General features: G+C 51.8%; 112 protein-coding genes, 1 tRNA gene, 1 pseudogene and 1 riboswitch (2 of these 115 cut by a window edge). Of the genes and pseudogenes, 60 read left to right on the top strand and 54 right to left on the bottom strand.

All coding sequences use genetic code 11. The features are described from left to right. On the bottom strand, positions 1-464 hold the 5' end (the start) of the coding sequence (gene hemC / locus IE073_RS11775) for a hydroxymethylbilane synthase (RefSeq protein ID WP_233350041.1). 469 nt of this gene lie to the left of the window's left edge; the window shows 464 of its 933 coding nt (coding positions 1-464); its start codon is at positions 462-464; the stop codon falls past the left edge of the window. 30 nt (positions 465-494) lie between these two features. On the opposite strand from hemC, the gene tsaD reads away from it, so the two are divergent. The 4 genes from tsaD to IE073_RS11755 all read left to right on the top strand — a co-directional run bounded on the left by tsaD (position 495) and on the right by IE073_RS11755 (position 4228). After that, entirely contained in the window at positions 495-1622 is a 1128-nt protein-coding gene (gene tsaD / locus IE073_RS11770; RefSeq protein ID WP_189586096.1) for a tRNA (adenosine(37)-N6)-threonylcarbamoyltransferase complex transferase subunit TsaD, read from the top strand. After that, positions 1619-1909: a YciI family protein gene (locus IE073_RS11765; RefSeq protein WP_189586093.1), complete on the top strand. Its 291-nt coding sequence runs from the start codon at positions 1619-1621 to the stop codon at positions 1907-1909. The genes tsaD and IE073_RS11765 overlap by 4 nt, the downstream gene beginning before the upstream one ends. A gap of 152 nt (positions 1910-2061) precedes the next feature. Next, positions 2062-2643 (top strand): hypothetical protein, encoded by a 582-nt coding sequence (locus tag IE073_RS11760; RefSeq protein ID WP_189586090.1) that lies wholly within the window; start codon positions 2062-2064, stop codon positions 2641-2643. A gap of 265 nt (positions 2644-2908) precedes the next feature. Then, positions 2909-4228, top strand: coding sequence for a cytochrome P450 (locus tag IE073_RS11755; protein WP_189586086.1), 1320 nt, complete (start codon positions 2909-2911; stop codon positions 4226-4228). Here the strand turns inward: IE073_RS11755 and IE073_RS11750 are convergent. Continuing rightward, on the bottom strand, positions 4225-4671 hold the full coding sequence (locus IE073_RS11750) for a hypothetical protein (protein ID WP_189586083.1): 447 nt from the start codon (positions 4669-4671) through the stop codon (positions 4225-4227). The two genes, IE073_RS11755 and IE073_RS11750, sit on opposite strands and share 4 nt — an antisense overlap. A gap of 266 nt (positions 4672-4937) precedes the next feature. On the opposite strand from IE073_RS11750, the gene IE073_RS11745 reads away from it, so the two are divergent. From IE073_RS11745 to groL, 4 genes are all read left to right on the top strand, one after another. Further along, complete coding sequence (locus tag IE073_RS11745; protein ID WP_189586080.1) at positions 4938-5393, top strand: DUF2177 family protein; 456 nt, start codon at positions 4938-4940, stop codon at positions 5391-5393. A 123-nt stretch (positions 5394-5516) separates the two neighbouring features. After that, positions 5517-6110, top strand: coding sequence for an outer membrane beta-barrel protein (locus IE073_RS11740; RefSeq protein ID WP_189586077.1), 594 nt, complete (start codon positions 5517-5519; stop codon positions 6108-6110). 156 nt (positions 6111-6266) lie between these two features. Beyond that, positions 6267-6554, top strand: coding sequence for a co-chaperone GroES (locus tag IE073_RS11735; RefSeq protein ID WP_189586074.1), 288 nt, complete (start codon positions 6267-6269; stop codon positions 6552-6554). A 111-nt stretch (positions 6555-6665) separates the two neighbouring features. Next, a complete protein-coding gene (gene groL, locus IE073_RS11730) occupies positions 6666-8306 on the top strand; it encodes a chaperonin GroEL (RefSeq protein ID WP_189586071.1) in 1641 nt (546 codons plus the stop codon). A gap of 108 nt (positions 8307-8414) precedes the next feature. On the opposite strand, the gene IE073_RS11725 is transcribed toward groL, so the two are convergent. Both IE073_RS11725 and IE073_RS11720 read right to left on the bottom strand, forming a co-directional pair. Further along, positions 8415-8909 (bottom strand): hypothetical protein, encoded by a 495-nt coding sequence (locus IE073_RS11725; protein ID WP_189586068.1) that lies wholly within the window; start codon positions 8907-8909, stop codon positions 8415-8417. Between the two features lie 207 nt (positions 8910-9116). Continuing rightward, a complete protein-coding gene (locus tag IE073_RS11720; protein ID WP_189586065.1) occupies positions 9117-9731 on the bottom strand; it encodes a hypothetical protein in 615 nt (204 codons plus the stop codon). Between the two features lie 240 nt (positions 9732-9971). Between IE073_RS11720 and IE073_RS11715 the strand changes: the two genes are divergently transcribed. Next, positions 9972-10991 (top strand): Fe(II)-2OG oxygenase family protein, encoded by a 1020-nt coding sequence (locus IE073_RS11715; RefSeq protein WP_189586062.1) that lies wholly within the window; start codon positions 9972-9974, stop codon positions 10989-10991. A gap of 11 nt (positions 10992-11002) precedes the next feature. Next, a complete protein-coding gene (locus IE073_RS11710; protein WP_189586059.1) occupies positions 11003-11347 on the top strand; it encodes a low molecular weight protein tyrosine phosphatase family protein in 345 nt (114 codons plus the stop codon). Between the two features lie 914 nt (positions 11348-12261). Here the strand turns inward: IE073_RS11710 and IE073_RS11705 are convergent. Continuing rightward, entirely contained in the window at positions 12262-12840 is a 579-nt protein-coding gene (locus IE073_RS11705; RefSeq protein ID WP_189586056.1) for a SpoIIAA family protein, read from the bottom strand. A gap of 126 nt (positions 12841-12966) precedes the next feature. Further along, complete coding sequence (locus IE073_RS11700; protein ID WP_189586053.1) at positions 12967-13416, bottom strand: hypothetical protein; 450 nt, start codon at positions 13414-13416, stop codon at positions 12967-12969. 274 nt (positions 13417-13690) lie between these two features. On the opposite strand from IE073_RS11700, the gene IE073_RS11695 reads away from it, so the two are divergent. Continuing rightward, entirely contained in the window at positions 13691-14830 is a 1140-nt protein-coding gene (locus IE073_RS11695; protein WP_189586050.1) for a DUF547 domain-containing protein, read from the top strand. Between the two features lie 11 nt (positions 14831-14841). After that, positions 14842-16317: a serine hydrolase domain-containing protein gene (locus IE073_RS11690; protein WP_233350040.1), complete on the top strand. Its 1476-nt coding sequence runs from the start codon at positions 14842-14844 to the stop codon at positions 16315-16317. 4 nt (positions 16318-16321) lie between these two features. Here the strand turns inward: IE073_RS11690 and IE073_RS11685 are convergent, their stop codons facing one another. Continuing rightward, the gene (locus IE073_RS11685; protein ID WP_189586047.1) at positions 16322-16906 is read right to left on the bottom strand and encodes a TlpA family protein disulfide reductase; all 585 of its coding nucleotides are present in this window, start codon (positions 16904-16906) and stop codon (positions 16322-16324) included. Between IE073_RS11685 and argH the strand changes: the two genes are divergently transcribed. Beyond that, entirely contained in the window at positions 16905-18320 is a 1416-nt protein-coding gene (gene argH / locus IE073_RS11680; protein ID WP_189586044.1) for an argininosuccinate lyase, read from the top strand. The genes IE073_RS11685 and argH overlap by 2 nt on opposite strands. Positions 18321-18323: 3 nt before the next feature. Here the strand turns inward: argH and IE073_RS11675 are convergent, their stop codons facing one another. The 4 genes from IE073_RS11675 to IE073_RS11660 are packed head-to-tail and all read right to left on the bottom strand — an operon-like array spanning position 18324 to position 20738. After that, positions 18324-18956: a hypothetical protein gene (locus IE073_RS11675; RefSeq protein ID WP_189586041.1), complete on the bottom strand. Its 633-nt coding sequence runs from the start codon at positions 18954-18956 to the stop codon at positions 18324-18326. Further along, positions 18957-19169 (bottom strand): DUF1289 domain-containing protein, encoded by a 213-nt coding sequence (locus IE073_RS11670; RefSeq protein WP_189586038.1) that lies wholly within the window; start codon positions 19167-19169, stop codon positions 18957-18959. A gap of 38 nt (positions 19170-19207) precedes the next feature. Continuing rightward, on the bottom strand, positions 19208-19969 hold the full coding sequence (locus tag IE073_RS11665; protein ID WP_189586035.1) for a hypothetical protein: 762 nt from the start codon (positions 19967-19969) through the stop codon (positions 19208-19210). Then, entirely contained in the window at positions 19959-20738 is a 780-nt protein-coding gene (locus tag IE073_RS11660; protein WP_189586032.1) for a hypothetical protein, read from the bottom strand. Before IE073_RS11660 ends, IE073_RS11665 begins: the two co-directional genes overlap by 11 nt. A 90-nt stretch (positions 20739-20828) precedes the next feature. On the opposite strand from IE073_RS11660, the gene IE073_RS11655 reads away from it, so the two are divergent. The 3 genes from IE073_RS11655 to IE073_RS11645 are packed head-to-tail and all read left to right on the top strand — an operon-like array spanning position 20829 to position 25045. Continuing rightward, entirely contained in the window at positions 20829-21020 is a 192-nt protein-coding gene (locus tag IE073_RS11655) for a lipoprotein (protein WP_233350039.1), read from the top strand. Between the two features lie 2 nt (positions 21021-21022). Continuing rightward, positions 21023-22324, top strand: a complete 1302-nt coding sequence (gene lysA, locus IE073_RS11650) for a diaminopimelate decarboxylase (protein WP_189586026.1) — start codon at positions 21023-21025, stop codon at positions 22322-22324. A gap of 36 nt (positions 22325-22360) precedes the next feature. Then, a complete protein-coding gene (locus IE073_RS11645) occupies positions 22361-25045 on the top strand; it encodes a DUF4175 domain-containing protein (protein ID WP_189586023.1) in 2685 nt (894 codons plus the stop codon). Here IE073_RS11645 and IE073_RS11640 read toward each other — a convergent pair. Continuing rightward, complete coding sequence (locus IE073_RS11640) at positions 25042-25758, bottom strand: MJ0042-type zinc finger domain-containing protein (RefSeq protein ID WP_189586020.1); 717 nt, start codon at positions 25756-25758, stop codon at positions 25042-25044. The two genes, IE073_RS11645 and IE073_RS11640, sit on opposite strands and share 4 nt — an antisense overlap. A 72-nt stretch (positions 25759-25830) precedes the next feature. Between IE073_RS11640 and IE073_RS11635 the strand changes: the two genes are divergently transcribed. From IE073_RS11635 to IE073_RS11625, 3 genes are read left to right on the top strand one after another with little or no spacing between them, the layout of a single operon-like run. Then, positions 25831-26505, top strand: a complete 675-nt coding sequence (locus IE073_RS11635; protein ID WP_189586017.1) for a cell division ATP-binding protein FtsE — start codon at positions 25831-25833, stop codon at positions 26503-26505. Continuing rightward, the gene (locus IE073_RS11630; protein WP_189586015.1) at positions 26502-27395 is read left to right on the top strand and encodes a cell division protein FtsX; all 894 of its coding nucleotides are present in this window, start codon (positions 26502-26504) and stop codon (positions 27393-27395) included. The genes IE073_RS11635 and IE073_RS11630 overlap by 4 nt, the downstream gene beginning before the upstream one ends. Further along, entirely contained in the window at positions 27392-28060 is a 669-nt protein-coding gene (locus tag IE073_RS11625) for a YdcF family protein (RefSeq protein WP_189586012.1), read from the top strand. The genes IE073_RS11630 and IE073_RS11625 overlap by 4 nt, the downstream gene beginning before the upstream one ends. Positions 28061-28070: 10 nt before the next feature. On the opposite strand, the gene IE073_RS11620 is transcribed toward IE073_RS11625, so the two are convergent. The 6 genes from IE073_RS11620 to IE073_RS11595 all read right to left on the bottom strand — a co-directional run bounded on the left by IE073_RS11620 (position 28071) and on the right by IE073_RS11595 (position 33557). After that, the gene (locus IE073_RS11620) at positions 28071-28958 is read right to left on the bottom strand and encodes a prephenate/arogenate dehydrogenase family protein (protein WP_189586333.1); all 888 of its coding nucleotides are present in this window, start codon (positions 28956-28958) and stop codon (positions 28071-28073) included. Between the two features lie 6 nt (positions 28959-28964). Continuing rightward, positions 28965-29714 (bottom strand): chorismate mutase, encoded by a 750-nt coding sequence (locus tag IE073_RS11615; RefSeq protein ID WP_189586009.1) that lies wholly within the window; start codon positions 29712-29714, stop codon positions 28965-28967. Beyond that, entirely contained in the window at positions 29707-30405 is a 699-nt protein-coding gene (locus IE073_RS11610) for a class I SAM-dependent methyltransferase (RefSeq protein ID WP_233350037.1), read from the bottom strand. Before IE073_RS11610 ends, IE073_RS11615 begins: the two co-directional genes overlap by 8 nt. A gap of 80 nt (positions 30406-30485) precedes the next feature. Then, the gene (locus IE073_RS11605; RefSeq protein ID WP_189586003.1) at positions 30486-32177 is read right to left on the bottom strand and encodes an EAL domain-containing protein; all 1692 of its coding nucleotides are present in this window, start codon (positions 32175-32177) and stop codon (positions 30486-30488) included. Positions 32178-32231: 54 nt separating this feature from the next. Next, the gene (locus IE073_RS11600) at positions 32232-32669 is read right to left on the bottom strand and encodes a hypothetical protein (RefSeq protein ID WP_233350036.1); all 438 of its coding nucleotides are present in this window, start codon (positions 32667-32669) and stop codon (positions 32232-32234) included. Between the two features lie 129 nt (positions 32670-32798). Next, positions 32799-33557: a glycosyltransferase family 2 protein gene (locus IE073_RS11595; RefSeq protein WP_189586000.1), complete on the bottom strand. Its 759-nt coding sequence runs from the start codon at positions 33555-33557 to the stop codon at positions 32799-32801. Positions 33558-33638: 81 nt separating this feature from the next. On the opposite strand from IE073_RS11595, the gene IE073_RS11590 reads away from it, so the two are divergent. Further along, entirely contained in the window at positions 33639-35354 is a 1716-nt protein-coding gene (locus tag IE073_RS11590) for an ArnT family glycosyltransferase (RefSeq protein ID WP_189585997.1), read from the top strand. On the opposite strand, the gene IE073_RS11585 is transcribed toward IE073_RS11590, so the two are convergent. The 7 genes from IE073_RS11585 to IE073_RS14230 form a co-directional block, all read right to left on the bottom strand. Continuing rightward, complete coding sequence (locus IE073_RS11585) at positions 35272-36231, bottom strand: glycosyltransferase family 2 protein (protein ID WP_189585994.1); 960 nt, start codon at positions 36229-36231, stop codon at positions 35272-35274. The two genes, IE073_RS11590 and IE073_RS11585, sit on opposite strands and share 83 nt — an antisense overlap. A gap of 98 nt (positions 36232-36329) precedes the next feature. After that, complete coding sequence (locus IE073_RS11580; protein WP_189585991.1) at positions 36330-37568, bottom strand: O-antigen ligase family protein; 1239 nt, start codon at positions 37566-37568, stop codon at positions 36330-36332. Between the two features lie 5 nt (positions 37569-37573). Further along, positions 37574-39505, bottom strand: a complete 1932-nt coding sequence (gene thrS / locus IE073_RS11575) for a threonine--tRNA ligase (protein ID WP_189585988.1) — start codon at positions 39503-39505, stop codon at positions 37574-37576. A gap of 4 nt (positions 39506-39509) precedes the next feature. Next, the gene (yidD, locus tag IE073_RS11570; RefSeq protein WP_233350058.1) at positions 39510-39785 is read right to left on the bottom strand and encodes a membrane protein insertion efficiency factor YidD; all 276 of its coding nucleotides are present in this window, start codon (positions 39783-39785) and stop codon (positions 39510-39512) included. Positions 39786-39932: 147 nt separating this feature from the next. After that, on the bottom strand, positions 39933-40358 hold the full coding sequence (locus IE073_RS11565; RefSeq protein WP_189585981.1) for an iron-sulfur cluster assembly scaffold protein: 426 nt from the start codon (positions 40356-40358) through the stop codon (positions 39933-39935). Between the two features lie 42 nt (positions 40359-40400). Continuing rightward, entirely contained in the window at positions 40401-40832 is a 432-nt protein-coding gene (locus IE073_RS11560; protein ID WP_189585978.1) for a CBS domain-containing protein, read from the bottom strand. A 67-nt stretch (positions 40833-40899) separates the two neighbouring features. After that, positions 40900-41433 carry a peptide chain release factor-like protein gene (locus IE073_RS14230; protein ID WP_373298702.1) on the bottom strand — a complete coding sequence of 178 codons (534 nt, stop codon included), beginning with the start codon at positions 41431-41433 and terminating at the stop codon, positions 40900-40902. Between the two features lie 513 nt (positions 41434-41946). On the opposite strand from IE073_RS14230, the gene IE073_RS11550 reads away from it, so the two are divergent. Beyond that, positions 41947-43380 carry a DegQ family serine endoprotease gene (locus IE073_RS11550; protein WP_189585971.1) on the top strand — a complete coding sequence of 478 codons (1434 nt, stop codon included), beginning with the start codon at positions 41947-41949 and terminating at the stop codon, positions 43378-43380. A 65-nt stretch (positions 43381-43445) separates the two neighbouring features. On the opposite strand, the pseudogene metH reads toward IE073_RS11550, so the two are convergent. Next, a pseudogene (metH, locus tag IE073_RS11545) lies at positions 43446-47150 on the bottom strand (methionine synthase). Positions 47151-47264: 114 nt separating this feature from the next. After that, a riboswitch (cobalamin riboswitch) is annotated at positions 47265-47485 on the top strand. Between the two features lie 117 nt (positions 47486-47602). On the opposite strand from metH, the gene IE073_RS11535 reads away from it, so the two are divergent. Next, positions 47603-49549, top strand: a complete 1947-nt coding sequence (locus IE073_RS11535; protein WP_189585961.1) for a TonB-dependent receptor plug domain-containing protein — start codon at positions 47603-47605, stop codon at positions 49547-49549. On the opposite strand, the gene IE073_RS11530 is transcribed toward IE073_RS11535, so the two are convergent. Then, positions 49546-50535, bottom strand: a complete 990-nt coding sequence (locus IE073_RS11530; RefSeq protein ID WP_189585958.1) for a TraB/GumN family protein — start codon at positions 50533-50535, stop codon at positions 49546-49548. The two genes, IE073_RS11535 and IE073_RS11530, sit on opposite strands and share 4 nt — an antisense overlap. A gap of 82 nt (positions 50536-50617) precedes the next feature. On the opposite strand from IE073_RS11530, the gene IE073_RS11525 reads away from it, so the two are divergent. The 6 genes from IE073_RS11525 (at position 50618) to IE073_RS11500 (ending at position 54861) form a co-directional block, all read left to right on the top strand. Next, positions 50618-50694, top strand: a tRNA-Arg gene (locus tag IE073_RS11525). Between the two features lie 232 nt (positions 50695-50926). Then, positions 50927-51496: a dTDP-4-dehydrorhamnose 3,5-epimerase gene (gene rfbC / locus IE073_RS11520; protein WP_189585956.1), complete on the top strand. Its 570-nt coding sequence runs from the start codon at positions 50927-50929 to the stop codon at positions 51494-51496. Continuing rightward, positions 51493-52380, top strand: coding sequence for a dTDP-4-dehydrorhamnose reductase (gene rfbD, locus IE073_RS11515; RefSeq protein WP_189585953.1), 888 nt, complete (start codon positions 51493-51495; stop codon positions 52378-52380). Before rfbC ends, rfbD begins: the two co-directional genes overlap by 4 nt. 38 nt (positions 52381-52418) lie before the next feature. Then, a complete protein-coding gene (locus IE073_RS11510) occupies positions 52419-53186 on the top strand; it encodes a substrate-binding domain-containing protein (RefSeq protein ID WP_189585950.1) in 768 nt (255 codons plus the stop codon). Then, positions 53183-54151, top strand: a complete 969-nt coding sequence (locus tag IE073_RS11505; RefSeq protein WP_189585947.1) for a FecCD family ABC transporter permease — start codon at positions 53183-53185, stop codon at positions 54149-54151. The genes IE073_RS11510 and IE073_RS11505 overlap by 4 nt, the downstream gene beginning before the upstream one ends. Next, positions 54148-54861: an ABC transporter ATP-binding protein gene (locus IE073_RS11500; RefSeq protein ID WP_189585944.1), complete on the top strand. Its 714-nt coding sequence runs from the start codon at positions 54148-54150 to the stop codon at positions 54859-54861. The genes IE073_RS11505 and IE073_RS11500 overlap by 4 nt, the downstream gene beginning before the upstream one ends. On the opposite strand, the gene IE073_RS11495 is transcribed toward IE073_RS11500, so the two are convergent. Further along, positions 54858-55049, bottom strand: a complete 192-nt coding sequence (locus IE073_RS11495) for a helix-turn-helix transcriptional regulator (protein ID WP_189585941.1) — start codon at positions 55047-55049, stop codon at positions 54858-54860. The two genes, IE073_RS11500 and IE073_RS11495, sit on opposite strands and share 4 nt — an antisense overlap. A gap of 9 nt (positions 55050-55058) precedes the next feature. Further along, positions 55059-55490, bottom strand: coding sequence for a hypothetical protein (locus tag IE073_RS11490; RefSeq protein WP_189585938.1), 432 nt, complete (start codon positions 55488-55490; stop codon positions 55059-55061). A 134-nt stretch (positions 55491-55624) separates the two neighbouring features. On the opposite strand from IE073_RS11490, the gene IE073_RS11485 reads away from it, so the two are divergent. Then, positions 55625-56566 carry a radical SAM protein gene (locus IE073_RS11485; RefSeq protein WP_189585935.1) on the top strand — a complete coding sequence of 314 codons (942 nt, stop codon included), beginning with the start codon at positions 55625-55627 and terminating at the stop codon, positions 56564-56566. Here IE073_RS11485 and IE073_RS11480 read toward each other — a convergent pair whose 3' ends face one another. The 3 genes from IE073_RS11480 to IE073_RS11470 all read right to left on the bottom strand — a co-directional run bounded on the left by IE073_RS11480 (position 56567) and on the right by IE073_RS11470 (position 61756). After that, a complete protein-coding gene (locus IE073_RS11480; protein WP_189585933.1) occupies positions 56567-58519 on the bottom strand; it encodes an alpha/beta hydrolase family protein in 1953 nt (650 codons plus the stop codon). A 74-nt stretch (positions 58520-58593) separates the two neighbouring features. Then, positions 58594-60588 (bottom strand): alpha/beta hydrolase family protein, encoded by a 1995-nt coding sequence (locus IE073_RS11475; protein ID WP_189585929.1) that lies wholly within the window; start codon positions 60586-60588, stop codon positions 58594-58596. Positions 60589-60733: 145 nt separating this feature from the next. Continuing rightward, positions 60734-61756, bottom strand: coding sequence for a 2'-deoxycytidine 5'-triphosphate deaminase domain-containing protein (locus IE073_RS11470; protein WP_189585926.1), 1023 nt, complete (start codon positions 61754-61756; stop codon positions 60734-60736). A gap of 196 nt (positions 61757-61952) precedes the next feature. Between IE073_RS11470 and apaG the strand changes: the two genes are divergently transcribed. Beyond that, a complete protein-coding gene (gene apaG / locus IE073_RS11465; RefSeq protein WP_233350034.1) occupies positions 61953-62402 on the top strand; it encodes a Co2+/Mg2+ efflux facilitator ApaG/CorD in 450 nt (149 codons plus the stop codon). 22 nt (positions 62403-62424) lie between these two features. Here the strand turns inward: apaG and IE073_RS11460 are convergent, their stop codons facing one another. The 3 genes from IE073_RS11460 to IE073_RS11450 form a co-directional block, all read right to left on the bottom strand. Beyond that, entirely contained in the window at positions 62425-63249 is an 825-nt protein-coding gene (locus IE073_RS11460) for an SDR family NAD(P)-dependent oxidoreductase (RefSeq protein WP_189585920.1), read from the bottom strand. Next, positions 63246-64718 (bottom strand): flavin-containing monooxygenase, encoded by a 1473-nt coding sequence (locus tag IE073_RS11455; RefSeq protein WP_189585917.1) that lies wholly within the window; start codon positions 64716-64718, stop codon positions 63246-63248. The genes IE073_RS11460 and IE073_RS11455 overlap by 4 nt, the downstream gene beginning before the upstream one ends. 167 nt (positions 64719-64885) lie before the next feature. Then, positions 64886-65293, bottom strand: a complete 408-nt coding sequence (locus IE073_RS11450; protein ID WP_189585914.1) for a UrcA family protein — start codon at positions 65291-65293, stop codon at positions 64886-64888. Between the two features lie 911 nt (positions 65294-66204). Between IE073_RS11450 and IE073_RS11445 the strand changes: the two genes are divergently transcribed. Next, positions 66205-66624, top strand: coding sequence for a BLUF domain-containing protein (locus IE073_RS11445; RefSeq protein ID WP_189585911.1), 420 nt, complete (start codon positions 66205-66207; stop codon positions 66622-66624). Positions 66625-66635: 11 nt separating this feature from the next. Here the strand turns inward: IE073_RS11445 and IE073_RS11440 are convergent, their stop codons facing one another. After that, entirely contained in the window at positions 66636-67364 is a 729-nt protein-coding gene (locus IE073_RS11440) for a 16S rRNA (uracil(1498)-N(3))-methyltransferase (RefSeq protein WP_189585907.1), read from the bottom strand. A 21-nt stretch (positions 67365-67385) separates the two neighbouring features. Here IE073_RS11440 and IE073_RS11435 point away from each other — a divergent pair, with 21 nt between their 5' ends. From IE073_RS11435 to IE073_RS11395, 9 genes are all read left to right on the top strand, one after another. Then, positions 67386-68414: a 4-hydroxybenzoate octaprenyltransferase gene (locus IE073_RS11435; protein ID WP_189585904.1), complete on the top strand. Its 1029-nt coding sequence runs from the start codon at positions 67386-67388 to the stop codon at positions 68412-68414. 86 nt (positions 68415-68500) lie between these two features. Next, positions 68501-69019 carry a peptide-methionine (R)-S-oxide reductase MsrB gene (msrB, locus tag IE073_RS11430; RefSeq protein WP_189585901.1) on the top strand — a complete coding sequence of 173 codons (519 nt, stop codon included), beginning with the start codon at positions 68501-68503 and terminating at the stop codon, positions 69017-69019. Between the two features lie 346 nt (positions 69020-69365). Beyond that, entirely contained in the window at positions 69366-69851 is a 486-nt protein-coding gene (locus IE073_RS11425; protein WP_189585898.1) for a MarR family winged helix-turn-helix transcriptional regulator, read from the top strand. A gap of 93 nt (positions 69852-69944) precedes the next feature. Then, the gene (locus IE073_RS11420) at positions 69945-70418 is read left to right on the top strand and encodes a hypothetical protein (RefSeq protein WP_189585895.1); all 474 of its coding nucleotides are present in this window, start codon (positions 69945-69947) and stop codon (positions 70416-70418) included. 63 nt (positions 70419-70481) lie between these two features. Continuing rightward, positions 70482-71165, top strand: a complete 684-nt coding sequence (locus tag IE073_RS11415; protein WP_189585890.1) for a DsbA family oxidoreductase — start codon at positions 70482-70484, stop codon at positions 71163-71165. Positions 71166-71188: 23 nt separating this feature from the next. Next, positions 71189-71587: an MAPEG family protein gene (locus IE073_RS11410; protein WP_189585887.1), complete on the top strand. Its 399-nt coding sequence runs from the start codon at positions 71189-71191 to the stop codon at positions 71585-71587. A 9-nt stretch (positions 71588-71596) separates the two neighbouring features. Beyond that, positions 71597-72961 carry a TldD/PmbA family protein gene (locus tag IE073_RS11405; RefSeq protein WP_189585884.1) on the top strand — a complete coding sequence of 455 codons (1365 nt, stop codon included), beginning with the start codon at positions 71597-71599 and terminating at the stop codon, positions 72959-72961. Beyond that, positions 72948-74063, top strand: a complete 1116-nt coding sequence (locus IE073_RS11400; RefSeq protein ID WP_189585881.1) for an inositol monophosphatase family protein — start codon at positions 72948-72950, stop codon at positions 74061-74063. Before IE073_RS11405 ends, IE073_RS11400 begins: the two co-directional genes overlap by 14 nt. After that, on the top strand, positions 74023-75837 hold the full coding sequence (locus IE073_RS11395) for an ABC transporter ATP-binding protein (protein WP_189585876.1): 1815 nt from the start codon (positions 74023-74025) through the stop codon (positions 75835-75837). The genes IE073_RS11400 and IE073_RS11395 overlap by 41 nt, the downstream gene beginning before the upstream one ends. Position 75838: 1 nt before the next feature. On the opposite strand, the gene IE073_RS11390 is transcribed toward IE073_RS11395, so the two are convergent. Next, complete coding sequence (locus tag IE073_RS11390; RefSeq protein WP_189585873.1) at positions 75839-76249, bottom strand: DUF3806 domain-containing protein; 411 nt, start codon at positions 76247-76249, stop codon at positions 75839-75841. Between the two features lie 5 nt (positions 76250-76254). Continuing rightward, positions 76255-76932 (bottom strand): fused DSP-PTPase phosphatase/NAD kinase-like protein, encoded by a 678-nt coding sequence (locus IE073_RS11385; protein WP_189585870.1) that lies wholly within the window; start codon positions 76930-76932, stop codon positions 76255-76257. Positions 76933-76961: 29 nt separating this feature from the next. Here IE073_RS11385 and IE073_RS11380 point away from each other — a divergent pair, with 29 nt between their 5' ends. From IE073_RS11380 to IE073_RS11365, 4 genes are read left to right on the top strand one after another with little or no spacing between them, the layout of a single operon-like run. Further along, the gene (locus IE073_RS11380; RefSeq protein WP_189585867.1) at positions 76962-77681 is read left to right on the top strand and encodes a lysophospholipid acyltransferase family protein; all 720 of its coding nucleotides are present in this window, start codon (positions 76962-76964) and stop codon (positions 77679-77681) included. Beyond that, positions 77678-78952: a 3-deoxy-D-manno-octulosonic acid transferase gene (locus IE073_RS11375; RefSeq protein ID WP_189585864.1), complete on the top strand. Its 1275-nt coding sequence runs from the start codon at positions 77678-77680 to the stop codon at positions 78950-78952. Before IE073_RS11380 ends, IE073_RS11375 begins: the two co-directional genes overlap by 4 nt. Beyond that, positions 78949-79950, top strand: coding sequence for a tetraacyldisaccharide 4'-kinase (gene lpxK / locus IE073_RS11370; protein WP_189585861.1), 1002 nt, complete (start codon positions 78949-78951; stop codon positions 79948-79950). The genes IE073_RS11375 and lpxK overlap by 4 nt, the downstream gene beginning before the upstream one ends. Further along, entirely contained in the window at positions 79941-80849 is a 909-nt protein-coding gene (locus IE073_RS11365) for a lysophospholipid acyltransferase family protein (protein ID WP_189585859.1), read from the top strand. The genes lpxK and IE073_RS11365 overlap by 10 nt, the downstream gene beginning before the upstream one ends. Here the strand turns inward: IE073_RS11365 and IE073_RS11360 are convergent. From IE073_RS11360 to xseA, 4 genes are read right to left on the bottom strand one after another with little or no spacing between them, the layout of a single operon-like run. After that, positions 80846-81172 (bottom strand): chorismate mutase, encoded by a 327-nt coding sequence (locus tag IE073_RS11360; RefSeq protein WP_189585856.1) that lies wholly within the window; start codon positions 81170-81172, stop codon positions 80846-80848. The genes IE073_RS11365 and IE073_RS11360 overlap by 4 nt on opposite strands. Further along, on the bottom strand, positions 81172-82134 hold the full coding sequence (locus IE073_RS11355; protein ID WP_233350032.1) for a M23 family metallopeptidase: 963 nt from the start codon (positions 82132-82134) through the stop codon (positions 81172-81174). Before IE073_RS11355 ends, IE073_RS11360 begins: the two co-directional genes overlap by 1 nt. Beyond that, positions 82135-82347 (bottom strand): DUF2093 domain-containing protein, encoded by a 213-nt coding sequence (locus IE073_RS11350; RefSeq protein ID WP_189585853.1) that lies wholly within the window; start codon positions 82345-82347, stop codon positions 82135-82137. Between the two features lie 29 nt (positions 82348-82376). After that, positions 82377-83783, bottom strand: coding sequence for an exodeoxyribonuclease VII large subunit (xseA, locus tag IE073_RS11345; protein WP_189585850.1), 1407 nt, complete (start codon positions 83781-83783; stop codon positions 82377-82379). A gap of 74 nt (positions 83784-83857) precedes the next feature. On the opposite strand from xseA, the gene rlmN reads away from it, so the two are divergent. The 5 genes from rlmN to IE073_RS11320 all read left to right on the top strand — a co-directional run bounded on the left by rlmN (position 83858) and on the right by IE073_RS11320 (position 87757). Further along, positions 83858-85045, top strand: a complete 1188-nt coding sequence (gene rlmN / locus IE073_RS11340; protein ID WP_189585847.1) for a dual-specificity RNA methyltransferase RlmN — start codon at positions 83858-83860, stop codon at positions 85043-85045. A 141-nt stretch (positions 85046-85186) separates the two neighbouring features. Next, on the top strand, positions 85187-85603 hold the full coding sequence (locus IE073_RS11335; protein WP_189585844.1) for a DUF350 domain-containing protein: 417 nt from the start codon (positions 85187-85189) through the stop codon (positions 85601-85603). 3 nt (positions 85604-85606) lie between these two features. Further along, a complete protein-coding gene (locus IE073_RS11330) occupies positions 85607-86440 on the top strand; it encodes a S1 family peptidase (RefSeq protein WP_189585840.1) in 834 nt (277 codons plus the stop codon). Further along, positions 86425-87174, top strand: a complete 750-nt coding sequence (locus IE073_RS11325; RefSeq protein WP_189585837.1) for an extensin-like domain-containing protein — start codon at positions 86425-86427, stop codon at positions 87172-87174. Before IE073_RS11330 ends, IE073_RS11325 begins: the two co-directional genes overlap by 16 nt. 37 nt (positions 87175-87211) lie before the next feature. Then, complete coding sequence (locus IE073_RS11320; protein WP_189585834.1) at positions 87212-87757, top strand: tellurite resistance TerB family protein; 546 nt, start codon at positions 87212-87214, stop codon at positions 87755-87757. Here the strand turns inward: IE073_RS11320 and IE073_RS11315 are convergent. Next, entirely contained in the window at positions 87754-88680 is a 927-nt protein-coding gene (locus IE073_RS11315; protein WP_189585831.1) for a cation diffusion facilitator family transporter, read from the bottom strand. The genes IE073_RS11320 and IE073_RS11315 overlap by 4 nt on opposite strands. 3 nt (positions 88681-88683) lie before the next feature. Here IE073_RS11315 and IE073_RS11310 point away from each other — a divergent pair, with 3 nt between their 5' ends. From IE073_RS11310 to IE073_RS11295, 4 genes are all read left to right on the top strand, one after another. Then, positions 88684-89904 carry a GNAT family N-acetyltransferase gene (locus tag IE073_RS11310; RefSeq protein WP_189585828.1) on the top strand — a complete coding sequence of 407 codons (1221 nt, stop codon included), beginning with the start codon at positions 88684-88686 and terminating at the stop codon, positions 89902-89904. A 149-nt stretch (positions 89905-90053) separates the two neighbouring features. Continuing rightward, a complete protein-coding gene (locus tag IE073_RS11305) occupies positions 90054-92552 on the top strand; it encodes a TonB-dependent receptor (RefSeq protein ID WP_189585826.1) in 2499 nt (832 codons plus the stop codon). Between the two features lie 92 nt (positions 92553-92644). After that, a complete protein-coding gene (locus tag IE073_RS11300) occupies positions 92645-94099 on the top strand; it encodes a coniferyl aldehyde dehydrogenase (protein WP_189585823.1) in 1455 nt (484 codons plus the stop codon). After that, a complete protein-coding gene (locus tag IE073_RS11295; RefSeq protein WP_189585821.1) occupies positions 94099-95730 on the top strand; it encodes a GMC family oxidoreductase in 1632 nt (543 codons plus the stop codon). Before IE073_RS11300 ends, IE073_RS11295 begins: the two co-directional genes overlap by 1 nt. A 15-nt stretch (positions 95731-95745) precedes the next feature. Here the strand turns inward: IE073_RS11295 and IE073_RS11290 are convergent, their stop codons facing one another. From IE073_RS11290 to IE073_RS11265, 6 genes are all read right to left on the bottom strand, one after another. After that, positions 95746-96342 carry a 2-hydroxychromene-2-carboxylate isomerase gene (locus IE073_RS11290; RefSeq protein WP_189585817.1) on the bottom strand — a complete coding sequence of 199 codons (597 nt, stop codon included), beginning with the start codon at positions 96340-96342 and terminating at the stop codon, positions 95746-95748. Next, a complete protein-coding gene (locus IE073_RS11285) occupies positions 96342-97073 on the bottom strand; it encodes an SDR family oxidoreductase (RefSeq protein ID WP_189585814.1) in 732 nt (243 codons plus the stop codon). The genes IE073_RS11290 and IE073_RS11285 overlap by 1 nt, the downstream gene beginning before the upstream one ends. 140 nt (positions 97074-97213) lie before the next feature. Then, positions 97214-99295 (bottom strand): M13 family metallopeptidase, encoded by a 2082-nt coding sequence (locus tag IE073_RS11280; protein WP_233350030.1) that lies wholly within the window; start codon positions 99293-99295, stop codon positions 97214-97216. Positions 99296-99328: 33 nt separating this feature from the next. Further along, a complete protein-coding gene (locus IE073_RS11275; protein WP_189585811.1) occupies positions 99329-102559 on the bottom strand; it encodes an efflux RND transporter permease subunit in 3231 nt (1076 codons plus the stop codon). Positions 102560-102562: 3 nt separating this feature from the next. Continuing rightward, a complete protein-coding gene (locus IE073_RS11270) occupies positions 102563-103993 on the bottom strand; it encodes an efflux RND transporter periplasmic adaptor subunit (protein WP_189585808.1) in 1431 nt (476 codons plus the stop codon). Between the two features lie 10 nt (positions 103994-104003). Then, complete coding sequence (locus IE073_RS11265; RefSeq protein ID WP_189585803.1) at positions 104004-105464, bottom strand: efflux transporter outer membrane subunit; 1461 nt, start codon at positions 105462-105464, stop codon at positions 104004-104006. A 460-nt stretch (positions 105465-105924) separates the two neighbouring features. Between IE073_RS11265 and IE073_RS11260 the strand changes: the two genes are divergently transcribed. The 5 genes from IE073_RS11260 to IE073_RS11240 all read left to right on the top strand — a co-directional run bounded on the left by IE073_RS11260 (position 105925) and on the right by IE073_RS11240 (position 110939). Next, positions 105925-107100, top strand: coding sequence for a histidine kinase dimerization/phospho-acceptor domain-containing protein (locus tag IE073_RS11260; protein ID WP_233350028.1), 1176 nt, complete (start codon positions 105925-105927; stop codon positions 107098-107100). A gap of 12 nt (positions 107101-107112) precedes the next feature. After that, positions 107113-107802 carry a phosphate regulon transcriptional regulator PhoB gene (gene phoB, locus IE073_RS11255; RefSeq protein WP_189585797.1) on the top strand — a complete coding sequence of 230 codons (690 nt, stop codon included), beginning with the start codon at positions 107113-107115 and terminating at the stop codon, positions 107800-107802. Positions 107803-107911: 109 nt separating this feature from the next. After that, a complete protein-coding gene (locus tag IE073_RS11250) occupies positions 107912-109555 on the top strand; it encodes a SulP family inorganic anion transporter (protein WP_189585794.1) in 1644 nt (547 codons plus the stop codon). A gap of 62 nt (positions 109556-109617) precedes the next feature. Then, on the top strand, positions 109618-110499 hold the full coding sequence (locus IE073_RS11245; RefSeq protein WP_189585791.1) for a dienelactone hydrolase family protein: 882 nt from the start codon (positions 109618-109620) through the stop codon (positions 110497-110499). Then, positions 110499-110939, top strand: coding sequence for a hypothetical protein (locus IE073_RS11240; protein ID WP_189585788.1), 441 nt, complete (start codon positions 110499-110501; stop codon positions 110937-110939). The genes IE073_RS11245 and IE073_RS11240 overlap by 1 nt, the downstream gene beginning before the upstream one ends. Here the strand turns inward: IE073_RS11240 and IE073_RS11235 are convergent. The 5 genes from IE073_RS11235 to mnmA form a co-directional block, all read right to left on the bottom strand. Continuing rightward, the gene (locus IE073_RS11235) at positions 110936-112117 is read right to left on the bottom strand and encodes a thiolase family protein (RefSeq protein ID WP_189585785.1); all 1182 of its coding nucleotides are present in this window, start codon (positions 112115-112117) and stop codon (positions 110936-110938) included. The genes IE073_RS11240 and IE073_RS11235 overlap by 4 nt on opposite strands. Before the next feature lie 85 nt (positions 112118-112202). Next, the gene (locus IE073_RS11230) at positions 112203-112370 is read right to left on the bottom strand and encodes a hypothetical protein (RefSeq protein ID WP_189585782.1); all 168 of its coding nucleotides are present in this window, start codon (positions 112368-112370) and stop codon (positions 112203-112205) included. Positions 112371-112401: 31 nt separating this feature from the next. Further along, entirely contained in the window at positions 112402-112623 is a 222-nt protein-coding gene (locus tag IE073_RS11225) for a hypothetical protein (RefSeq protein ID WP_189585779.1), read from the bottom strand. Between the two features lie 93 nt (positions 112624-112716). Beyond that, positions 112717-112920 (bottom strand): dodecin family protein, encoded by a 204-nt coding sequence (locus IE073_RS11220; protein WP_189585776.1) that lies wholly within the window; start codon positions 112918-112920, stop codon positions 112717-112719. 95 nt (positions 112921-113015) lie between these two features. Next, positions 113016-114170, bottom strand: a complete 1155-nt coding sequence (mnmA, locus tag IE073_RS11215; RefSeq protein WP_189585773.1) for a tRNA 2-thiouridine(34) synthase MnmA — start codon at positions 114168-114170, stop codon at positions 113016-113018. Between the two features lie 291 nt (positions 114171-114461). On the opposite strand from mnmA, the gene sciP reads away from it, so the two are divergent. Continuing rightward, on the top strand, positions 114462-114734 hold the full coding sequence (sciP, locus tag IE073_RS11210; protein WP_189585769.1) for a CtrA inhibitor SciP: 273 nt from the start codon (positions 114462-114464) through the stop codon (positions 114732-114734). A gap of 201 nt (positions 114735-114935) precedes the next feature. Continuing rightward, a protein-coding gene (locus tag IE073_RS11205) for a hypothetical protein (protein WP_189585766.1) crosses the window boundary here: on the top strand, positions 114936-115343 show its 5' portion. Its footprint extends 219 nt past the window's final position; 408 of the gene's 627 nt are visible here — the first part of the coding sequence; its start codon is at positions 114936-114938; its stop codon lies beyond the right edge, outside the window.

The following is a 115343-nucleotide window of genomic DNA, read 5'->3' as shown; positions in this document are numbered from 1 at the left end:
GTGCCTACATTTCCGCGCAGGAGACAGAACTGCAAATCTGGCCGCATGGCCGAGAGCTGTGCGCGACGTCGCAGACTTGCCGAGCCGATCAAGGCACCTTGGGGCAGATCGTCAATCGAACCGTGTTTCACGGAAATGAAAGCGTCTCGTACATCCGCACGTGGCAGGATCGCACTGACCACTAAATCCTCATGTCCGACCGTCGGGACATCTTTCATAGAGTGAACAGCCAGATCAATTGTGCCGTCCAGAAGCGCCATTTCGAGTTCACGCGTGAACAGCCCTTTCCCGCCAAAGTCTTTCAATTCACCTTTGATGGTATCGCCTGTCGTTTTCAAAACCTTGATGACAACCTGTTCGGCGCAACGGCCAGAGGCCTCACAGATCAAGCGTTGGACGAGATTGGCTTGGTACAGCGCCAATGGCGATCCGCGTGTTCCAATAGTGAGTGCAGGTGATTGCATAATCTGGCGGTAATCCTTAGGTCGATAGCCATGCGACATGCCCCGAAACCAGATGTAAAACAAGATGAGGCCCTCACCGTTTTGGGGCTTGAGTCGTCTTGTGATGAAACGGCCGCCAGTGTGTTGCGCCGCTACGCCGATGGCCGCGTCGAAATTCTATCCAATATCGTGGCCAGCCAAGACGAAGAACACCGTCCATTTGGCGGCGTTGTGCCAGAAATTGCGGCGCGAGCGCATATGCGTAAAATTGAACCTATCCTCGCGAAAGCCGTAAAATCATCAGGTGTATCTTGGGACGATTTAGATGGGATCGCCGCAACAGCCGGACCTGGCTTGATCGGCGGCGTGATCACGGGGTTGATGAGCGCCAAAGGGCTCGCCATGGCCTTGAACAAACCGCTGATTGCCGTCAACCATTTGGAAGGCCACGCCCTGTCGCCTCGCCTCACAGAAGACTGTGCGTTTCCTTATCTGCTCTTGCTCGTCTCCGGGGGGCATTCACAGCTTTTGTCTGTTACGGGTTTGGGTGAGTATGAACGTTTGGGCAGTACAGTCGATGACGCGGCGGGCGAAGCCTTTGACAAAACCGCCAAGGTCATGGGTCTTGGGTTCCCGGGCGGCCCAAAAGTGCAAAGCTGGGCTGAGCGCGGCAATCCCAAAGCCATTAAATTCCCACGTCCGATGAAAGGCCGCGACCACGCGGACTTTTCCTTTGCGGGGCTTAAAACTGCGGTTGCCCGCGCCTGGGACGCGTCTGATAAAACTGACACCGCGAAAGCCGATATCGCCGCCAGTTTCCAACGCGCGATGACGGATACGATGCTCGACCGCGTCGGTCGCGCCATAACGCTATATCGCAACGCTACGGGCGACACTGGCCGAGCGCGCCTCGTGGTCGCTGGCGGCGTGGCGGCGAATACGGAACTCCGCGCGGGTCTGAAAACTATGGCTGCAACGCGCAATTTTGATTTTATCGCGCCACCCCTCAAATTCTGCGGCGATAATGCCGCGATGATCGCGCTGGCGGGGGCCGAACGCCTCGCGGCGGGGATCACAGACGGTTATGACGCCCCTGCGCGTCCGCGCTGGCCGCTCGATAAAGACGCTGCCGCGAACGCACCCAAATCTGGACATGGCAAGAAAGGCCCTAAATCATGACGCACTTCCTGATCTATACCGAAGACAAAGCCGACAGCCTTCACGTCCGGATGGAAGCGCGCGAAGCGCATTTGGAATGGGCGCTCAACCATCCGACTGTGAAACTTATTTCTGCGGGACCGTGGCTTGATGAGGCAGGCGACATGCGCGGCAGCCTTCTTATCGTCGAAGGCTCTGATCTCAAAGCCGTCGAAGCGTGGTTGGAAGACGACCCCTATAACAAAGCGGGCCTGACGGCCTTCAGACGTGTGCGCGAATTTAATTGGTTATTGGGCGCGCCAGCGTAAAGCCGTCAGTCTTTGCAATCGCAACATCTATAGCAAGTTTTCCCTCTAAGAGGACGCTTGCTCAGTGTCTTACTTTGGGCGATTTTAAGCCACACAGTCGGATGACGCCAAAAGTGACACATAATTTAAGGTTTTCTAGTAACTAGAAAACCATGCAGCCGCTAGAACAACTATATAACGAAATCGACGAAAGGAAGACAGTCAGAGTTCATTCCTATGAGGTAAGTTATCGGGAGTTAGTCCAAAGGGCGGTTTCAGGTGAGAGTGTGGCGCTGCGAGCAGTTGCTCATTGCCTTTATTGGGGAAACGGGGGGCTTCGTAACAGGGAACTTGCTAAATCTATCCTTCGGAAACTTCTCATAGAAAAGTCGGATATTTACGCAGAGTACTTATTGGCGCACTATTCCATTTTGCACGACGATCGCAATACAGGATTGAAAGTATTGCGAAAATTAGCCGCTGAGAATTTCTTACCTGCGGTGAGTTTAAATGCGCATCTTATTCTTAAGGACAATCCGGACGAAGAAACATTTGCATTGACGAAAAACAAGCTGATTGAAAGTGCAGAGAGTGGACATCTTAAATCTTGGATTTTGTTAGTCGAGGCCTCACCGAGAAAATCTTTCCCAACAAGATTGTTTAGAGGGATATATTATACCATTAAACTTTTTAAAAGCGGGGTGTTCAAAAAAAGGGACCTGAGCGCTGCTGAGAGAGCTTTTATTTTCGATTGAGTCTAATCGAGTAGTTTTCTAGAATCAAACTCATTTACAAACATGACCAGCGGCCTTCTTTCGGGGCTCTAAGCCGCTGATCTAATGTCCGTCGAAATCATGGTCCGGCGCGAAAGATAAATATGCGCATCCGATTTAATTGACGCGCAAGATCATTCAATTTTCGAAACACGAAAGAACCGAAGCACCGGCCAATCATATCCCGCGCCCCCGCATGCAGAAATGCGCTTTGACAGAGCCCTCAATTTCCGCATGACTACGGCCTATGACCCTAGAACTCGTATCCAAAACTTACACGCCTGATGCTGGCGAGGGGCCGCCGCCTGTCGCGCCGATCTATGATTTCAAACCGCCGCTTGATCTCAGCAAATCTGGAAACTTCACGTCTGGTCAGCCGTTTGACGCGTTTAAAACTATGCGGGAAACAGCGCCTATTGCTTGGCATTCAATGAAGGGCAGCGCTGGATATTGGGCGCTGACCTCCTATGATTTGGTGCGTCAGGCCAACTTGGACACAAAAACCTATTCCTCGCAAAAGGGTGGCATTCTAGCGGCCTATATGGACGAAGCGCGTCGTCACCCGCTGCTGCATCGCGCAGCCCTCGACACGATGATCTGCCTCGACGCGCCGCATCACATGCAGTTGCGCCGCGAGCATATGGCCTATTTCACGCCGGGTTATGTCAAACGTCTGCGCGAAAAGGTTGAGGCCTATGTCACGACACTGATGGATGATTTGGCCGCAGCAGGTCCGGTCTGTGATCTCGTCTCCACGGTCAGCGAGAAGCTGCCGCTCTTCACGCTCTGCGAAATTCTCGGCATTCCGGCAGAAGATCGCCCAAAAATCGCGGCGTGGATGCAAATGCTGGAGCTGGCGCAATATACGTTAGAGCAGCAAGAGCTTGGTGACGTTGACCCCGCGATGATCATGCACTTCCTTTCCGAAGTGCAGGCGCTGTTTGATTATGGTCAAGCCATTTTGCAGGACCGCCGCGCCAATCCGCGCGAGGACTTGCTCTCGGCGATTGCCAATGTCGAGATTGATGGCGCGAAATTACCTGACGAATATCTGGACGGGTCTTGGTTACTGATCGTCTTTGCAGGCAATGATACGACGCGAAATTCAATCTCCGGCACGATGCGTTTGCTGACAGAATTTCCAGAGGCGAAAGCCGAATTGATCGCAGACCCAGACTTAATTCCAAATATGACCCATGAAGCGATCCGCATGGTCAGCCCCGTTATCTATATGCGCCGCACCGCGACGACGAACGCGGAACTGGGCGGGCAGACAATTACAGAAGGTGACAAAGTCATCATGTATTACGGTGCGGCCAATCGCGATCCGCGTGTTTTCGAAAATCCAAATCTGTTCGATATCCATCGCAAAAATGCGAAGGACCACCTCGCCTTTGGCATTGGCCCACATGTCTGTTTGGGGCAGCGCGTGGCCAATATGCAACTGGATGTCGTGTATCGCCAAATCTTGGCGCGTTTCCCAAATATATCGTGGACGGGCGAACAAGACATCCTACCCAATGGCTTCACGCATTCCGTTGGGAGGTTGATGGTAAATTTAGGCTAGCCCGCACTCACCTGCGCGACGCACGCCGCCACCAGCTCTTGCAAAACCTGCTGCAACGCCGCGCCATCATCGGCGCGGATTTCTTTTAACGTCATCGCCCCAACGGGTGTGTCTGGCGCGCGCATGCGGCATTTGTTTGTGCGACCAGCTTGGGTCACATCGGCGTCCAGCTTGACCTGATAGCGTGTCCAATCTGCGCCAAAATAAGAGACGCCCCAGCGTTTCACCTTCACCTCAGCCGATGGCAAGGCGCTTTGCAGCGCAGCCGCAGGATGAACAACGACGCTCGCTTTCGTCAGTGACTCCGCCGCCTTGGCGCGCGCCGACGCGCCCTGCCACCCCTGCTCTCCCCGAACCGAAGTTTCATAAACAAAACCATCAGGGACAGAGGTGGATGCGCAGGCAGTGAGCATAATGCCTAGACCCATAACCACATATTTCATTCAATTTTCTCCCGCGACGCTCTTGCTTTCAATCTAGCGTGAAAATTGTAGATAGGTCGACCACAAGAAAAGATTTTTCGAGCCAATAAGCGAGCATTAGATTGTGAACATCTAGGCCTAGCGAGACGCATTCTCTGCTACTCACTCTCGGACGCTTGAGAATACATCCAAAGATACTTCGTTTTTTTTCAGGATTGACGGAAGGCCCGCTTTTCAAATTTTGGAGCACCTAGCAACCATCTGCGTGTGCCGTGCGTAGATATTGCATGACCAATCCAACTTCCCTTCTCTCTGTGCCCTTTTCCACCTTGGCGATTTGCTATGGTTTGACGGTTATTGCGTTTTTCGTGATTGACCTGATCTGGTTGGGGGTGGTGGCGAAATCCTTTTATAGTTCGCAACTGGGCGAGTTAATGGCCGACAGCCCAAAATGGGGCGTCGCGATTGGGTTTTACCTGCTTTACGTGGTCGGCATCGTCATTTTCGCGGCGCGGCCCGCCCTGATGTCCGATGCGGGATTGGGCGGATCGATCCTGACCGCCGCGATTTATGGCGGGCTGTTTGGCTTCTTCTGCTACGCGACCTATGATCTGACGAACCTCGCGACGCTAAAGGGATGGCCTGTTAAGATGGTTGCGATCGACATTGTCTGGGGCACGGTCCTGACCGGATCCTGCGCCGCCATTGGTGTGGCGTTGACGCAGATGATCGTCGCGAAATAGGCCGATTAGAAGCCGCCCAAACCTTATCCTCCCGGACAAAGTGTAGAATACCGAAACACGGCGTGATTTGCGATCTCATTGCAGTCTGCGAGGTGTAAAGCCCCGACATCTACAGAAAGTTTTATGCTTATGTTTCGCCACACGTTTCTGAATAAGGCTTTGATCACAGGCATTTTGGTGTCTGTCCCCGGCTTAGCCTTCGCCCAAACGACTGACACGTCAAAGGACCGCGGCGCGGACAAAACTGGCGCTTATGTCAGCCTTGCCATCGAAGCGATCGAGCTCAACAGTTTCGCGGGCGACTCATTCAGTCTCTTCGGAGAGGCCACAACTGCGGCGGCTATCCGCGGCGGCGTTGTGGTCCATCGTTATTTCGCGGTTGAAGGCGAAGCGGCCATTGGCGTCGACAATGCGAGCGATGATGGAATCGCCGATTACGAAAGCCGCTTTGCTGGCTATGGCCGCGCGCGCTTGCCCTTTGGCGATACGGGTTTCGAAATTTTCGCCCGCGCAGGATATGCGGTCACCAATATCGACAGCCGCAACGTCATTGGTGGCGACGGCGACGGGTTGAACGGCATCTCATATGGCGGCGGTTTGGCCTTTAACTTTGGCAATGCGGACCAGTTTCAACTGCGCATGGATTATACCGAATACAACTTTGGCAATGACCAAGACGCGGACGCTTTAGCCTTTAGCGTCGGATATAATTTTTAGCCGCCGTTGGGGCGTTCAAAAAATTTACAGTTTCCTCTAAAAATCTTCGGTTGACGGGTTGAAGAGTCCTTCGGGCTCGCCCACATGACGCCCACTGGCACTCTGCCTATGCGAGTGCCAAGCCTATATTTGAACCCTAGAGAAGAGAGAAGACGCATGAAATTTCGTCCCCTCCACGACCGCGTTGTTGTAGAACGCGTCAAAGAAGACACTAAGACGGCTGGCGGGATCATCATCCCGGATACAGCCACTGAAAAACCCTCCGAAGGCAAAGTCATCGCAGTCGGCCCAGGCATCCGCAATGACGACGGCGAATATGCAGAACTCGACGTTCGCAAAGGCGACCGCGTTTTGTTCGGCAAATGGGGCGGAACCGAAGTCAAGATCGACGGCAAAGACCTGCTGATCATGAAAGAGTCGGATATCATGGGTATCATCGGGTAAATTCTGCGAAGCAGATTTACACGAAACCCGCGGGGAGCAATTGCGAAGCAAATGCGGCGCGGGAACCTGGCATCAAACTACACACCAAACACTCTCTAAGGAGATATCATCATGGCGGCTAAAGACGTCAAATTCGGCAGCGAAGCGCGTGCCAAAATGCTCGAAGGCGTAGACATTCTCGCCAACGCAGTAAAAGTTACACTCGGCCCAAAAGGTCGTAACGTTGTTATCGAAAAATCTTTCGGCGCACCGCGCACAACAAAAGACGGCGTGTCCGTTGCGAAAGAAATCGAACTTGAAGATAAGTTCCAAAACCTCGGCGCTATGATGCTCCGCGAAGTGTCTTCCAAGACAAATGACAAAGCTGGCGACGGTACAACAACCGCAACAGTTTTGGCACAAGCCATCGTGCGTGAAGGCCTAAAGCGCGTGGCCGCTGGCATGAACCCAATGGATTTGAAGCGCGGTATCGACAAAGCGTCATCCGAAATTGCTGGTGATCTTCTCAAAAAAGCGAAGAAAATCTCCAAGTCATCCGAAATTGCACAGGTCGGTACGATCTCCGCAAACGGCGAAGCGTCCATCGGCGAGATGATTGCAGAAGCTATGGGCAAAGTCGGCAATGAAGGCGTCATCACAGTTGAAGAAGGCAAAACTGCCGACACTGAACTTGAAGTCGTTGAAGGCATGCAGTTCGACCGCGGTTACCTGTCCCCTTACTTCATCACAGATGCAGAAAAAATGCGCGTCGAGATGGATGACCCATACATCCTGCTCAACGAAGGCAAGCTGACATCGCTACAAGCTATGTTGCCAATCCTCGAAGCTGTTGTTCAAACGGGCAAGCCCCTTTTGATCATCGCAGAAGACATCGAAGGCGAAGCGCTTGCGACACTCGTGGTCAACAAACTGCGCGGCGGATTGAAAATCGCGGCTGTGAAAGCCCCTGGTTTCGGTGATCGTCGTAAAGCGATGTTGCAAGACCTTGCGATCCTCACAGGCGGTACAGTCATTTCAGAAGACCTCGGCATCAAGCTCGAAAACGTCTCCCTGAAAGACCTCGGTACAGCCAAGCACGTCCACATCACAAAAGACGACACCGTCGTTGTTGATGGTGCAGGCAAGAAGAAAGACATCAAAGCCCGCGTCGAGCAAATCCGCGCACAGGCTGAGTCCACATCTTCTGATTATGACCGTGAAAAACTGCAAGAGCGTTTGGCGAAACTCGCCGGCGGTGTTGCCGTAATCAAGGTCGGCGGATCAACTGAGATCGAAGTTAAAGAGCGTAAAGACCGCGTTGATGATGCGTTGAACGCAACACGCGCAGCCGTCGAAGAAGGCATCGTCCCAGGCGGCGGTACAGCGCTTCTACGTGCGTCCCGCTTCATCGACGTCAAAGGTCTGAACGATGATGAGCAAGCTGGTATCGAAATCGTCATCGCGGCGCTTCAGTATCCAGTACGTCAAATCGCAGACAATGCAGGCGTCGAAGGCGCCGTCGTTGTTGGCAACATCTTGGCCGAAAACAAAGCCAATTACGGCTATGACGCTCAGAAGAACGTCTATGTCGATATGGTCAAAGAAGGCATCATCGACCCTGTGAAAGTCGTTCGTACGGCCCTCATGGACGCCGCTTCCGTTGCAGGTTTGATCCTGACAACAGAGTGCGCGATCGTCGAAGCGCCAAAGAAAGACTCAGGCGGCGGCATGCCGGACATGGGCGGAATGGGCGGCATGGGAGGTATGATGTAGCTTCGGCTCATCCTACCTGACCTAACGTCAGAAAAAAATAAGAAGGCCGCTCCATTGGGGCGGCCTTTTTTTTGCGTAGATTTAATCCGTGAATTTAGACGACGCGTCTTACTTGATCTGTTTCACGCGGAAGGACGGACGCTTGCCGTTGACGAGACCGAGGACGCCGCCCATGCGGCCCTTTTTGATCACCAACATATCGGGCTCGGCCTTGCCCAAACGCACCCGCGCGGCTTCGGCCTGCTGCCAGACTTCGCCATTTTCTAGGGTGAACCGGACATAGCCATTTGCGCCCACGGTGGTGGTACTGCGGATCGCCAGAGATCGGCTCTTGGGCGTTTTGGTTTTTTCCGCGAAATCGCGTTTGAACTGTTCGACGTTTTCTTTCTCAACAGCGACCAACTCACCCGCCGTTTCCGCTGTGCGTAATTTCGCGGTTTCCTTGAGAAAACAGTCAAGTTGATCCGCCTTATCCGCAACCCCCTCGCAGGCATAAAGATCGGTAAGCGGCGCGGAAGCTTGCGCCACAGCAATCTGCGGCACAGCCAGCAGCAGCAGCGTGGCGGCGAGACTGGCGCGTGGCATCGTCAAAAACTTTGTCATATGCATCCCTCGATTTTGGACGCAGAGAACACGATGCGGGCCGTGGGTGTCAATTGGTTTGTTGAGGGACGTCAAGCGGGGGAGAAAATAGCACTATTCTCGTTAGAAAAATATCAAATGTAACCTCTATAACTTGCTTCTTCCTGAAAATTATATCGCCAGAAAATATGCACAGTGGCATATGTTCAGATGCCTTGATTTTGATAACTAAGCCGCAACAAGATCCCTAGCCTGTTTAGTGACTATACCGGCCAATAGTTTCGAGAATCGGACGTCCATAGAGTCGGCGACATTCTCGATAGCCTCAAGCCTGTGCTCCGAAAGTCTCACACTTACGCTAACTAGGCTAGACACCGTCGAAGATGCTTTCAATTTATTCGCAACATCCATCGACTCTGAAAATTTCTCACGCCAGACGACCATTTCTGTCTCATCTGAAGTGTAGGGCATTGCCTGGTCAATGAGTTCAATAATAAGGTCAGACATGGAAGTCCTGTTGTCTTCTGCATTCTGTCTTAACTTACTTTTTAGATCACTTGGTAATCTAATTTGAATTTCGCGACGAGCTTCGATCCCTCTTGGTCCATCCATAATAAGCTGCATGGAGCGAGAAAGTTCCTCAACTGACAAGCGACCTAAAATTTCTCTTAGATTTGAGTCGTAATTTTCGTAGGCTTCATCGGCAAATCCGCCGAAGCCTTTGACACCAAGCGACCCAATGTGCGGCTGGTAATAGATATGTGTTCTACTGCTAGTGTGGTAAAATTTCTCTACGTTTCTGAGAGCTAGCTTGTAGACAGAAGCATTAAGTGTTTTGTCCATGACCATTTCGAGCCTTTAAGAATTAGCTGACCAAGCAAAAAAACTTTTTCGCCCCGCCGTTTATGTTTAGTTCGGGTTGCAATCAAGATAATTTCGCACAGGTGCGAGAAAAATTGGTAACTACATATGGTTATCAACAGCTTAATCCACAGACACTTCCCCAAAAATTCCACATGCTGTAGTTGTTCTAACGCTTTCATACTACCGAGGCCAATAAAGACGAATCACGCGCAGGATTTTATGAAAGTCGAAGTCACACATACTATTGGGCAACCTGTCGCGCAGGTGACATTTGAGACCCCCTTACCTCTTCCGGAAACGTTCACTAGTCCACAAGGCCTTCAGCTCAATCGTCCTTCACTTATCCAAGCGGCCAAACGAATTAGAGACACAGTTCAAGGCTTTTCTGACGCTCAGTATTTAATGGACCTTTTGACAAAAGACTCGTTAAGCGCCCTTCATATTCAAAACGTCTTCACAAAAGATCACAATTTAATTTGCCCACAATCCATGGTTGATAAAAACGAAGGGGCAGGATGGCACCAGGTTTCATCTTTGGTCGCATATCTAATTGAAGCGTTTGATCTGTTCAATATTAGCTACGGATGCGAAAATGATGGGGAACTCTTCATACACTTGTTTCCTAAGGAGGGGGGCGACGATGATGCAAAAAAGTCGAGAAAAAACCTCAGAGGACACACTGACGGCTCGGTTCTGCCGCTTACAGGCCAAGAGAATTTAGAGGACCTTCCTCCTGGGCCCGATCTCATCATCCTGATAGGTATGCAAAATGAGAAAAGTGTTCCGACGAGAGTGCACCCTCTTTCTAGAATAATCAGAGCTCTAAAACCCGACTCTATAAGAATGCTCCAAGAAAACGATTTTGTTTTTGAACCCCAATCAACCTTCAATTTACCTAATCTGGTGGTTATGGGACAACCTGTAATCACGGAGTCGGACGACGGTTTTCTCATCCGTTACAGTCATTCAAAAGTGACATATAAAGGGAACCAACCTGCGACTAAGGACGCTCTGATAGATTTGCAAGAGTGCATACGGACCACCGCTCATGACGTAGTTTTGAAACCGGGCGACATTCTATTTATCAACAACAGGACCTCCATTCACGGGCGGGCTCAAGTGTCTGAAGAGGATGCTTCGGCCGTTAGGTGGCTGATGCGGACGTATTGTCAAAGGGATGACGCGAAGCGTTATAAGACTAATTTGAAAAGGCCATACGCACTCGACGCACGCCATTAAAGGCGGTTATCATGAACCTTCTCTTCATCTGCTCTCGCAATCAATGGCGGTCGCCTACGGGTGAGGCGCTGTATTGGAAAACGTCTGGGGTGTCTGTGCGCTCTGCGGGGACGAGCCCGAATGCGCGGCGGACGGTGAGTGCAAAAGACGTCACGTGGGCCGACTTGATTTTTGTGATGGAGGACAAGCATAAGAACCGTCTGCGGGGGATGTTCCCTGCCCCGACGAAATTTGCCGAAATCCACGTCCTAGATATTCCCGACGAATACCAGAAAAACGACCCCGAACTCATCGAACTCCTTCGCAGTGGCACAGCAGGCATTATTGAACGCGCGCAAGGTCGGGCGCAAAAATAATAAAAACCCTCATCGCGTGACGGTCGTCACGTCGGGCAGATTGCCGCCCGCCTATACGGAAGTCACCCGAAGCGGGGCGCTTCGGGGCGTCGCTGACAGAAACGGCAAAGTACGGAATCCCCACGCTTTGACCTGTCTCTGCAGAGGATCGGAGGATTAACCCACGTCGGCCCTGGGGCGCAGCGCCGACATCGCCGTCCATTGACGGAACCAACGCTCTTTCCCGAAAGGTCTTTGCCGGCCTTTTTGAGCGTTGGTTCATCAATGGGGGTGGCAGGTTAGGCCACTTAACAGAATGTTCCGCGTTTATAATCCCCGCTGGCGTCGCCCATTTCCAATAAAGCCGCACCCAGAACGAGGTATTAGAAAAAAATCCAGAGATGCGTCCCCGCTTTCAAAACCTATGATAGGGTGTTTAGGTTCTTTCGGACAGGGGACAGGGTAGCGCTCTCTATCTCGTTCGGAGGACGGTGGGTCTGAGCGTTTTGGTGTGAGAGCCAGAGAGGTGCCGGGACTTTAGGAGTGAGAGCCGACCCGTCAGTCCAAGTGTCTGAACTCGGGGGTTTATGACTGGCCGCTTCTTCAAAAACCGCTGCCGCGTGTTCGTGAATTGGATTTACAACCCAGTTCCCGATATTTGCGTAAAACAACATTTCACTTCTGGTATTCCATCGCGAATATCGGCCACGCGGACAGTCCCTTTTTCACAAGGGCTTCGCCCTTGATTTGCGGGTTGCCGCCCCTGCAGAAATTGATCGTGGATCAATTTCGCTAGACCCAACCCGCGCGTTGAGTTGACATCGGTTAGTTGCCACTAGATGGGCCGTGAGCGACGACGCTTGCCTCAATATTTCCCAAATAAAAACCCCGCTCGGAAGAGCAGGGCTCGGTCATTTCAAATGCGTGCGCGCGGCCTATAGGTCGAGGTTCTTCACGCTGAAATTCTCCCACGGATTATCGGCGGGTGCGGGGGCCGATTTGGGTAATGACGTCGCCTTTTGTGGCGATTGGGGCGTGATGATTGCGGTGTTTGCGACGTCTTGCGCCTCTTGGGCGTGCAGCGCGGGGGTCAGCTCTGCGGCTTCACCAACAAGCGGTTCGTCACGCAGCCATTTTTTTGCGGCTGTCGCTTCTTCTGGCTCAAATGCCATCAGCTCTAGGCCTGGAATGACAGCGCCTTCAATTTTGGCGGAGTTTCGGATCCAATTGCTATCGGTGATCAGGGCGCAACGATCAATGTCATGGGCGCGACGCAGAACTTCGCCCACACGGCGGAACTGCTGGCTGGCCTCTGCCAGATCGGTGAAATTCTCAGATTGCATCTCCACGCAGAGTTGGAGGTTGTCATTCGCACCTACCGCTTCGGCCTGCGCGGTTTCGATCCACTCGAATGTGGACTGGACGGTCTCGTTGGTCATGGGACCATTCACGGACATTTGGACGATTTCATCGTCAAGGGTAAGCTCAAGGTTCTGCGTCTTGAGGGGATTCATATAGGCTCCTGTAAGTTTCTGATACTACAGCAGCGTCTGAAACACCGAATGGTTCCAAAAAACATCAAGCCGCTTGGGACGTCGCCGCGTTTTACCCCCGCGACGTCCGAGTGTCAGGCGCTTGGATTAATTGATTTCGGGCATTTCCATTTCGTCCTCATCAGGGTCCAAGTCTTCAGATGTCATGTCCTCAGATGTCATGTCATCCGAATGCATGTCATCAGAGCGCGTATCGTGATGAGCGCCCTTCTGTCCCAATTCTTCGGCCGATAGGGTGCCCGACGCATCCGTATCATGGGCTGTGAATTTGGCTTTATATTCGCCCGATACGACAAGATCGCGAAAATCCTGATCGCCCGCTTCGGCTTGCATCACCGCAAAGGTCACAAACTCATCGGCATTCAAAGCCCCGTCCTGATCCAGATCGGATGAGGCGAAATGCGCCGCGGCAGCATCAGGCGCGGTCTCAATCATCTGGACCTGCTCTGCGTCTTGATTTTCAGCGTCTTGTGCAAATGCCGGCGCAGCAAATAGAGCGGCAATGGTAAGCGTCGTCATCATTTTAAAATTGGACATGGTTCTCTCCGTTTCCAACAGGCTCCCCAGCGCTGCCACGTTTTGGTCGTGTTCGAACCTACGCTCAAGTGAACGGGATTTAAGAAAGCGGTTAGGAAAAAAGCGCCTTAATTCGGCCCTTTTGCAGGAAAAACGTCGGCATTAACGTATAGAAATGTGAACACATTTTCACCACAGCGACGTAACAATACGGTAAGGCAACATTACAAAGTAAGCCAGCGCTTGTGCCAAGGCGCCATTCACCCCCCCGAAATCGGGAAAAGGAGACACGTCCATGAAACGATTCTTAGCCAGTACAGCCATTGTGACTATGGCGCTGATGACGGCCAGCTTTGTTGCGACGCCTGTCGCCCAAGCGGCCGAAAATGTCGTGATCACATCCAAAGCGGCACCGCTCACCCAATTTACGCCGCAGCCGTCGAAAAACACGCAAATTGGTTATCGCGCGTGGAGTGATTTATTGGGTGACATCATCTTGTTCATGGGACCCAGCACCCGCCAAAACTGGAAGGCACCAGAACGCGAGTTGGGATCAAGAATTTCTCGCACGCATAATTCCCCCTACCGTATGGAAGGCAATAAAGTGCTTTATCCCTACATGCGTGGGAATATAAAAACGGCGATCGAAGAATATGTCGTCGAACTAGAAGGGATCGGGAACCGCATCGACATTCCCGCCATGCCGCGAAATGAACAGCTGGCCTATTGGATCAACCTTCATAATGCGCTGGTGATCAATATTGTCGCAGAAAATTATCCGGGGCCACAGCGCAAACCTGAAAATATCAAGCCCGTCGAAGGCTCCGATCTGACGTTACATGATGCCAAAGTTATCACCATCGACGGTGTGCCATTGTCCTTACGCGATATCCGCGAGCGGATCGTATATCCGAATTGGTCAAGCCCAGACGTACCCATGGCGTTCTACCTTGGCGATGCTAGCAGCCCGTCCCTGTCAAATGTCGCCTATCTTCCATCAGAACTTGGCACGCAATTGAAAGCCAATGCTGAGGAATATGTGAATTCCTTACGCGGTATTGACGATGGTAAGGTCAGCCGTGTCTTTCACGATGTTGCGCCTTGGTATTTCCCAGACTTGAACGCCGACTTAGACGCCTATTTTCAGCGCCGCATGCGCGAAGAGGTCTTCCGCGAGTATTCGAACAAAGGTTACAGAGGGGTCAATCGGTACGACAATACTGTAAATGATATAACAGCAGGCTGGGGTGAACGCGGGCGCCAACGCTTATCTGTCTCCTCTGATATTGACGGTTTCGCTTTCGGCAAAGAAGTCCAACAATTCTTCGTCGACCGCGCTGAGAAAATTGAACGACTGCGGAAAGAGCCTTGGTTCAAACGCGGAACAGTGACGATCATCGACATCGAAACTGAAGATACGGGTGAAGTAAAATAAAGGGTGAGCCGATGATGCCGCGCAAGATTCCAAATTCGTTCATTGGCCTCTTATATGGAACTGCGTTGACAATTGGCGTCGGGGTTCACGCCGTCGCCCAAACCCAGACGTCGGCCGAAATTTCCCGACAGGATCGGGCGCTTGCCGCGGGCTATAAAGCGATGTTTACCTGCTCCGCCGTTTTCAATGCAGGTAAGTCAGTAGAGCAAATCAAGTCAGATGAGCTTTCTAATATTTATCCTGATTTCGCGGCGGGTATGGGCGCAACAGGGCAGGCCCAAATTGATGTCGCCTCAAAAACCGTTAGCGTCAGTTTCGCGGACGATATGCCGCCGCGCATTTCGGCTTGGCGAGAACATTTGGGATGCACCGCCCTACCCCAAGGTGCGGATATGTCTGCGATCAAATATTTACCCCGGGTGAAACTTAAATCCGCTGAACGGAACATGTCGGACGTGGCTTGGCCAATGGGCGACAGCTTGCCCAATACACCCCTGCCAGACGAAATTGATCAACCCGCCTTGAACGCTGTTATGAAGAGAGCTTTTGATGGCGGTTTTGGAGGAGAGACAACATCTATCCTTATCTTGCAAAACACACGCCTCGTAGGGGAAGCCTATCGAGACGGGTGGACCAAAGACACTTCACAACGAACATGGTCTGTTGCAAAGTCGATCGGGGCTAGCCTGATCGGTGCAGCAGTTGAGAAAGACTATATTGACGTTTCGGCCCCTGCTGGGCTGAAGGCTTGGTCAGGCCGCGGCGATCCACGTCGTGCGATCACAATTGAAAACTTGCTTCATATGGCCAGTGGTTTGCATAGCGATCCAGAAGCTGGAAAAGCGGGAAACCGGACAGATCAAGTCTATTTCGGCGGCGGATTAATGGCGCAACAGGCCACCCGAAATGCACTGGAGGCCCCGGCGGGCGCCCGCTGGAAATACGCAAACAACGATACAATGCTAGTCATGCGAGCCCTGCGCGAGGCCATGGATAATGACCGACGCTATCACGCGTTCCCGTTTAAGTCGCTGCTCCACCCGATTGGCATGTATAACACTGTACCAGAAATGGATTGGGGTGGGGATTTCATTCTATCCAGCCAAGTCTGGACAACCGCTCGCGACTTGGGCCGTTTAGGGCAGCTTTATTTGGATGACGGTGTCTGGGCTTATGACGGCAAACCAAAACGTATTCTCCCTAAGGGCTGGGCGAGTTACGTCGCCACGCCAGCGCCTGCTCAGCCGCCGAATAGGCTGGGTGATGCAGCGTCAGAAGCTGGACGCGGATATGGTGCACAATTTTGGCGTTATGAAAATTATCCTGGCGTGCCAAATGACACTTACGCTGCGTTGGGCAATCGTGGTCAGTTCCTGATTATCATACCCTCCCGCAAGGCGGTCATAGTGAGGCGTGGCTACGATTGGCAAGAAAACTACTTCGACGGACCACGATTTGTCGCTGAGGTCCTGCAGACATTGGAGTGAAGTGCTATCTCGTGATTAAATAATCCATGAGAGCCAATGCTTCTTTGCTGTCCCACTCGGCTTCGCCTTCTAATATCGCGATCTCACGGCCATCCCTGTTATAAATAACTGTTGTGGGATAGCCCCGTAGTTGTAGGTTCCCCGGGATGCCAAAAGACCCGTCATGATAGGGCACAAGGTTTTGAATATCATTATCTGCAAAGAACTTAGCTGGTTCATATTTCGTGCGGTCGATTGATATTGTGATGACTTCGAAATCATCGCCACCGCGCATATCTTGCAAGCGGTCCAAAGATGGCATTTCTTTGATACAAGGCGGGCACCAAGTCGCCCACACATTCAGAACGACTGTCTTTCCGCGATAATCCGCTAGGGTCATTTTTCGACCATCTGCAGTCTCAAAGGTGGACGTCGGTAGAACAGGCGGCGCTTCACGGGCTGTCAATTTCTTTAGGCTACCAACCGCATAACGGTCTAATCCACTTGCGGGTTGTTGACAGGACTGGACAACGACAAATAGCACGCCGAAAAGCCCCACGAGAAAAAATGTGCGGATCGCATTGCCAAGAGAAAAGAATGAGGATGTCATGAGCGAACAGATAGAGCCCAAGACGGAAAAAGGTAAGGGGCAAAAGATGTGGGGCGGACGCTTCGCCGCAGGCCCTGGCGCGCTGATGCAAGCCATCAATGTGTCCATCGGATTTGACCAACGTCTGGCTGATCAAGACATCGCTGGATCGAAAGCCCATTCTGACATGCTGGCAAAACAAGGCATTATCACACCTGCCGACCGCGACGCCATTCACGGCGGTTTGGATGACATTAAGGCCGAGATTGATGCGGGCACCTTCCCCTTCTCTAACGATCTAGAAGATATTCATCTGAATATTGAAGCCCGGTTGAAGGATAAAATCGGTGATGCGGGGGGACGCCTCCATACGGGTCGGTCGCGCAATGATCAGGTCGCGACAGATTTTCGTCTCTGGACCCGCGATCATCTGGACTTATTTGGAATACAACTCACGGCGCTTATTGAAGCCCTAGTCACGCAAGCCGAAGCCCATGCTGACACGATAATGCCGGGGTTCACCCATCTGCAAAGCGCGCAACCTGTTACATTTGGCCATCATATGTTGGCCTATGCCGAAATGTTTGCGCGGGATCGGTCCCGTTTCGCAGATGCGCGGAAGCGCATGAATGAAAGCCCGCTGGGCGCAGCAGCGCTTGCCGGCACCCCTTACAATATCGATCGTGATATGACGGCCAAGGCATTAGGTTTCGACCGCCCGATGGCAAACTCATTGGACGCTGTATCTGCACGTGACTTTGCGTTGGAAGCGCTCGCAGCGGCGACGATTTGCGCAACGCATCTCTCACGACTGTCAGAAGAAATCGTCATTTGGACGAGTGCTCAATTCCGTTTCATCTCTCTATCGGACGCGTTCACCACCGGCAGTTCGATTATGCCGCAAAAGCGAAACCCTGATGCGGCGGAACTCGTCCGCGCGAAAGTTGGACGTATCTTGGGTGCGCTGACATCCCTCGCGGTCGTGATGAAGGGCCTACCGCTGGCTTATTCCAAGGATATGCAAGAAGATAAAGAACCTGTGTTCGATGCTTTCGACGCATTGGAGCTCGGCCTAGCCGCAATGGCGGGCATGGTTGCGGATATGACTCCCAACAAAGATCGACTAGCCGATGCTGCGGGTGCCGCTTTCTCAACGGCCACAGACCTTGCCGATTGGCTTGTCATGAATTTGAATATGCCATTCCGTGACGCTCACCATGTCACAGGTACAATTGTCGCCTTAGCTGAAGCCCAAGGCAAAACCCTCGACGCGCTGTCCCTTAAGGACATGCAATCTGTCGAAGCGCGAATTACGAATGACATTTATTCCGTCCTCACACCCTTGGCTTCTGCTACAAGCCGCACAAGCTATGGCGGGACCGCACCCAATAATGTGCGCCATCAAGTTGCGCGTTGGAAAGCCGAATTAGATTAGGCCCTAAGCGCCACAGGATTTAGGAGCGCGGGCCAGAATTTCTGTCATTGGCCCTTCTGCCCAATTGTCGGGATAAGGTTTATTTACCGAACTTGGACGCCATCCGAGGGTCCAATTGTCCGCGTCTTGATCATATTCGACATTTAAACCTAATGTTTGTTCTGGGCTGACCACGACAACGCGGATGAGACGATCCGCATTTGAACCGACGGCATTTGCTGACTCATGGGCAGCATTGTCAGCGGATAAATAAACAGGGATGTCTCCGTTCCCAAAATCATGAGACATCTCGCAAACACGATCTTGTGCGCCGCGTAAATTTGCAAGGCGGAATCCACGATCTTTGACGCCAGCGGGCGGTTTTTCTGGCATGCTATTCAGATATTCGAAGCTCTCATCCGCAATTTTGTCAAACCGTCGTTGGTTTCGCACCGGCACTTCAAGTCGGTTCATCATGGCGGATGCGCTCGCTTTGACTGAGCTTGTCGCGTCACTGACGACCCGGGCTGGAGCCGTCGCCACCTGCCAAATTTTAAAAACGCCGAACGCCGCGATTAGCGTTATCAATAAAATGATCGTCCATTTTAGAGCCTTCCACATCTCCGTGCGGTCTGGTTTCGGCGTAGGATCAGTCATTTAATTCCCCTTCTCGGTGCCGGAGTCCGCTTCAGCAAAAGCCTTCATACGTTTGCTGGCCTCATTATTTGCGAGGGCACGCTGAGCGTCGCTATAGCGTGTCCATTGCGCAATATCACCCCTCGTGCGCCCGCACGCCGTGCAGACTCCTAACAAAATATCAAGTGTGCAGATAAGCTTGCATGGGCTTTCGGTGTTTAAGTGAGACGTCATGACACCCACCTAGCTGGCAATATGTGACGTGCAAAGTCTCAGTTTTCGCTCTCTGTAACTTTGGCCAGACGCGCAGCCTCTTCTTTCGCCATGTCATCCGGGTCAAATTTGAAAGTTGCGACCATTTTGTAATCACCTTCGATCTGTAATGTGTCGGCTTTCGCGGCGCGAATGTCCTTTAATCTCAAAAATTGCGCGGTTCCACTTTTAGAGATTGGTATGGAAACAGCTTTACCCTTTCGAGAAAAATTAACACTGGGCAAGTCCGTTTTCCCTTCGGCGGGGGTCACTACAATGGCTTTCAACCCAGGGACAGCAAAGCCTAATCCACTGGGGGCTAAACCGTTTAAAACTTTGGAGCCATCTTTGGCCCCTTCAAGGATTTCATCAATCGTGAAGTTGCCGTCTCTGCGCTTGTACGAAAAGGTGAATACTAAATTTGCGGCCGTCGTGTCCCCATCTACATCTGGAGCCATTTCTCCCGCAATCAATCGACACATCTCAGAGTCTTTCGAGAATTTCGCCACCTCTTCTATTCCGACCAAAGTCCCGTCGACAATGGCAAATCGGCGCTCCGTCCCTTCGTGGCGAAAGAGTATGTGTGAGGGCACGGGATGTCCATTTATACCACGAAAAACCATACTCAACTCTGGTGTGATAATATTCGTTAGTTCGGGCGACGGACCATAAAAACCCTGCGCCAGTCTAACAAAATCTTTGGCCGATCGGCAGGGTTCACCGGCAAACGCAGGCGAGCTCACCCCGGCAATAATACCGGCAAGTATGACCTTATTTTTCATCTGTGGCGTCTCCCCAGCCGAATCTAACGAGGTTTTTAGGTGACGGAACGGGCTGTAAATTATAAGCCCCACCGCGAACGATTAGCTTTGAGGCTTGAAGCGCTTGGATATCGTCCAAACTTACGATCCACATGTCTTTAACGACTTTGATGTCCAGCGCCATCTCTCCCTGCCCGGTCAACGCGAAAGCCATCGGCTTTAAATTTGGGTCCAGCATGCGAATGGCAAAGTAGTCCGCATCTGGCATTAATAGCGCCGCCCAACTAGGCAACATCGTCTTATAGAATTTCTTTCCATCTTTCGCCCCCTTCTCCAGCTCCGCTAAACTATGAGCGCCCGTTGACGTTTTGAAAAAAGGAGAAAGACCCATCTCGAAGTAAAGCCCCTCATCGTCACGCGGCCGATCTGCGCGGGTCGGGTCGTCTATGCAAATATCGCTCTCTGGACGCGCTGATGTGGCATCTAAGAATGTTGGAACCGCGCCTGTCTCTTGAGAAAATGGAAGCGGGGTGACCTCGACCCCATTTTCCGCCAGATAGAACCGTTCGGGCCAAACGCCTTCGTCTTTGATAATAAACCGCGGTGCGAGCTGAACGTCTACAATATCTCGACGATCTGCTTTCACTTCTGATAGCTTACGCACCAATTTGGGAACGTCTTTGGCGGGAAAGCAAAACGTCTCGCCACGCAACTCCACGTCATTTGCCAAACTCGTCTGCCCAAAAAGAAACGAGACTGTGACAATCGATGATACAATTGCGTATTTCATCCGAACCCATTTCCTTATATGCGTGCAATCCTGACAGTGAGGACGACCATGCAGAACACTAGCCCTAGCAAGCTGAACTTCAGCTTAAAAATGACGATTCTTTCACTCTTGGCGTCCAGCCTTCTGGCGGGATGCGGGATTCGGGGGGATTTAAAAACCCCGCCGCCGATTTTTGGGGGTGACTCAGTCACTGATAGTGATCGCGTCCCGACAGAAGATCTTGATAAAGATGATGATGACGACAACTTTGACCCTCTCGCTGACCCCGAAGTCGACGAATAAACATGCGTCATTTCGATTATCGTGACGGCAACATGTTTGCCGAAGATGTGCCTCTATCAAAGATTGCGGCAGAGGTCGGGACTCCTGTTTATGTCTATTCGACAGCGACTTTCACTCGGCATTACCGCGTCTTCGCAGACAGCTTTGCCGATACACGCGCGCTGATCGCCTATTCAGTCAAGGCCAATTCTAATATCGCAGTCTTGGCGACCCTCGCCCAGCAAGGTGCGGGCGCAGATGTCGTTTCAGGCGGAGAGCTTAAACGCGCCCTCATGGCGGGCATCCCTGCTGATAAAATTGTATTCTCGGGCGTCGGAAAGACCCGCATTGAGATGCGCGAAGCCCTGACTGCGGGCATTCGCGTCTTCAACGTGGAAAGCCTCGCCGAGCTTCGCGTACTCAACGCCGTAGCTGTTGAAATGGGAAAAGTGGCTCCTGTTGCCTTCCGAGTTAACCCAGATGTTACGGCGGGTGGACACGCAAAAATTTCAACAGGTAAAAAAGAGAACAAATTCGGAATTGCTTGGTCGCAGGCTGAAAGCACCTATGCCGAGGCCGCAGACTTGCCTGGCATTCAGATCGTCGGCGTCGATGTACATATCGGCAGTCAAATCTCTGATTTGGCTCCCTTCGAAGCCGCGATTCTCAAGGTCAACGGCTTGATCGCGCGTCTGCGAAAAGCAGGGCACACGATCTCCAGCTTCGACATTGGTGGTGGTCTGGGCATTCCTTACGGGAATAATGCAACCGTTCCGCCGCCCCCTTCAGAATATGCGGAGCTCGTCAAACGTCTGACCGCTGATTTAGATGTTGAGATGATCTTTGAGCCTGGCCGCATGATCGCGGGTAACTCCGGCGTGCTTCTCTCTGAGGTGCTCTATGTGAAACGCGGCGAAGACCGAGATTTCCTGATCATAGATGCCGCCATGAATGACCTGCTGCGACCCGCTCTTTATGATGCCTATCACGACATCGAACCTGTGAAGCAGGGTAATTTGGATCAACTCGAAACCTACGATGTGGTCGGCCCTATTTGTGAGAGTGGTGACACATTCACAAAAGGTCGAGAAATGGCGGCCTTGGAAAGCGGTGATTTAATCGCACTTCATTCGGCTGGGGCCTATGGCGCCGCACAAGCTAGCCAATATAACACCCGTCCATTAGTGCCTGAAGTTTTGGTCAATGGCGCTGATTATGCCGTCATTCGCGCACGCCCGACGGTGGAAGACATTTTGAAAACCGAGTCCATGCCGGAATGGTTGAAGACACCACTGACAAAAGACGAAAATGTCACGGAAGTTTAAGGCGACAGCTGTCTTCCTCTCGGTATAGTCAAATCAATGTCTGACTCGCTCGACACTGTTATCCAAACGACCCGCCGCCTTGTAGCGCGCGCGCGCCTGCGGTTGTTCTGGGAAACCTACGCCCCGACCCTCGCACCTGCAGCGAGCGCGATTGGCCTATTCGTACTCGGGGCGTGGCTCGGCGTCTGGCAATGGTTTGGCGACCCAGTCCGATTAATTGCGCTCGCCGCAACCTTGTTTTTCGTTGTACGGAGCATTCTCCGCGCGCTCAAACTTCGCACACCAACCCGATCAGATGCACGCCGCCGTGTGGAAGCAGACTCAGGGCAAGCCCATCGTCCGCTGGACGTCCTTGACGACCGTCCTGCCCTGTCAGCGGAAGCTTGGCCAGCTCATCAAAAGGCCGCGCTCGCGCAGGCAACAGCCTTACGGTCAGCAAAACCGCGTCCGGCGCTTTCAACAGTTGACCCTTACTTCGTTCGAATTTTTCTGCCTGTCGCCCTCGGTCTAGCGGCAATCTACATGGCTGGGTTTTCATTTGAGCGGTTGCGCTCGGCCGCAGCACCCAGTTGGCAGTCCGACATTCGGTCCAGCGACATCAGCTATGAAGCTTGGATTGATCCGCCCGCTTATACGGGACGCCCGCCAATCTATTTCAAAGATGGCGCGGATATTGCGGTACCGGCAGGCAGTGAATTTGTTGCGCGCCTCTCTGGCGTGAAAGACGCACCCCGCCCGCGCCTGACGCAAGGCTGGCGCTCTAAATTTTTAACGCCTCAACGGCTTGGGGCAAAAAGTTTTGAAATCCGCCAAGTCATCGAGGAAAGCGCTAACATAGAATTTAGGGTCGGGTTGTCGCGTCGTATATTTGCTTTGAATGTTACGGAGGATACCCCACCCAGCGTTGACATTATTGACCCGCCGGAAGTCGATAAACGCGACCGGCTTGTTCTGGCTTATGGACTGATTGACGATTTCGGGGTCGAAAATTTAGAGCTAGAAATGGCGCTACTCAGCGATGACACTGAAATTGCATCTGCTTTTGATAACGTGACAATCCGCGCAGATATTCCTCTATCAGGGTCAAGCTTGACGAATGTAGAGCGGGCGAAAGCCGCGCTAGATCTATCAAAAACTCGCTATGCGGGTCGTAAGGTTATCGGCCGTTTGGTTGCCAAAGATGGTGCAGGGCAAACTGGCGTGTCCGAGCCCGTTTGGTTCACTGTCCCGGACAAAATATTTGTCGAACCCTTAGCAAAAGCCATTGCTGAGCAACGCACGCTCGTGATGGCGGGCCTTGACGAAACATACGCGCCGCGCCCTAGGCCAGAGTGGGTGCCCAGTGATGGCTATTCAAATGAATATCAGCCACGGTTACACTGGGACCGAGCGCCCGCGCCGATCCAGCGCGCAACGTTACTGATAGAAGCGATCACCGAAGAGCCTGCTGGCTTTTACAAAGACCCGGCAATCTTTATGGGGCTCCGCCATATTCGGTCCCAAATGCGCCATGCGGAGAGCATAGTAGAGCTTCAAAGCCTACCCGAAAATCTATGGAAGATCGCTCTGCGTGCTGAATTTGGAACATTGGGCAGCGCTTTGGAAGAAATGCGTGAAGCCGAATCCGCGCTCCGCGAGGGAATTGCCCGACGCGCATCAAAGCGTGAGATTGATACACTTTTCGAACGTTATAATTTGGCGGTCGACGCATATACCGAAGAACTTCGCCGCAAAGCGCAAGAAGAAGGCAGCAGCGCAGCAAATGGCGGCGGAGGAGGAAGCTCCCCGATGGGAAGCCTCGATGAAATTCAGGAGCTTATGAAAGCCATTGAGGAAGCGAACGCCGCTGGGGATACCGAAGGAGCCCGATTAGCTCTCGCGCGACTGGCTGAACTTCTCGAAAACATGCAAATCCAAATGTCGCAGGGCGGTGGAGGCGGCGAAGGCGGAGAACCGTCTAGCGGCGACATGTCTGAGGAAGAGAAGAAACAGCTCGAAGACCTCGCGGATTTGACAGGCAAGCAGCGCGATTTGCAGGATGAGACTGATCGCGCCGACCGGAATGATCAATCCGAAGAGTCGCTAGACCCTCAAGAGTTGGCAAAACGACAAGCTGAGTTACGCGATCTGTTGGATGATTTAGGCGACGCCTTACCCACAGACGGTCAAGGTGATCCAGGCGCTCAAGGTGAGGACGGCAAAACGGGTCAAGGTCAAGGACAAGGCGAAGGCCAAACCGAAGGCAACGCTGGACAGACACCTGGCGGCAGTGAAACCGCACCCGGGGCTGGGACCGAGTCGGGTCCGCAACAGGGCGAAACCGGCGGTGCAGGCGGGTCAGGGGACCTCCAAAATCAACTCGCAGAGGGTTTGGGCGCAGCTAGAGAAGCTATGCGCCGCAGTGAAGATGCCCTTTCCAACGGCGACCTTGCCATCGCGGGAGAGGCCCAAGCTGAGGCTGTGCAGGCCCTGCGCAACGCAGGAGAAGCTTTAGCCGCGGCAGTGTCGCAGAACGGCGACAGCGAAAGTGGCGAAGGACAGGATCCCTTGGGTCGGAGTGACGACGGCTTTAATGGTGGCAATGAAACGGCGGACATTGATCAACGCGATAATGCCACGCGCTCGCGCGAATTGCTTGAAGAGCTCCGACGCCGCGCGGCGGAACAACAACGCGACGAAGAAGAGCGTCAATATTTGGAAAGATTACTAAAGCGGTTCTAGTCTTCGACAAAACGATATCGGAGCTCTACGCCATCAATTGGTGGGTTTGGGTAGTCGGTTTCAATCTGTTTTACACCCTTCGCTTCGATTTGCCCGACATCGACAAACCAATCGGCAAGCGGTTCACCAGAACGGTTTTCGAGCCGCATTTGCAGCATGGGTGAGGTTTGCGCCTTGGCGAGTAAATTTCGAACTTGCCCTGTCACCCGCAAAATCGTTTCTCCATCGACGATCAAAGTCTCCGTCGAAAGATCGCCGACATCTAGGCCTCCAGCTTTAACGTTAAAGCCAAGAGCTTGGTAAATCGTCGCCGTAGCAGGATATTGATCAACAATAGCCTGACGCTTTAGAAGCGAAACTGAAGCTGCAGCCAGCAAACCGATCACAGGAACGGCCCAAATCAAACGAAGAGAACGGCGGCGCTTAGCAATTTTCTCAGCGTCTACCTTATCCCGAAGCCGTGTATGCGCCCCAATCTGGGGGACAGATGGGACCGGAACGAAGGGCAATTCCGGCTGCGGATCGGGCTCCGCCTCGATTAGGACCGTCTGATTGTCCTCCAACGCCAAAGCGTCAGGCAGCGTATCAGGTGCGCTCCCCTCAACAAACCAGACATTTTCGCAGCGGGCGCAGCGAACAGACCGACCATTCATGTCAATCGTACCCGCCTTTGCCATATAACGAGTGGAACATTCTGGGCATGTCAGTATCATAGAGGTTCGAACGTATTGCGAGTCAGTCAAAAGGTAAATCCGACCGTGCCACAACAGGCCCAAATGTCCACCATGCCGGACCTAGTCAATTTTGAGCGCGTCGCCCTTCGCTACGGGCGCGGACCTGAAGTGTTGACCGATGCCACATTGGATTTACCGCAAGGTAGCTTCACCTTTTTAACGGGTCCTTCTGGTGCTGGGAAATCGACGCTGCTTAAACTCTGTTATCTGTCACTCATCCCCTCACGCGGTTTGATCCGGATGTTTGGCCGCGATAGCGCCCTCCTTACAAACCCAGAACGTCAGGCCATCAAACGTCGAATTGGTGTGGTTTTGCAAGACTTCCACCTCATTGAGCATCTTAGCGTTTATGAAAATGTGGCCTTACCGCTGCGGGTTTCAGGTCAATCAAGAAGTACATATAACGCCGATGTGGTAGAGCTCCTCCAGTGGGTCGGTCTTGGACACCGGATGCAGGCCCTCCCGCCGACATTGTCGGGCGGCGAAAAACAACGCTGTGCAATCGCTCGCGCCGTGATTGCAAAGCCTGACCTTTTGATTGCGGATGAGCCTACAGGGAACGTTGACCCCGTCATCGGCAGACGTTTGCTGCGCCTCTTTTCAGAAATGAACCGTATGGGGGCTACTGTTCTGATCGCGACGCATGACACGCATCTGATCGATGAATTAGACGCGCGCGTTCTGCGGATCGAAGAAGGTCGTGTATTTAAGGGCAAATCGCAATGAGTGCCGCCCTGTCAGTTCAACCGCAAGAGGCTCCGCTTCTACCTACCAAACTACGTAACGCGCGCGCGCTTTGGGTGGTTTTAGTCATCATGGCGCTGCTAGCGGGATGTGCGCTGCTATTTGCGCGCGGTTCCATGCGCCTATCTACAGATTGGCAGAGCCAACTCTCAGATACGCTTACAGTCCAGCTCATTTTAGAAAACACCAATGATTGGGCCCCACAAACCTCGACCGCCAGTATAGCACTGGCCAATGCGCTGCCAGGTGCGGACATAGAAGTCGTCAACCAAAGCGCCGCCCGCGACCTGCTGCGTCCGTGGCTGGGAAATACGGTTCTCCCCGATAATCTACCTGTTCCTGCGTTGATCAATATTACGGGTAAGGAGCTATCGGCCGAGCGGGTTCGAGCGACGTTGGATGATATTGGCCTAACGTCTAATATTGACGATAATTCCCGCTATGCGGATCAATTGCGAGGAACGGTACGACGACTTGTTGCGATTGGCATCGGGACTTTGAGTCTCGTTTTACTTGCTGGATTATGCGTGAATATTTTTGCAACACGCGCCAGTATGACCGCGCAAAAAGAGATTATTCGCGTACTCGTCCAAGTCGGCGCCAGCGACAAGTTCATCGCAAAACTCTTCATCGGCCAAGCTTTTCGACGTGGCGCCATTGGCGCATCTATAGGATTAGGGCTTGCAGGCCTGCTCTGGCTTCTACTTTCCATCATGGGTGACTGGGGTGGTTTGGGATGGAGCGGCTTGGGTGCCGGATTTAAAGATCTGCTGTGGCTGATCGGATTGGGAGCTGTTTTCGCCGTAATTTGCGCGGGCGCCGCAGGGCTAACCGCTACTCGGCAGTTAGCCTTTGAACGGAAGCGCCTGTGAAGCGCAGGGCCAAAAACCGTAAAGATATCAAGCCCCAAACCAAAAGACGGGGTTGGACGCGATTTTTCCTATTTCTGATTATCGGTACCTTGTCTTTAGCGTTCGGCGGCTTTCTCGCATTTGCCCAATATGTCGACAAAATAGGCCCCCCAACAGAGGTTCCCATTGCAGACGGCATCGTCGTTTGGACAGGCAAAGGTGGCGGGCGGCTACAGGCCGGTGTCGATCTGCTTGCTGCCAAAAAAGGCGAGAGGCTCCTGATTTCGGGCGTCCACGAGAGCAATGCGCCGCCGCAGATCAAAGAGTTGACCGGATTATCAGATGACTTGGCAGACTGCTGTTTGGATCTAGACTATGTAGCCAAAGATACTTTTGGAAATGCGCGTGAAACGGCCGATTGGGCCGAGGCTTTAGGCTATGATCACATCATCTTGGTGACCAGTTCTTACCATATGCCCCGCGCCAAAGTCGAAATTGCGTCAGCAGCTGGGCGCATACGGATTACCCCTTATCCCGTTGAACGCGCTGATAGTCGAACTTGGTACAAATCAGCAGATCGGACCAAACGTCTCGCGCAGGAATATGGCAAACTGCTCGTCTCGTTCACGCGCGGGCGTGACAAAGAGATCGGTTCACCTGAGCTAGAGATGTCGCCCAATAACTAAACCGCAGTGGTCAGTCTTTGTCAGCATCCAAAATACGGCGCCGAATATCCCGTGTTTTGGCAAAGTTATCCAACAGCATATCCCCGTCGTCCCATCGGATCGCACGCTTCAGCGCCGTCAGGTCTTCGATAAACCGGTCCACCATTTCTAAAGTAGCGGTCTTATTGGTCAAAAATACGTCGCGCCACATGACAGGGTCTGATGCCGCGATACGGGTGAAATCGCGGAAACCGCCAGCGGAGAATTTCACCACTTCTTTGTTGGTGACAGTTTCCATATCGATGGCAGTGCCAACCAACGTGTATGCAATCAAATGGGGCAAATGCGAGGTCGTTGCCATAACCATGTCATGCCGCGACGGGTCCATAACTTCCACAAGGCTTCCCAACCCTTTCCAAAACGCGATCAGATCAGCAACCGCGGTTTCATTCGTGCCCTTTGGTGGGGTAAGCACGCACCAGCGTTTTTCGAAAAGTTCTGCAAAACCTGCTTCAGGACCAGAATTCTCCGTTCCCGCAATGGGGTGACCTGGAACGAAATGTATATCCTTCCGCAGACGGCCTGCCAAAGCTTGGACAAGATGTCCTTTAACCGAACCCACATCCGTCAAAACGGCACCCGCTTTTAAGGAAGGCATTAAATTCATCGCAGTCGTCGCCAATCGCGCTGATGGCGTACAAAGAATGACCAAGTCAGCCTGCGCGGCGAAATGATCCGCGTGACCATCTGCAACACCGTCAGCAATTCCGAGCTCTGTGATCGATTTGCAAGCCGCCTCGGACGTGTCAGCGATATAGATAGTTTTGCATTGGTCCTTCGCACGGGCCGCCCGTGCAATGGAGCTTCCGATCAAACCGCCGCCAACAATCAAGAGTGTTTCAAACCGCATTCGTTCAATCCAATTCTATTGCCCGATAGGGCGAGGCAAGCAGCCGATGACGCGGCGCGTGGGTGAGGCTGGCAGATCATGGAATCCGTCCAAGCTATATAGACGAAAGTCTCCTGAGACAGCTCTCAAAATTGCGCCTTCGGGCAGCAGGTCTTGATCCTTCACGCAAAGAAGCGTTTGGTCTGCACCAGACGGCGTCAAAACAACATCCGCGACCGCAACGGCACGAGGCCAATCTCGGCGCCCCGTACGCGGCAAACCTGCAAGAATATGCAAACCTTCCATTGCCCCTCCCGGGCCGAGCGCCGTCCACCAACTGACCATTCCACCGGGAGGTGGGGCAGGAGACGGCAAGACCGCAACGCCCTCACCTTCAGCGTAACAGGCTGCAAGCGCAGCACTCGTCGTAGGATAGGTCAAAACATCCAGCGCCGCACCAAACCGATCGCGAACCAGTGACCAATTCGAAAGAACATCCCCTTCTAACGCGACGTGCAACCGCATCGGGCCCTGAGCAGCAAGACTTGCGCTCATGAGCTCAGCCCAAATCGTGGAGACTAAGGACGCAGGCGTGGCTTCCGCAGCGCGAGCAAGTTGACGAACATGACTATCTTCCCGCGATGGCCGCCAGACCCGCATTCCACCTTTAGCTTTCCGAACTTGTCCAGAGAGCTCCAGACGCTCCGCGATCAACTTTAGCAGGGCCGTGTCAACACGATCAATCTCGCGTCTAACCGTTTCAATATCAGGAGTGTCTTCAGACATCAGTCTTACCTATGCCGCCTTTGTTGACATGCGTTTTGTTTAGCGCAGGAACGCCAGAAAATTTTGGACGCGCCACTTTTTGAGCGTGTCCATTGTCAGATGGCGCATAAAGGCGCTTGATCGCTTCGACAAGCACTAGCCCAGAAAAACGTGGCCAAACCGTCTCCCCAAACCGTTCGGCACCGCGCAGCAAGCTGGGTCGCGTTAAAAGGGATGTCGGCGGAATATATAGCGCGTTGGACCCGACGGTCGGAATAAATTTTGCCCGCGCCAAGGCCGCTTTGAGTTGTCGTCTGGAATAAGGCCTTCCCGCACCAAAAGGTAAACCTTCGGCCCGCGCCCACATACCTGAACGGTTGGCACAGATAATAACAATGCGCCCTTCGGGAGCGAGCACGCGATAAAGCTCCGAAAGAGTGGCGGCCGTTGTCTCGGATTCTTCCATCATATGGACTGCTAAAATCCGGTCAAAAGTCGCATCCGAAAAGGGTAATGCCTGTCCCTGTGTCAGGACTGTCGCGACGCCGCGCCTTCCCTGATGCGCAATCGCGCCTTGGCCTTCCGGCATCGCAAGAACAAGGCGGTTTGCACTCGGCTCATATGGCGCAAGGTAGGGCCACGTATAACCATATCCCAACACATTGCAGCCGCACAAATCAGGCCAAAGTGTCGACAAACGACGAGCGGCCATATCTCGTGCCGCCCCCCCCAGAGGGCTAGCGTAGAATTGTTCTAATCTTATCGCGGTTTCACGCATAAGCGTCGTCTAAATCAAGACGCTCGCTTTTGCCAGCTTGGTGCAGCGGAAGGAACGCCAAACATGAAGCCCTGCAGGTAATCCACGCCTAAACGCCGCAAAATATCGGCATCGGCACGGTCGTCGACCATTTCCGCGACAGTTTTCACGCTGAAGGTTTGGGCCAGATCGACCATCATACGCACGAAAGTCTGCTTGTTCGGATCGGAGGCAATACCCTCAATTAGAGTACCGTCGATCTTGATCATATCAGCCTCAATGGCCATCAGGTTGCGGAAGGTTGTGTAGCCAGAGCCAAAATCATCGATTGCGAATTCACATCCAATAGCGCGAACTTCATTTGAGAATTCGCTGGCCATGGCAGGGTCATCTAATGCCACGGTCTCGGTCAATTCCAAAGTTACACGTTCAGCCGCTGGGCCAAGCGCTTTTAGGGCAGCTATGTATTCCGAGGCAGCTGTGACGTCTTTAACAGTGCCTGCGGAGACGTTCAGGGCCAGGTGCACATCTGGCTCAGTCGCCAAAGTCTCTGCGGCCAATTCTAGAGCACGGCGGTCCAATAGATGCACCAAACCTAACCGTTCCGCGGCCATAATGAACCGACCAGCGCTGACGACTTCGCCATCTTCGCGCCGCAAGCGAAGCAGAGCTTCGTAATGGTGAAGTCGGGATGTTTTCGTCTCTATTATAGGCTGATAGGCTAACTGAATACGGCGCTGGTTCAGCGCGTTGAGAATATCATCTGCGGTCGTTTCCTGACGGGTACGCAAAGTATCCATGGCCATAGTTTCGACAAAGGCCTTTATTTCGGATGGTCGAGCGTCCTCTATCGCAAATTCGGTTTGACTTAACGCTTCACTTGCAGAACTCGCTTGAACTCGCATTTGCGTAGAACTTGCGGAAAATTCTCCATATAGACCGCCATGCGGGGTTTGAACAGGAGAGTTTTCAAGGAGAAAGAAAAGACGTTTTGCAATTGCGCGCACATCTTCCGCGGTGGAACCGTAAAGAACAAGGCCGAAGTCTGCGCCGCCGATTCGACCTAGAACATCCGGTGCTCGAACAATTTGAGACAAACGACGCGCAAATTCAATAAGCAAACGATCCCCTGTCTCGAAACCGTAAACCGCATTGATGTCGGAAAGATTTGTGAGACGCAAACGAAGTAGGGCGCCTTCCCCACGTTGGCGATTGGTCAAAGCGGCCAAATGGTCGAGCGATTTCTCTGTCGCCGCCGCATTGGAAACGGATGTCAAATCATCATGAGTTGCCAAAAATGCTGTTCGATTTTCTACCCGTCGTCGAGACGTTACATTACGTATGACTCCTTCGATTTCGGTTGGTATGTCCCCAAGTCCCGATTTACGACGGCCTTGCTCTTCTAGCCAGATTTCTTCGCCTTGGTCCGTTCTCCATTGGTAGGTTAGTTTGTATTCTGCACCATCCCAAGTCAGGCGACGCATCGCTTTTTGGCGCGCTCGTACATCTTCCCCCTTCAGACGGTAGTTCCAATCTACAAGCACATTGGGAATTTGGCCTGAGGAGCTGCAAAGTACATCTGCGGCCTGAGCATGTGGTTCAAAATGAAGTATTGTTCGATCGGTTATCCGAAAGGGGGCAGCCCGCATCAGAGATAATGCGACATCTTTGCTCCAGACTCCGGCAATGCGCGCGAGTCGGTCACCTTTTGTGACGTTCTTATTCATATTCAGCACCCACCATAAATACAACCTACGGTGCACTTCTTAAGATTCACAGAATCAGTCCCCATATCCATCCGCGACCGCAAAATCGCGGCGCGCTGCCGCGATGGTCACCATGAATCCCGCCATAACATCTAATAATGTCATAACCATGATCAGGAAGAACACTGAAGTCGCGAAGGCCGGCAAGAGAAGAAACTCCACCAAACACACGATAAATAACACAAGGGAAAATGCATGGTTCATGACAGCGGCTCGACCAATGCCTGTCGACTTTATTAGTTCGAAGAACAGCATCAAGAGCGATCCCGCAATCAGAGCATGGCCTGGTGTAATATCCCATGTCACGCCGCTAGTCATTGGCAAGGCAAAGACATCCGTGTCTAGACGCAGGCGCATTTCTTCAATCGTTGAGAACGCTGCCCCACCTAAAGCGAGAATATTATAGATCACCACAGGGATAATCATCAGCGGGAAGACAGTAAAAAAACGCACAGGGCTTTCTCGGCGGAAGAGAACCCTTCGCGCTTGGCGCAAGGGCTCGAATCAATAAGGTTAAGAAAATCCTACCCGCCCATAGTTTACGAGGCGTTAACCCTAGCAGACGTGCAATGACCGCGTCCGTTAGAGTTCGTCGACGCCGCCCGGTAGTCTCATTCGACTGCGGAGCCAGATAACGCCACGTAGATCCGCGATTGAGACCTTTAAACGGCCGAAATTGGTATATTTACTGACGCCAAATTCGCGGGCGCGATGGTTCACATCGCAAAATTCGATCTGATAGCCTTCGCGCAACATCAGGGCAGGGATATAGCGGTGAATATGGTCAAAGTAGGGAAGGTCTAAAAACGCGTCCCGCTTAAAGACTTTTAAGCCGCAACCCGTGTCATCGGCCTCGTCTTTCAACAGTTTCTTGCGCACACCATTGCCAAAACGAGAAGCAATCTTTTTGGCGGCAGAATCGATACGTTTTGCGCGACGTCCGCCGACCATTGCCAATGTTTCCGGCGCGCCCTCCCGCGTGAGTTGAGAAAATAACGCTGGAATATCAGCTGGGTCATTCTGACCATCGCTGTCCAAAGTCGCGATCACAGGCGCCAGCGCCGCACGGACGCCAGTGCGAACACCACGGGATTGCCCAGCATTCTCTCGATGGGCCAAAACGCGGAGATTGGGGAAGCGAGATTTCATACCCATCAGAACGGATTTTGTCTCATCCGATGAGGCATCATCGATAAAAATCATCTCATAAGGCACATCAGATAAGGCGTTTGAAATTTCCCGAGCCAAGTTCTCCACATTCTCAGCCTCATTATAGGCAGGCACCACAACGGAAATATGCGGCACAGCGCGGGACTCGGTATTATTTTGATCAATTGACATAGTCGCCTCATGTCATGAAATTACGAGTTCATCAAAGGCGAAAACACTTTTGCAAATTCACCCGATAGGGTAGTCGCCCTTATGCTGGGATCTTTAAATAAGCGCCGTTCGCACATCGTGATGCTTTTCCTGCTAACCCTCGCGATGGTTTTGCCTGGTTTGGCGAGTTTACCTGTCATTGATCGCGATGAAGCCCGCTATGCTCAAGCCAGCGTGCAAATGGCTGAAAGCGGCGATTTACTGAACATTCGATTTCAAGACGAGGCGCGCAACAAGAAGCCGGCCGGCGTCTATTGGGCTCAAACGGCCATGATCAAAACATTTTCTCAAGACGATACGCGGAAAATTTGGGCGCAACGCCTGCCCTCCGTCTTGGGTGCGCTTCTGACAATCCTCGCACTCTATTGGGGCGGCTTGCAGATGGTCGGCCGAAAAGCCGCCGTGATCGCAGCTGCGCTTTTAGCAACATCATTTATTTTCGTTTTCGAAGGACACATCGCCAAGACAGACGCCCTGCTCTGTGCATCAACAACCGTGATTTTTGCCGGGTTGGGGCGTCTAAGGAATGGCGGTGGGCGGCGCGAGGTTTGGGTTATCTGGATTGCCCTAGGCGCATCAATTATGATCAAAGGTCCCATTGGACCAATGTTGATAGCCCTCACCCTCGGTAGCCTATGGGCGTGGGAGCGAAATCTAAAATGGGCGCAATCATTGTTGAATTGGGGCGCTATTTTAGTCTTTATTCTGATGTGGTTACCTTGGGCTGTCGCCATGTATTTTGTAACCGAAGGTGCATTCTTCGCAGAAAGTCTCGGCAACGATTTAGGCGGCAAAATCGTGTCAGGTCAGGAGAGCCATGGAGCGCCGCCAGGAACACATAGTTTGCTCATTTGGGCAACGCTTTGGCCCGCCAGTCTCTTTCTCCTGCCTGGACTTGTTTACGCGGTGAAAGCCGTTCGTTCAGGCAGCGAGACAACGGTGACGCGGGCAATGCGTTTCTGCTTGTCCTGGGCCGTGCCGTTCTGGGTGATCATCGAGATTATGCCAACAAAACTGCCGCATTACGGGTTGCCCGTCTTCCCCGTCCTTTGCCTAATGATGGGCGCAGCAATATTGACCCTTAAACATGTCAGAGGTTTCAGTGTTTCGCGTTTCGTCAGCGGTTTGGTTTTCCTCGTTTCCACAACCCTCACGCTGGGCATCGTCCTTTTTGGCCAGAGCCAATATGGACCTACGGATACAATGTGGGTGAGCTACGCAATTTGTGGGATTGCGGGATTGGCCGCGATCATTGCAGCCTTCTGCCTCTGGGCGGGGAAAACAGGCTTCTCTTTGGGATCGGCTCTATTTGCATCTATGGTCGCTATGATTGGAGCTTATGGCTATATTTTACCCAATATAGACGCTTTTAATGCTTCAGAGCGCGTCGCCGAAGCCATTACAAAGTTTGCGCCAGATATTTCCCCTCGTGACATTCACAGCCCCCATTATACAGAGCCCAGCCTCGTCTATCATGTAGGAACAGAGATAAATGTGAAAGGCGACGCTCCTGACCTGTCAAAAAGCCAGCTCATTATTCTGGATTTAATGCAGCGGGAGAAAGCTTTGATCTATCACGAGCTCGAGGCTTCAGCAGCAACAAGAGAGAACTGCCTAGAGACGTCAGAGCCTATCGCTGGGTATAATTACTCCAAAGGGCGCGCTGTAGAATTGATTATTTTGCGGGAGGTGCCTTGCGCGGACCCTCGCGTGTCATCGCCCCCCGAAGCGAAAGAAGATAGGCCCGCCCCAGAATAGCTGCCGCCATAAACGGCGCCGCCAAGACCGTTAAAATTTTCGACATAGGTCCCGGTTGGTAGTGCCAAAAATATCGTAAGAAGCCTTTGAGTTTTTCTTTTTCGATCCAAATGCGAGGCGCATTAGAGGTCGAGCCATAGTGCATAACCGTCGCACCGGGTACAAACGCGACCTGTCCGCCCAACTGACGTGCACGGCGGCATATTTCTATATCTTCCACATGAAGGAAATAACGCTCATCAAAACCGCCCATTTTATCAAAGCTGGGCCGATCCGTCATAAGACACGCCCCAGAGATCGTATCAATTTGAACCGTGTGTTTGGGTAGTTCGTCGGTCTCGCGGTGAATTGACCGTAAACCTGGGATAACTTCCAGGATGGGCAAGAACCCGACCAACGCAGAAAGAGGCGTCAGTGCACGGCGCCGCGCACCGCGTTGTTCTTTGCCCGTTTCGTCACGGAGCAATCCGCCAGTAATCCACGGCTCAACCAAACAATCCCCTGCATTTGCAAGCTGGCGGGCCGCGCCCGACGTAATGACAGCATCCGGGTTTAAAAACAGAAGGTAGTGCCCTGTCGCCAATTTCGCACCGTAATTGCAGGCACGAGCAAAGCCAATATTTCCGTGTCCTTGTAAAAATCGGACGCGGTTTCGTTTCGCGGTCAACTCCGAAAGCCGAGCGCGAGCGCTCTCCGTGTTTCCATTGTCGACGACGATCAATTCATGAACATCACGATCAGCGAGCACCGCCATGATGGCTTCGATTAAGGCAGGTCCAGTCATATAACTGACCATAACCACACTGATAGGACGTTTTCGAACCGTATCGGTCGCAGGGATAGTACCCTCGACATTAAATGTGACAATTTTAGTCAACGTTGTACTCCTTAGGTCCATTGCGCCAGACCCCAGAGTGAACCTTTAAGCGCCCAAGCCTATGAGTGTAAAGGAAAATATATTTTGCAAAACTCAGTTCAGCTGGTGTTCACGTCTTGAGAGCGCAATAAAATGATGATGCTCGCAGCCAGTACAATCAGCGCCCACCACCAATGTTGCCACACGCCGACTGTCACAGCACTGCAAGTCGCCGTTGCTGAAACAAGCCCTGCAACCCCAATTGATTGTAGAGAATTTTGGCAGGTCTTTAATGATGTTTCGAGCAAGGCGACCAAAGTCCCCACCATTAAAACGACTCCTATCAAGCCTGTCTCCAACCAAATCTGTAGGCCAATATTGTGGGGGTGCATCGAAATCACGGGAATGTTGCGCCCGTCAGGCGCTTGGAACGTTACTTGATCATAAATACGCGATGAATCAAATCCATGGCCAATCCATGGTGTTTGCTGGATCAACTCCCAGCTATAGGCCCACATGCGCAGACGATGTTCCCAAGACAGCGGAATTTTCCGCATGGTCTCAATATCAAAAAGGCTGGAGAAAATTCCAAGTAGTGGAGCGAAAACAATACTCGCGATGGCAAGAGAGAAGGCTAAAATAACGCCCCAACGCGGTCGCCACCAAGCAAAGCCCGCAAAGCCAGCAGAGAGCGCCAACGCTGGAATGACAATGCTAAGATTGTTGAGTTGTGCCGACACAGCCAGACCTATCAACAAAGCGATCGCCAACCATACGCCACGCTTCATTTTTGCAATCATTAGAGCGGCTACAGGCCACGCGAGTAACGCGTAGCTGACTTGCCCGCGCCCTAGGTTCATCTCTGCATCGCTGCGACGTTGAACGGGATTAGCACCAGGCGCGACAGGGTCACCCCAAATGGAGAGCGCGTAGCCAGTGGCCGCGTCAATCCAAATGATCGCAACGCCGATTATACTGCCGATGATCAGGGCCCAAGTTAAGATCACGCTCAATCGCTTGGTAAGGCGAAGAAACGCAAGAGGCACGAATAGTAATGTGAGCGTCAGGATAAAAAGAATGGAGGCATTCCCGCCAATGACGTCACCGTCATACGGACTCCAAAGCGATGACAACCACGCCCAAAGCACGAAAGCTAAAAGGCAAATTGGCCAGATAGACCTCAAATAGGCTGCGCCCGATCGATCTGCCACCCAGACCAATATGGCCGAAATGCCAAGAAAGAACCCCACCGCCTGAAACCCCAACCCGCCCGCGATGGACAGAAGAGGAAAAAGCAGAACGCCAAGAAAGAGGAGTCCTCGCGAGAGACCGTCGAACCCTTTAACTAACGCGCCCAAACCGTCTATCCTCTTTGCTGATCTGGAGCTTTCGCCTCATCTGATAAGGCGGCAATTGCCTCCTCAATCGTGAGGATTGTTTGGTCACGCGAGCCTAGGCGGCGAATGGCAAGCTTGCCGTCCTCCATCTCTTTGCGGCCCACGACGGCGATCACAGGGATTTTTCGATCGGCGGAAAGTTCGCGAATTTTGTAATTTATCTTCTCATTACGTGTATCGATCTCAGCGCGCAGGCCCGCGGCTTTCAGTTTAGCTACAACCTCTTTGGCGTAGTCATCTGCATCGGAAGTGATAGTCGCAATGACGACTTGTACAGGCGAAAGCCACAGCGGGAAGCGTCCCGCGTAGTTCTCGATCAAAATACCCAGGAAACGTTCAAATGACCCGAGTACGGCGCGGTGCAACATAACAGGTGCATGCTTCTTGTCATCGTCGCCAATATAGGACGCACCAAGGCGTTCTGGCATATTTGGATCAAGTTGGATGGTCCCAGCCTGCCACTCTCGACCGATAGCGTCGCGCAAAACAAAGTCGAGTTTTGGGCCGTAAAAGGCGCCGTCGCCTTCATTGAGTTCGACTTCCAAACCGGAGGCATCGGCAGCGGCGCTGAGCGCGGCTTCCGCATTATCCCAATATTCATCGGATCCTACTCGCGTGTCTGGACGTGTGGAGAATTTCACTTTCACATCGTCAAACCCAAGGTCGGCATAGACAGATTTCAAAAGCTCGGTGAACCCTTTCACCTCTTCCGTCACCTGATCAAGTTTGCAGAAAATGTGTCCATCATCCTGTACAAAGCCGCGAACGCGCATGAGGCCATGCAGCGCGCCCGACGGCTCGTAACGGTGACAAGATCCGAACTCAGCGAAGCGTAGTGGCAGATCGCGATAGGACTTCTGGCCGTAATTGAAGACCTGAATATGGCAGGGGCAGTTCATTGGCTTGAGCGATAAAACTTTGTCCTCTTCCGCGACTTCGCAGACGAACATATTTTCGCGATATTTTTCCCAATGGCCTGACGCTTCCCAAAACTTGCGGTCCATGAGCTGCGGTGTCTTGATTTCCTGATAGCCATATTCACGCTGACGGCGGGACATATAGGCCATAAGAGTTGTGTAGAGCGTCCAGCCATTCGGATGCCAAAACGCTTGACCTTGAGCTTCCTCTTGGAAGTGAAACAAGCCGAGCTGACGGCCCAAGCGACGATGATCCCGCGCTTCGGCCTCTTCGATCTGTTTCAGATGCGCGTCGAGATCTTCTTGGGATGCCCAAGCAGTGCCGTAGATCCGCTGAAGTTGTGGATTATTCGAATCGCCACGCCAATATGCGCCCGCGACTTTCATCAACTTGAACGCCTTCCCAATCTTACCTGTGCTCGGCAGATGCGGCCCGCGGCAAAGGTCAAACCACTTGCCCTGCTTGTAAACGGTAATGGTCTCAGATTCAGGTAAATCCTCAATCAATTCAGCTTTGAATTCCTCGCCCATTTCGCGGAACATTTTAATGGCCGCATTTCGGTCCATTTCCACACGTTCGAATTTGTCATTCCGGTTGATGATGAACGCCATCTTCTTTTCAATCGCGGCAAAGTCGTCTTCGCTGATCGGCTCATCCCGGTGAAAATCGTAGTAAAAGCCATTTTCAATGACGGGGCCAATTGTGACCTGTGTGCCGGGGAATAATTCTTGGACGGCTTCCGCCATAACATGCGACGCATCATGACGAATAAGCTCCAGCCCCTCTGGGTCTTTCGCTGTAACCAGTTCCAATTTAGCGTCAGCATTAATTGGCAAGGACGCATCGACTAGCTCACCATCTAGCTTCGCAGCGAGAACCTGTTTTGCGAGACCTTTCGAGATGGACTTCGCCACCTCCATTGCCGTTGTGCCCGCCTTATATTCGCGCGCTGCACCATCTGGGAATGTCAAAGTGACCATTGTTTTATTCCGAGTTTGTCTTTGTCCACAAGGCTACGCGCCAAGGGGCATATAAAGGCGGTGTGGTAATGTTTTCGGGCACATTATCAACCCCAGTCGTCCCCCAAGGCTGACACCGTAGCAGTCGCGCAAGGGTCATCCACCCGCCATACCACGGGCCGTGTTCTAAAATAGCCTGTTTTGAATAACTCGAACAAGAGGGTTCATGCCGACATCGTACACCAAAGAAAAACAGAACCGGCGAAATGAATATCTTGTATATCGCCAAAGCCAAGAGCATCGGAAAACTGACGAGTTTTGAAAGAACGGACATGGTTAGTCCCTGTTCATCTGATCGGATATCTTAAAAAAATCTCGCATGAATTTGGCGACGATGCCTCCTGAAACAGGTCTATAAACTAGAGCGGAATAGGTTTCACTGTCCACATTATTTCTGGCCTTCGGCCTCGAATGCCAGAACGGCCGCCTCAAACGCTAAGAGGGTCGACGTATGACGTGCAAGATAGGCCGCGACACCTGCCAAGAGAGAAAGTCTGGCAAATCGCCCAGCAGGAGGATCGCCGCCGTCTCTCAACATCGCACGTAAACCATCCCGCGCTACAACGAGCTCTTCCAAATTCGCCCCGATTATCGACGCTTTCAAAATCGCAGCACTCGCTTGGCCCAAGGCACAGGCTTGAACGCGCATGGCACAATCGGTGACGACGCCATCGTCGATCTTCAAATCGATCTCCAGCCAAGAACCGCAAAGTTTCGAAACTTTCCGCGCTGTCCCATCAGGCGCATCCAAGGCCGCATTTTTCAACGTCGCGGAAAGGCCTAAAATATCAGCATTATAAAGGTCGTCAAACATAGGCCAGATATAGGGACCCGACCTTAACAACGATAGGGGCGTTTATCCCGCAGTGATATAATCTCGCATCGCGGCCGCTTCATTCTCCGCGTCAGCGATTTTACGTTTGACCACATCCCCAATGGAGATCACGCCCGTGATTTTGTCACCGTCAAGGACGGGCACGTGACGGATGCGGGACGTCGTCATGATTTCCATGACATCATCAACAGTTGCATCTGGTCCAACGGTAAATACATCCTTGGTCATTGATTTCGTTACGGCCTCATCGCGGAAACCTGTTTCTTGCAACAGGGATCGCCGCACAATATCGCGTTCAGACAAAATTCCGGCTAATTTCCCAGCGTCATCGGTAATCAGAACCACACCGACATTTTTTTCATTGAGCAGAGCTATAGCCTCGCGGAGCTTCGCGCCGTGCGAGACGGAATATATGTCATGGCTTTTGGCGTCTAAAATACTCTTAATCGTCATAAATTATCCTCCACTCTAAGTTTACCACATTGGCGGCAGTCTGTCCAAACTCGACCAAATTATCTGATCAGGGACGTCTAAGGTTGACGAGATCAATTTTCTTGCGGGCTTGATTGACCACATTCCAAGTCTGTGGATCTTGTGCCAGAACCCGGATTAATTTCCCGGTGGAAACACCTAACCCCGCCGCGGCAATACCTACGGCCCAATCATGATTGGCCAGTACATCCAACACATAGGCGATGAACGCAGCGTAGCGACGGTCCTTACGTCCCAAAGCCCAAGACCCGGTCCAGACTTCGGTGGAAAGATCTTCCGCAAGGGCGCACCGTAACTCAAGCGCAAGAGTCAAACGCAACCGCCGTAGAGCCTCGACGCGGTTGCGATGTTGGGACCGATGATCCGCGCACGACGCAAGGATCTGCCCGTCGAACAAAGACAATCGAACAGCCGAATCTGTTTTGTTCCGATGCTGGCCCCCAGGCCCTGACGCGCGATAGGTTTCTTGGCGACACTGCCGCAGCAGAGCCTCATCATCCAATGCGAGCAAAGCATCTCGATGGGGCAATGACGTTTTTTGAATATGGAAACTCGCCGACATCCGCATTGGATAACAGGTTTGACCTCGCGCTGGGAAAAAATCGATAAAAGGAGATCAATCCAGCTTTTATGGGTTTAAAAACTTCTGCATTTCAATGCCGTGACGCTTATTTGGGGAAATTGATAAACACCACGTGCATGATAGTTGTGTCGCTATAGCTCTTATGGACATAAGATAAAGTGGCGCTGTCTTTTTGACTCTAAAGACAGTGAGGCTGGGCGCGAGAGCGCCGCGTCTGCAGGACCCAGTGCATCATTGAGCACTTCCCCGTGTCTTGTAGCGGCCTAAAACAAAACTTTTAATTTGGTACCCGTTGAAGGTTTCCAATGCGCGGACGGTTCCAGTTTATAGCAAAATCAGGAGTTTCGTGACAGGCTGTGAGCGATAAGGTTCGCCAATCGTTACCAGTCGGTCACAATTAATTCATGTTTAGATTCTGCGGGCAGATATTGCCTATAACGGATAAGAGTCCCAAATCGGTCCCAGATGAAGTCAGTCACGAAGGACCCGACCATGAAAAGACCTTTATTGCTTGGCGCGGCGGCACTCGCCCTCCTCGCATCCCCCCTCGCCCTACAATCAAATGCCGATGCGCAGACCAACACACGTTCGCAAGCGATGACCGTTGATCCGGTGCGCGGCGTTCTGACCATGGCCCCGTTGTTAGAACGTGTGACACCCGCCGTTGTGTCGATCCAGACACTACAAGAGGCACCAGAAAACACGACGTCCTCCCCGGAACAGGAATTAATGGAGCGATTTTTCGGCGGCCGTATGTCCCCGAACAACCGCGGCCCGCGAGGAGGTTTGGGTTCAGGCGTTATTTATGATGCTAGCAAAGGCCTGATCATCACAAACAACCACGTCATTAAAGACGCCGACGAAATCATGGTCACACTTAATGATCGCCGTGAAGTCGAAGCCGAATTGGTCGGGGCCGACCCGAAGACTGATTTGGCCTTGTTGAAAATTGATGCCAGAGACCTCACGGAATTACGCCTTGCCAATACAGGCGAAGCCCGTGTCGGCGATTATGTGATTGCTGTCGGCAATCCATTTGGTTTGTCCTCCACCGTGACGTCGGGCATTATTTCAGCCTTGGGCCGCGACCAACGCTCTGGTGACAATTATTCCAACTATATCCAGACTGACGCCTCCATTAACCCGGGCAATTCCGGCGGAGCGCTCGTCAATTCCAAGGGCGAATTAATTGGCATCAATACGGCCATTGTCTCGCGTTCGGGCGGAAATAACGGCATCGGTTTTGCGGTGCCTGTTCGCACCGTCAAAAATGTTATCGAACAATTGCGTGAAAACGGCGAGGTCAAACGCGGACGGATCGGCGTCCAGATCCAAAACGTCACACCCGCGCTTCGTGAAGGCCTTGGTCTAAAATCTATGGATGGTGCGCTCGTCTCTGACGTGGGCGCAGGCACCCCTGCGGAAAAGGCTGGGTTGGAAGAAGGTGACATCGTAATTGCTTTCAACGGCGAGGAAATTCTCGACAGCAATGATTTGCGAAATCTGGTCGGCCTTCTCAAACCGGGCACTCGTGCCGACGTGACATTCCTGCGCGATGGAAAACGCCGAACGACGCGGATCGGCATTGCGGAAATGCCCGATGACGAAGATGAAACATCATCGCCCGATAGTCGTTACGGGGACGCTGAACCCGCTACTCTGGAAGCCTTCGATGGAGCGGAAGTCTCCAATATTCCAGATGATCTCGAATTACGAGGCGGCGATGATGGCGTCTATATTATGTCGGTAGAACGCGGCTCACGTGCGGCGCGCGCAGGACTTCAAAAAGGTGACGTCATCCGACGCATCGGTCGCACCGACATCAGTGACTTGGACGATTTCGAAGATGCCATCAAAGGTGAAGAAGGCCCATATGCATTGCGGATCGAACGGCAAGGTCGCAATCTGTATCTCGCGGTAAAGTAACCGCAATCCAATAACAAAGAAGCCCCGCAAATATGCGGGGCTTCTATTTTTTGACCCAAGAGTTCCTAGTAATTCAGGATGGGAGCAAGCCAGCGCTCTACGTCATCAACGCTCATTTCCTTACGTCGAGCGTAGTCTTCAACCTGGTCTTTCTCGATCTTTCCAACGCCGAAATAAACTGAGTCAGGGTGAGAGAAATAAATCCCCGACACCGAACTGGCAGGATGCATGGCAAAACTTTGTGTCAACTCAATGCCAGTCTCCTTCGTGACATCTAAGATATTAAAAAGCGCTGCTTTCTCCGTATGATCTGGCTGCGCAGGATAACCCGGGGCGGGGCGAATACCTGCGTATTTCTCTGCAATCAGCTCATCGCCGCTTGCCGTTTCATCGGGCGCATAGCCCCAAAATTCACGGCGCACGCGTTGGTGCAAATGCTCCGCAAAGGCTTCGGCCAATCGATCACATAAGGCTTTAAATAGGATAGAATTATAGTCGTCACCCGCCTCTTCAAACGCCTTTGACTTTGCTGATTCACCCAACCCAGCCGTAACAGCAAATCCACCAATATAATCATCAGTCGGAGCGCAAAAATCAGAAATGCAGAAATTGGGTTTGTCCTGACTGCCCTTAGAAATTTGCTGTCTTAGCCCGTGGAATTGCGTCAATGTTTCGGTGCGGGACGCGTCTTTGTACACGCGCACATCGTCTCCATTTTGTCCTGCGGGCCAGAAACCAAAAACACCATTCGCGGCTACCCATTTTTCAGCAATCATTTGATCTAACATCGCTTGAGCGTCTTCAAATAGATCCCGCGCGGCTTCACCATAGCGCTCGTTTTCAAGAATAGCTGGATAGCGCCCTTTCAATTCCCACGTCGCAAAGAAAGGCGTCCAATCAATGAAATCACGCAACTTCTCGAGCGGATAATTCGTCAGTGTTTTCGTACCGAGGAACGTCGGCTTTGGCGGCGTATAGTTCGCCCAATTCGTAGTCCAAGGATTATCCCGCGCCTCCTTGAGTGTCAGACGCGATTTGGCCGATTGTCCACGTTGGTGCGCCGCTCGCGCTTTTTCATACTCACTGCGAATGTCGAATGTATAGTCTGCGGACGTATCGCCCAGCAACTTACCAACAACGCCAACCGCACGACTGGCATCTGTCACATAAACCGTCGGACCCGCTTCATAGGCTGGTTCGATCTTCACCGCCGTATGCGTCTTGGATGTCGTCGCTCCACCGATAAGCAGCGGCATTGTCATACCGCGACGTTGCATTTCTTTGCCCACATAAACCATCTCGTCTAGGCTTGGTGTAATCAAACCAGAAAGACCCACCATGTCGACATTATGTTCGACCGCCGCATCCAAGATTTTATCGCATGGCACCATGACGCCTAAATCGACGACATCATATCCGTTGCATTGCAAGACTACGCCCACGATGTTTTTCCCAATATCGTGCACATCGCCCTTCACTGTCGCCATAAGAATACGGCCGTTCGACGTCCCAGCTGTACCCAGTAATTCCTTCTCTTCCTCCATAAAGGGCAGAAGATGGGCGACAGACGCCTTCATCACGCGCGCGGATTTCACGACTTGCGGCAGGAACATTTTACCTGCGCCAAAGAGATCGCCAACGACGTTCATTCCCGCCATCAAGGGGCCCTCGATGACATGCAATGGACGTTCTGCAGAAAGCCGGGCTTCCTCGGTATCGGCGACAATAAAGTCTGTGATCCCGCGGACTAACGCGTGTTCGAGGCGCTTCTCAACGGGCAGCTTTCGCCATTCTAAATCGACAACATGGGCTTTGGCTTTACCATCACCTTTGTATTTATCGGCAACCTCTAACAAGCGATCCGTCGCGTCAGGACGACGGTTTAAGATCACGTCTTCTACGCGCTCGCGCAGTTCATCTGGAATGTCATCGTAAATCGTCAATTGGCCCGCATTGACAATCGCCATGTCCAAACCCGCTGGGATAGCGTGATATAGGAACACCGAATGCATGGCTTCACGAAGGACATTATTACCGCGAAATGCAAAACTGACATTTGATAGGCCGCCAGATATCCGCGCATGCGGCAAGTTCGCCTTGATACGTTTGCAGGCATCAAAAAACGCGACAGCGTAATCATTATGCTCCTCAATACCCGTCGCGACCGCAAAAATATTTGGATCAAAAATAATATCTTCAGGCGGGAAATCGACTTCATTGACGAGCAAATTGTAAGCCCGCTCGCAAATTTCAAATTTATGGTCTGCGGTTTCAGCTTGGCCTTCTTCGTCAAAGGCCATGATGACGGCAGCGGCACCCAAATCTCTAACTTTGCGCGCATGCGCTAAAAACTCCGCCTCGCCTTCCTTCATGGAAATCGAGTTCACGACAGCTTTGCCCTGCACGCATTTCAGGCCTGCTTCGAGGACCTCCCATTTGGAACTGTCGATCATCACGGGGACACGGGAAATATCAGGTTCACCCGCCATTAACTGCAAGAAGCGCGTCATGGCCTCTGCGCCATCAATCAAGCCATCGTCCATATTCACGTCAATGATTTGCGCGCCGCTTTCGACTTGTTGACGCGCGACAGACAGCGCCTTCTCAAAGTCATTATTGACAATCAGTTTTTTAAACCGAGCGGAGCCAGCAACGTTTGTACGCTCACCGATATTGATAAATTGTGTTGCGGAGTTGGACATAAGCTAGACAGCAATCTGAAAAGGTTCGAGGCCAGACAGGCGCAATGTGGGCTTTGGCCCGACAGGTACGCGTGGTGTGCCTGTCGCAGCAGCTTTTGCAATCGCGGCGATGTGGTCTGGCGTTGTCCCGCAACACCCGCCCAGAATATTGACAACCCCGCCCTCAATCCACGGCGCAATCTGAGCTGTCATATCGGCGGGGCTTTCGTCATACTCACCAAACGCATTTGGCAGACCCGCATTTGGGAAAGCAATAACGCGGGTTTCGGCGACGCGACTAATGGCTTCAATATGCGGGCGCATTTCATCTGCGCCCAGCGCGCAATTCAATCCCACGGCCCAAGGTTTGGCATGGGCAATCGAGATATAGAACGCCTCTGCGGTTTGACCCGACAGCGTGCGGCCAGACCGGTCGGTAATCGTGCCAGAAATAATAATTGGCTTTTCATAGCCCACCGCAACGAAAGTTTCCCTGCATGCGGCGATAGCGGCCTTGCAGTTTAACGTGTCGAAAACGGTCTCAATCAAAATCGCATCTACGATATCTATAATGGCTGTGATCTGTTCGATATATGCGTCTTTGACTTCATCAAAAGTCACGTCGCGGTAACCTGGGTCTTCGACCTTTGGCGAAATAGAGAGAGTTTTATTCATAGGGCCAATCGAGCCCAAAACGGCCCTAGGTTTTTCGGGGGTCTTTTCGGTCCAAGCATCCGCAGCGGCGCGCGCCACCAAAGCCGAAGCGCGTGCGATTTCTGGCGCAAGCTCTGCCATGCCATAATCATCCTGACTAATGGATGTCGCATTGAAAGAATTTGTTTCAATCAAATCGGCACCCGCCGCCAAAAACGCATCATGGACAGACCGCACAGCCTCGGGTTTCGTCAGCACCAGGAGGTCATTGTTCCCTTTTAGGGGGCTCGGCCAATCAGCGAAACGCGAACCGCGAAAGTCTTCCTCTTCAAGCTGTTGTTTTTGCAACATCGTACCCATCGCGCCGTCCAACATAAGGATGCGATTGGCGCTGGCGGCGGTGATGTCGTCCCAAATATTCGCGCTGCGAGACATAGTGAACTCCTATTTCGTGCGGGCATTAACAGAGCGTGACCGACACGTATATAAAGAAATCATTATATGATGCTGAAAAATGCAAGAATGCGACTTGAATTGTATCTGCGCTGGTCTATGAGCGCCGTTGTCGGTCACCTTATAACGAGGTGCGAACATGGGAATGGGGTGACACCGCCACGCTAAATGGACGGGTGAAATCCTCAACGGCTCCCGCCGCTGTAAGGCCTGAGGGTCGCGATACATGTCACTGGGTCATTTCTATATGATTTGGGAAGACGTCGCGAACTGTTTGAGGGCTAAGTCAGAAGACCTGCCGACAAAGTCGCCAGCGCGCCCGGGCGGGATGTACCGATGCGCAATGGGAAAGCTCGCGATGGTGCGGGTTACTCCAATGACGACACAACAAACGTCACCCGACTCTGTTTGAGCGGGCTACCTTGGAGTGTGACATGAAGAGATTATTATTGAGCGCGGCAATTGTCGCGATGGCAGCGCCAGCTTGGGGACAGGTTCAGGCAGATTACGAGACTGCCGAACATTGTGAACCCAGTGCTGCTGCAAAGGCACAAGCCGCGAAAGTTGGGGATATCCTTGTAGTGTCGTGCGACCCGTCTCCTTTCCGATACGCAGAAATCGTTGTTACCGCAGATCGTCTTGGGTACTCTAGAAACAAAGAGCTCACTTCACCCGCGTCAACCCTAACGCAAGATGAAATCCATAACCGCAATCAATCTGTCATCGCAGACCTACTCCGCACTGTCCCCGGCCTGTCCGTCAGCCAAAATGGCGGCGCAGGCTCGCTTACGCAAATCCGTTTACGCGGATCAGAAGCCAACCATATCGTGGTAATCATTGATGGCGTCGAAGTCGCCAACCCCGCCGACGGCGCTTTTGATTTCGGTGGCCTCCGCACAGAGGATGTCGTGAAAATCGAAGTGCTGCGCGGCGAACAATCCGCGCTTTACGGGTCTGACGCCGTTGGCGGCGTCATCAATATCATCACCCGCGCGGGCAGCACTCAAGAAGGCTGGCGTGCGAGTGTGGAAGGCGGCAGCCGCGGAACCTATGAAGGCGCGGTGAGCGCTGTCATCCCCCTCGGTGAGGCTGCTTTATCCGTGAACGGAAATCTTTTCACAACTGACGGGTTCGACATTTCTGGATTGGGTGAAGAAAAAGATGGTTCCAAATCTCGGGCGTTCAGCGTCGGTTTGAACGCCATTGAAATTGGCGGCGTGAACCTAAGTACGAAATTTCGAAGTGTCATACGCGAAACTGATTTCGACAGTGATTCCGATTTCAATGGGCGCTTAAATAACACATTTGATTCCACAGAAGTTAAAACCGAAACAGCCCGCATTGATGCGCGCTTTGCCCTCGCGGGATTTGATCACAAAATCGCTGCACACATGGTTGAAACAGACACAGAGACTGTCGGCGGATTTTCCTCCCGTTCCATCGGGTCACGCCATGTCGCCAATTGGGCCGCGAAACGTGATTTCTCCGACGCTCACAGCCTCACAATCCTCGGTGAAGCCGAGCATGAACAATATGAAATCAGCCCGAACTTTACCGAAGCGGGCGCCCAACCTGATAATTGGACATATGGAATCGCCGGCGATTATCGGTTCAACACAAATGACATAACCTTCACTGCGTCTGCGCGACACGACATCAACGATTTGTTCGATAATGCCACGACATGGCGTTTGGGTGCGGGCTATGGATTCGATTGGAACGGTCGCCTGAGAGCATCCGTCGGAACAGGCATCAAGAATCCAACATTCGTTGAGCTCTTCGGTTTTTTTCCGGCGTCGCGTTTTACGGGAAATCGAGACTTACAACCTGAAACCTCATTGGGCGTGTCCATTGGATATGAACAATCTGTCGGAAATTTAGACCTGAGCCTCGATGTCTTTCGGTCCGAACTACAGGATGAAATCGCAACGGTATTTAATCTCGATTTTAGCTCTACGGTCATGAATTTGGGCACAGATAGTTCGCGCGAAGGCGTGGAGCTTGCCGCAAGTTGGTCATCTGACACGCTGAGTTTTCAGGGTTCGGCCAGTTTCCTAAATTCGGAACAAAATGATCTCGAAGAAATCCGTCGTCCAAAAGTCCTCGCCAGCGGAACAGCCACATGGACCCCGATCGACGAACTCGCCCTCACGGTCGCCGTAGATCATAATGGATCACAACTTGATACCGATTTCGCGACGTTTCAAAATGTAAAATTAGACGACTTCACTCTGATTGGCGCAAATGTGCGCTATCGATTAAATGACCGAGTGGCACTCACATTTCGCGGATCAAACTTGCTTGATAAAACCTATGAAGAAATTGTTGGCTATACCTCTGCTGGACGTGCCGTCTTCGGAGGGCTGGAATTAGATTTTTAGCGCGTACGCTGAATCTTCGCATCCACAGTGTCTATCACGTTTTCACCTTTAAAAGCGTGATAGCGCTGTACGGAATAGCCTTGCTCTCGTAACCCAGTGAGCAAGCTATCTTCACCCAACAAATGTGCAGTTCCGACAGCCACAAACCCGGTTCCACTATCATCCATGAAACGCGAAAGCGGCGCGACCCAATTTCGATTGCGGTCCCGCAATAGGCCATTAAACACCTCCGGTGCGCGGGCCTTCATCGGACGAATGAGTTTCTCGGTCAGATAATCAGTTCCCCCGACAGACCATTGTTCCGCAATATCCGTGGCATCTCGCCCAAGAATGCTAAATTGCTCCATTGTCTCCGTGAGGATATCTAATTGGATAAATTCAGGCAGGTCAGCAGACGCTCGAATTTGATCTTCGAGAGATTCGAGATAAACAACGTTTTTACCGGAACGTGAGGCTCTAGATTTCAGAGCTTCGTCCGCAGATAAGTCGGAAGATAAACCCGCATTTTGCGCTGCCGCAAATGTCAGAAATTCTGCCGCCAACCAAGGTTTCATACCGTCAAGCGACGCAATCGTCAGGCCACCATTATTCGCCGCGGCTTCTAAAAGGTTCAGCTGATAATTATCCAAACGATCAGATAATCGCAGCCCGTCATTTCGCAGTCCCAAGCTCGTCGTAAGAACTGTCGCGTCAATTTGTCCCCTAGGTCCAGTATCAACCTCGAAGAAGATCGTCCCCGCGTTATCAAAAGCCTGCCGCATGTCATCCCGCTGCCAAGTAAGATCATCGGGCAAAAGGTGAACTGTGCCAAAAATATAAAGAGTCGAGTCATGATCCTTGGCGACCCACATCGCGGGCCCGTCATTTCGTGTCCTAGCGTCTTGCACACGGGTAGACACAGAATCATTTGCCGTCCCCCCCTCGGGAGATGGAGAGCATCCAACCAATATCGCGGCCGAAAGAATAGAGGTTACGACGTGTTTCATGTCCAACATGTGTACGTTAAGGTGAAACGTTTCAACTGCTAGACAACACGTCAATGCAGCGCTAAGGGAGCGCCTCTAAGACGCACCCGTAGCTCAGCTGGATAGAGCGCTGCCCTCCGAAGGCAGAGGTCACAGGTTCGAATCCTGTCGGGTGCGCCATTATATTCACCACCCCGCACATGTTTAGTAAAGAGCACAATCGTCGATTTTCTGATAGGGTATTGGATTACGACCCGCTCCGAGAAATGCTGACGACTTCCGAACCCTGAGATAGAATCTACAATAGCTTTTATTAGAAGATGAGGTTTTGGCTTTGAGGTATTTATGAATGTCGGAACTAAGTGGAAATCCACTGATTGCTCTGGAGTGCCGCAGAGGGTAGGTCGATCCCATGCTTTCTGAACCCACCTCGCTCCCAGATGTGATCCTCATGACCCCGAGGCGATTCTCAGACTCACGGGGCTTTTTCATGGAAGCGTTTCGACAAGATAAATTTGAACGACAGACAGGACTGCACGTCAGTTTTGTACAGGACAATCAGTCACTTTCGGCAAAAGCTAATACGATCCGAGGCTTGCACTTTCAAGCGCCGCCACATGGTCAAGGTAAGCTTGTCCGCTGTCTTCAAGGCGGAATAATCGATGTCGCGGTCGACATACGGGTGGGGTCTCCGAATTTCGGCAAATCGGTTTCCGTGGAATTGACGTCAGACAATGATCGCCAACTTTGGATTCCATCTGGTTTTCTGCACGGTTTTAGAACATTGGTTGATGACACAATTGTCGGTTACAAATGCACGTCAATCTATGCACCAAACCATGAAGGTACTGTGATCTGGAATGATCCGGTTTTAGATATTGACTGGGGAACAACGGGCGCTTGCATTCTATCGGAACGCGACAATCAAGGCACACCATTCACGTCATTTGTTTCACCCTTCAAATATGAGCAAAAAGCATGAGTTTACGCTTAGCTGTTATCGGGAAAACAGGTCAGCTGGGCCAAGCACTTTTGCGCGAGGGCGAGGCTTTGGGTCACCAAATTATCGCGTTGGACCGGGAAGCGCTCGACCTTAGGTCCTCACCCAAAGATATCGAAGCCGCCATTACCGCCCTACCCTCTGGACTGGACGGCCTCATTCTGGCCGCTGCCTACACGGATGTGGACGGGGCAGAATCTAACGCGGATCTCGCCTATGCGGTCAACAGCACAGGACCTTCCGTTATAGCAAAAGCCTGCGCCCAACACGATATCCCGATCATTCATATTTCAACGGATTACGTATTCGATGGAGAAGCGGATCAGCCGTACACCCCTGACAATGATACCGATCCATTGGGCGTCTATGGTGCGTCCAAACTCGACGGAGAGTTAGCCGTCCTGAGCTCAGGGGCGAGGGCCCTCATTTTACGTACGTCTTGGATTTTTGACGGTATCAACAAGAACTTTCTGACAACAATGTTGAAACTTTCAGATACACGCGACGAAGTTTCGGTTGTCGATGATCAGATTGGACGTCCGACCTATGCAGGTCATTTGGCCCATGCCGTTCTTAAAGCCGCAGAAGGTTTGGCGGAAGAACCGGATATAGAGACAGGGGTTTATCACATTACGGGTAGTGGCGAAGAAGTCAGCTGGGCAGGTTTTGCGAAGGCGATTTTTAAATCGGAAGGCCGTGATGTTTATGTCGACGAAATCCCAACCTCAGATTACCCGACAGACGCTGAACGTCCGCAATATTCTGTTTTAGACACCGAACGTTTTGAGAGGACATTTCGTCATCCTCTGCCTGAATGGCAAGCTGGTTTGCGAGCTGCTTTGGATGAGCGCGATGAGAACGGATAATTCCAGCTTACGCCCCGATTTAACTTTTTGTGTTTAGGATGTTTCGCGCCACAACATTTCTAATGGTGGTGGGTTTGGCCGGTTGTGGTTCGCCCTCTCCCGCAATTTCGAAGGATGCTATCGTTAGCACAACGCTGTGCGCAGACACATATTTGATGGCGATCCCTGAGTTGGAGCCACATTTGGCCGCGCTGTCTTGGCAATCGCGGTCTTCGCTCTCCCGCGCGCCGAAGTCATTGCAATCCCTACCTCAAATTGATGATGACGCCGAACGTCTTCACCGTTGGCAAGATGCAACGATTGTGTCCAGCGCAGGAACAAAGGGCGATATAAATCTATCATGGGGAGAAGATTTTACGACGGTCTGGACGAACTTTTCAATTCTCTCAAAATCTTTGAATGTCACCGACCCGACACCACACTTAAAAGCGAAATTGGAGAAGTTACCACACCCCTCTAAGGACTTGCGCTTACTCTATCTGGACCGATCGGGCGCAACTGCAGGCACCGGCACATTTGTGGATGCTGTTTTTCAAGCTGCAGGTGCAACGAATATAATCCAAACGCCGGGATGGCAGTCGCCAGACACCGAAACCTTATTGACCCTTCACCCTGATGTGATTGTCACAAGTTTTATGGGCTCAAATTATGTGGGCGTGAATGATCGTTCTGTCCGCCATGCCGGTTTGGCCAGGAAGATCGACGCACTCCCACGAATTGATCTTCATGGCGGACTATGGCCTTGCGCAGGTCCAGGTTTGATTGAGGCGACGGTACAATTATCATCCGAATTAGCAAAATTATGAATTCGCGAACTTGGAGCCTCAGCCTATTTGCAATCTGCGCCTTGGCAGTCGTCATCAGCGTTGGGTTTGGTACGACCCAAATCAATTTCCGCGATAGTCTCGCTGGGTTAGCTGGTCAATCAACCCCCGACATTAACGAAATTATCCAGACGATTCGCCTACCGCGTGTACTTCTCGCCGCCTGTGTTGGCGCAGGATTGGGAGCATCAGGAGCGGCGTTGCAAGGCTTCACGCGAAATGCTTTGGCAGCACCAGGATTGCTAGGGTTCTCCGCTTGCGCGGCGTTGGGGGCAGTTCTCGCCCTTTATTTTGGCTTGTCAAAATTCGTGACGCCGGCCGCTATTTTCTTCGCATTTGTCGGCGCGACAGCGATAACATTATTTTCACGCCGGAAACCAGGAGCCTCTGGCCTCGTTCTCGGCGGCATCGGAATTGGCGCGCTCGCTACTGCTGTCACAGGGCTCGTCATGAACTTAGCCCCAAACCCGTGGGCGCTCTCGGAGTTGATTTATTGGCTGATGGGATCATTGAAAAATGCCGACCTACCAGATGTCATATTCGCGGCCCCCTTGACGCTTTTAGGTCTCGCGCTGCTTCTCTATTCTGGTCCCGCCTTGAGAGTTCTGGGCTTGGGCGAAGAGACAGCTCAAAGCTTGGGAATTTCAGTTTCTCAGACGCAACTCCTCATCGTAGCGGGCTGCGCTCTTTGTATCGGCTCAGGCGTCGCAGTTGCGGGCGCGATTGGATTTGTGGGTCTGTTCATTCCGCATATTATAAGGTTTGTGATCGGACCAGATGAAGCTTGGCTTATCCTATTTTCTGCCCTTGGCGGCGCAATTTTCTTAATCCTGATAGATACGCTCATTCGGATGACGGCAGGCCCAGGGACGCCGCTTTATTTGGGGATTGTCACCTCTCTGATTGGCGTACCCTTTTTCCTCTTTCTTGCGTGGCGTCAAACATGATTACGCTGAGAAATATATCTGTAAAGTTTGGGGGGAAACTTGCTGTTCGTGATGTGTCAGCAGTCGCCTCAGAGGGAGAATTCATCGCCTTAGTCGGGCCGAATGGCTCCGGAAAGTCGAGCCTTTTGAAAGCGATGGCTGGACTGATTCCACACGAAGGATCGACGAACCTTCCGTCCGACCGTCGTGATCGCGCAAGACAAATTTCCTATCTGGCACAAAATGCGGTCGCACCCGATGACCATAAAGTCCGCAATATTGTTGCCCTTGGACGCACCCCGCATATTGGCAGGCTAGCGCGCATTAGCAAAGCCGACCAATCGGCAGTTGAAGCCGCAATGGAAAAATGCGGCATTTCTAATTTTGCAGACCGAACATTCAAGACCCTCTCTGGCGGAGAGAAAACACGCGTCCATTTGGCCCGTACAATCGCGACCGACGCGCCGCTATTGCTTGCCGATGAACCCGTCACGGCACTTGACCCCTACTATCAGCTGTCTGTCATGGAAGTGCTGCGAGACGCTTCCCGTGAGGGGACAACCGTTATCGCCGCCCTACATGATTTGGCCCTAGCGAGGCGTTTTTGCGATCGGGTTTGGGTGATGAGCGAAGGTCACTTATTAGCAGATGGCACCTTCGACAAGACCCTGACCCCAGAGATTTTGCGAAATGTATTTCGAATTACGCGCGATGGAAATATCGCCCGCTAGTCCTCCGAGAAAATTTCCTCGATCGGCTTTCCGAATAAGCGGGCTATTTTGAACGCGAGTGGAAGAGACGGATCATATCTCCCCGTCTCAATTGCGTTCACGCTTTGGCGAGATATTTCAAGTTGCTCCCCCAACGCGGCTTGCGACCACCCTTGTTCGGCCCGAAGTGTCTTCAGTGTATTTTCCATAATGAGCTCTTACTTCAAACCCATGCCGCGACCTGGGCCAAAGCAAGCAGCGAAGCCAAATGCTGCGAAGAACGCAGGGAAAATCCAAAAAACCGGTAAGCGAGGTATCTCATCTGATAATAATTCCATCAGCCCCCAAACGCCACTGAGTGCCAATATACCAAATAATCCGATGATCATGCTCTGCACAATGAAGTGCCGTGCCACTTCGTCAACTTCTCGGAGGAACCGCCAAATCGACCACAACATTCCGAAAAGAAACAGGCCCGGCAGGATCGTAGCCAGTAGAATGTAAAGCAAAGGGGCGTTGGCAATCGTTTTCAATAAATAGGTTACGCCAATCAAAGCCCCAGCATAGCCAAGTGAAAAGCCCAGCATTGATCTCATATAGCGCTGGGACGCAAGCTTTGGCGTGATTTTACCCTTATTATGGGTCAGCATTTTCGTCTCCTTCAAGGCTTCAATCTGTAAAGCGACCTTTACTTAGACAAGGAGACTTTACATGTCAAGCGAACTTTACCTCACTACACAGTTTTGTGTGAGACATAGCTTTTTTACTTCAGTAAGAGGCTGGCATGAACGCGTTAATCGACCCAAAGAAATTCCAAGACCCCGAAGTGACCGCCAAAGGAGAAAAACGTGCGCAAGTTTTTTTCAAAACGCTGGAGACGCTTTGGTTCAATACGGGTTCCCAATGCAATATTGAGTGTGCCAATTGTTATATTGCGAGCTCTCCCACAGCGGATCATTTCATCTATTTGACGCAAGAGGATATGGCACCCTATCTCGACGAAATCGATGCGATGCAGCAAGGGCCGATTGAAATCGCTTTTACGGGTGGTGAGCCTTATCTAAATCCAAATATTATCCGCTTGTCAGAAATGGCGCTAGAACGCGGTCACAGCTTGCTCGTACTTACCAACGCCATGAAACCGATGATGCGTCCGCGCGTACAGGCTGGCCTGCTGGACTTAAGACGTAGGTTTCCGGGAAAGATGACGCTTCGTGTCAGCCTGGATCATTTTACCCAAGAAGGACACGATACCGAGCGTGGACAGGGAAGTTTTGAGATTGCCGTCACAGGGGTGAACTGGCTGACTGAAAATAACTTCCTAACTCATATCGCAGGACGCGCGATGTTTTCAGAAAATGAAGCTGACGCCCGCGCAGGATATTCAGCGCTCATCCAAGCCCACGGATGGAGAGTCACAGCGTCCAATCCAGCGCAACTTCTCCTCTTCCCCGAAATGGACGAGCGAATTGATGTCCCTGAGATAACGGTCGCCTGTTGGAGCATCTTAGATATCCATCCAGACACTATGATGTGCGCGACTTCACGTATGATTGTGCGACGCAAAGGTGAACCGCGTGCCGTCGTATTGGCCTGCACCTTATTGTGGGACGACCCGCAATTTCAGACTGGTGAAACACTGAAAGAAGCGCTGGGACCAGTCGCCCTCAACCACCCTCATTGCGCAAAATTTTGCGTATTGGGCGGCGCGAGCTGCTCCGCATAATTACTTTTTTATATATTCGGACGGGCCGTTCACTTCGGTCAAAAATTTCTCAACGCCGATAAAAAAGGCCTCACGGTTTTCTTGACGTGACAGGAAGTGGTCCTCGTCTTCAAAGGCCATAGAAGTTGTTTTCACGCCTGCCTTTTTTAGTGCACGTCTCATGCGTAAGAATTGATCGTACTGTACATTTTCATCCTGATCGCCGTGAGCAATGAATACGGGCACTTTGATGTTGTCTGCGACGTGAACGGGTGAGTTCGCTTTCCGAACATCTTTATCTTTCATAGCCTCGCCGAAAAATGTTTTGGCGGCATGTTTCCCACCGCGGTATTTCTTGAGATCACGCTTCGCATCATTGATATCTGTAAGAGCGGCCATTGCGATCACACAATCATAAAGTCCATCATCGTCTTTTGCAGCCCCCATCAGCGCAGCGTAGCCGCCGTAGGACCAGCCCGCGATGCAGGTTCGTTCAGGGTCCGCATACCCTTTTCGTAGCAGATAACGCGTTGCGTCCTCCACATCCTCTTGCATAACTAGCCAATTGTCGCGACCAGCATCTTCAAAAGACTTGCCGTAGCCTTCAGATCCCCGAAAATTCATTTGCATCACGCCATATCCACGTGTTGCAAAAAATTGCGCAAAATAATCGAACCGCTTTTCATCGCGGCCATATGGACCGCCATGCGGAAGAACGATGAAAGGAAGGTTTTTGAGTTGGGAGGTTTGCTTAATTGTCGGTGGCAAAGTGACATAAGCTGGAATTTTCTGGCCATCCCGTGCCGTGTATTTCACGGCAACCACATCGCCCATCTCACTTGAAGGGAGACCACTATAGGTCTCTTGCAGAATGGAAGGACCAGCATCTCCACGGGAATAAAAATAAAGCCCGCCTGGGTCAAAAGGCGACGAAATGCGAACAATCATTGTTTTGCCGTCGTCGGTTTGATCTACAAAATTGACGGAGTAGCCTGGAATTTTTGCCCTCAAAGTTGTCAGCAGCGTTCCGTATTCGCCCAGCAACTCTGTTTGTTCTTTGTCAGCGGTGTATTTTGCACCAATGACAGTTTCACCATCGGTGCTGACAACAACGCCTGACGCATCATATTCGTCATTATGGAACAGCTCACGCGTAACCCGTTTCTGATTTAGGTCATAAATGTAAAGGCCCAGCGTGTCGCGATTATTATAATCACCAATAATCAACTCGGCGCCATCCTTCAAAATACTGAAAATAGGCGTGTCCGCATCGAGTCCTGGGTAGCCATTATGACTATCCCATTGCTCGGTTTTGGGATCAAAAATACGCATATTCCATTTCCCTTTTTCGCTCCGTCCCCGACCGATCCGGGGGATACCTTTATCGTCGGTGATCCATGTTTCGATTCCCTCGCGTCGAGGCATGACACGTTGATCTCGCCTTGTTGCCACATTCACCTTATAAACACTTGGATAGGGGTCGAACTCTGTTTTAGAGTATTCCATCAGGATATGGTCTTCATCATCCTCAAGCCAATCAATGACCCGATCATTAAATTGTCGAAAAATCTGTGATTTCAGGACGATCTGTGGCTTCTCTTCGTCTGACGACTTTGTAAAAAGATGGGACACTGTAAAAGGTGTGCTGCGGTAGGTTTGGCTTTTCTCAGTTGCGACGACGTAGCGCTCATTGTTGATCCATTTCACATAACGTGGGCGTAGATCTGGCCCTAAGGAAATTGCTTCCATGCTGGCCGCAGAAGCATCTATTGGCATAGTGGCAACATAATAAGTTCCTTTACCATTTACGATAACGGCAAATTTGGATCCATCTGGAGACAGGTCCGCGTCATAGGCTAAGGGTAATTCGCCAAAAGCTTTCGCGGGTGGTGCGGCATGCGCGACGCTAAATGGCGCAACCAAACCGCCGAAGGTCAAAACGCTAGAGAGTGCCAAGGATTTCAATCGGGTCATATTCAAATCTCAATTCCCTTATTTGATGCGGCTCAATCCGAACCTAACCCGACTGACTGAGCAATCGGAGATGCCTACTTCTTCATATATTCCGATGGGCCATTCACTTTCAGCAAGAACGCTTCCATCCCTTCAAAAAAAGCTTCGCGATTGGCTTGGTTCGAAAGATAGTGATCTTCATCTTCAAAGGCGAGATATGTCCCGTCGACGCCTGCTCGCTGCAAGGATCTTCGCATTTTCGTGAATTGATCAAAGCGCACATTTTGATCTTGATCACCGTGCGCTAGGAAGACGGGAACTTTGATTTGGTCTGCGACATTGACCGGAGAGTTCGCTTTGGCAACCTCTCGATCCGCCAATGAGTCACCAAAGAAGGTTTTCGCGGCCGCGCGGCCACCCTTATAATCCTTCATATCTTTTTTAGCTTCATCAATATCGGTCAATGCAGCCATCGCGATGACGCAGTCATAGAGCCCGTCATTGTCTTTCGCGGCCCCCATAAGCGCAGCGTATCCACCGTAAGACCAGCCGGCGATGCAGGTCCGGTCAGGATCGGCATAGCCTTTACTCAAGAGATAACGCGTCGCATCTTCGACGTCCTCTTGCATCACGACCCAATTATTTCGACCCGCTTCTTTGAATGATTTACCATATCCTGCCGATCCACGGAAGTTCATCTGCATCACGCCATAGCCGCGAGACGCGAAAAATTGTGCGAAGTAATCAAACCGTTTCTCGTCACGACCATATGGTCCACCATGTGGTAAGACGATAAACGGAATATTCTTCAGTTGCGCCGAGCTGGTAATCGTCGGCGGCAGAGTCACGAAGGCAGGAATTTTTTGGCCATCACGTGCAGTATATTTCACGGAGACAACGTCGCCCATATCATTTGACGTCAGACCTCGGTAGATACGCTCAATCATTTGAGGTTCACCCTGCCCCCTGGTGTAGGTGAATAATCCGCCGGGCTCATAAGGCGCGCTAAGGTGGAAGATAATGGTTTGGCCATCATCTGTCTGATCGATGAACCGCACAGAAAACCCAGGATATTTCGCCCGCATTTCGGTCAGCAACGTGTCATAAGCGCCTAGAAGTTCTGTTTCTTCCTCCTCGGCAACATATTTCGCACCAATAACGGTGCCACCGTCCTTCGAAATAACGACGCCTGACGCGTCAAACTCTTCATTGTGGAAAACGGTTCGGGTACGGCGTTTTTGCTCTAAGTCATAAATGTAAAGTCCGCGCGTATCGCGACCATTATAATCACCGATAACAATTTCTTTCCCACCTTTTAGGACTGTGTAAATTGGCGTGTCACCTTCCAATCCTGGAAAGCTATCAGCCTTTTCCCATTTTCCAGTCGTGGGGTTAATGGCGATTAGGTTCGCGTTTCCGCCCTCGTCTTGCCCTTGCCCGATTCGGGGCTCTCCGCTGGGGTCTGTCATCCAATAATCGACATCAGGTCGATCATCCTGAATCAGCTTGTCTTTGCCAGACGAAACATTGACTTTATAAATTCCAGGCCACTGGCCTTCATCGCGCTTAATATTGGTCCCACCAGCACGGCCAGATGAAGGCTTCGGATAAGACATCAAAACGTTTTCAGGGTCATTCTCCAACCAATTTACAATCACGTTGTTAAATTGATTAAAATAGCGCCTCGGATTTACGAGAATCTTACCTTTCTCTTTCTCGACGTCATGCGTGTAAATATAGCCCATCGAAAATGGAACGCCGTCAATTTCCTCGGCCTTTAAGAAGGAGACAAAGTATCGCTCATTATTCACCCACTTCACATATCTTGGCTTCGCGTTCTGCCCGAGAGATATCCCCTCAAGCGCAACAGAGCCCGATCCTGTATCTCGCGTCGCGACGAAATATTTGCCATTCAAGTTTAGAATGATTGCTAGTCGTTTGCCATCAGGGGAAATGTCTGCATCAAAGGCAACGGGTAATTCGCCAAAAGCCTTTGCGGGCGGCGCGGCATGCGCGGCAGAGGCAAAGCCCGCTGTCACAACACACGACAAACTCAATAAAAGTGATCCAGCCAATCCGCCAATTTTCATAACACTACCTTAAAAATACTTTCCTTGAGTAGTGAGGAAAATCGGTAAGGTTGCAAGTCGATGACTGCTATTTTGCATATATTTTAGTGAATTAGGTTCGATCAAAACGGCCATTCGACCGTATCTTTATCAAGATTAAAGGCGCCTAATCGGATGTGAAGTGTTTGGAAAGCCGTAAGCCTTGGCTCTGATAGTGACTGCCCTGGGCGCCATACAGCTGATCAGGCCTCTCAGCCATAGGTTCAAAAACAAGCTTCGCGACAGCTTGGCCGTGACGCAATAAAAACGGGACATCGCGGCCCCGCACTTCTAGAACGGCGCGACTGCCCTCGCCGCCCGCTTCAGAAACGCCAAAACCTGGATCGAAGAACCCCGCATAATGAGCTCTAAACTCCCCAATCTCCGGTGCGATAGGCGCCATTTCAGCTGCCTCACCGACAGGAATTTCGACGGCTTCGCGACTCGCCAAGATGTAAAATTCCTCTGGGTCCAAGACGAGCGTTCCATTTGGCGCGGTAAGCGGCTCCCAAAACTCAGACGCTTGATGGGCTTTGAGGCCGCGAATATCAACAAGCCCCGAATGCCGCTTGGCGCGATATCCGATGGGGGAACCTGTCCCGTCACCCTTTAGATCAATACTCACATGTTGAGTGCGCAAGTTATTGTGTGGACCATGACGAAACCGCATTTGACCCAAACGATCGCCTGGCCGCACAAGAATCGGGAAAGTTCGCGGCGCGACTTCCATGTAGAGCGGGCCCTTATATCCAGCTGGAATGGTGTCAAACTGTTCACCGCCATCGCAAATTACACGGGTGAAAACATCAAGCCGTCCTGTGGAGCTCTTTGGGTTGGCCAAACCGACAATATCAGTCGGCAAATTCAAGCTCTCACGTAGCGGGATAAGATAGACGCAGCCTGTTTCTAAAACAGCCCCACCTTTTAAATCCACGCGGTGCATGACGATGTTTTCGACCGCACTCTCAACGCTTACGCCGCCTCCGGGCAAAAAGCTGGCCCGTAAGCGCAGCGCCGTATCACCGAGGCAGAGATCAAGGCTTGCCGGCTGTAGGGATGGCGGGTGATCTGCATCGTCCTGAAGGCCTAAAATATGGCCCTTCGCAACAAGCTGCTCAATGTTCTGACGTGGCAAAATCCCGTGTTTCATGGGGCTAAGCTATCACCCCAAGCGCAGGGCGCAACGGGTCCCTTCATAAATATGTACATGCTTTTGCTGCATTTTTCGGTTCATTCGACTGAGGAAGACCCTTGCAGGTGCGACAATCCTTCGTCAGGGTCAAAACCGAGAGAGACACGAATGAGGCAGTTTCGCCAAACTCGTAGGTCGCAAAACGGAGTGGGGCGTGCGCGAGAGAGTAACCGAGGGGGAATGTGAATTGTCGTCTGATTTACCCACAGCCCAATATGAGCAACGCACTGAAAATGTGGTTGTCCGCGTTGCGCCGGAATTTTTAGCTGAGCAATCCAACCCATCAGACTCTCGTTTTATTTGGGCCTACACGGTCGAAATCGTCAATCAAAGTGAGCATGATCTAACTGTCATGGAGCGGTTTTGGCAAATCGCAGATAGTCGCGGTCAGGTACAAGAAGTTCGCGGCGCAGGCGTCGTTGGCGAAACACCTGTGGTACGTTCTGGAGAAACCTTCCGCTATACGTCGGGCGCACCTTTAACCGCCCCTTCTGGTATGATGCGCGGTTCTTACACGGTTCAAAACACCGAAGGCGCCAGCTTTGATATTGTCGTTCCGACATTCCTTCTGGACAGCCCACATGATGCGCATCGGCTGAATTAAATAATTCTGCGAGCGTTACCCCTTAAATTTGGGCGCGGTCTTTCGTATATTTCGCTAAGATCCGTTGATACCGCACAGGCATTAGCCTTTGTAGAAAGCTCGCGACCTTCGCGTCTTTGCCAATTAAAATCCGCTTTTTGCGTCGGGCTGTCCCGTCCAAGATTGTCTTAACCGCATCTTCGACAGACGTGATCGCCAACTCGTCGAAATCCTCATCCAGCGCGTCGCGGGACACGCCCTCAGGCAAGAAATCAACTTCGGCATTGCGCGCAACATTGGTCTTGACGCCTCCAGGGTGAACGCAACACACGCCGACACCTGTTCCAGCCTCTTCCATTTCCAAGGCAAGCGTTTCGGTGAATCCGCGGACCGCAAACTTTGACGCACAATAATGGGCTTGGCCGCGATAGGCGATCAGGCCGAATAGTGAGGAGATATTCGTGACGACGCCTTTGGTTTGAACGAGCTGCGGTAGGAAGACTTTCGTCATCCGTACAACGCCCCAAAAGTTCACATCTATAACCTGCTCCATACTTTCGAGCGGCGTATTCATAACGTCGCCAACGCGGGTCATGCCTGCGTTATTAAAGACATAATCTGCGGGTCCGAGCGCGGCTTCGACTTTAGCTGGGTAGTCGATGACGGCTTGTTTATCCGACACGTCCATGACGTCGACCAAAATGCGATTTCCCGCGCTGACCATTTCACGCGTCATACCCAACCCATCGGCATCTATGTCTGACAGAGCGAGGACTGCGCCTTGTGCGGCCAATTGGCGAGCGAGCTCCCGCCCCATTCCAGAGCCAGCCCCTGTGATGACGCAGACCTTGTCTTTGAAAACACTCATTCCGCTGCCTCCAGCATGGCGGTCGAAGATGAGAATATTAAGCCATCACCTTCCAGAGCTGATTTCATCAGCACCTCTTTGTCGAACTTATAGTCCTGACGATTTTGCCATGGATCACGATCCCCTTGTTTTGGCAATTTATCCGCAACACGCGTGATATAACCCGCCGAAAAATCGACCCACTGACGCGGGATTAAGTCATCCGGGGCGTGCGGCGTCACCGTGTCCAGTCCATTAGCGTCCAAGTAGTTCATCAAACGACAGCTAAAGCGAGAGATTAAATCTGCCCGCAAAGTCCAACTGGCGTTAGTGTAACCAAAAATCGAAACCATATTGGGAATATCCGAAAACATGAGACCGTGATAACCAAATTTATCGCCAATAGTTTGTACGACACCATCAATCGCGATTTCAGTCTCACCCGCAGCGACAACGTTCAACCCTGTCGCGGTCACAATCAGATCGGCTTCTAAAATTTTTCCCGATTTGAGCAAAATACCCTCAGGAACAAATCGCTCAATATGGTCTGTGACAACGCTAGCTTGGCCCGCTTTCATCGCTTTGAACAAATCAGAATTTGGGACAAGACAAAGCCGCTGATCCCAGGGATTATAGCTGGGTGTGAAATGGGTTTCGACGTCAAAATCCTCACCCAATTCTTTTCGAATTTGTTTCAATAAATAGTCGCCCGTCTTCTTTGGTTTTCTTTGCGCCATATTATAGACGTAGCGCGAATAGGCGATGTTTTTGGCCCGCGAAATTTTATAGGCAGTCTTCTCTGGCAGAATTTTCCGGAGAAAATTAGCAACCCAATCGGTATCTGGACGTGAGGCAATCCAAGTCGGACTCCTTTGGAGCATGGTCACATGCACTGCGGTGGGCGCCAGCGAGGGGATGAGGGTCACGGCGGTCGCACCCGATCCAATCACGACAATTTTTATGCCCGACGTGTCGTAATCTTCTGGCCAATGCTGCGGGTGGATGATGTCGCCCTTGAAATCTTCGCGGCCTTCAAAATGCGGGTTGTAGCCTTCTTCATACCTGTAATAGCCCGCCGCCGAGATGATGAAATTCGCAGTCAGCGTTGTCGTTGCGCCAGATGCGTCGGCATGAGTGACAACCCAATGTGCCGCGTCGGAATTCCAATCGATAGATTTGACCTTGGCATTATACCGAATGTGATCTTCAATCCCATATTCGGCGGCCGTCTCTTTGATATATCTCAAAATAGACGGCCCGTCGGCAATGGCTTTGCCGTCCGTCCAGGGTTTGAAGTCGTACCCTAGCGTGTGCATGTCCGAGTCAGAGCGGATGCCAGGGTAGCGGAATAAATCCCAGGTTCCGCCCATACGTTCGCGGGCTTCGAGGATGACGAAACTGCGGTTAGGACAATCGCGACGATGATGCACGGCTGCGCCGATTCCAGATAAACCCGCGCCAACAATTAAGGTATCAAAATGTTCCGTCATGACACTGGTCTAGTCGGAGACATTCGATATGTCAGTGTTCAATATCGACCAAGCGCCCATGCGCCCTTGATGGAGATCTATGCAGGAGAGAACACGAGCTGATTTCGACTTCAGGAAATCAGCTCGGTTCGTTTACTCCGTTCGCCATTAGGTTTTGGCTTCTCAATCTAATTCAAATTTGATGCAAATTTCTCTGCCTCAACGGGTTGCGTTTTTGCTTCGTGATACGTGATGAGCGCCGGCACATTCGCGCTGATTACAAATTGGTTCATAACATCATCGACGCATTCATCGAAGGTTTCGCCCAGAATTTCTGAAGCTTCTTTGACGGATATACAGGCGCGTTTGGCCTTCTTTTCGATCTTCGCATAGATGGCTTCTGTACCGCCCTCTTCTGCGAGCTGGGAAACTTTAAAGCGAACGGTGAACTTTGCGTCGACGAGATTCGCGCTGCTGGCGCTGGCGGCTGTTGGGATAGCGACGGCAGATAAACCGCCCAGTAACGCGATGGCGAGGCCAGCATTCTTGACGGCGACGACACTGGGAGCGATACTCATTTTTCGTTTGATGCGCATTGGAAGGACCTTTCTATTGATGCGTATTTTGCGTTAGGCGGTGAGGTCACACCCTCGCCGCCATCTTTTTAAAACACAGATTTTTAAAAGTCGGTACAGCCAATTTTGCAGATGTAGATATGCAAAAAATCATAACAAAAACAAATACTTAATAGCATTAAAAAGCGGTCCCAGTTTTATGCTGGCCGCCTAATTCAACTTGTCTCATCATCCAATAGGAGACGATGGAAAAATTAATCTGTTGCGTGAAGTGAAAAATCAAATGATGATTGCGATACCGACGCCGATCCCCCATCTTCGACAAATCGGGGGCAGTTTTGGCGCATTTTGCATCCATCTGCATCATTGCGCAGCCGAAATCGCCGCGACCCCGGTTAAAACTTTGGTTTCAACTTAGGTGCCGCCGTCAACACGGGGAAAGCGGGACAGCCCGCAGGGTCAGCACTCGCGACGGAGTACCGAAGATAATAAACTTTGTTTTACGCAAGAGATAACCCTGCGGCTGTGACGTTTTACGCAAAGGCCTCGTTAGTATGTCTCCCGCTCCACCGCTTGCGCCGTCTCGTTGAAACCAAGGCCTCAACTCATCGAACACAGCCGCGCATGCGGTCAGGCTCCAATGCGTAAGATAATAGGCGAAGCTGTCAAACCAGTCCTATTTCACACACAGCCTTTCGAACCAGTAAGCGACGTCTCACCTGTCCCATGTCCGAAAGAACCTGGGTAGTATGACACGACATTTTGTGGCGAGGATCATTCTCTGTGAATTTGTTACAAAGCCTTGAAAACTAACCTCACAACTTCTTGAAAAAACGGGACAGGTGTTGAAACGATCAGGCTTCGACTTTTATTGGTTCCCTTGGGACATATTCGAAGTAAACAGGGTGTGGGCGTACAGAATTGGGGCAGTTTTGTTATCACAGATCATATTCACAACACACTTGAATGGCGAAATACCCATTGAAGACTACATTGCGATCGGCGTTAAGAACGATACGATCTGCAATACGTTGGGGTTTACAGGCCGGCTTTTCGTCGTGGAAAACGAGCATCTCAATATCATTGAAGGGCCAAGCGAACTCAATGAGAATTATTATACGGCGTTCGTGAAGGACCCTCGAGCCAGCTCGACCTTGCGTCACTTCTCTCAAACTATCGAAACGCGCGAATTTCCTGATTACGGCGTGTGGGCCAAACATAGCGCTATGCCCGATAATGTCCCGCCCGAAATCAAACCCTTGACGCAAGAGAGCTTGAACGCCGCGCTTGTCCCTAACCTATCGGTAAAGCTTCGACTGATTATAGATGGCTATATAGGCGGTAAACTCTGAGGTAACTGCGATCACCAATCCCCATTGACGCTTTGCCAAACACTCAGCAGCGCAATCGCAGCCGTATCGGCGCGGAGAATTCTGGGGCCTAGGGTAACAGGATGGACATTAGGTATCGCACGCAGCTCCTTGCGTTCGGCGTCTGTAAATCCGCCTTCTGGACCAATGAGTACCGCCAGCGGCGCGTCGAGTTTCGCGCAAGCCTCTCGCGCGCGTTCCGCATCGCCTGCCTCATCGGCAAATAAGATCGGCGTGTCATCCCATGCGGCCAAAATATCTAACAGCGGTTTCGCGTCGCGTATCTTTGGTACGTCGAGTCGTTCGGTTTGTTCGGCGGCTTCTATAGCTTGCAGGCGGGCTTTATCGATATTCAGACGCGGGAATTGGGTGCGCGCCGTGAGCACGGGCTGGAAGGTCCGCACGCCAAGTTCCGTGCCTTTTTCGATCATAAAGGCCGTGCGATGTTTGCGCACAGGCGCGAAGAGGAGCGTGACATCGGGAACGGCGGTGGGTTGGCGTAAGCGTTTCGCGACGACCAGCGTTGCAGATTTCTTACCCGACGACGCGATTTCGGCCCGCCATTCGCCGCTTGTGCCATTAAACACACGCACGGAATCTCCGACTGATTTACGGATAACATTAGTGAGGTAATGCGCGGTTTCGCGCGGCAGCTCGATTTGCACATCTGCCGATAAATCATCGGGCACATATAGTCTTGGAAGCGTATAGTTTTCGCGCATGAGCCTGCTATAGAGCGGGTCATGTCACCTGTCACCGAAATTGAAGCTGTAAAAGATTCAGCGAAATCCCATTGGGTTAACCGCGCGCCCCTTGGGATACGGCCATATTTACAGCTTTCGCGTTTGGACCGTCCCGTGGGCTATTGGTTGCTGGCGCTGCCGGGTTGGATTGGGCTGGCCTTTGCGGGGTTAAGCCACGGCTTGGCTTGGACGGATATGATCTGGGCCGTGTTAATCTTGATTGGCGCAATCGCCATGCGCGGCGCGGGCTGTACCTATAATGATATCGTTGATCAGGATTTAGACAAACAGGTCGAGCGCACGGCGCTGCGCCCACTGCCCGCAGGCACGATCACATCCAAGCAAGCCTGGAGTTGGACCTTTGCGCAAATCGGCATTGGGTTTTTGGTCTGGCTCTGTTTGCCGTGGCTGGCCAAAGGTATCGCCCTGCTCTCTCTGCCCCTCGTCGCGGCTTATCCCTTTATGAAGCGGATCACTTGGTTCCCACAGGTTTGGTTGGGACTAACATTCAACTGGGCGATTTTGGTCGCCTATGCGGCGAAAACGGGAACGGTCAGTCTTCCGCTGTTCATTCTCTATTTCGGCCTGATGTTTTGGACGGTCGGGTACGATACGATCTACGCCTGTCAGGATATTGAAGACGACGCGATGGTGGGGATTAAGAGCACCGCGCGGAAGTTTGGTGGGCGGGTGAAACTTGGGGTTGGGGTTTGTTATAGCTTATTCATCACAGCCGCATTTTTCTCAATTCACCATGAAGGACTGAACACGCTAACAGGTAAATACGCTGAAAAATATGCGGGAGAAGAAGGAATGATTACGATAGAGCCCCTCTGGCTTGTCACCATGCTGGCAATTCCTGCTGTACATTTAATTTGGCAAGCGCTTAGACTACAGCACGACAATGCAAGACTATCTCTGAATTTATTCAAATCCAATCGAGGCTTGGGCCTAATATTAGTTTTAAGCATATTATCGCCCATAGTCTTTAATGCTTGGGTCATGGGTATTTTGCATACGCCGCATTGATTGACGCCTCACCCAACCGTGATTGCATCGTGTCTGGCCTCTCATGCGTATGCACACATATAAAGCGTTCAGAAACGGAGAATTCCATGCTGACCAGACGTGAATTGAGTTACAGATTAACGATGGGCGCAGGCGCCCTCGCCTTGGCTGCTTGCTCGCAAACGACATCAACCGCCGAATCTTCAGAAGGCAAGATCATGACACAAACTTCAAATACCGATTGGGCCAACCTTTCAGAGCGCGAATGGAAAGAGCGCCTGACAGACGCCGAGTTCCGCGTGCTGCGCAAAGAAGGCACAGAACGTCCGTTCACCTCCGAGTTCAACGACAACAAAAAGGTCGGCACCTATGTCTGCAAAGGCTGTGCGCTACCGTTGTTTACCTCCGAAACCAAATTCGACTCCGGCACAGGCTGGCCGTCCTTCTTTGATTTCATCGAAGGTTCGCTGGGCACCAAACTTGACCGCAAGCTGTTCATGGCCCGCACCGAATATCACTGTTCGCGATGCGGCGGGCATCAGGGTCACGTTTTCAAAGACGGCCCAGCCCCGACAGGCCTGCGTTATTGCAATAATGGCGTCGCGCTAGACTTTGTAGAGGCCTAATTCGCGACACTTTGGCCGCGCGTGTTTTCGGGCTTGTCAAAACACAAAATGCGCGTCACTACTTATGTCTAATAGCCGTCCCATCGTGGGGCCGCGTTCATGAGAGGAGGTGCAATTTGTTTATCTGTTTTGAGGGGTCTTCCCGAAGCTGTTAAATCAGCACCTCGTAAAAATCGAATGCGGGTAAAGACATATCTATCTTGAAATCGGGCAATGCGACCCGACGAGACCCAAACTTCAAAATGAACCCTCTCCATACTGTGGAGAGGGTTTTATTGTTTCTGGAAGACTGTGATTTGCGGACCTCTGTTGTATCACCACGCGATTCACGCCAAACACAACGCTCATGACCGCCATTACGGAAAATTACATGGCCATTGCCCGCACCGTCGACCGCCGCCTCTTCTTTGTACTCGACCGCACATATTTGCAATTGGCCCAAGCCGCAGACCGCGCCCTGGCCGAAGGCTCAGGGCTGGGCCGCGCGCAAGCCGCGGTGTTGGTCTATCTTGGCTATCACGACGGCTGTACTTTGACAGAACTCTCTGAAGGCACAGGTCGCCGCAACGCCGCGATTACGGGGTTGGTCGACCGCATGGAAGCCGCAGAGCTGATCACGCGCAAACAATCCTATGGTGATCGTCGCCAACGCACTGTCCATTTAACGGACAAAGGCTGGTCCATGCGAGAGGAGGTCATGGCCGACTTCCGCGACTTTAACACACGGCTCACACGTGGGTTAAATGAAACAGAGACGGCCGCCGTAATGAAATTCCTATCGCAATCCGTCGATAATGTGCGCAGACCTGCCGCCAAATCTAGACGGAAATAACTCGCTTAAAACGCGACTAAACTTGCCAACTGTCCAATTTTCGCCCTATTGATGGTTAACTCTCGTTAAGAACAAGCCATTAGGGAGGCAATTGTGGGGCGCATTTCCATCGGAAAACGACATCAAATCAAAACTGTTATGCTCGGATGGCTCTCGTTTTGTCTATTGGCACCTGTTGTCTCAACCGCTCAGGCTTTCACGGCCGTTGCGCAGACAACGCCCGCGATTTCTCGTAGCGCGCCGCTGGCGCGAGATGCCTCGACATTCGAAATCGACAAAGCGCTCAATGCGGCATGTCGCAAAAGTGGTCAGCCCAACAGCGCGATCACGCGCGAAGCTTGCCTTTGCGTGACGCATGTATTGAAATATGAACTCACGCTTCCAGACTATCGCGTCGCTGCGCGGATTTACGGCGCCTCAGGCGACCGGACGCAGCTTTACACGACCCTGCGAAGAGAAGGTGCCTCAACCGCCCAAATCGCTCTCGCTGAAGGGCTGGAGCGCGACCTAATCATGGCGTCAGATTTCAGGGAACGCTGTGCCACAGCCAAGGCCTATTATAAATAATCTGCACGTCTAACACACTTAAGCTATTGGACTCCCTTGACCTCTCACGTTAGAGCGCAGCCAATGGCCAAACGTAAAAAATCTAAACCTGCAAATCTGCCTGTCGAAGTCGATATGGTCTCTGATTTTGTCTGCCCTTGGTGCTGGTTAGGATACAAGCAATTCATTCAGGCTGCCGATAAAACTAAGCCGCGCCCGAACCTGTCCTTTCGCCCCTATATGCTAGATTCCGCTGTTCCCGAAGAAGGCGCGGATTACCGGGAATATATGAAAGCGAAGTTCGGCGACAAGCCAGACAACCGTTTCAATGCCATGCGCGACCATTTGGAAGCTGCAGGCCCTGATGCGGGGATAGCATTTGACTTTAAGGCCATTACGCGCCGCCCAAATACATTAAATGCACATCGCCTGATGCGCTGGGCGCAAGGTCAAGATTTGGGACATGAATGCGCCGAACAACTGTTTCGCGCCTATATGGAAAAAGGCGAAGACATTGGCGACCTTGACATCTTGTGCCGTATCGCAGGCGATATCGGGATGGACGCAGAACTCGTCCGCGACCTACTTGGCGGAGGTCAAGATAAGGTCGATATTCAGAACGAAATGCTATTTTTCCGAGGTCTTGGCGTTACGGGTGTTCCGTTTTTCATCTACGCAGGACAAATGGCTGTAACGGGGGCGCAGCCCCCTGAAACGCATCGGAAAGTCTTGGCCGATGCAGCAAAACTCGAACCACAAGACATATAACTAAAAACTACCGGGGAAATTTAATGACACTTTTTCAAATCGTCGCACTCTACATCGCGCTCAACATGATCTTAGCGCCGATCCTAATGTATCGCGTGGGACAAGTCCGACTAGGCAAGAAAATCAATCTTGGTGATGGTGGGGATGAACTCATGCTGTCGCGTATTCGCGCCCATGGTAATTTTACTGAAAACGCCCCGCTCGCCCTTCTCGGTCTCATCGCATTAGCGATGCTGCAAGCCAGTCCGATCACTCTGCATATTTTCGGTGCGGCTTTTTTGATTGGTCGGATTTTACATGCCATGGGCATGGCAAAAGTATTCGGTCAGGGTCGCCTCGTCGGCACTTTACTGACCCTGCTGACATTCTTTGGGCAAGCTCTCTATCTGCTCTTCCTTATTTTCACATCTTCCGGAGCCTAACCAAACTCTATGTCGACATCTGACCCGATCACCGCTGACGCCCTGACGCCAACTTTAAAGGCGTTGCTAAAAGCGGCCAAAGATGCCGGCGCAGAAAGTGCCGACGCAGTTGCCACACATGGCCGCAGTGTCGGCATTTCGGTGCGGGATAACGCGCTCGAAGATATCGATAGTAGCGAAGGCCGTGATATTGGCCTTCGCGTCATGATCGGCAAACGTCAGGCCTGCGTTTCGTCGTCGGATTTGTCGAATGATAGCATTCGGGCCTTAGCTGAGCGCGCCGTGGCGATGGCAAAACTTGCCCCTGAGGACCCCTATTGCGGTCTAGCCGACGCCGACTTGATGTCTGAGCCCGGCGGTGCAGCCGCGCTCGACGTTTGGGATGATTCTGTGATCGACCCCGCCACGCTAAAAACGCGTGCCCATGAATTAGAAGCCGCAGCCCTGTCCATCAAAGGGGTTGCGCAGGCAGAAGGCGCAAATGCCAGTTGGACGACGAGTGCCTTTGCCTTTGCGACAAGCCACGGGTTTATCGATGGGTGGCGGGCCTCGCGTCACGGCTTGTCTGTGTCGGCAATTGCCAGTCAAGATGGTGCGATGGAACGGGACTATGATTATGACAGCGCGCGTTTTCTTGATTCCCTGCCTAACCCTGCAACAATCGGCCAGAAAGCCGGACAACGGGCTGTGGCTCGCCTCGGCAGTCGCCAAATTCCATCGGCCAGCCTGCCGATCATTTTCGACGAACGAGTCTCGGGCAGCCTAATCGCCGGCCTGTTAGGCGCGATATCGGGTCCGTCTATTACTCGTGGCGTCTCCTTCTTAAAAGACCAGCTAAACGAAGCCGTGTTCGCCCCCCATATTCAAATTATTGACGACCCTTTTTTGGTGCGCGGCGATGGATCCCGTCCTTGGGACGGCGAAGGCTTGCGTGTGCGAAAACAACATATCGTCGAAAACGGCGTGCTCAAAACTTGGCTGTTGAATATGTCCAGCGCCCGCCAGCTGGGGGTTGCGCCCACAGGCCATGCGACACGCGGGATAGGCTCACCGCCAGGTGTTTCAGCAACAAACACATGGCTCGTCGCCGGGGAGAAAACACCCGAGCAGCTTATGGCTGAGATTGGTGAAGGTTTCCTGATCTCGGAAATGTTTGGACCGAGTTTAAATTCCAATACGGGCGATTACTCGGTCGGCGTATCCGGATATAAGATTGAAAATGGACAACGTGGCTTCCCTGTCTCGGAAGTGACAATTGCGGGTAATTTACGAGACATGTTCAAAAGCATGATACCGGCAAATGATCTAAAAATGGACGGCAGCACAAATGCCCCCTCCATTCTTTGTGAAGGTCTGACACTTGCCGGATCTTAGCCAACTCGACCCCAGCTGCGCCCTTCCCGAAGCGGACCTTGACTTGCTGCGTGACATTGTCCGCAAAGCGGGGGGTATCGCGAAAGCGGCCTTCGAAGCCAATGACTCCAAGACTTGGAATAAATCGGACAGTTCGCCTGTCACAGATGCCGATATTGCGGTGAATGATTTTCTGTTTGAACACTTACGCGACGCTCGACCTGATTATGGATGGTTGTCAGAGGAAACCAAAGACGATTATTCCCGTCATGCCTGCCCTCGCAGTTTTGTTGTCGACCCGATTGATGGCACGCGCGCCTTCATCGATCGCACGCCAAACTTCGCCGTGTCCGTCGCTATTATTGAAAAAGGGCAGTCCATTGCGGGCGTTGTTTTCAACCCTTTGATGGATGAGCTGTATGAAGCCTGCATCGGCGGCGGGGCGCGTCTTAACGCGAAACCTATCTCGGCGACCGACCCCGAAAAAATCGCCGGTATTCATATGGTGGGTTATCCGCGCAAGTTTCGCAAATTAGACTTCCCCGAAATGAATGTCAGCGTCGCCAATTCGATGGCGTATCGTATTTGCAAGGTCGCCAGCGGCGAAGCCGATGCCACCATCGCCTTCACGCCTAAATCGGACTGGGATCTGGCGGCTGCAGCTCTCATCGCCACGGAAGCTGGCGCTGTGATTACTGATATTCGTGGAAAAATTCCGCAATTCGACACAGAAACGACCTCAGGTTTAGGCGTCATTTGTGCTGGTCCGACGCTACACGCTTTGTTATTGGCGGAAGTGAAACCACATCTAGCCCAATTTACACAGGGGCGAGATTACAAATTTTTGGGGACTCGTATGTCTGACCGTAATAGAAGTGCCGAAGCTATGAAATCCGTACAATTGCTCCACCTTGTCATTGGTGGCGAACTCATCGACCCAAACCGCACAGAATTTAAAGATCTTACAGCGGTCGATTTTGTTGGCGCCTATGCCAACATCGAAGAAGCCCGCAAAGCTTGGAAGTCAGCCGCGCAACGCACTGTCGATAACGCACATATGCGCTATTTCATCCTGCACGCCCATGACCTCATCGATCCCGATGGGGACGGCATTATTGGATAATTCTGCGCGGCGCGACATGTCCAAATCCCAACAGACGGATCGCGCCCGCATTGCTCGCCTTTGGCGTGACTACATCTGGCCTCAAAAAACGCGACTATTATGGGCCGTGTTTTTCATGGTTATCTTCGCCGCCGCGACAGCAGGCTATGTTTATCTCGTCAGCCTTATTATTGATGCTGCGACAACACTGGACGGCGGCGATAGCCTTTCCCAGACCAAACGATATGCCGCGATCATTCTACCCGTGATTTTGGGCCTGACCTTCGCAGCAGGCCTTGGCGGATATATCCAACGTATCCTTACGAATTCGATCGCGCTGAACACGGTCGGCAAAATGCAAACGCAGATGTTGCGGGCCGCCCATGCGCGCGATTTTGCTGATAGCCAGGCCGAGCCTACGGGCGAGTTAATTGCGAAATTCACAAATGACGTGACCGTGGTGTCAGGTGGGTTAGTGCGCGTCTTAGGCAATCTCATCAAAGATGTGTTGACCGTGATTTTCACGGTTGGCGCCATGCTGTATTTGAACTGGCAGCTCTCGCTTTTTATGGTCGTTTTCGGATTTGCTCTCTGGCCAATTATCGAAATTTCGAAACGTCTGCGAGGCAATGCGCGCGAAGTACAAGAACATATCGGCCACATGACAGCAGAATTGAAAGAAAGCCTCGGCGCGGCACAACTTGTCAAAACTTATGGCTTGGAATCACGGGAACAGGCCCGCCTCGACCATAGTTTTTCAGAACGTATTCGCCTCTATTTGAAACTCATTACGCAACAAGCGCGTGTCGACCCCATTCTCGAAGTTGTGGGTGGCCTCGTTATCGCGGCTGTCGTGATCTTTGGCGTCTGGCAATATGGTTCAGGCACCGCGACGGGCGGCCAAATCGCGGGGGTTCTGATGGGTCTTTTGGCGCTTGCGCCGCGCCTGCGCGCACTCGGAACACTCAACAACGTGGTCCAGGAAAGCCTCAGTTCAGTGGGGCGCATCTTCGAAGTGATTGATACGCAACCTACGCTAGAAGATGCCATTATCGCATCAGATCTCAGCGTCTCGGATGGCCGCGTAGAGCTCCGCAATGTGAGCTTTACCTATCCTGACGGCACTCTGGCATTACGCGGTTTCAACCTGATCGCAGAGCCCGGGCAAACGACCGCGTTGGTTGGGCCTTCTGGCGGCGGTAAATCCACCGTCATGCACCTCATTCCGCGTCTCTATGACGTCACCGAAGGGGCTGTTCTGATCGACGGGCAGGATGTGAAAGAGGTCACGCAAGCCAGCCTTCGGCGTCATATCGCGGTTGTCTCGCAGGACGCCGTTTTGTTTAATGACACAATCGCGGCCAATATCGCTCTTGGGGATTTAGACGCCGACCGTGATGCCATCATCCTCGCCGCCAAAGCCGCAGATGCCCATGATTTTATTGCGCGCCTGCCTGATGGATATGACACGGTGTTAGGCGAAGACGGGTCAGGGCTCTCTGGCGGTCAAAAACAACGGCTCTCTATTGCGCGTGCGATCCTGCGCGACGCGCCAATCCTATTGCTAGATGAGGCCACCTCCGCGCTAGACACAGAGTCTGAGGCCAAAGTTCAAGCCGCACTAGAACGCCTGAGCGAAGGCCGAACCACCCTGGTCATTGCCCATCGGCTAGAGACAATTCGAAATGCGGATAAGATTTGCGTTGTCGATAGTGGACGTGTTGTTGAAACGGGCACAGATGCGGAATTACGGGGGCGAGCTGGGATTTATGCGGGGCTAAATCAGAAAATTTAAGTTACCGCTTATCGTACTTCCCACTCTCGATCAGATCTTTTACTGCTTTATCAGTTTCTTCGAATAAATTTTTAAGATCCACGCTTAAATTTTCATCAACCCGTTTTTGAACTATACTGATAGGTGCCACATTTATTTTTAGCTGTTTTGGCGATATACATGTTTCTTGCCCATACTCATCAGACACAATTACCCATTCATATCGTCCAGTCTCAACAAATTTTTGCCCGAAACCCAAACCTAAGCTAATGACGAGTGCAGGAAAGTCAGGTTTGTCTGAAAGAATAGTATTATAAACGTTTTGCAAACCCAAAAATGACATTGGGTGATCTTCACCTGCAATCCGAGCCAGCAAGTCAAATGCGGCTTGCAAACTCGCCAATTCAGCAGTGTTCAAATCTCTAACTTGCATACCTTTTATTCCCTTCGCAGCAGCTCGCTAATCGGGTTGCCCGTCCAGTGGTCCATAAAACGCGCCTTCACATCGGCCGGATCATAAATCGTTTCGACCCAATCCATAAATGTGATGTCATGGTCTTCGGCATATTTGAGATAGTCATTGAAGAAGAAATCGAGCATCCCCGTCTTGCCTTGCTTCACGTGAAGTTTTTTGAGCGTTAGTTCGCTGTCCACCGCTTGCGCAATCGTGTCGCCCATATGGAAGTGCCGATAGAGCACCCCCATAAATCCCGTCCGGTCTGCGCCTGATTTACAATGCATCATGGCGGGATATTCAATTTTCTCGAACAAATCCCGCGCGTCGCGGATTTTCTCAACCGTGTGAACGTCGCGCGAATAGACCCGGAAGTTGATCAGCGCGATGCCATGTTTCTCGCAAGCTTCTTTTTCGAGCCAATAAAAACCCTTGGGGCTCGGGCCGCGCAAGTTCAGGATAGTCTTAATCCCCTCTTCAGCCAAGAGCGCGATGCGCTCAGGCGAAGGTTGATTCTCGCGGCACATCCCACCGCCCAGATCATGTCTGTTCGGAAAGCGGGTGCGTAAAAAGCCGTGATCCCCCCAAACAAGGTCACGTCGTGCCTGTTTCCTGTCACGCGGGTTGTTGAGGTCTAGAGGTTGATCGCTTAGGTCAGTCATAAGAAGCTTGGCTAACAGGGAGGCCGCACGTGTTCAAACGTCTTTTGCGGCGGCCTGGTGTACAAAACGCACTTGGGTGGTTGGTTGCGCAATATATGCGGCTGATAAAGCTGACAACGCGGTGGGACATTCGCCACGCCGAACGGGTCCAACATATAGTCGATGGCAAAGCGGGCATCATTGCGCTGACGTGGCATTCGCGTTTCATGATGCTGACCTCAGCTTGGGATAAAAATCTTCAGCAGCCCTACGTGATGATTTCTCGTTCCCGCGATGGCGCAGTTGTGGCCGCGACTTGCAAAGCGCTGGGTCTGAAAACCATTCGCGGCAGTGCCAAAAAAGGCGGCAAATATAAAGGCGGAGACGCCGCTGCCGCGGGCGCAATGACCGCCATCCGCGCGGGCGGCTGCGTTGTTGTCACGCCCGACGGTCCCCGCGGCCCGCGCCAACGTTTAGGCGATGGCCCTCTGCGCCTTGCGCGCGCAACGGGTGCTCCCCTGATGCCATGTACTTTCGCGGTGGCTCGTCGGAAGAAATTTAAAAGCTGGGATTATTTCATCCTGCCAAAATTGTTTGGTAAAGGCCTCATCATTTGGGGGACGCCCGTTCATGTTCCTGCCGACACGTCCGTCGCAGACCTAGAGGGCATACGTGTGTCTATCGAAAATGAAATGAACACCCTCCTGGCGGAAGCTGATACGGAATTGGGCCACGATCCAATTGAGCCCGCGCAGGGGCGAAAATCATGAGTTGGGCCGGCGCTTATCGCAGGTTGATGCTCACGCTCGAACCCTTCGCAGGCTATATTCTGCGAAAACGTTTGAAAGCTGGAAAAGAAGACATCACTCGCATTGACGAGCGCAAAGGGATTGCGTCTCTAGCCCGACCTGATGGAAAACTGGTATGGATGCACGGCGCGAGTGTTGGTGAGACGTCGATGCTTCTCCCGCTCATCCGCCGTATGTTGGAAGATGACCCTGATCTGCATATTTTAGTGACGAGCGGGACAATGACATCAGCGAAAGTTATGGCAGACCGCTTGCCGAACCGCGCCCTGCACCAAATGATCCCGCTGGACGGACCGACATTTGTCGCGCGATTTTTGGAACATTGGAAACCTGATTTGGGCATTTGGGCCGAGAGTGAAATTTGGCCAAACCTTGTCTTACAAACCAAAGCTAGTGGCGCAAAAATGGCCTTAATCAATGCCCGCATGAACCAAGCCTCCGTGGACCGTTGGCGCAGTAAGCGAAAATTTGCGCGACAGGTTTTCGGCTGTTTCGACATTATCCTTCCGGCCGACACCCTGACGCATAATGCGCTCTCTTTTTTAGGGGGGAAGACGGTTGGCGAAATTGGAAATTTGAAATCCTCTGCACCCGCCTTGGAATTTGTTCCTGCCGAATCCCTACGACTCAAGACCGCCATCGGCGATCGCCCCATCTGGTTGGCCGCGAGTACACATGGCCCAGAGGAAGATGAGATACTCGCCGCACATGGCGCAATTTGTAAGAAGAAACCGGACGCTCTGTTAATCTGGGTACCCCGCCATCCCGAGCGCGGCGACGAAATTATGGCGCGTTGCCGAGGCTTCAAAACGGCGCAACGGTCGAAGGGCCAAACCCTATCTGAGCAAACGTCCATCTATATCATGGACACCTTGGGTGAAATGGGATTGGCACTAGATCTTGCCGATGTGGCCTTTATTGGCGGGTCGCTTCACTCGACGCTGACAGGGCATAACCCACTCGAGCCTGCGCGCGCAGGAGTCCCGATCTTGACAGGGCCGCATTTTGCAAGCTTTACCGACATCTATGATCAATTCTTCAAAGCCAACGCTGCCATGCGCGTGACCTCTGCAAAGGCTCTTTCGAAATCCGTGGTCGCTATCATCAGCGATGGTGCAGCGTCGGCGCAAATGGCCGCTCGCGCTCGAAACGTGGCTCAGGAAAGCGATAGCGTTCTGGATTACACGGCGGCCCATTTGCAGGTATTGTTGCGTGGGGATATGGCGTCGTGAGAGCCCCAGAATTTTGGAATTATACGTCAGGGCCAGAAGCAAAAATTTCTCTACGCACTGTCCTCCGCCCACTGGGTTGGGTTTACGCAAAAGCTGCCGCGCGCCGTCTCCAAACAACGGAACCGCTGGATCCAGGCGTTCCAGTAATTTGCGTTGGGAATGCCACGCTGGGCGGAACGGGAAAGACGCCAGTCGTGTCCTATCTGCTTCAATCTTTGCGGCGTTTAGGTGTTGAGGCGCACGGTTTGTCGCGCGGCTATGGTGGCCGCGAAAAAGGCCCGACCGCCGTTGATCCAGACCATACGGCCATAGACGTAGGCGACGAACCGCTCTTGTTGCGCCGTTACGGCCCGGTTTGGGTCGCCGCTGGGCGGGATGAAGGCGCACGCACGGCTGTGGCAAATGGCGCTAAAGTCATCATCATGGATGACGGGCATCAAAACCCGTCACTGACAAAGACACTTTCGTTGTTAGTCGTGGATGCCGAAGTTGGATTTGGCAATGGCTGTGTCTTCCCTGCTGGACCCTTGCGTGAAGATTTGAATGCAGCTTTGAACCGGACGGATGCCGTCATTCTGATGAAACCAACGCCGGATTATAAAATTTCAGAAACCCTGCGGGAACAACTCGGCGGGGTGATTGTAATTCCTGCCTATCTCGCCCCGCGTATCGCCGCCCCTAAGGGTCCGCTTTTCGCATTCGCAGGCATTGGTCGCCCCGCGAAATTCTTCGATAGCTTAAAACGTGCAGGCGCGAATGTTGTCGAAACCGAAGACTTCGCCGATCACTACAAATATAAGGATGAGGATATCGAAAGCCTCTTCTTAATCGCGTCGGAAATGGAAGCCGGATTGATTACAACGGAAAAGGACTATGTCCGCCTACCAAAAGGCTACCGCAAAGGCGTGCAGGTTTGGCCTGTATCAGTCGTGTTTGAAAATGAGCTGACCCTCCGACGTTTGCTGCATCCGATTATCGAGATGGCGAAATGGAGGTAACTTTTCAGGATCGCTTTGAAGCCCTCGCCTATGACGTCGTCACTGGTTTGATGCGATGTCTCCCCTTTGGCTTGGTTTCGGGTTTTGGCGCTGGACTCGTCAAGCTCATCGGACCGCTGACCTCAAAACGTCATATTGTTGAAACGGGTTTACGCACAGCCTTTCCAGAAAAGTCGGACGCCGAAATCAAAGAACTGATGCGGGCGCAGTGGGATAATTTGGGACGAACCTTCGCAGAATTCCCGCTCACCGATCGCTTAAAACCGTTTGAGTCAAACAGCCGCGTCACTATCGTCGGACTAGAGCATTTTGAAGCCAACCAACCGGCCATTGTGATCTCTGGGCATTTTGCCAATTGGGAAATCATGGCGACGGTACTAACCCAATCGGATCACACGGTTCGGATCACCTACCGCAAGGTCAATAATCCGTTGATCGATGAACGTGTGCGCAAGCAACGTGAGGCCTATGGGACCAAATTCCTCGTAAAAAAATCGACGCATGCGGGTGGACGAGAGTTAGTCGAAGCCCTGCGATCAGGCGAAAGTATCGCGATCCTCAATGATCAAAAATTCAATACAGGTATCGAAGTCCCATTCTTCGGCGAACCCGCAATGACAGCCCCAGGCGCCGTACGGTTGGCGTTGAAAACGGGCCACCCTTTGTTACCCATGATCGTAACGCGTCAAAAATCGCGCTTCACCGTAACGTTCTACCCACCGATTGCGCTAGAAAAGACAGGAAAGCGCGAAGCTGACGTCTTGTCAGGCGTGAAGAAAGTCGTGGCGTTTACAGAAGACCGCATTCGCGAAAACCCAGCGCAATGGTTTTGGGTCCACCGCCGCTGGCCAAAAGCGCTTTATAGAAAAGCAAATTCACAGCGAGATGGGAAAAGCTAAGCTGATTTCTGCGCGTCTTCTTCGGGGCGCGTCTCATCATAGACATCAAATTCATGCGCAATGCAGCGCTCGATAAGTTTGCGCCAAACGGGTTCGGCGATGTCGGGCGAGAGGCCCTTGTCTTTGGCTTCGACCAAGACCTTCGCAACGACATCTTCGATACGATCTGAATCATAGACGGCCGCGCGATTGGGTTTAATGCGAGCGGCGGCGTGCATGTAGCCTTGACGCGTCACGAGCAAGCGTACGAGTTCCCGATCGAGCGCATCGACGCCGTCACGGACCTCGATCATGGTTTGGCAGTCTTCAGGTTTTTTAGGCATTATTGTGCGTCCTTGGCGGGCCACGCCGTCAGTAATTCTGGGTCAAGATTGCGCCCACGCCATTTTAGACGCCAGCACAAGTGCGGGCCCGTCGAACGCCCACGCGAACCCACGGTTCCGATTTGCTGACCTTGAACAACGCGTTGGCCGTCCGCGACCATCACATCTTCATTATGCAGATAATATGAAATCAGGCCCTGCCCGTGATCGATCATGATGAGCGAGCCTTCGAAATACATCTCCTCACTGGCGAGGCTAACAATACCATCCGCAGGTGCGAGGATTGGGGTGCCCTTCGGCGCAGCCAAATCAACGCCAAAATGCGGGCGTTTCGGGTCACCATTGAGGATACGCTGCGCACCGAAATTCGTTGTTTTGATATGCTCGGTGACAGGATAAATGAAACCGTCTTCGAAGCCGATGTCTTCGACTTTGGAGGCAAATCCAACTTTTTTGAGCGCACTTGCCGCGCGGATTTTCTTCAGCTCCTCCGCCGTATATTCGCTGACCATATTTTTGGGCAGGCCATCAATGCGAGAGGTGTCATATTCGCGAGGCGTAATATCGAAATCGACGCGCGCATCACCAACGCGGACAAAGGCTGCAGGTTCATCCCGATCAAAGCCGACGATGATGATGCCGTTTTTGTCTGCGGTTTGGGTATAGGTATCGTTCTCAGAACGCCCAACTTCAACTCGGGCGTTGGGCGTGGTTTGGCAAACAACGAGCCCGCCTTGTTTAGCGATGCCGTGGCAGTCGAGTTCTTCCGGACGAGAGTCCAACATCACAGACAATTCTTCATCAGTATAAGCGTCAGATAGTTCGTTACCAAGCTGATCCTTAGTCACAACCTGAAACTCACCAACGCGAATAACTTCACTTTCAGTGCTCTGTGCTTCAGCTTCTGGCTGTGCCGAACAAGCCACCAAACCTAGCGCTAATATCGCGACAAGCGCACGCACCTAAATCGCGCCTGCGCGTTTGAAACCTTCTAGGCTTGCGGCGGCATCCTTATAGGCTTCTTGGCGATCTGCATTCCAATAGCGGAGCTGTTCCAGAGGGATTTGCTCACCCGTCACCGAGCACAGGATGTAGCTGCCCGTTTCCATGATTGTGAAGTCCGACGCGCCAAAATGAATTTTAGCTTCGCCCTGATTTTTAAAGAAACCTGTCATGCGTTCCACTTAGGCTGAAACCCTCACGATTAAAACAGGTCTGCCTGCTTTTTATCAGGAGTCGGCGTTGCAGATTTGCGCTTGGGTTTTGGTACGGCTTTACCTGCAATCACGGCTCCAACTTCGCCGTCGGCGAAGGTCAAACTGACGCCCTGCCCTGACGATGTCGCAGATTTCGTGCGCACCACTATGCCGTCCGCGTCCCGCACCAACGCATAACCGCGATCCAACACGCCTTGGTAAGAATAGGCATCGAGAAGCTTTCCCGCGCGATCAAGGCGGCGGGACTGCGTTTCCAACTGCCGTTTTAGTGCTGTCTCGGCCATCAGCCCATAGCGGTTGAGCGTATCGGACTGCGCGTCCAATTTCGTTTTCTGGCGCTGTTTTGTAAACCGCATTGCCGACAGCAAAGCTTGCCCTTGACGGGTCAGGCGATTTTGTTTGGGTTCCAATAATCGCGAAATTGGTGGCAGCGTTGCCAGTGAACTATCGAGCCTTTGCCGCGCAGGGGCCAAGACGGCATCAATCCGCGGCAGGCGCGCCGCACGCAAGGTCGTCGCACGCTCGGACGTCGTGCGACGCAGGGCGCGTAACAGCCGCAGGCTATAATCTTTGACGGTTTCAAGATAATCCGCGCGGACGGGCACGGCAACTTCTGCGGCCCCCGTTGGCGTTGGCGCGCGGTAATCCGCAACGAAGTCAATCAGCGTCCAATCAGTTTCATGCCCTACTGCAGAAATTAACGGGATTTTTGAATCAGCAGCCGCCCGCGCTACGATTTCTTCGTTGAAACACCAGAGGTCTTCCATCGAACCACCACCGCGCGCAACAATCAACACATCAGGACGCGGAAAGCCGTCGCCATGATTAAACCCGTTAATCGCCGCCGCGATTTGTTCTGCTGCCTTGTCACCCTGCACAAGGACGGGCCAGACGAGAACATGGCTTGGAAAACGGTCGGTGATACGGTGGAGAATATCTCGAATGACGGAACCTGTGGGGGATGTGACAACACCGATGACTTTAGGCAGAAACGGCAGATCCACCTTGCGCGCTTCGTCAAACAAACCCTCAGCGGCCAGCATTTTCTTGCGCTTTTCGAACAACGCCATGAGAGCACCCGCGCCCGCGAGTTCCATCTTTTCAATGATCAATTGGTAGTTTGAGCGCCCCGGATAGGTGGAAAGCTTGCCCTCAACAATGACTTCCATACCTTCCTCGGGTCGCATGGACAGGCGGCTCATGACGCCCTTCCAAATGATCGAGTTAATCACCGCGCGGTCGTCTTTGATGTCTAAATAACAATGCCCAGACTTGGCGATTGTCGTACGGCCTAACTCACCGCGCACCCGCACATGACCATAGGTTTCCTCGACGGTGCGTTTAAGCGAGTTGGCGAGTTCGCTGACTGTAAATTCGGGCGTGTTGGTTGTCATACGGGCTCGGTAACGGATTCGCGCTGTGAAGTCACCGCTTTGCGGTCGGTCATCGCCGTGATAGAGGCCGCCTCATGTCTTCCACTACGCTCATCAACACCGCGCCTGACGCAACCGTAACGCCAGCTTCAGCCCCGTCTGAAAGCAAGGTCAGTCTCGTCGGGTTAGGCCGCAAGGAAATCTCCGAGGAGTTATTGCGCATCGGGATCGAGCCGAAAAAAGTGCGTATGCGGACAAAGCAGGTCTTTCACTGGATTTATAATTACGGCGTGACGTCATTTGATCAAATGACGAACATTGCCAAACCTATGCGCACAAAACTTGAAAAGGCATTTACCCTGGATCGTCCTGAAATCGTGGAACGCCTGATTTCTGTCGATGGCACACGAAAATATCTCATTCGCATGTCGCCCGGCGTTGAGGTTGAAAGTGTCTTCATCCCTGATGTGTCCAAGACTGGCGCGCTTTGCGTCAGTTCCCAAGTTGGCTGTACACTCACCTGCACATTCTGCCACACAGGCACGCAGCGCTTGGTCCGTAATTTGACGGCACGTGAAATTGTGCTGCAAGTCATTATCGCCCGTGATGATCTTGAGGAATGGCCAACCACTCAAGAGAATCGCAAGTTGACAAATATCGTCTTTATGGGAATGGGTGAACCGCTTTATAATACCGAAAAGGTCGGCGACGCGCTGGACACGATTTGTGATCCTGAAGGCCTCGGCATTGGTCGCCGCCGCATCACAGTTTCAACCTCCGGCGTTGTGCCTGAAATTGGCCCCATGGGCGAACGGACAAAAGCCCAACTCGCGATTTCACTTCATGCCGCCAATGACGAACTTCGCAGTCAGATTATGCCGATCAATAAAAAATATCCGCTCAAGGAATTGATGCAGGCTTGTCGTGACTATCCAGGTCTTTCCAACTCACGTCGGATCACATTCGAATATGTGATGCTCAAGGGTATTAATGATCAGCCTTGGCACGCCAAGCAACTCATCAAACTACTGCGGGGTATTCCTTGCAAGGTGAACCTCATTCCTTTCAATCCGTGGCCAGGTTCTGATTATGTCTGTTCAGACGCCGAAACGATCGAAGCCTTCTCTGATATGGTCAATGCGGCTGGCTACGCTAGCCCCATTCGTAAAACGCGGGGTCAGGACATTTTCGCGGCTTGCGGGCAACTCAAAAGCGATAGCGAGAAGAAACGCGCCTCCACGTTGCGAAAAGAAGCGAAAGTTCAAAAGGCTACGAAAATTTAAAGTTAAAAGGCTGTGAGAATCTTGATTCTCAGCACAAAAGCCTTGAACCTAGTGCACAAAACTTGGACACAGATTTTGGAGATGTCCGTGTTGTGGGACTGGGCATCGTGGGCATAACGATAACACAGATGGACCCATCCAATGCAGCCTGCATTTGAAAGCCTCGCCGCGGGCTTCCCTCACCTTATTTTCTACCTGATCATGGTCGCGGTCATCTACACAGCTGCAATCGTCGCCTATGTCAGACTGACCCCACACAAAGAAATCGAGCTTGTTCAATCTGGAAATATTGCAGCGGCCATCCACTTTTCGGCTTTAATCCTGAGCATGGCTTTGCCTGTGGCGGCGTGTCTGATTAACAAATTCTCGCTCTATGATGTCGGCATATGGACAGCTTTTGCTCTGCTTCTTCAACTCTTTCTCTTCCGGATGACCGATTACATTGTCTTTCGGGGAATGCCCGAGCGCATTGAACGTGACGAAGTCGGGCCGACTCTTGTCTTAGCGGCCTTTAAACTTGCGGGTTCCTTGATACTCGCCTTCGCTATTGCAGGTTAATCCATGGCGCGTCGGGCCAGTGGATATCAAGCGAAAGGGCGCAAAAAATTCCCTGACTGGATTATCTATGCGTTGGTGCTAATCGTCTTCGTGTGGACCGCCTATGGCGTCGAACAGGACGTCATAATTCCCGACGCCCCGGAGAACCCAGAACTCGGTCCTATGTTGCCCTCGGATTCGCCGCGAGATGATATTGTCCTTGTCGACGTCGCACCTCGCCAATCTGGAATGGGAACAGCTTTTTCGATAAATGCCAAAGGTCTGTGGCTGACCGCACGTCATGTCGTCGATAGCTGCGACCGTGTCGCCTTACGCATCGGAATGGGGCGCGTCATTCCCGTCGAATCCCAGATCGTTCAAAACTCTGACCTGGCTGTCCTTCGGTCTGACTGGGCGCGCAAGCCGCTTCCCGCTGATCTTGAGAACCAAAGACAACTCGGCGAAGTCGGATACTTTATTGGGTTCCCACAAGGCAAACCAGGCGAGGTCGTCGGTAGCCTCATAGCACGAAATCGCATGAAAGTTCGGGGCCGCTATTCGAATGATGAAGCCGTGCTGGCGTGGTCAGAATTGGGTCGGTCGCGCAACCTCAGTGGGTCATTGGGTGGTTTGTCTGGTGCCCCCGTACTTGATAAAGACGGCGAAATCATTGGTGTAGTAAGCGCAGAATCTCCACGACGGGGGCGTGTATATTCAGTCGCGCCAAGATATTTGCGCGGAATTATTACAGAGCCTGGAACTGGCATTGAGCCTCTATCCCTCGACTCTTACGGATTGTCAGCTGACAAATTACGCCGAGACCGCCGTGTGGCGCAGGTCATATGTTTGGTCGAGTAAAGCGTCAAAAAAGCGACTGGATTTGGGGGGGCTTCGTTACGGCCCTTTTCACCCTTATAATCGGCGGGTCGATTTGGGCAGTTGACCATTACGTACCCCCGCAGCACTTATTTTGGAAACCGTTGGACACATCGCGCCCTTTAGGCTTTGCGACACGTCAACAGCTTTTTGCCTTGAACCTGAAATCGTCTCAAGTCTGCATGGATTTGGCGCGCGATACAGACGACTTTAAATCCATTCCAGCAGATCCAAAACGACCGACCACGGGGGCAGGAAAAGACGTTTGCGGTTGGGATGTCGCCCGGGTCGTTTATGGAACCGATCAAACTTTTTTCGCGCCCGGGGAGAGCAATATGCAGTGCCCACTCTCTGTTGCGGTTTATCTCTGGCAACGCGAAGTCGATCAGTTGGCCCGCAAACATTTCGATCAACCGCTCGCCAAAATTCATCATTACGGCAGTTATTCCTGTCGTCGTCAGCGCGGCAATGGATCGGGGAAATGGTCCGAGCATTCTTATGCCAATGCTTGGGATGTTGCCGCTTTTGAATTGGAAGACGGTAGCAGCATCCAAATCCAAAGAGATTGGAATGGCCCCCGCAAGAAAGCCAACTTCCTGCGCGAAGCCCGCGACGCAGCCTGCGGTTTGTTTCAGGTCACGCTCTCGCCCGATTACAATGCCGCGCATAAGGATCACTTCCATCTCGATATGGGGCCGTCCCGCAGTTGCAGATAGTTAGACATTGATAAGTCTTTCGCGCTAAAGCTGCGTTATGCATATTTTACTCGGCTTCTTCGCTCTCGTCGGCACAGCACTTTTCTGGGCCCTTCGTCTATCCGCGAATCGCCAAAACATCGGCGACGCCGCCAACACTGTCCGCGGCGCGGCGATCCAAGCCAAAAATATGCCGCGAAAGCGCAAATTCAGAAAAGCCTATAATAAAGGTGGCTTTGAGTTGATTGAAACGCCTGTCGAGGCTGCCACTGTCCTGATGATAATGATGGCGCGAGCAGGCGAAAGCCGACGGATCGACGATAAATCCCGTGATGTTATCGAGGCGCAACTTTCAACAAATATGCAATTATCCGAGGATGATGCAGATGGATTGGTGCGGCAAATGGATGGCCTGACCCATGATATTGTCCTGCCAGAAACATCGCTGACGCCGATGAGCAGAATTTTACGTGAAACGATTACAAAAGATGATGCACGCGATCTCGCAGAAATGTTGGTACAAGTTGCGAGCGCCGAGTCAGCACCCGACATAAATCAGAAAGAATTTCTCAGACGTTTCCGCGAAGGTTTTGACCTGAATTAGCCCTCTCGCATCACGTCAACTGTGGCGTGGTCAATGTCGAACTTTTCAGCCAAACGCGCTTTAATGGCTTGGGCGACTGGCTCAACTCGCGCGCTTGGAGCGATATAAGCATTCAGCGTCACAATAGGACGTTCAGGCGTGACAGCCCAAGCATGAATATGATCCACACGTAAAAGATCTGGTACATTCATGAGTAAGTCCGTTTCGATCTCACGCCGATCCAGGTTGCTTGGTGCCCCTTGAAGCAAAACATGGGCAGAATCCTTTACTAAGGCCCAGGCTGAACGCAAAATTAGAACGGCCACTAAAATGGAAAGTATGGGGTCGGCCAAAACCCAGCCCGTGGTTAAGATGATAACGGCAGCAGCAATGGCTGCGACGGACCCCAAAAGGTCCCCTAAAACATGCAAAACAGCGCCACGAATATTCAAATTATGCTGATCGGCACCCATCAATACCCAAAAGACAATAAGGTTGACAATTAGCCCCGCGATAGCGACCCAAAGCATGGGACCCGCCAACACGTCGGTAGGTTCTAAAAACCTATGGATACCTTCCCAGATGATCCAAACGGCAACGCCAAACAAAGTCAGACCATTGACGAAGGCGACGAGAATTGAAACGCGATCATAGCCGAATGTATGCCGCCAATTCGCGGGGCGTTGCGCAATTTTAAAAGCCCCCCAGGCCATTGCGAGGGCCGCAAAATCCGTCATCATATGACCCGCGTCGGCGAGCAATGCGAGTGAGCCTGAAATCAGACCTCCAGCCACCTCCACAATCATGAAGATGCCCGTCAACAGCGCAGCCAGACCCACGCGCCGTCGATTACTTTCGTTTACCTTGGGGGCGTGGCTGTGACCGTGTTCGTGATTATGGTCATGGTGATCAGCGCCGTGATCATGATGTGAATGGCTAGCCATGTGGTGTCTTCAAATAAATTTGCGGTTGTCGTCAATGATTTTAATTCGTTTTTAGCGTTCGCCTCTTATGCCGTTCGCGTGGGACAGACCGATAAACATAACTTGCCGCGCACATTGTTGCAGCGATCCTCCGAAATGACGGAGACCGATTGGGCGGCGTGGTCGGTAATGCGCGCGCAAAACCCAGCCTTGCGATCTCCTTATTTTCATCCCGATTATGCGAAAATTCTGTCCGATATACGGCCAGACGTGCGAATTGTTTGTCAGTACGAAGAAGACGGCACGCCTCTCGCGTTTCTACCGTTACAAGGACAGCGCTTTACGCGGCCAGTCGGCGCGCCGATGAGCGATTATCATGGTATCATAACCCGTGATAACGACGTTACATATGACAGCCTGCTAACGGGTACAGGTATTGGCGCGTTTCATTATAGTTGTGCCACGGACCCAAACCGCCTCCGCCTACCGCAGATATTATCAAAATCCGTCACTGCAGCGATTGAAATTGATACGTCTGTCGACGACTGGCGCGCAGGTCGTGATGGATCCTATCGACGACACCTGAAATCTAATCGTCGCCGCACGCGCAAAGCAGATGAAGATATTGGCACGCCTCGGATCGAATTGTTCTCTCGAAACATTGATGTTTACCAATCGTTGATTGACTGGAAGCGAAAGAAATTCACGCAAACTGGAAAATATGATGTGCTCTCTGCTGATTGGACGCAGTCTCTCATTCGAAGTCTATGGGAACGCGGCATAAAAGCAGACTTACGCTGTGACATGCACGCACTTTACTTCGGGGACCGTCTCGCAGCCATCGATCTCGGGCTATCAGATGGCGATGTCTTCCACAGCTGGATGGTCGCCTATGATGATGAATTGTCGGAATATGGTCCGGGCATCCAACTCCTAGAGATGCTGATCGATGCAAGTGACGACACGGGTTATCGTAAAATCGACATGGGCGAAGGATTGGACGGCTATAAACGTCATTATGCCAGCGCGTCGGCTGAAGTGGTCTCTGGTTTTGTCCCCCTATCCGGTGCGGCAGGTCGTCTGTCACGAATCTATGCTGCAACAGAACGCTGGGGCGTCGGGCGGTTGAAAGACGCGCCTGGGAAACTTCGCCGCCGATACTCCCAAATCGCAGCCTGCGAGGACAATTTGGGCGGACGGACGCGTCATATGATTGCCGCCTTTGTGAAAACTGGACGCGCCTAGGCGTTTTACCCAAAAACTGTGGTGTTTTCGCCACAGTTCGCGAAACTTCCCCTTATTACACCTTGCAAAGCGCAAAAATTTCGCAAATCAAGGATATAGCGTCACCGGAAATATCCGGGGTGTTCTATTATCCACTCGGGGAGAGTTCTATGAATAAGATAGCCAGCGCAGGTCTTGCGTTATTGTCAACTACCGCACTCATGTCTGCGTCCACTGCATTTGCACAGAGTAGCGACACATCATTCCGTGAAGATGTCGTTATCTCGACAGCGACACGTCGACCAGAAGCTCTACAAGATGTTCCAATTGCGGTGACTGTATTGTCGCCAGAAGTCTTAGAGAAGCAAGGCGTCGTCAACGTACAGGACTTGGCTATTGTCGCACCTAGTTTTGCCTCTTCCGCCGCACAAACAGCGTCAGGCACAGTCGTGCTTCGCATTCGCGGTGTCGGTACGACCTCTAACAACATTGGTTTTGAATCTGCGGTCGGTGTCTTCATCGATGGGGCCTATCAGTCTCGTCCCGGTATCGCGCTTGGTGAATTCGTAGATGTTGAAAACGTAGAAGTCCTTCGCGGCCCACAAGGTACGCTCTTCGGACGTAACACGTCGGCGGGTGCACTGAAGATTGTCAATAATCGTCCAGATTTGACGTCGAATGAAGTTAGCGGCTTCGTAAATGCCACATTGGGTAATTACGCCCAAAAGAGCGTTCAAGGCGCAATCAACATCCCAGTTGTTGAGGACAAAGTGGCGGTCCGGCTGACAGGGGCTTACCGCAACCGGAATGGTTACCTCAAACTTTTTGACGCCAACGGAAATCGCATCGGCGAATCCAATGCCGTTGATCAATTCATGCTCCGTGGCCAAGTCGGTTGGGAAGCGGACAATGGATTTAAAGGCCGCCTGATCGTTGATCACTCCGAAAGTTCCGCTCCTGTCGGCGCTGCTTTGGAAGTTCAGCAATCCGCCGTTGAAACAGCGGGTCTTTTCGGTGCCGTAGGCCTGGGTGCACGTGGCGGTATGGTTGGTCCGGATGTCGCAATTGGTGTTAATGATGATAGTGGCGCACAAGCTGCCGTCGACAATCTTATAAGTGGCGTAAGCTTCGAACCTAATCCGAGCAGCGATCAAACAGGTTTTGTCCTCGAGATGGAATACCCAATCAGCGATAATGCAGACCTGATCTATCTAGGGTCAATTCGCGATTATGACGCATTTGAAGACTATGATTCAGATTTCTCTGGAATCGATGTCTTGAACGTAAGTGGTCCTCTGGCAATCAATACCATGAGCCACGAACTCCGTGTTCAAGGTAGTGCGATGGAAGACCGTCTGAGCTGGATGGTTGGTGCGTATTACTCTGACGAAGAAATCGAGCAGGATGTCAGATTTGAACTCGGTGAAGATTACGGCGAACTTGTCGGGGCGCTCTTCTTTGCCCCAACTGGCGGTGCCTTTGGCGCGAACCCGTTATCAGTCCTAACAGGTGGAATTGATCCAGCGGGTACAACGATGACGCAAAATTATGCGCAAGACAGCACAAGCTTCTCGCTCTTTACGCATAACATCTTCGATGTCACCGATCAGCTCTCACTCACTTTGGGCCTTCGTTATTCAGACGAAACCAAAGATGGTAGCTTTGGGCAATCAAATGCGGCCAATACGATTTGTCCGGCAACTCTGGGCTCTATCGGTGCAGGCAATGTGCCGGCTCCCCTCGTGAGTAACGTCTTCGGACTTGGGTGTTTGGCATTCTTGGCACCTGCCGATCTTCCTCAAGCTGCAGTGTTCCCACTGCCGCGCACATTTGATGAGACCTTCAAAGACGAGGAACTGATCTATACAGCGAAACTTGGCTATGAAATCGCACCGTCGGTTTCAACATACGCCAGCTTTACCCATGGTTACAAAGCCGGTGGCTTTAACCTGGACTCTACGGCAGCATCCGGTGGTGCAGAGCCGAGCTTCCTTTCGGAAGAAGTTGATGCTTATGAGATTGGCCTGAAGTCGAAACTTCTCGACAATATGCTCACATTGAACGTCGCGGCCTTCATCCAAAACTTCGATAACTTCCAAGTTCTGGAGTTCACGGGTGCACAGTTCACGACGTTTAACGTGCCAAAAGCGAACTCTAAAGGTATCGAGATCGAAGCCGTTGCCCGTCCTACGGACGGATTGACATTGAACGGTGCTTTAACGCTCGTGGATGCGGCTTATCCTGACGACTGTGCAGGCAGTGACACGCGGATCAACGTAACTTCGCTATGTGGCAATGACCTCACCAATGCACCGGGCACTGTGGGTATCTTGGGCGCGAACTACGAAGGTAGCCTCACAGAGAATCTGAACTTCTTCTTGAATGCTCAGATGCGCTACGAAAGTGATCGTCGGACATCAACACAAGCTGTGGTCTTGGCAACTCAAGCGCCAAATCCATATGATGTCCAAGATGCGAACACGAAAGTGAACGCGCGTATTGGTTTGACGGATGCGGACGATAGCTACGCGTTTGAGCTTTGGGCAACCAACCTCACGAATGAGATCACACGCGGTGTTACATTTAACACTGTATTCCGTTCTGGTTCACGTTCGGCCTTTATCCAAGAGCCACGTATGTTCGGCGCGACGGTTCGTAAGAACTTCTAGTCGTTACAGCATAGATTAAATTCAGGGTGCGGCCTTCGGGTCGCGCCCTTTTTCGTATATAAGTGACAAAAATATAATTAGGGGAATCCGAAATGGTCCGCATTAATCCAGACAAGCCCGTCAGCACGGGTACGACAAAACCAGCCGAACTCGACACCGTTTTGGCCGCACAACGCGCTGCCTTTAACAAGAACCCAAATTCGGATTGGGCTTCCCGCAAAGCTAAACTCGTCACGCTCCGCGAACTGATCCTCGGCCACGAAGCCGAATTTATTAAAGCCATCAGCGATGACTTCGGCAACCGCGCCGCAGAAGACACGCTCATCGCCGAATGCCTCGTTATCCAAGGCGGCATTTCTCATGCGATTAAACATACACCAAAATGGATGAAGACCCGCAAAGCCCCAACCGCGTTGCAATATCTACCTGCTAAGAACGTGATTATCCCACAGCCCCTTGGCGTCATTGGCATCATCAGCCCTTGGAATTACCCGCTACAGCTCGCTGTCATGCCGCTTGTCGGCGCACTGGGTGCAGGCAATCGCGCGATGATTAAACCCAGCGAATACACGCCGCGTTTTAGTCAACTTCTAAAGGAGGTCTTGGCCAAAGGGTTCACAGATGAAGAAGTTTTCGTCGCTACAGGCGGGGTCGATGTGGCCTCGGCTTTTTCTAATTTGACCTTTGACCATCTCGTCTTCACTGGGTCCACAAGTGTTGGGCGTATGGTTGGCAAAGCCGCGGGCGCTAACCTCGTCCCTGTGACGCTAGAACTTGGCGGAAAATCGCCTGTTATCATCGACGAGAGCGCCAAAATGGATATGACCGTTGCGCGTATCGCCAATGGCAAATTATTGAACGCTGGCCAGACCTGCGTGGCACCAGATTATGTTTTGATGCCCGAAGCCAAGATTAATGCGTTCTCTGATGCGATGATTGCGAAGGCCGAGGAATTTTTCCCAACCGTCGCAGGTAACCCCGATTATACGTCTATCATTGCCGATGGTCACTACGCGCGCCTTCAAGACCTTCTTGAAGATGCCGAAAACAAAGGCGCTACAATTCGTGTCGCTGGCGATGATGACAAGCAACAGCTCGCCAAAGAACGCCGCGTGCCGCTCACGGTTGTGACGAACACAACACCTGACATGAAAATCATGCAGGAAGAGATTTTTGGGCCCCTCCTCCCTGTTGTGGCGTCGGAAACACTCGACGACTCTTTGGATACGATCCAAAAAGGTGAACGACCATTGGCGCTTTATTGGTTCGGTGAAAACAAAGGCAACCGCGACAAAGTTCTCCGCGAGACAATTTCAGGCGGCGTGTCCATCAATGAAACCGCTTGGCATGTTGTCCAAGAAGACATTCCTTTCGGCGGCGTCGGTCCATCTGGCATGGGTGCCTATCATGGCGAAGCAGGGTTCCAGAGCTTCTCCCATATGAAGGGCGTGTTCATTCAGTCGAAGTTTAGCCAAGGTAAAAACCTTTTCCCGCCTTACACCAATAAGACGCGGAAGATGATCGGCCTCATGAAGAAAATTCTCTAATGGAAACCGAATTTGATTTTGTCATTGTTGGTGCGGGAAGTGCGGGATGCACGCTCGCGGCACGCCTAACCGAAGACCCCAGCGTCTCCGTCTGCCTCATTGAGGCAGGCCCAACACATAAACATTGGAGTGTATCGGTACCCGGACTAACCATCGTGAATATGGTCACCAAGAAGCGTAATTGGGCGTTCGAAACAGTTCCACAAAAGGGTCTTGGCGGTCGTAAGGGCTATCAGCCACGCGGAAAAGCCTTGGGTGGTTCGTCCAGCACCAATGCGATGATCTATATTCGTGGCCATAAAGCGGATTACGATAATTGGGCCTCGCTGGGAAATCCCGGTTGGTCCTATGACGATGTCCTGCCCTATTTCAAAAAAGCTGAAGATCGAGACCAAGGCGCAGATGAATTTCACGGCGCAGGTGGACCTTTGAGCGTCGAGCGTCGGAAAATCTCTCCTTTGAACGAAGAGTTTTTCGAAGCTTGTAAAACGCTGCAAATTCCAGCCAATGATGACTTCAATGGGGCCATGCAGGAGGGATTCGGTCCCTATGACGTGACCCATAAAGATGGTGTTCGTTGGTCTACGGCAAAAGCCTATCTCGAAACAGCCATGGAACGCCCCAATCTAAGCGTGATGACGGAGGTCTTAGCCGAAAAAGTCCTCGTGGAACATGGTCGCGCAACTGGTGTGCGTTTACAAAAGAAGAAACAAACAATCGAGGTCAAAGCCCGACGAGAAGTAATCGTCTCTTGCGGAGCGTTCGGCTCCCCTCAACTCTTGCTGTTGTCAGGGATTGGCGCGGCTGAAAACCTGACGCCCCATGGGATTAAGCAAGTTCATGATTTGCCTGGGGTTGGTGAAAACTTGCAAGATCACATTGATTGGATATCGGCTTATAAAGCTAAGCGAAATCTGTCGAAAGAAACGGTCGGATTTTCGCTGGGTGGCTCTCTCAACATGATTAAAGAGATCGTGAATTATCGAAAATCAGGAACCGGTTTACTGGCTTCAAACCTCGCTGAAAGCGGTGCGTTTCTTTACGTTGATAAGGATGAACCGTCGCCTGACATTCAATTGCACTTCATCGTCGCCGTTGTAGATGATCATGGTCGAAAGCTTCACTGGGGACATGGTTTCTCGACACATGTCTGTCTGCTGCGACCTAAGAGCCGCGGTACGGTGACATTGAACTCGGCTGACCCATCTGACACACCCGCCATCGATCCGGCGTTCCTGACGCATCCTGACGATGTCGAAAAACTCTATCGTGCAGCGCGTATCACGCAGCAGATTATGCAATCGCCCGCATTGGACGCGGCGAGGGGCAAACCGCTGTACGGAACGGATGCCGTCGACGAAGCTGAATTACGTGCCGATATCACCGCCCGCGCCGATACGGTTTATCATCCTGTCGGCACCTGCAAAATGGGACCGTCTCTGACGGCAGATCCGACGTCAGTCGTAGACCCGCAGCTTAAAGTTCACGGTCTGGATGGATTGCGCGTTGTCGATGCCTCCATCATGCCGCAAGTTGTTTCTGGTAATACTAACGCACCCACAATTATGATTGCGGAAAAAGCTGCGGATATGATCAAAGCGGAGTGGGCTGTTCCCCAAGCCGCAGAATAGATGACTTCAGAATAGTTAGAGCGTCTGCATCAGGTCCCGAATGCGGTCTTTTCCGAACCACATTTCGTCACCAACAAAATAGCTCGGAATACCAAATATGCCGCGGGAAACTGCGGCGTTCGTGTTTTCCAACAGTCTCGCCTTAATGCTTGGGTTTTGGGCCTCCGTTAGTAAGGTCGAACCCTCCAGCCCAGCTGCGTTCATGGCAGAGACAAAGACATCTGGATCAGACATATTCAGTCCGTCTTCCCACATCGCCGCCATGGCCGCCTCAATATATGCGTCGAGCGTGTCACTGGCTGCGGCCGCGCAAGCCCCGCGCATGAGGAGTAACGTATTGACTGGGAAATGCGGGTTAAAGCGAAATTTCGAGAGCCCATATTTTGCAATGAAACGGTTCATCTCGATCCGCTGATACTCCAATTTCCCTGAAACGGCGCCATAGGCAATCATTGGCGGTTGATTATTTGTCGCTTTAAAAATCCCACCCAACAAACAGGGGATATAGTTCACCACGACGCCTTTTTGCGCGGCCATGTTGGGTAAAACCTTCCAAGCCAGATAAGCATTGGGGCTACCGAAATCGAAAATAAAATCTATTGTCTGCGTCATCACCACGTCTCACAATAAGGTCGCAAATCAAGCTCAAATGTCCAAGCTGTCCGAGGTTGATTATGAATATCGACATAGGCTTGCGCGATATGGTCTGGGTTCAAAATAGCATCACGCGCGCGTCGATCATCCACATCGGGAACCACTTCACGAATAAAATTCGAGTCGATCATGCCATCAATGACGGTGTGGGCAACGTGAAGACCCTGCGGTCCTAATTCTCGCGCCATAGATTGGGCAACGGCCCGCAGGCCATGTTTCGCCGATGAAAAAGCAGAGAAGCCGGACGCTCCGCGAAGACTGGCGGTGGCACCTGTAAAAATAATAGTTCCCTGACCACGCGGTCGCATATGCCGAGCCGCTTCACGCCCCGTCAGAAAGCCGCTAAGGCATGCCATCTCCCAGACTTTTCGGAAGACACGCTCACTCGTTTCGGTAATCCCAAATCTGACATTTGCACCAATGTTGAAGACGACGACCTCTAACGGTCCAATCGCTTCGACCTCTTCAAATAGAGTGATCATGCCCGCCTCCTCTCGCGCATCACAGGGTTTGGCATGGGCTTGGCCGCCCTCTTCCCGAATGGTTGCGACCAATTGTTCTAGCTTGTCCAGATGGCGTGGCCGGCGGGTAACACACACACTCAAGCCTTCGCGGGCAAACGCCTTCGCAATTGCTGATCCCGTATCATCACCCGCCCCAATGATCAGCGCTGTTTTAACTTTAGACAAACAAAGGCCCTCCTAAGTTCAGATAACCATATCAGACAATAAGGAAAATCATGGCCAGACTACAACGGCTTCTGATCGGATAAAAAAAGACCCACCCCGCGTTAACGAGATGGGCCGTTGAATTGCAAGTCTTTCTCGACCTACCAGATTTTCACTCGATTTTCTGGAGCCAAATACATGGCGTCGTCTTCTGTGATGCCGAACGCATCATACCAAGGTTGGAAGTTGCGCACGATACCATTGGCGCGGAATTCGCCTGGGCTATGCGGACCGTTTTTGATCTGTGCGGATAAGGCTTCTTCGCGCCACTTAATGGCCCAAACCTGAGCCCACGCCATAAAGAAACGTTGATCACCTGTATAACCGTCGATCACTGGTGCTTCTTCGCCATTCAGAGATTTTTTGTACGCGTTATAGGCCATGGTCACACCGGTCAGATCACCAATATTTTCACCCAAGCCTAAACGCCCGTCAAGGTTTTCACCTGGCAAGGGTTCGAAGGCACTATATTGATCTGCAAGCAATTTGGCCCGAGCTTCATAGGCTTCCGCGTCAGCTTCCGTCCACCAATCGCGTTGAATACCATCGCCATCAGACTTTCGACCTTGGTCGTCGAATCCGTGGCCCATTTCATGGCCGATAACCGCGCCAATCCCACCATAGTTCACGGCAGGGTCTGCGTTCGGATCAAAGAAAGGCGCGTCCAAAATCGCAGCAGGGAATACGATCTCATTCAAAATGGAGTTGTAATAAGCGTTCACGGTTTGAGGCGTCATGCCCCATTCGTCGCGATCGATAGGTTGGCCCAATTGTCCAATAGAATCTTCCCATGACCACTTTCGAGCGGACTGGATTGTTCCGATGAGGTCGTCCCGGTCAACGTTCAAACCTTCATAGGTTTCCCAACGGTCTGGATAACCAATTTTTGGGTTAAACTTCGCCAGTTTATACTGAGCTTGTTTTTTTGTATCGTCGCCCATCCATTCCAGACCGTCGATGCCCGTTTTGAAAGCGCCGCGAATATTTTCAACCAACTCATCCATTTGAACTTTTGAATTCGGTGGGAAATGCTCTTTCACATAGACCTTACCGACAACCTCACCCAATGTGCCATTGACAGCAGACACGCCGCGTTTCCAACGGGGGCGTTGTTCTTCCTGGCCTCGCAGTGTTTTGCCGTAGAATTCAAAATTCGCATCATCGATACGGGCTGGCAAATAAGCCGAATGACCATTCATCAAGCTAACGGTGAGATAGTCTTTCAGCACATCAACGGGCGTATCCGCGAAGACTTTAGCCGCATTTTCGATCGCGGATTTTTCGCGAATAATGACTGTCTCTTGTTCGCCAAGTCCGAGGGCTGTGAGCATCATATCCCAATTTACACCAGGGGCCATTTCCGCAAGTTCTGCTGTGCTCATTTTATTGTAGGTCAGATCACGATCGCGCTGCTGGACGCGAGTCCAATGTCCTTCTGCGAGAGCGGTTTCAAAAGCCAAGACAGCTTCCGCGCGCTTGGCTGCATTCTCGGCACCGGCCTCTGAGAGCATTGTCGAGGCAAGATCGCGATATCCTTTCAGGATTTTCTGTCCTTTTTCGCTTTCGTCAAAATAATAATCCCGGTTTGGCAATGAGAGGCCAGATTGGGTCATATAGACGATATATTCGTCATTTTTCTTCGCATCGATATAGACGTATGGCGAAACAGGTGAAGCTAGCCCCAATCCCGTATCCGCCATGAGAGCTAGAATATCCCCATGGGTTTCTGCCGCTTTAATACGATCAAGCGCAGGTTGGACGGGTGCCAACCCTTTTTCTTCGATTAAATCAGTGTTGAGAAACGCGTTATAGAAGTCACCGATGCGTTTTTCATCTGCGCTTGGATCGGACTTGCTCGCCGCCGTCTCGATGATTTTACGAACGCGGGTTTCCGCTTGATCACTCAGCACGTTGAATGCGCCGAAACGTGAACGATCAGCTGGTATCTCTTTGTTTTTGAGCCAAGTTCCATTGACGAATTCATAGAAATTCTCGCCGGGATCAACAGCCGTATCCATATGTTTTGTCGCAATGCCGAAGGTCCCTAGGACCGCAGATTTTGGTTCGACTGTCATTGTCTTTGTGACTTCAGTCATTTCCGTTTCAACAGATTTTTCGCTGCACGCAGCGAGCGCGAGAGAAAGAACGGCAAAACTCGTTCCCATTACAAATTTAAGCGACACGTAAAGTCCTCCAAGACTGGTTCATATTTTTTACTATTCCGCTGGTGCGGGAACACTCCCGCTAGACGCGGAAGGTTTGCCCGCCAAATCAATATCATCTGCAATGTCCATACCCTCTAGAGCTAAGACAATGTCAGGATCATAGTTTGACCCGAGCGGATCTTGTTTCACACCGGTCCAAAGGCCCTTGAAGAAACGATGTAGGTCGACACCCACGCCGAATAACGCAGGTACAAGCATGAGCGTGAGGAAGAAATCGAACAGAACACCAAAGGCCAAAGCTACCACCATGGGCTTCAGGAACTCACTCTGCGTGGACGTCTCAAATAGGATTGGCATGATACCGACGAATGTCGTCACCGATGTCAGCAAGATTGGACGAAAACGCGCGACACAAGCATCCAGCATAGCCTGATAGGCACCTACCCCCTTATCCCGTAGCCGGTTGACATAATCGATAAGCACGAGGTTATCATTCACCGCAACGCCAGAAGCCGCAAAGAAGCCAAACACACTCATCATCCCAAACGGAACGCCTGTGATTAGGTTACCGAAGATCATGCCGATAAAGGCGAAAGGAATCGCAATCATAATCAATAATGGTTGAGAGTAGGATTTGAACGCGATCGCCAGCAAGCCATACATCATAAACAGGATGGCAAGTCCGCTGATGCTCAACTCTCTAATTAGAGTGGTCTGAATTTCATCTTCGCCAACCTTGACCTTCTCAACATTGGGATGACGAAGCTGCCAACTTGGGAAGAAATCAGCCTCTAATTGCGCCTTAATCTCTGTCTGAATTTGCGGCTCGCCTCGGACACGACCGCCCGTATAGGCGACCTGCTTTCGGTCCCGTCTTTGGATGCGCGAAACACCCTCGGCGAAGCTAACCTCAGCAACAGAGTAAAGCGGGACTTCGACACCATTCGCGCTGCGAATACGCAGGTCATTCAAACTATCGATGCTTTCCCGCGCCGCGAGGGGATAGCGAACCATCACCCGAACATCTTCACCATTTCGTGGCAGCCGCTGAACCTCTTGTCCAAAAAAGGCCTGGCGAACTTGGCGGGTCACGTCTTGCAACGTAATCCCAAGAGTTTCGGCACCTGGCTTCATATTGAAACGTATTTCTGAAGCTGAACTTTCTAGGTTATCCCAGGTTCCAACGACACCATCATAAGTGGATATTTCTTCTTTGAGGTCAAGAATCGCAGCGCGGAGATCATCTTCATTGTCAGAGTCGACAGCATAGAATAAGCCTCCGCCCCCGCCAAAATTACCTTCGGTCGATCCATAATTGACGCGGAATGCATCGCTGACGGGCCCCACATATTCTTCGAGTTTATCAGCAACCGTACGAGTCGATGTGTTATTTCGTTTGTCGGTCTCAATCAGACCGAGGAAGCCTTGAACTCCACGTCCTTCAGTGATCGTGCCAGGATGCGAGATCACATCTTCTTCAACCCCAAATAGCTTCATGGAGTCAGCGTTCAACCGCGCGATACCGTCGTCCAATTGCTGCCGAACTTGCTCGCGCCGTTCGAAGGTGGTGCCCTCAGGGAAACGAATTTCCACTTGGATCATATCACCTTCCACCTCAGGCAAGAAGGCCGATGGAGCTACGCCAGATGTAAGCAACATTACGGCCATAATCATCAAGCCGAGGAAGACTGAAACGGTGACGTAACGGAACCGCAGCAGAAGTGCGACCACTGGTCGAAAAACCTTACGCGCAAAGGTATTCAAACTTTCGGCAAGACGATGCTGGAACTTCATTATGCCCGTAACTTTATTTGGGTCGACGGGCTTTAAGTGACGCAAATGCGCCGGCAAAATAAAGAAAGCCTCGATAAGGGAGAAAACCAAAACGGCGATGACGACCAAACTAATTTGCTCAAACATCGACCGAATAGGCCCGGATAGAAGCATCATAGGCACAAACATCATTATGGTGGTGATGACGGCGAAATAGACAGGCTTCATAACCATTCCTGCGCCAGCGATGGCACCGCGTTCACCATCAATCCCGTTTTCCACGTGAAAATGAATACTTTCGCCAACAACGATGGCGTCATCGACGACAATCCCGATCACTAGCAAAAAGGCGAACAATGAGATCATGTTTAACGTGATGCCGATCGCTGGAGCCACCGCAAGCGCGCCTGCGAATGCCGCTGCGATTCCGAGCGTGACCCAAATTGCGACCTTTGGCCGAAGGAAGAGCATCAATACAATCAGAACCAAAGCCATACCTGATAAGGCATTTCCAGAGATGAGGGACATGCGACTGTCGAACATCGTTGAACCATCGACCCAAATACTGAAAGTCATATTCGGCGGAAGGGAGTCCTGAATGTCCTCTTCGAACTTGCGAATAGCATTCCCAGCTTCAGTGATGTTAGACGTCTCAGGCGATAACACGCGGAAAATCGCGGCTGGTTGCCCGCGGAAGGTCGCGGCGAACTTATTATCATCAAACCCGTCGATGACATTAGCCACATCGCCAATGCGAACAATCCCGCCGCTTGGCGTTTGACGCACGATAATATTTTCAAAATCTGCTTTTGAGTCAGCAAGATTGCGAGCCCGCAATTGCAGGTTCCCGCCTGTTGTTTCAACGGTCCCAGCGGACAAGTTCACGGAACTGCCCGAGATCGCTTGGCTGACCTGATTAAACGTTAAATTATACCGCAGGAGCGCATCTTCGGAAATTTCAATTGTGACTTGTTCCGGAATCTTCGTCATCTGCTCTGTGAGCTGAAGACCCGGCAATTGCGTCAGCTTCAAACGCAAATCATTGGCGGCACGCTGCAAAGTTAAACGGTCAACTTGCCCGTAGAGCGCCAAATACATGATATCAACTTGTGCGTCCCACCGAATAACTTGGGGTCGGAAGGAGTCAGGCGGAAGATTTTGAATGGCATCCACACGGTTCTTCACCTGGTCGAGCATTTTTTCGTAATCGATACCAAGCTTTGTTCGGATGTTGATAGAAGCGCCGCCCTCGCGGGCCGTGGCCTCAATATAATCAATACCGTCTAGACCATCGACGGCCTCTTCAACGCGGGTAACAATCTGCTCGTTCACGTCGCGTGGAGACGCGCCGTTCCACTGCACGCTGACCGTCATCCCGTTAATCGTTGTACCCGGAAGGAATTCACGTTCGAGATTTGAATATCCAAAGATACCCGCAACAAACATGGCCAACATCAAAAGGTTGGCCGCCACTGGGTTCCTTACGAACCATGCAACAAGAGCTTTCACGGTCTAATTCTCCTCAGTCTTATCGTCTTCAGGATCGCCTTCCGCTTCGTCTTTTTTGTCGGAATTTTCGCTTGCGGCACCGTCATCTTCATCAGACGCTTTACCCCAGCGGCGCTTTTTCTTTTTGTCGCCTTCGCTTGCTTTGGCATCAGCCGCATCTTCAGCTTCTGCCTCAACCATCCAGTCTGGTTTAGGCGGATCGACTAAAACATTCTCAGGATCATTCACGTCCAACACTTTAAGTGTGATTTCGACGCGGGATCGCTCCATCGGGGACAACACAACCAGTTCTCCCGCACCAACACCAGATGTCAAAAGCGCGCGCTCTGGCCCAGCATCTAAGACGCTGACTTTGCGGATTTCCGCTTGGCCCACATTATCAACGATATAGACTTCATCCTGAGGACGTAGTCCGTCGCGCGGGATGACAATAACATTTTCAAAAGACTTGCCTGATATATCAGCATCAACAAAGAGACCCGGCGCCAGCGGAACACCATCCTCAGAAGCTCCCGCGCCATAGGGATCAAAAACTTCAGCAATCGCGAAGAGTGCGCGCGTCTGCGTATCATAGGCTGCATCAGTTCTCATGATACGCCCTTCCCAGTGCCGAGTTTTTCCCGCGACTTGGGCGCTCAAGTCAACTTTAGGCGCCGATGCGCGATCATTGGCAACAAAAGCTAACGGCAAGTCTAATTTCGCCAATTGATCGTCTGACAATGCCAAACGGACTTCGACGATATCTTTCGAGAAAATACGCCCCAATCGGCTGCCTGGCGACACGAATTGCCCAATGTCAGAAGTTTTAGAACGAACTCGACCTGAAAATGGCGCTTTTACTTCCGTTCTGGATAAATTCAGTTTGCTCGCCTGAAGATCGGCCTCGGCCGCTCTCAACGCGGCTTGCGCTTGCGCTTGTTGTGGTTCTCGTAGCGCCAAAGGCGTCGGCTCACCGCGCCCTAGCTCTGCATAGTCTTGGCGCGCAATTTCGCCTTCCGCCTTTTCGCGCACGAGGACTTGTTGGGCCTGCGCCACGCCAGCTTCAGCGCGAATGACAGCAACTTTAAAGTCATCATCCTCGACACGCACAAGCGTTTCGCCCTTACGAAAAATGCCACCCTCTACAAAATTCGGAGAGACGTAAACGATCTTACCGCCGACTTGAGGCACGAGATCAATCTCAATTTGCGGACGCGCTTCGCCTTGCGTCCGAACCTGTAGCTGAACGTCCTCAATTTTCGCATAATCGGCAATCACGGCCAACGTATTGAAATTCCGCTTCTTCTCCTTCGGTGTCTTCGTCAGAGCGATAATGACCTGAGCGGCAACGAAGAACATTACAATGATGAAAATCGGCACAAAGATGACGAGAAATTTTCTCAACACCCCGCCTTTGCGCTCAGGAATAGAATAGTCGAGTGAAGTGTCGGACATGGAGTTATTCTTAATCTCTCAAAAAAGCAGGTAAAGCGTCAGGGGGTACATCCCCATAGGCTCCGCCGCCTAAGGCGACATGAAGGCGTACGCGGTTTTGCAATCGCTCGGCCCGAGCGGAAATTAGCTGACCTTCGGAGGAAATACGACGGGATTGCGCATCTAGCAACTGCAGGATCGTCGCGAGGCCCTCAATATAACGTTGCTCAAGACGCTGCTCCGCCGCAAACGCCTCATCAACGGATACACGCAGTGCATTTTCTCGCTCTTCCAACCGACCTTCAGCGTATAGAGCATTCTCTACATCAAGATACGCATTTAGCACAGCACCAATATAGGATTGCAATTGCTGCTTCAGGACAGCTTCTTGAAGGTCGATATTAGCCCTTAGACGACCGCCTTGAAAAATCGGAGCTGAAATATTTGATACGAGGCTTGCAACCAAAGCGTCGATGTCAAAAAAACTACCTAACCCGCCACCTGCTGCGGAAGTTGATCCCGTAAGAGACAGACTTGGAAGCAAAGCTTTTTTCGCCAAATCGATTTGAATTCCCTGCGCTGCCATGCGCCGTTCCGCAGCGATCAGGTCAGGTCGCTGGGTCAAAATGAAAGTCGGCGAACCTACACCCTCAAGCTCTGGCAACTCTGGTAAATCTACGGAGGCGTCGAGCTCGCTCGCAGGATATCGCGTGAGCAAAACCTCAAGCTGGCGAGACAAGTCCGACATTCGCTGTAGTCGCGACGCTTTATTGGCTTCTGCTTGCGCCAAGGAAGATCTGACGAGGCGCACGTCCTGACTACCAGAAACACCTGACTGGAAACGGCGCTCTGTAAGACGCAAAGCCCTCTCTTGGGTCTCGACTTCTCGTTGAGACAAATCGGTCAAAAGACGAGCTTCAATCAGCCCAAACCACGTTTGGGCAACACTTCCAGCAATTGACAAGCGCGCACCCGCAACATCGATTGAAGAGGCCTCGGTCTCTAATTCAGATGCGTTGATATTATCGGAAACACGCCCCCAGAAATCAGGCTCCCAACTCGCGTTCAAGCCTATACTTATTGCTGTTGAATCGGGAATAAATTCATTGGCACGCTCGGTTCGCGACAGACCACCCGTCGCACCAACACTAGGCAAACGCGCAGATTGACTGACTTTCTCGCGAGCAATCGCGCTCTCCAATCTCGCGTAAGCCGCCCCGATATTGGTGTTTTCTCGCAGCGCCTCATCGACCAACTCAATCAGTATGGTATCAGGAAAGGTACGGACCCAATCCGTTGTGGGCAAAGCATCCGGCGCAGGCACGACCCAATCTTGAGGGGGCTCGACATCTGCATTCGCCTCTAATTGCGGCGCAACGACTGTCGGCTCAGGCGACATCTTGATCGACGCGCATCCGCTCAATAAAAGAACAATCACACCCCCAGAGGCCGCGTGACGTAAACTACCCAAAATATCGCATGTTGATCGCATAGTGCCTCACTAAGTGATGTTTAGCGAAAGTCAATCAATAATTATTGAAAAACGATAATAATTATTTTCTTTAAGTCTGTGTATTCATGTTGGTTCGCGAAAGATACTTGATGGTAATCCATCCTTCAATAATCGTTCGAAACCACGCCAAAAGTCCAAATAGATTGCATGTGCTCTTGATAACGCCCTTGTCTTCACCCCGTTCTTTCCGTTAGGTCGCCGGTAGGATAAGTTAGCTGTATTGGACACGTAAACGCTCGTGCCGCCCTCCCCGCTTAAAAACACCTTCCGCCCAGATGCGCTGATCGTCAGCTGTATCGTCGTCGGTTCACTTTTGACACTCTCAATTCTGGCGAAGGCGCCGTTTTGGGCCGCGGCCTCGGTGACAAGCGCAAGCCTAATCGCGTTGCTGTTTTACTTTCGCTCGCCATACCCTTACCAAGCTTCGTCCGGACCCAGAGTGACTAACAGACACTGCCGTCGACTGAGGGCCGAGGCATTGGAAGAAATCGCGGACTCCCTCCCAAGGGCTGTCGCTATCATCGATACGAACTCTACAGTTCTTCACGCAAATAAAGCCGCGCAGAAAATGCTATCGCCGGAAATGGTTGGCCGTCCACTCGGCGCATTTTTACCGGCATCAGCTTTGAAACCCTTGATGGATCGGGCCTTCGAGGGAGAAATCTCACCTCCCCTTTCGGTTCATATTACTGAGCCAACAGAGCGATATATTGATGTTGATTTCTCTCAAGCCATTTCTGCGAGACCAGGAGACACTCAAACAGCCGTCATGTTCGCCGTGTTAGCAGACCGGACTTTGGCGGCAAAAGAACGCGAATTGCGTGCCGATTTTCTGGCCAATGCCAGTCATGAACTTAAAACTCCGATCGCCTCGCTCAAAGGCTACATTGAAACCCTCCGAGGTCATGCCAAGGACGACCCGATAGCTCGAGAAAAATTTCTTGGAATAATGTCAGAACAAGCTGAGCGGATGGGTCGCCTTGTGACAGACCTTTTGTCTCTACGCCGCATTGAGAGCAGTGAACATATTTTACCGTCAGAAACAGCAGATGTACGCAAAGCGATTGAGGCAGCGCGGAATGCGCTTACACCACTCGCTGAAACGAGAGATGTAAACCTGGTTGTGAATTTGCCCGAGACGCCCACGTCCACCACGTCCGGCAAAACAGATGAATGCGTCCAGCTTTTTCTAAACCTCATGGAAAATGCGATCAAACTTTCGCCGCCTGGATCTACCGTCACAACAAATTTGGAATACTTGCCAAATTGGTCTGGCGAAGCCTTTCCTCAATCCGCAAGTCCCGCCACAAAGTCCCGCAGCATTGTAGCCTTGGCTTCCTCCGACAAGCCCGTCTGGCGAGCAATTGTTTCGGATGAAGGTCCCGGTGTCTCCCCGACCCACCTCCCGCGGATTGGCGAACGATTTTACCGTATCGCAGGCGACCTACCTGCACAGGAAAAGGGTACTGGGTTGGGACTTGCTATCGTCAAACACATTGTAATGCGTCACAGAGCAGGCTTATTCGTGCAATCTATTCACGCAGGCACTACAAAGAACATTCCGAGTGGAACATCTTTTTCCATCGTATTTAAATCGACCAACCCAATCTTTTAGAGCAGAGACACTATGACCCCCTATGTCCTTATCGTCGAAGACGAGACTGCGATCTCAACTCTGTTGGAGTATAATCTTCAGCGTGAGGGCTTTGAAACGGCATTGGCTGAAGACGGCGATATGGCGCTTTTGATGGCAGAAGAACGTGTTCCGGACTTAATCCTGCTAGATTGGATGCTTCCTAAGCTTTCAGGTGTTGAGGTATGCCGAAGATTGCGACGCCGGGAGTCCACATCTGAAGTGCCCATCATTATGTTATCCGCGCGCGGCGAAGAGGATGATCGAGTCACAGGTTTGGATATTGGGGCCGACGATTACATTATAAAGCCGTTCTCCATCCCGGAACTTTTCGCGCGAATCCGGGCTTTACTTCGTCGTATGCAATCCAATGTTCTGTCTGACGCGATCGTGGTTGGGGACCTACAAATTGACACGAAGGCCCATCGCGTGTCTCGCGCCGGTAATGACATTCATTTGGGTCCGACAGAATTCCGCCTTTTAGAGCATTTTATGCGTCGACCTGGGCAAGTCTTCTCCCGCGAACAGCTATTAGATGCTGTTTGGGGGCATGACGTTTACGTGGAAGTCAGAACCGTTGATGTCCACATCGGACGCCTTCGCAAAGCATTGAAAGTCGGCGACCGAAAAGACCCAATTCGGACGGTTCGATCCGCAGGGTATGCCCTACGGCCCGAACTTTAAGCACAAACATCTTCGCGATAGGCCAGATATCATCCATTTCCGCGTGAAGCGCTTGCCCTTGCAGGACTGCGGGCCTATGGCGCGGCAAACCTTCATCTGGTAAGATTACATGATCCGTTCGACCCTTGCGGCTTTTGCCGACTCCATTTCAGTTCCAAAGCCTAATCGCACAGGTCGCCTGACCTTGACGCCTAATCGGGTGAAGATCGAATTACTGGCGGGATTGACCGTCGCGCTTGCGCTCGTACCCGAAGCTGTTGCTTTTGCGTTCGTCGCGGGGGTGGAACCGCTCGTTGGCCTTTATGCGGCCTTCATCGTTGGCCTCATCACTGCCTTGATCGGCGGACGCCCAGGCATGATTTCAGGTGCAACCGGCGCGCTCGCAGTTGTCATGGTGGCCTTGGTCGCAGATCACGGCGTTGAGTATCTCTTCGCAACTGTGGTGCTGATGGGTATCATGCAGATTGGCGCGGGCTTGTTTAAACTTGGCAAATTTATCCGCCTCGTCCCGCATCCCGTGATGCTGGGTTTTGTCAACGGCCTCGCGATTGTCATCGGTATGGCGCAACTCTCGCAGTTTCAATCGGCCCCACCTGTTCGCATTCCCGGTGAGCATTATGGCCCATTCCATATTTTAGAAGGTACGTGGCTGACAGGAACGCCCTTAATATTGATGCTAGGTCTAGTGGTGCTGACTATGTTCCTGATTTGGGTGACCCCAAAAGTCACGAAAGCCATCCCTGCCCCTCTGATGGGCATCGGCATCGTGACCGCGCTCGTTATTGCGTTGAAATTGGATGTTCAAACCGTCAGTGATTTGGCCTCGATCAAGGGCGGCTTGCCGTCTGTCCATATCCCTGCCGTTCCATTAAACCTCGAAACGCTACAGATCATTTTCCCATATGCCTTGGTCCTCGCTGCGATTGGTCTAATCGAAAGTCTCCTGACCTTGAACCTTGTCGGTGAAATCAAGGAAGAACGCGGCGGCGCGTCCCAAGAATGTGTAGCCCAGGGTCTCGCCAATACGGTCACAGGATTCTTTGGCGGTATGGGCGGTTGCGCGATGATCGGGCAATCCATGATCAATGTGAAATCAGGAGGGCGCACACGCCTGTCGGGTATCAGTGCCTCGCTCTTCTTACTCGCCTTCATCCTTTTCGGTTCGCAGTTTATTGGCATGATTCCCCTCGCAGCCTTGGTCGGCGTGATGTTCATGGTCGTGATTGGAACCTTTGCTTGGCAGTCTTTTACGATCATGCGCCGCATCCCCCTAATCGACGCGCTCGTTATCGTGCTGGTCACGGTCGTGACGGTCTATCATGATCTAGCGGTCGCCGTGGTCGTGGGTGTTATCGTGTCCGCTCTGGCCTATGCATGGAGCGCGGCGAAACATATTGATGCGGAGACCGAAGAGGATGAAGATACGAAGGTCTATAAAATTGAAGGCCCGCTCTTCTTTGGCTCTATCGAAGGCTTTAATGACCTATTTGACGTCAAAGGCGATCCCAACACAGTGATCGTGGATTTTGCAAATTCACGTGTTGTCGATCAATCTGCCCTCCAAGCCATTGAAGGTTTGGCGGCGAAATATACGCAAGCGGGTAAAGCGATCAGCCTTCGCCATCTCACGCGCGATTGTCATTCATTGCTTAACCGTGCTGGACAGTTAATCGTCGATTCTGATGATGATCCAGAATATGAAATCGCAACTGATTATCGGGTCGTCACAGGCGTCTTCGGCGGCGGGCATTAAGACCTGCTTGCAGATCAAATAAATTCGACATAGCCTTAACGCTCCAAAGCGGGAGAGACGGCATGTGTGATGATATTACAGAACTCGAAAATCAGGGCTTTTACGAAAAGCTGATTACCCGACGAGACTTCAATCTCCTGGCTGGCGGGGCGGCAATCTCCATCGCGTTTGCGGGCTGTGCACCGGGTGAGACTGCCGCAGGCATTACAGAGTCTGACGTCCTGATCGAAACGCCAGACGGAACAGCGGATGCCTATTTCGCGCATCCGACCACTGGCGCACATGCAGCGGTTCTTATTTGGCCAGATATCGTCGGTCTGCGCCCGGCCTTCAAAATGATGGCCAAGCGTCTGGCGTCTGACGGCTATGCCGCCCTTGTCGTCAATCCCTACTACCGTCAGGTCAAAGCGCCGCTTGTTGAGGTCGGTCAAACCTTCCGTGACCCCGCTGTACGGGAAAAGATTATCCCTTACGCGCGCGCCCTGTCTCAGGACACAAACCGTATCGATGCCAAAGCCTTCATCGCTTGGTTAGACGCACAACCGTCTGTCGATACCTCACGGCAAATTGGCACCACGGGATATTGCATGGGTGGGCCGATGACGATGATCACGGCGGCCACTGTGCCCGACCGTATTGGCGCCGGCGCAAGTTTCCACGGCGGCGGTCTGGCAACAGATAAAGAGAACAGCCCGCATCTGTTGATCCCAACCATGAGCGCGGATTACCTCATCGCAATCGCCGCAAATGATGACGAGCGTGACCCGGGCAATAAGGACATTCTGCGCGAAGCCTTTGCCGCGACAGATAATGAAGCGGAAATCGAAGTCTATGAAGGCACGCAGCACGGATGGTGCCCACCTGACAGCGCCGTTTATGATGAAGCGGCAGCGGATAAGGCATGGGCGCGGAAGCTGGCGCTGTTTGAGACGGCTTTGAGTTAGTGCTTAATATCAACACTGCTGAGGCTGAATTCAAAAATAAAATTGATTGCCAGTTACCATATGATGAAACCGCGACAGTCGAACGTCTTATTGGTGAATCCCTTAAAATATCACCTGACGCCACGTTCGCGGTGCTACATGAGATTTGCAGAGCACCGAAAGGGCGAACGACATCTGTCGTTCAATTGAAACTGGCTGACCTTTGGCAAAGCAATGCAAAGCATTTGCTTTCAAATGAAATTTGTGACGTCGCAAAATCAATGATCAACGGAAAGGATCTTTCCGTTGATCAAGCCATAACATTATTAGACAAAGTGGCCGAATTCCCAGATTTAGGATCAGCACTCAATATAATTTATTTTTCATGCGATGACAAAGATGGAAAAATTGAACGCCACTATAACAAAATAATTGAACGGTGGCGCGCTGCGCAAATTTAATCCCGTTTCAAACATACAGCGGTAGCTTCACCGCCGCCGATACACAGGCTCGCCACGCCGGTCTTCGCATCGCGCTTTTCCATTTCAGCAATCAAGGTTGCCATGATCCGAGCGCCTGACGCACCGATCGGGTGGCCCAGCACGCAACCACCGCCATTGACGTTGACCTTGGCATGGTCAAGGCCGAGCTCTTGCATCGCGATCATGGGGACAACGGCGAAGGCTTCGTTGATTTCCCAGAGGTCCACATCTTCGGCGGACCAACCCGCTTTGCCCAGCGCCTTATTAATCGCGTTGACAGGGGCCGTGGTGAAGCGGGACGGCTCATGCGCATGGGCCGCATGTGAGACGATTTCGGCCAACACTTTGTGTCCGCCTTTTTCGGCGTCCGAGCGGCGCATGAGGACCAGAGCCGCAGCCCCGTCATTAATCGAACTGGCGTTGGCGGCCGTCACTGTGCCCTCTTTGTTAAACACAGGACGCAGGCTTGGAATTTTTTCGGGACGGGCATTGGACGGTCCCTCGTCCTTGGTCACAACCGTATCACCCTTGCGACCTTTGACCGTTACTGCCGTCATTTCCCGATCGAACTTACCTTCCGTTTCGGCCGACTGCGCACGGCGCACGGATTCAATCGCATAGGCGTCCTGCTGTTCGCGTGTGAATTGATACTCGCTGGCAATCTGGTCTGCGAAAACACCCATGGCTTTGTTGTCATAGGCATCTGTCAGGCCATCATGCATCATTGTGTCGACGACTTGTTGATTGCCCATGCGCATACCGCCGCGTGCTTTAGGCAAAATATAAGGCGCGTTCGTCATGCTCTCCATGCCCCCTGCGACGGCGACATTAATGGAGCCAGCTTTGAGCGCATCATGCGCCATGATGGCCGCCTGCATGCCAGACCCACACATCTTGTTGATCGTTGTGGCCTCAGCCGAAAGTGGCAAGTCTGCGCCGAGCGCGGCTTGACGTGCGGGGGCTTGGCCTTGGCCTGCGGGCAAAACACAGCCCATCAGAACTTGATCGACATCTGCCGGAGAGACTTTGGCTTCGTCCATCGCCGCCTTAATCGCCGCCGATCCGAGTTGCGGTGCGGTCACAGAGGAAAACGCGCCTTGAAATGCGCCCATCGGGGTACGGGCCAAACCAACAATGACAACAGGATCAGTAGACATAGGAATAACTTTCGAAAACTATTTTCGCCCTATCTATATAGTAGCGACGAGCAATGCCAGCGGGGTTCTGATTGCGTTCTGTGGTTTAATTTTGCGGATCGACGGCATTTTTGGCAGGCTCTGCCGCCTCACGCCGCGCCAGCTCTCGCTGAATTTTGGCCAGTTTTTCATTTCGCTCACGGCGTTGATCAAGCGCGACATAAACGCCGCCCGCGACCATGAAACATCCGAAAAGTAGTATAAAAAACAACATTTTATGCCCCTGAAAATAGAATAATCAGAACTTAGTCCTGCGTATTGGGCCCAGCAAGCGTGTCACCTTTTGCAGCTTCTTGAGCTTGCGCCTTACGCTTTGCGATCAGGGCTGCGCGCTTCATCTCGATTTCTTGACGTTTTCGGTCCGCCATCGTGTCTTTTCGAAACACGCGGAGCAAGGCGAAAACAATCACAAACGCCAAAACGATGACCAGAATTTCAACGGGCGTGAGCTGGAAAGATTCAAACATAACTATGTTTCCATAAAAAAGGGCTGCCGATAGTAAGTGGCAGCCCTGCGTTCATTTTCAAGATGTAGATTTACCAAAACCTACAGCGAGAGATTAATCACTGACTTCAAAAGTAATCTTCACGTTCACCCGATATTTATCGATCTTATTGCCTTTGATCGATGTCGACATCTCATTTACATAGGCGGAGCGGATATTCTTGACCGTCTTACCCGTGCGCTCAACGGCATGCTCAATTGCGGCTTCAAAAGACTTGCTGCTTTCGCTCATTACTTCGATTGTTTTCATTACGGCCATGGGTCTCTCCTTGGTTGGCTGGATTTACAACCTAAGGCTCTTTGATGTGGAGGACCAGTTAAGGGCTTGTAATGATGAGCGCTTGCTGGCGACGCCTATGCTGTTTGTGTGATCCAACCGCCGCCTAGCGTCCGCGCAGCATCATTGCGGTCTTCATAGAATACACACGCTTGCCCAGGTGACAGACCTATGTCTGGCTCATTGAGTACCACCACCATCTTATTGCCGCGCAATTCCAAACGTGCTGGTGCAGGCGGGCGCGTTGATCGCACTTTTACGCGAATATTCGTTCCGTCCAAATGTGCACCAAATTTGCCCTCGCCGAGCCAATTTATATCATCCAACCAAAGCGTATCGCGATCAAGCGCGCTGCGTGGCCCAACAACGACATGTCCTTTGTCTGCATCGATGCCCGTCACGAAGAGTGGATCTGTGCCCGTATCATCGCCAAGACCAAGTCCACGGCGTTGTCCAATTGTGTAATACATGACGCCGCGATGCTCACCCAAAACAGTTCCGTCTTGGTGAACAATCTTACCGGGCTGGGCCGCATGTGGCCGAATTTTCTCGATCACGTCCGTATATTTGCCCGTCGGGACGAAACAGATATCTTGGCTGTCTGGCTTTGCGGCCACATTCAGGCCTAGCTCGACAGCTAAACGGCGAGTCTCGCTTTTATCCATATGTCCTAACGGAAACCGCAAAAAGTCGAGCTGGTCACGTGTGGTCGCAAAGAGGAAGTAGGACTGATCTTTACCGCCGTCATAAGCGCGATGAAGCTCCGGTCCGTTCTTGCCTTCAATCCGTTTGATATAATGTCCCGTGGCCATGCAATCTGCGCCGAGGTCGCGAGCCACTTGCAACAAGTCTTTAAATTTGACCGTTTGGTTACACCGCACACACGGAATAGGCGTCGAGCCCTTTAGGTAGGTGTCGGCGAAATCCTCGATCACTTGTTCTTTGAAATTGGACTCATAATCTAAGACGTAATGTGGAAAGCCCATATCTTCGGCGACGCGTTTGGCATCATAGATGTCTTGGCCTGCGCAACAGGCTTTGGCTTTCTTGATGGCTTCGCCGTGATCATAGAGCTGCAAGGTCACACCGATAACGTCATAACCCTCCCGCGCGAGCAGAGCCGCGCAGACAGAGCTATCCACGCCCCCGCTCATCGCGACAACGACACGTGTTTCTGCCTCGGATTTACCAAATCCGAGCGAGTTTTTCGAGCTTTCTAACGTTTTATCCATGTCATCCAAAAAAAAATGCACCTTTTTCTAGGGGCCATATAGGGAGCGTTCTGTTCCAAGTCGATACAGGTGCCACAGCAGCGCCTGAGAAAAGACTCAATAGAATCAATTCGCTGCCGAACCGTGTAAGGCCTTGTTAACGATAATTTTGATTCCATTAACCTTCGTAAACACTTGTATCTAAACGCTTTTTTCGAACCTCTTTAAACTGTTTTTAAGACCCTGTCGCTTAGATGAATGACATAACAAAAACTGGGTCTGTGTGGGCGGATCAAACAAATGGGCAAAAGCATGTTAGACCGCAAAATTAAGCGTGAGAATGTTGTCATCGGACCAGAGGGTACACCTTTGACTTTGGCAGATCTCCCCAAACCCAACACCGTCCGATGGGTCATACGTCGGAAAGCCGAAGTCGTCGCAGCTGTGCGTGGCGGACTTCTTACATTAGATGGCGCGCTTGAGCGCTACGGCTTAACGGCCGAAGAGTTTATGTCTTGGCAACGTTCAATCGAAAGCCATGGCATCGCCGGATTGCGAACAACGCGGGTTCAACAATACCGTTAAACGCGCCGAATAAATTTGAATTTGAAAAAACCGTTCCCCCCAGAACGGTTTTTTTATGCCTGGGAATTGGGTCAAAAAAAAATAGAAATCTATTGCGATAAAATGAACAAGCATTTGATGTTTTTGCCGAGGATATCCTGAGTCAGTTAGAAGACTTGGCGGAACAAAATGGAATAGACCTTTACGCGGAAAGGGCGTGCAATGATGAAGCTGAGTAGAATTCTGAAATCTGCCCTTTTCATTGTCGCTATAGGTCTAAATGCTCCGGCTTGTGTCCCACAAGCAGAAGGAAATACCCTTGAGTCAACTCATTGCGATGACGCTAACTCGCTGATGTGGGGTTTACATTGGGCTAAAGATCTAGACCCTGGAGTTGATTTGAACAAACACAAGCTTTCTCTACTCGCTTGCGATCCAAAAGACCCCGCCCTTAAACTTGTCTTATTAAGTGCAATCGCAACCATAAGCATGCAGCACTCTGAGGATGGTAAAAGAATCCAACAAGGAGCGAGATATAGAGATAAAATCACCTCTCAATTTGTTTTCGAAGACCTCATACGTAAACGTATTTTGAAAGATGCCAAACAACTTCAAAATGAATTTGATTTT

Origin of the sequence: Litorimonas cladophorae (genome assembly GCF_014652455.1) — a bacterium.
In the GTDB taxonomy this organism is placed as follows: domain Bacteria; phylum Pseudomonadota; class Alphaproteobacteria; order Caulobacterales; family Maricaulaceae; genus Litorimonas; species Litorimonas cladophorae.
This window is presented reverse-complemented; position numbering and strand designations above follow the sequence as displayed.

Bases quoted from the DNA above. Each gene is read 5' to 3' on its own strand.
- tsaD (WP_189586096.1), top strand. From the start codon at position 495: ATGCGACATGCCCCGAAACCAGATGTAAAACAAGATGAGGCCCTCACC.
- IE073_RS11765 (WP_189586093.1), top strand. From the start codon at position 1,619: ATGACGCACTTCCTGATCTATACCGAAGACAAAGCCGACAGCCTTCAC.
- IE073_RS11760 (WP_189586090.1), top strand. From the start codon at position 2,062: ATGCAGCCGCTAGAACAACTATATAACGAAATCGACGAAAGGAAGACA.
- IE073_RS11755 (WP_189586086.1), top strand. From the start codon at position 2,909: ATGACCCTAGAACTCGTATCCAAAACTTACACGCCTGATGCTGGCGAG.
- IE073_RS11750 (WP_189586083.1), bottom strand. From the start codon at position 4,671: ATGAAATATGTGGTTATGGGTCTAGGCATTATGCTCACTGCCTGCGCA.
- IE073_RS11745 (WP_189586080.1), top strand. From the start codon at position 4,938: ATGACCAATCCAACTTCCCTTCTCTCTGTGCCCTTTTCCACCTTGGCG.
- IE073_RS11740 (WP_189586077.1), top strand. From the start codon at position 5,517: ATGCTTATGTTTCGCCACACGTTTCTGAATAAGGCTTTGATCACAGGC.
- IE073_RS11735 (WP_189586074.1), top strand. From the start codon at position 6,267: ATGAAATTTCGTCCCCTCCACGACCGCGTTGTTGTAGAACGCGTCAAA.
- groL (WP_189586071.1), top strand. From the start codon at position 6,666: ATGGCGGCTAAAGACGTCAAATTCGGCAGCGAAGCGCGTGCCAAAATG.
- IE073_RS11725 (WP_189586068.1), bottom strand. From the start codon at position 8,909: ATGACAAAGTTTTTGACGATGCCACGCGCCAGTCTCGCCGCCACGCTG.
- IE073_RS11720 (WP_189586065.1), bottom strand. From the start codon at position 9,731: ATGGACAAAACACTTAATGCTTCTGTCTACAAGCTAGCTCTCAGAAAC.
- IE073_RS11715 (WP_189586062.1), top strand. From the start codon at position 9,972: ATGAAAGTCGAAGTCACACATACTATTGGGCAACCTGTCGCGCAGGTG.
- IE073_RS11710 (WP_189586059.1), top strand. From the start codon at position 11,003: ATGAACCTTCTCTTCATCTGCTCTCGCAATCAATGGCGGTCGCCTACG.
- IE073_RS11705 (WP_189586056.1), bottom strand. From the start codon at position 12,840: ATGAATCCCCTCAAGACGCAGAACCTTGAGCTTACCCTTGACGATGAA.
- IE073_RS11700 (WP_189586053.1), bottom strand. From the start codon at position 13,416: ATGTCCAATTTTAAAATGATGACGACGCTTACCATTGCCGCTCTATTT.
- IE073_RS11695 (WP_189586050.1), top strand. From the start codon at position 13,691: ATGAAACGATTCTTAGCCAGTACAGCCATTGTGACTATGGCGCTGATG.
- IE073_RS11690 (WP_233350040.1), top strand. From the start codon at position 14,842: ATGATGCCGCGCAAGATTCCAAATTCGTTCATTGGCCTCTTATATGGA.
- argH (WP_189586044.1), top strand. From the start codon at position 16,905: ATGAGCGAACAGATAGAGCCCAAGACGGAAAAAGGTAAGGGGCAAAAG.
- IE073_RS11685 (WP_189586047.1), bottom strand. From the start codon at position 16,906: ATGACATCCTCATTCTTTTCTCTTGGCAATGCGATCCGCACATTTTTT.
- IE073_RS11675 (WP_189586041.1), bottom strand. From the start codon at position 18,956: ATGACTGATCCTACGCCGAAACCAGACCGCACGGAGATGTGGAAGGCT.
- IE073_RS11670 (WP_189586038.1), bottom strand. From the start codon at position 19,169: ATGACGTCTCACTTAAACACCGAAAGCCCATGCAAGCTTATCTGCACA.
- IE073_RS11665 (WP_189586035.1), bottom strand. From the start codon at position 19,969: ATGAAAAATAAGGTCATACTTGCCGGTATTATTGCCGGGGTGAGCTCG.
- IE073_RS11660 (WP_189586032.1), bottom strand. From the start codon at position 20,738: ATGAAATACGCAATTGTATCATCGATTGTCACAGTCTCGTTTCTTTTT.
- IE073_RS11655 (WP_233350039.1), top strand. From the start codon at position 20,829: ATGACGATTCTTTCACTCTTGGCGTCCAGCCTTCTGGCGGGATGCGGG.
- lysA (WP_189586026.1), top strand. From the start codon at position 21,023: ATGCGTCATTTCGATTATCGTGACGGCAACATGTTTGCCGAAGATGTG.
- IE073_RS11645 (WP_189586023.1), top strand. From the start codon at position 22,361: ATGTCTGACTCGCTCGACACTGTTATCCAAACGACCCGCCGCCTTGTA.
- IE073_RS11640 (WP_189586020.1), bottom strand. From the start codon at position 25,758: ATGATACTGACATGCCCAGAATGTTCCACTCGTTATATGGCAAAGGCG.
- IE073_RS11635 (WP_189586017.1), top strand. From the start codon at position 25,831: ATGCCGGACCTAGTCAATTTTGAGCGCGTCGCCCTTCGCTACGGGCGC.
- IE073_RS11630 (WP_189586015.1), top strand. From the start codon at position 26,502: ATGAGTGCCGCCCTGTCAGTTCAACCGCAAGAGGCTCCGCTTCTACCT.
- IE073_RS11615 (WP_189586009.1), bottom strand. From the start codon at position 29,714: ATGTCTGAAGACACTCCTGATATTGAAACGGTTAGACGCGAGATTGAT.
- IE073_RS11610 (WP_233350037.1), bottom strand. From the start codon at position 30,405: ATGGCCGCTCGTCGTTTGTCGACACTTTGGCCTGATTTGTGCGGCTGC.
- IE073_RS11605 (WP_189586003.1), bottom strand. From the start codon at position 32,177: ATGAATAAGAACGTCACAAAAGGTGACCGACTCGCGCGCATTGCCGGA.
- IE073_RS11595 (WP_189586000.1), bottom strand. From the start codon at position 33,557: ATGTCAATTGATCAAAATAATACCGAGTCCCGCGCTGTGCCGCATATT.
- IE073_RS11590 (WP_189585997.1), top strand. From the start codon at position 33,639: ATGCTGGGATCTTTAAATAAGCGCCGTTCGCACATCGTGATGCTTTTC.
- thrS (WP_189585988.1), bottom strand. From the start codon at position 39,505: ATGGTCACTTTGACATTCCCAGATGGTGCAGCGCGCGAATATAAGGCG.
- yidD (WP_233350058.1), bottom strand. From the start codon at position 39,785: ATGCTCTTGGCTTTGGCGATATACAAGATATTCATTTCGCCGGTTCTG.
- IE073_RS11565 (WP_189585981.1), bottom strand. From the start codon at position 40,358: ATGTTTGACGACCTTTATAATGCTGATATTTTAGGCCTTTCCGCGACG.
- IE073_RS11560 (WP_189585978.1), bottom strand. From the start codon at position 40,832: ATGACGATTAAGAGTATTTTAGACGCCAAAAGCCATGACATATATTCC.
- IE073_RS14230 (WP_373298702.1), bottom strand. From the start codon at position 41,433: ATGTCGGCGAGTTTCCATATTCAAAAAACGTCATTGCCCCATCGAGAT.
- IE073_RS11550 (WP_189585971.1), top strand. From the start codon at position 41,947: ATGAAAAGACCTTTATTGCTTGGCGCGGCGGCACTCGCCCTCCTCGCA.
- IE073_RS11535 (WP_189585961.1), top strand. From the start codon at position 47,603: ATGAAGAGATTATTATTGAGCGCGGCAATTGTCGCGATGGCAGCGCCA.
- IE073_RS11530 (WP_189585958.1), bottom strand. From the start codon at position 50,535: ATGAAACACGTCGTAACCTCTATTCTTTCGGCCGCGATATTGGTTGGA.
- rfbC (WP_189585956.1), top strand. From the start codon at position 50,927: ATGCTTTCTGAACCCACCTCGCTCCCAGATGTGATCCTCATGACCCCG.
- rfbD (WP_189585953.1), top strand. From the start codon at position 51,493: ATGAGTTTACGCTTAGCTGTTATCGGGAAAACAGGTCAGCTGGGCCAA.
- IE073_RS11510 (WP_189585950.1), top strand. From the start codon at position 52,419: ATGTTTCGCGCCACAACATTTCTAATGGTGGTGGGTTTGGCCGGTTGT.
- IE073_RS11505 (WP_189585947.1), top strand. From the start codon at position 53,183: ATGAATTCGCGAACTTGGAGCCTCAGCCTATTTGCAATCTGCGCCTTG.
- IE073_RS11500 (WP_189585944.1), top strand. From the start codon at position 54,148: ATGATTACGCTGAGAAATATATCTGTAAAGTTTGGGGGGAAACTTGCT.
- IE073_RS11495 (WP_189585941.1), bottom strand. From the start codon at position 55,049: ATGGAAAATACACTGAAGACACTTCGGGCCGAACAAGGGTGGTCGCAA.
- IE073_RS11490 (WP_189585938.1), bottom strand. From the start codon at position 55,490: ATGCTGACCCATAATAAGGGTAAAATCACGCCAAAGCTTGCGTCCCAG.
- IE073_RS11485 (WP_189585935.1), top strand. From the start codon at position 55,625: ATGAACGCGTTAATCGACCCAAAGAAATTCCAAGACCCCGAAGTGACC.
- IE073_RS11480 (WP_189585933.1), bottom strand. From the start codon at position 58,519: ATGACCCGATTGAAATCCTTGGCACTCTCTAGCGTTTTGACCTTCGGC.
- IE073_RS11475 (WP_189585929.1), bottom strand. From the start codon at position 60,588: ATGAAAATTGGCGGATTGGCTGGATCACTTTTATTGAGTTTGTCGTGT.
- IE073_RS11470 (WP_189585926.1), bottom strand. From the start codon at position 61,756: ATGAAACACGGGATTTTGCCACGTCAGAACATTGAGCAGCTTGTTGCG.
- IE073_RS11460 (WP_189585920.1), bottom strand. From the start codon at position 63,249: ATGAGTGTTTTCAAAGACAAGGTCTGCGTCATCACAGGGGCTGGCTCT.
- IE073_RS11455 (WP_189585917.1), bottom strand. From the start codon at position 64,718: ATGACGGAACATTTTGATACCTTAATTGTTGGCGCGGGTTTATCTGGA.
- IE073_RS11450 (WP_189585914.1), bottom strand. From the start codon at position 65,293: ATGCGCATCAAACGAAAAATGAGTATCGCTCCCAGTGTCGTCGCCGTC.
- IE073_RS11440 (WP_189585907.1), bottom strand. From the start codon at position 67,364: ATGCGCGAAAACTATACGCTTCCAAGACTATATGTGCCCGATGATTTA.
- IE073_RS11435 (WP_189585904.1), top strand. From the start codon at position 67,386: ATGTCACCTGTCACCGAAATTGAAGCTGTAAAAGATTCAGCGAAATCC.
- msrB (WP_189585901.1), top strand. From the start codon at position 68,501: ATGCTGACCAGACGTGAATTGAGTTACAGATTAACGATGGGCGCAGGC.
- IE073_RS11425 (WP_189585898.1), top strand. From the start codon at position 69,366: ATGACCGCCATTACGGAAAATTACATGGCCATTGCCCGCACCGTCGAC.
- IE073_RS11415 (WP_189585890.1), top strand. From the start codon at position 70,482: ATGGCCAAACGTAAAAAATCTAAACCTGCAAATCTGCCTGTCGAAGTC.
- IE073_RS11410 (WP_189585887.1), top strand. From the start codon at position 71,189: ATGACACTTTTTCAAATCGTCGCACTCTACATCGCGCTCAACATGATC.
- IE073_RS11405 (WP_189585884.1), top strand. From the start codon at position 71,597: ATGTCGACATCTGACCCGATCACCGCTGACGCCCTGACGCCAACTTTA.
- IE073_RS11395 (WP_189585876.1), top strand. From the start codon at position 74,023: ATGACCTCATCGATCCCGATGGGGACGGCATTATTGGATAATTCTGCG.
- IE073_RS11390 (WP_189585873.1), bottom strand. From the start codon at position 76,249: ATGCAAGTTAGAGATTTGAACACTGCTGAATTGGCGAGTTTGCAAGCC.
- IE073_RS11385 (WP_189585870.1), bottom strand. From the start codon at position 76,932: ATGACTGACCTAAGCGATCAACCTCTAGACCTCAACAACCCGCGTGAC.
- IE073_RS11375 (WP_189585864.1), top strand. From the start codon at position 77,678: ATGAGTTGGGCCGGCGCTTATCGCAGGTTGATGCTCACGCTCGAACCC.
- IE073_RS11365 (WP_189585859.1), top strand. From the start codon at position 79,941: ATGGAGGTAACTTTTCAGGATCGCTTTGAAGCCCTCGCCTATGACGTC.
- IE073_RS11360 (WP_189585856.1), bottom strand. From the start codon at position 81,172: ATGCCTAAAAAACCTGAAGACTGCCAAACCATGATCGAGGTCCGTGAC.
- IE073_RS11350 (WP_189585853.1), bottom strand. From the start codon at position 82,347: ATGACAGGTTTCTTTAAAAATCAGGGCGAAGCTAAAATTCATTTTGGC.
- xseA (WP_189585850.1), bottom strand. From the start codon at position 83,783: ATGACAACCAACACGCCCGAATTTACAGTCAGCGAACTCGCCAACTCG.
- rlmN (WP_189585847.1), top strand. From the start codon at position 83,858: ATGTCTTCCACTACGCTCATCAACACCGCGCCTGACGCAACCGTAACG.
- IE073_RS11335 (WP_189585844.1), top strand. From the start codon at position 85,187: ATGCAGCCTGCATTTGAAAGCCTCGCCGCGGGCTTCCCTCACCTTATT.
- IE073_RS11330 (WP_189585840.1), top strand. From the start codon at position 85,607: ATGGCGCGTCGGGCCAGTGGATATCAAGCGAAAGGGCGCAAAAAATTC.
- IE073_RS11325 (WP_189585837.1), top strand. From the start codon at position 86,425: ATGTTTGGTCGAGTAAAGCGTCAAAAAAGCGACTGGATTTGGGGGGGC.
- IE073_RS11320 (WP_189585834.1), top strand. From the start codon at position 87,212: ATGCATATTTTACTCGGCTTCTTCGCTCTCGTCGGCACAGCACTTTTC.
- IE073_RS11315 (WP_189585831.1), bottom strand. From the start codon at position 88,680: ATGGCTAGCCATTCACATCATGATCACGGCGCTGATCACCATGACCAT.
- IE073_RS11305 (WP_189585826.1), top strand. From the start codon at position 90,054: ATGAATAAGATAGCCAGCGCAGGTCTTGCGTTATTGTCAACTACCGCA.
- IE073_RS11300 (WP_189585823.1), top strand. From the start codon at position 92,645: ATGGTCCGCATTAATCCAGACAAGCCCGTCAGCACGGGTACGACAAAA.
- IE073_RS11295 (WP_189585821.1), top strand. From the start codon at position 94,099: ATGGAAACCGAATTTGATTTTGTCATTGTTGGTGCGGGAAGTGCGGGA.
- IE073_RS11290 (WP_189585817.1), bottom strand. From the start codon at position 96,342: ATGACGCAGACAATAGATTTTATTTTCGATTTCGGTAGCCCCAATGCT.
- IE073_RS11270 (WP_189585808.1), bottom strand. From the start codon at position 103,993: ATGTCCGACACTTCACTCGACTATTCTATTCCTGAGCGCAAAGGCGGG.
- IE073_RS11265 (WP_189585803.1), bottom strand. From the start codon at position 105,464: ATGCGATCAACATGCGATATTTTGGGTAGTTTACGTCACGCGGCCTCT.
- phoB (WP_189585797.1), top strand. From the start codon at position 107,113: ATGACCCCCTATGTCCTTATCGTCGAAGACGAGACTGCGATCTCAACT.
- IE073_RS11250 (WP_189585794.1), top strand. From the start codon at position 107,912: ATGATCCGTTCGACCCTTGCGGCTTTTGCCGACTCCATTTCAGTTCCA.
- IE073_RS11245 (WP_189585791.1), top strand. From the start codon at position 109,618: ATGTGTGATGATATTACAGAACTCGAAAATCAGGGCTTTTACGAAAAG.
- IE073_RS11235 (WP_189585785.1), bottom strand. From the start codon at position 112,117: ATGTCTACTGATCCTGTTGTCATTGTTGGTTTGGCCCGTACCCCGATG.
- IE073_RS11230 (WP_189585782.1), bottom strand. From the start codon at position 112,370: ATGTTGTTTTTTATACTACTTTTCGGATGTTTCATGGTCGCGGGCGGC.
- IE073_RS11225 (WP_189585779.1), bottom strand. From the start codon at position 112,623: ATGTTTGAATCTTTCCAGCTCACGCCCGTTGAAATTCTGGTCATCGTT.
- IE073_RS11220 (WP_189585776.1), bottom strand. From the start codon at position 112,920: ATGGCCGTAATGAAAACAATCGAAGTAATGAGCGAAAGCAGCAAGTCT.
- mnmA (WP_189585773.1), bottom strand. From the start codon at position 114,170: ATGGATAAAACGTTAGAAAGCTCGAAAAACTCGCTCGGATTTGGTAAA.
- sciP (WP_189585769.1), top strand. From the start codon at position 114,462: ATGTTAGACCGCAAAATTAAGCGTGAGAATGTTGTCATCGGACCAGAG.